At 75.2% G+C, this 115,343-nt stretch carries 41 protein-coding genes and 1 pseudogene (2 of these 42 running past the window's edge); 12 read left to right on the forward strand and 30 right to left on the reverse strand.

The annotated features are described in order from the left end of the window. The 16 genes from ACFYNS_RS09705 to ACFYNS_RS09780 form a co-directional block, all read right to left on the reverse strand. Nucleotides 1-355: the 5' portion of an HAD-IIIC family phosphatase gene (locus ACFYNS_RS09705; RefSeq protein ID WP_388601899.1), read on the reverse strand. The gene continues 746 nt to the left of window position 1, outside the view; 355 of the gene's 1,101 nt are visible here — the first part of the coding sequence; its start codon is at nt 353-355; its stop codon lies beyond the left edge, outside the window. Between the two features lie 40 nt (nt 356-395). Then, on the reverse strand, nt 396-1,571 hold the full coding sequence (locus tag ACFYNS_RS09710; protein ID WP_388601902.1) for an acyl-CoA dehydrogenase family protein: 1,176 nt from the start codon (nt 1,569-1,571) through the stop codon (nt 396-398). Continuing rightward, entirely contained in the window at nt 1,564-1,869 is a 306-nt protein-coding gene (locus ACFYNS_RS09715) for an acyl carrier protein (protein ID WP_360303451.1), read from the reverse strand. Before ACFYNS_RS09715 ends, ACFYNS_RS09710 begins: the two co-directional genes overlap by 8 nt. After that, entirely contained in the window at nt 1,866-2,702 is an 837-nt protein-coding gene (locus ACFYNS_RS09720; protein ID WP_360303455.1) for a 3-hydroxyacyl-CoA dehydrogenase family protein, read from the reverse strand. Before ACFYNS_RS09720 ends, ACFYNS_RS09715 begins: the two co-directional genes overlap by 4 nt. 62 nt (nt 2,703-2,764) lie before the next feature. Then, nucleotides 2,765-4,849: an acyltransferase domain-containing protein gene (locus ACFYNS_RS09725; RefSeq protein ID WP_388601904.1), complete on the reverse strand. Its 2,085-nt coding sequence runs from the start codon at nt 4,847-4,849 to the stop codon at nt 2,765-2,767. 51 nt (nt 4,850-4,900) lie between these two features. After that, nucleotides 4,901-8,590, reverse strand: coding sequence for an ACP S-malonyltransferase (gene fabD, locus ACFYNS_RS09730; RefSeq protein ID WP_388601907.1), 3,690 nt, complete (start codon nt 8,588-8,590; stop codon nt 4,901-4,903). Next, complete coding sequence (locus ACFYNS_RS09735) at nt 8,587-14,601, reverse strand: amino acid adenylation domain-containing protein (protein ID WP_388601910.1); 6,015 nt, start codon at nt 14,599-14,601, stop codon at nt 8,587-8,589. The genes fabD and ACFYNS_RS09735 overlap by 4 nt, the downstream gene beginning before the upstream one ends. Nucleotides 14,602-14,651: 50 nt before the next feature. Then, nucleotides 14,652-18,215, reverse strand: a complete 3,564-nt coding sequence (locus tag ACFYNS_RS09740) for a beta-ketoacyl synthase N-terminal-like domain-containing protein (protein ID WP_360293666.1) — start codon at nt 18,213-18,215, stop codon at nt 14,652-14,654. Between the two features lie 17 nt (nt 18,216-18,232). Continuing rightward, nucleotides 18,233-25,957 (reverse strand): SDR family NAD(P)-dependent oxidoreductase, encoded by a 7,725-nt coding sequence (locus tag ACFYNS_RS09745; RefSeq protein WP_388601911.1) that lies wholly within the window; start codon nt 25,955-25,957, stop codon nt 18,233-18,235. Next, nucleotides 25,957-29,808, reverse strand: a complete 3,852-nt coding sequence (locus ACFYNS_RS09750) for a beta-ketoacyl synthase N-terminal-like domain-containing protein (RefSeq protein ID WP_388601914.1) — start codon at nt 29,806-29,808, stop codon at nt 25,957-25,959. Before ACFYNS_RS09750 ends, ACFYNS_RS09745 begins: the two co-directional genes overlap by 1 nt. Next, entirely contained in the window at nt 29,805-54,956 is a 25,152-nt protein-coding gene (locus ACFYNS_RS09755) for an amino acid adenylation domain-containing protein (RefSeq protein WP_388601916.1), read from the reverse strand. Before ACFYNS_RS09755 ends, ACFYNS_RS09750 begins: the two co-directional genes overlap by 4 nt. Continuing rightward, complete coding sequence (locus ACFYNS_RS09760) at nt 54,953-70,195, reverse strand: SDR family NAD(P)-dependent oxidoreductase (RefSeq protein ID WP_388601918.1); 15,243 nt, start codon at nt 70,193-70,195, stop codon at nt 54,953-54,955. The genes ACFYNS_RS09755 and ACFYNS_RS09760 overlap by 4 nt, the downstream gene beginning before the upstream one ends. Then, complete coding sequence (locus ACFYNS_RS09765) at nt 70,185-77,654, reverse strand: SDR family NAD(P)-dependent oxidoreductase (RefSeq protein ID WP_388601921.1); 7,470 nt, start codon at nt 77,652-77,654, stop codon at nt 70,185-70,187. Before ACFYNS_RS09765 ends, ACFYNS_RS09760 begins: the two co-directional genes overlap by 11 nt. Next, a complete protein-coding gene (locus ACFYNS_RS09770) occupies nt 77,651-78,967 on the reverse strand; it encodes a nitric oxide synthase oxygenase (RefSeq protein WP_360299583.1) in 1,317 nt (438 codons plus the stop codon). Before ACFYNS_RS09770 ends, ACFYNS_RS09765 begins: the two co-directional genes overlap by 4 nt. An 84-nt stretch (nt 78,968-79,051) precedes the next feature. Further along, nucleotides 79,052-80,269 carry a cytochrome P450 gene (locus ACFYNS_RS09775; protein WP_019354693.1) on the reverse strand — a complete coding sequence of 406 codons (1,218 nt, stop codon included), beginning with the start codon at nt 80,267-80,269 and terminating at the stop codon, nt 79,052-79,054. A gap of 75 nt (nt 80,270-80,344) precedes the next feature. After that, nucleotides 80,345-81,919, reverse strand: coding sequence for a LuxR C-terminal-related transcriptional regulator (locus tag ACFYNS_RS09780; protein WP_360299586.1), 1,575 nt, complete (start codon nt 81,917-81,919; stop codon nt 80,345-80,347). A gap of 262 nt (nt 81,920-82,181) precedes the next feature. On the opposite strand from ACFYNS_RS09780, the pseudogene ACFYNS_RS09785 reads away from it, so the two are divergent. After that, a pseudogene (locus tag ACFYNS_RS09785) lies at nt 82,182-83,114 on the forward strand (metallophosphoesterase family protein); the annotation flags it as partial. Between the two features lie 258 nt (nt 83,115-83,372). Then, nucleotides 83,373-84,029 (forward strand): 4'-phosphopantetheinyl transferase superfamily protein, encoded by a 657-nt coding sequence (locus tag ACFYNS_RS09790; protein WP_360299589.1) that lies wholly within the window; start codon nt 83,373-83,375, stop codon nt 84,027-84,029. 25 nt (nt 84,030-84,054) lie between these two features. On the opposite strand, the gene ACFYNS_RS09795 is transcribed toward ACFYNS_RS09790, so the two are convergent. Continuing rightward, a complete protein-coding gene (locus tag ACFYNS_RS09795) occupies nt 84,055-85,710 on the reverse strand; it encodes a glycosyltransferase family 2 protein (protein ID WP_388601924.1) in 1,656 nt (551 codons plus the stop codon). A gap of 188 nt (nt 85,711-85,898) precedes the next feature. Continuing rightward, nucleotides 85,899-86,555 (reverse strand): maleylpyruvate isomerase N-terminal domain-containing protein, encoded by a 657-nt coding sequence (locus ACFYNS_RS09800; protein WP_388601927.1) that lies wholly within the window; start codon nt 86,553-86,555, stop codon nt 85,899-85,901. A 242-nt stretch (nt 86,556-86,797) separates the two neighbouring features. Between ACFYNS_RS09800 and ACFYNS_RS09805 the strand changes: the two genes are divergently transcribed. Further along, nucleotides 86,798-87,385, forward strand: a complete 588-nt coding sequence (locus ACFYNS_RS09805) for a hypothetical protein (protein ID WP_388601929.1) — start codon at nt 86,798-86,800, stop codon at nt 87,383-87,385. A gap of 32 nt (nt 87,386-87,417) precedes the next feature. Here ACFYNS_RS09805 and ACFYNS_RS09810 read toward each other — a convergent pair whose 3' ends face one another. From ACFYNS_RS09810 to ACFYNS_RS09840, 7 genes are all read right to left on the reverse strand, one after another. After that, nucleotides 87,418-89,499, reverse strand: a complete 2,082-nt coding sequence (locus ACFYNS_RS09810) for a SpoIIE family protein phosphatase (protein ID WP_360301407.1) — start codon at nt 89,497-89,499, stop codon at nt 87,418-87,420. Nucleotides 89,500-89,784: 285 nt separating this feature from the next. Next, nucleotides 89,785-90,321, reverse strand: coding sequence for a DNA starvation/stationary phase protection protein (locus tag ACFYNS_RS09815; protein WP_360301422.1), 537 nt, complete (start codon nt 90,319-90,321; stop codon nt 89,785-89,787). A gap of 331 nt (nt 90,322-90,652) precedes the next feature. Then, entirely contained in the window at nt 90,653-90,982 is a 330-nt protein-coding gene (locus ACFYNS_RS09820; protein WP_388601931.1) for a plasmid stabilization protein, read from the reverse strand. 195 nt (nt 90,983-91,177) lie between these two features. Further along, on the reverse strand, nt 91,178-91,669 hold the full coding sequence (locus ACFYNS_RS09825; RefSeq protein ID WP_360301413.1) for an ATP-binding protein: 492 nt from the start codon (nt 91,667-91,669) through the stop codon (nt 91,178-91,180). 431 nt (nt 91,670-92,100) lie between these two features. Then, nucleotides 92,101-92,892, reverse strand: a complete 792-nt coding sequence (locus tag ACFYNS_RS09830; protein WP_360301416.1) for an enoyl-CoA hydratase-related protein — start codon at nt 92,890-92,892, stop codon at nt 92,101-92,103. A gap of 140 nt (nt 92,893-93,032) precedes the next feature. After that, nucleotides 93,033-94,310, reverse strand: a complete 1,278-nt coding sequence (locus tag ACFYNS_RS09835; protein ID WP_360301419.1) for an Ig-like domain-containing protein — start codon at nt 94,308-94,310, stop codon at nt 93,033-93,035. A 567-nt stretch (nt 94,311-94,877) separates the two neighbouring features. Next, nucleotides 94,878-96,164, reverse strand: coding sequence for an Ig-like domain-containing protein (locus tag ACFYNS_RS09840; RefSeq protein ID WP_360303811.1), 1,287 nt, complete (start codon nt 96,162-96,164; stop codon nt 94,878-94,880). 245 nt (nt 96,165-96,409) lie between these two features. On the opposite strand from ACFYNS_RS09840, the gene ACFYNS_RS09845 reads away from it, so the two are divergent. The 3 genes from ACFYNS_RS09845 (at nt 96,410) to treS (ending at nt 100,773) form a co-directional block, all read left to right on the forward strand. Next, complete coding sequence (locus ACFYNS_RS09845; protein ID WP_388601935.1) at nt 96,410-96,844, forward strand: hypothetical protein; 435 nt, start codon at nt 96,410-96,412, stop codon at nt 96,842-96,844. 184 nt (nt 96,845-97,028) lie between these two features. After that, the gene (locus tag ACFYNS_RS09850; RefSeq protein ID WP_360292908.1) at nt 97,029-98,627 is read left to right on the forward strand and encodes a M4 family metallopeptidase; all 1,599 of its coding nucleotides are present in this window, start codon (nt 97,029-97,031) and stop codon (nt 98,625-98,627) included. 436 nt (nt 98,628-99,063) lie between these two features. Further along, complete coding sequence (gene treS, locus ACFYNS_RS09855) at nt 99,064-100,773, forward strand: maltose alpha-D-glucosyltransferase (protein WP_360292905.1); 1,710 nt, start codon at nt 99,064-99,066, stop codon at nt 100,771-100,773. A 206-nt stretch (nt 100,774-100,979) separates the two neighbouring features. Here treS and ACFYNS_RS09860 read toward each other — a convergent pair whose 3' ends face one another. Next, entirely contained in the window at nt 100,980-102,338 is a 1,359-nt protein-coding gene (locus ACFYNS_RS09860; protein WP_388602101.1) for a cation:dicarboxylate symporter family transporter, read from the reverse strand. Between the two features lie 246 nt (nt 102,339-102,584). Between ACFYNS_RS09860 and ACFYNS_RS09865 the strand changes: the two genes are divergently transcribed. Together ACFYNS_RS09865 and ACFYNS_RS09870 are read left to right on the forward strand one after the other, a co-directional pair. Continuing rightward, entirely contained in the window at nt 102,585-104,279 is a 1,695-nt protein-coding gene (locus tag ACFYNS_RS09865) for a sensor histidine kinase (RefSeq protein ID WP_360292902.1), read from the forward strand. Further along, nucleotides 104,276-104,995: a response regulator gene (locus tag ACFYNS_RS09870; RefSeq protein ID WP_360292899.1), complete on the forward strand. Its 720-nt coding sequence runs from the start codon at nt 104,276-104,278 to the stop codon at nt 104,993-104,995. Before ACFYNS_RS09865 ends, ACFYNS_RS09870 begins: the two co-directional genes overlap by 4 nt. A 176-nt stretch (nt 104,996-105,171) precedes the next feature. Here ACFYNS_RS09870 and ACFYNS_RS09875 read toward each other — a convergent pair whose 3' ends face one another. Next, the gene (locus ACFYNS_RS09875; RefSeq protein ID WP_360292896.1) at nt 105,172-105,798 is read right to left on the reverse strand and encodes an LAETG motif-containing sortase-dependent surface protein; all 627 of its coding nucleotides are present in this window, start codon (nt 105,796-105,798) and stop codon (nt 105,172-105,174) included. Nucleotides 105,799-106,085: 287 nt separating this feature from the next. After that, nucleotides 106,086-106,997, reverse strand: coding sequence for a LysR family transcriptional regulator (locus tag ACFYNS_RS09880; RefSeq protein ID WP_388602104.1), 912 nt, complete (start codon nt 106,995-106,997; stop codon nt 106,086-106,088). A gap of 182 nt (nt 106,998-107,179) precedes the next feature. On the opposite strand from ACFYNS_RS09880, the gene ACFYNS_RS09885 reads away from it, so the two are divergent. Then, nucleotides 107,180-108,508: an MFS transporter gene (locus tag ACFYNS_RS09885; protein ID WP_388601940.1), complete on the forward strand. Its 1,329-nt coding sequence runs from the start codon at nt 107,180-107,182 to the stop codon at nt 108,506-108,508. Between the two features lie 292 nt (nt 108,509-108,800). Here ACFYNS_RS09885 and ACFYNS_RS09890 read toward each other — a convergent pair whose 3' ends face one another. Next, a complete protein-coding gene (locus tag ACFYNS_RS09890) occupies nt 108,801-109,826 on the reverse strand; it encodes an ATP-dependent 6-phosphofructokinase (RefSeq protein ID WP_360292887.1) in 1,026 nt (341 codons plus the stop codon). A gap of 327 nt (nt 109,827-110,153) precedes the next feature. On the opposite strand from ACFYNS_RS09890, the gene pta reads away from it, so the two are divergent. From pta to pyk, 3 genes are read left to right on the forward strand one after another with little or no spacing between them, the layout of a single operon-like run. After that, complete coding sequence (gene pta / locus ACFYNS_RS09895; RefSeq protein ID WP_360292884.1) at nt 110,154-112,298, forward strand: phosphate acetyltransferase; 2,145 nt, start codon at nt 110,154-110,156, stop codon at nt 112,296-112,298. 52 nt (nt 112,299-112,350) lie between these two features. After that, nucleotides 112,351-113,607 (forward strand): acetate kinase, encoded by a 1,257-nt coding sequence (locus ACFYNS_RS09900; protein WP_360292881.1) that lies wholly within the window; start codon nt 112,351-112,353, stop codon nt 113,605-113,607. Nucleotides 113,608-113,629: 22 nt separating this feature from the next. Beyond that, nucleotides 113,630-115,051 (forward strand): pyruvate kinase, encoded by a 1,422-nt coding sequence (gene pyk, locus ACFYNS_RS09905; RefSeq protein ID WP_360292879.1) that lies wholly within the window; start codon nt 113,630-113,632, stop codon nt 115,049-115,051. Nucleotides 115,052-115,170: 119 nt separating this feature from the next. Here pyk and ACFYNS_RS09910 read toward each other — a convergent pair whose 3' ends face one another. Further along, nucleotides 115,171-115,343, reverse strand: the 3' portion of a protein-coding gene (locus ACFYNS_RS09910) for a hypothetical protein (protein WP_388601945.1). 1,300 nt of this gene lie beyond the right edge of the window; the window shows 173 of its 1,473 coding nt (coding positions 1,301-1,473); its start codon lies beyond the right edge, outside the window; its stop codon occupies nt 115,171-115,173.

Consider the following 115,343-nt stretch of genomic DNA (forward strand, 5'->3'; position numbering starts at 1 on the left):
GATGGAACTCCACCTCGGCGCGTTCGGCGGGCTGATCGTCGATGAAGGCGAGGGTGCGCGGGGCGAAGTTGAGCCGGTCGGCGATCGAGCGCACCGACTCCGACTTCGGCCCCCAGCCGATGGAGGCGAGCACGAAGTACTCGGCGACCCCCAGTTCCTCCAGCCTGGCCCAGGCGGGTTCGTGATCGTTCTTGCTGGCCACCGCCTGGAGGATGCCGCGCGCGTCGAGTTCGACGACGACCGCGCGGATCTCCTCGGCGAGCCGCACCTCGGCGTCCTCGGACAGGGTGCCCTGCCACAGGGTGTTGTCCAGATCCCAGACCAGGCACTTCACCGTGGTCGTGTGTTCGCTCACCGTCCGGTGTCCTCTCGGGTGGTTGCGGGAGCCGGGCTCCTCAGGTGTAGACGCTCAACGCGTGCTCGGCCAGCAGCAGTTCGCAGATCTCGCTGCTGCCCTCGATGATCTCCATCAGCTTGGCGTCCCGGTAGGCCCGCGCGACCGGATGGCCGTCCCGGGCGCCGGCCGAGGCCAGGACCTGGACGGCGGTGGCGGCCCCTGCCGCCGCCTGCCGGGAACTGACGTACTTCGCGAGCACCGTGGCCGACACCATCTCGGGGGACCGGGTGTCCCAGCAGTGGCTGGCGTGCGCGCACGCCCGGGTCGCCGTCTGCTCGGCGGCCAGCAGTTCGGCCACGTGCCGGGCGACGAGCTGGTGTCCGGCCAGCGGCTTGCCGAACTGGTGCCGGGTGCGGGCGTGCCGGCCGACCGCGGTCAGGCAGCCGCGCAGGATACCGACGCAGCCCCAGGCGACGGACATCCGGCCGTAGGAGAGCGCGGTGCCGACCAGCAGTTCGGTGGACTGCCCGGCACCGCCGAGCACGTCGCCCGCAGGCACCCGCACCCCGTCCAGTCGCAGGTGCGCGTGCCCGGCGGCCCGGCAGCCCATGGGCTCGGGCACCCGTTCCACCGTGACGCCCGGTGCCGTCGCGGGCACCACGACCGCGGCGGCACCGTCGCCGTACCGGCCGAAGACCACGAGCAGGTCGGCGTAGCAGGCAGCGGTGATCCAGACCTTCTCGCCGGTCACCACCACGCTGTCGCCGTCCGGTTCGATGCGGGTGGCCATGGCGGACAGGTCGCTGCCCGCCTCCGGTTCGCTGAAGGCGACGGCGGCCTGCTCGCCGCCCGCCAGCCGGGGCAGCAGCGCGGCGCGCTGCTGCCGTTCGCCGAGCCGCTGGACGGTCCAGGCGGCCATCCCCTGCGAGGTCATCAGACTGCGCAGGGAGCTGCACCGGCTGCCGACGAACGCGGTCAGCTCGCCGTTGTCGGCGCTGCTCAGCCCGGGGCCCCCGTAGCGCCGGGGGATCTGCGCGGCCATCAGCCCCTGCGCACCGGCCGTGCGGACGATCTCCTCGGGGATGCCTCCCGCCCGGTCCCAGGCGTCGGCCGCAGAGTCGTCGACCAGTTCGGCGGCGACGGCCCGGAGCCGGTCGGGTCCGGCGGCCGGGTCGGCCGCCGGGTCGGCCGCCGGGTCGGCCGCCGGGTCGGCCACGGCCGTTCCGTCAGCCACGACCGGCTCCGTCCCCGGCGGACCCGGCCTCGGCGGCGTCCTCGGCGCGCAGCCGCTGGACGAGCGCGGTCATGGCCGTCACCGTGCGCATGTTGTCCAGCCGCAGGTCGCTGCCCGCGATCTCGACGTCGAACGCCTCTTCCAGGAAGACCACGAGCTCCATGGCGAAGAGCGAGTTGACCCCGCCGGAGGCGAACACGTCGGTGTCCACCGCGAAGGAGGTCTTGGTGCGCTCCTCCAGGAACCGGGAGATCCGCTCGGCGATGACGTCGGCGGTCGGCTCGGGCGTGGTGGTCATGACGGGTTCCCTCCGTAGTCGTAGAAGCCGCGGCCGGTCTTCCGGCCGAAGTCGCCTGCCCGGACCTTGTCCAGCAGGAGCTGATCCGGCTCGCAGCCCGGGTCTCCGGTCCTCTCGTGGAGTACCCGCAGCGAGTCGGCGAGATTGTCCAGACCGATCAGGTCGGCGGTGCGCAGCGGCCCGGTGCGGTGGCCGAGGCCGCTCTCGAAGAGCGCGTCCACCGTCTCGGGGGGCGCGGTTCCTTCCCGTACCGTCCGGATCGCGTCGTTGATCATGGGGTGCAGCACCCTGCTGGTCACGAAGCCCGGGTTGTCGGCCACCACCAGCGGGGTGCGGCCCAGCGCGGTCAGCAGCGAGACGAGCGCGGCTTCGGCCGGGTCGCCCGTCCGCCTGCCGCGGATCACCTCGACGGTGGGGATCAGACAGGGCGGGTTCATGAAGTGGGTGCCGAGGAACTCCTGCGGCCGGGCCACGGACGCGGCGAGTTCGTCGATCGGGATGGACGAGGTGTTGGAGACCACCGGGGTCCCGGGGCCGACCAGCGCGGAGACCTCGGCCAGTGCGGCGGCCTTCACCTCGGCCAGTTCGGTGACCGCCTCGATGACGGCGGTGGCCGCCGCGCCGTCCTTCGCCGCGGTGGTGGTGGTCAGCTCTCCGGGTGCGGCGACCTCCGGCAGCGCCCCCATCAGCCGGGCCAGTTTCAGTTCCCGGCGGATCCGCCGCCGCGCCTGTTCGAGCCGGGCCTCGTCGACGTCGACGAGGGTGACCGGCAGCCCGGAGCCGATGCCCAGCGCCGCGATACCGACGCCCATCACCCCGGCTCCCAGGATCATCAGCCTGTGGTTGGTCCGTTCCTCCGACACCACACCTCCATGGAGTGTCACATCCAGTCCGGTCATGAGCCGTCCGTCCAGCTCAGTGCGGGCAGTACGACCCCGAGCGCGCCCGCCAGGTCCCCGCGGTCCACCGCACGCCAGAACCCGTCCCCGGCCGCGCCCGGCGCGGACACGGCGTCCGCTCCGCCCGCCGCGGTCGGGTGCGGGGGCTGCCGCGGCAGCGGCCCGGTGGGCAGTTCGATCCGGCCGCGGGAGGCGCAGGCGCTCCCCCAGTCGACCGGCACCCCGGCCACCTGGGCCTCGGCCAGGGACGTGAGCATGCGCTGCGCTGTGCTCTCCCCCATCCGCAGCGAGCCGACGGCCCGGACCTCGGTCCCGGTGTCCGCGGCGATGTCCGCCACCGGGGCGGTCAGCAGGGGATGCGCGGAGGGTTCGACGAAGGTGCTGAACCCCAGGCTCAGCAGGGTCCGCACCGCGCTGTCGAACTCCACCGTCCGGCGCAGGTTCCGGTACCAGTACTCGGTGTCGAGCGCGGCGGGGTCCAGGACGCGGCCGGTCACCGTCGAGCAGAGCAGGGTGTCGGTCGAGCGGTGGCGAAGGGGCCCCACCTCCTCGAGCAGGGGGCCGTGGATCGCCTCGACCTGCCCCGAGTGGGAGGCGAAGTCCGAGACGATCCGGGCCACCCGGACACCTTCGTCCACGAGTCGCGCGAACAGCTCCTCGATCGCGTCCGGGCTGCCGGCCACGCTGGTGGTGGCCGGTCCGTTGACGGCCGCGACGGCGAGCCCGCCGCCGAGCTCCGCCAGTCGTCCGCGGACCTGCGCGGCGGGCAGCGGCACGGACAGCATGGCGCCCTTGCCCGCCAGCGCCCCGGCGATGAGGCGGCTGCGCGCGGCCACCACGCGGGCGGCGTCCGGCAGCGGGAGCGCGCCCGCGACATGGGCCGCGGCGATCTCGCCCTGGGAGTGGCCCAGCACGGCCGCCGGGACCACCCCGAAGGAGCGCCAGACGGCGGCGAGCGACACGGTGACGGTGAACAGAGCGGGCTGCACCACCTCGACCCGGTTCAGCGAGGCGGCGCCGCGGCGACCGCGCACCACGTCGACCAACGACCAGTCCACGTACGGTGCGAACGCCTCCGCGCAGGCCAGGACGCTCTCCCGGAACGCCGGGGAGCTGTCCCACAGTCCGCCGCCCATGCCGCGCCACTGGCCCCCGGCGCCGGGGAACATCATCACCACGCCGCCGGCCGGCCGCGCGGTGCCGCACACCACGCCCTCGTGGTCGTGCCCGGCGGCCAGCGCGTCGAGTCCGGCCAGCAGCTCCGCGCGGTCCGCGCCCACCGCGACCGCGCGGTGCTCGGCGGCGCCCCGGCCGGTCGCCAGGGCGTGTGCGACGTCGTGGCTGTCCAGTTCGGGGTGCTCGCGCAGATACGCGGCGAGCAGCCGCGCCTCGGTCCGCATTCCGGTCTCCGAGCGGCCGGACACCGGCCAGGGCACCGCGCCGGCCAGTGCGGGCCGGTCCCGGTCGCGGGCGGACCGCTCCTGGTCGGGGGCGGTCCGCTCCGGAGCGGCGGCGGTGGCGAGGGTGGCGGACTGCTCCGAGGCGGCGGTCGGCCGCTCCGGAACCGCAGCCGGGGCGGCACCGGCGGTCGGGACCGAGGGCGGTGCCTGGAACCGCCGGACGGCCGCGAGCAGTTCGGTGACCCCGGTACGGGCGGCGTCGCTGCCGGTGGCGAGTTCGAGCAGGCACAGGCCCCTCTCCCCGGCGGCCCGCGCGTCGGACAGGCGCCTGAGGAGCAGCCAGCCGCCCGGCCGCGCGGCGGTACCGGCCACGGCCGTTCGCGCGGCGCCGCCGCGCAGCCAGGAAAGCGCCGCCGCGACGGCGTTGCACAGCAGCGGATCCCCGGACGGCAGGCGCTCGACCGGCGCGCCCGGCAGCGGGTCCACCTCGGCGCCGCCGTGCGGCCCCTCCAGGAACACCACGGTCGCCCCGGGGTCCGGTCGGCCCGGGACGGGGGCACCCTCGGCTGCGGCGGGGACCGCGCCCCGGAACGCGTCCGGCGCGCCGGACACCCCGAGGACCGCGATCGGGTCACCGCCCGCCGCGGAGCCCTCGGGTACGGGTGACAGCACGAAACTCACTACGGGAAACCTCCGGGAGAACGGAACCGCCGCACCGGGACCGGCGGCCGGTCAGCGGACGGGAACGCACCGTCGCGCGTCGAGCAACTTCGCTGTGCCGCCGAGCAGATGTTCGGTAATCGTATCGATGTTGCGGCGCTGCCAGGGTTCGAGTTCGGTACCCCGCACCCAGTCGTTGAAGGCACCCATCGCGGGGCCGCAGGGGATGTGGTAGTCGACCTTCCGGGTGGCGTCGCCCTGCCGCGCCAGAGCCAGCCCCTGGACCAGGTAGCTCCGGAAGACCGCGGCCATGTCCTGCTTGGGGCTGCCGCCCGGCCCGACCTCGGCGAGCACCTCGGCGAACGGGCGGCGCAGATACCGCCGCTCGATCTCGTCCCGGGTGCCGGAGTCGATGTCCCGCCAGCGGTCGTGGGCACGCCAGAGCTGGTGCAGCTTCGCCGCCTTGGCCGGGTAGAACACCCCTTTGCGGACGACCGTGTTCCGCACGCCCAGCTCGAACATCTCGGGCCAGGGCGCGTCGTCCACGTCGTGCACGGACAGGCTCTGCAGGATGTCCTTGGTGTGCGGGCTGGTCGCGGCCTCGACGGTGCACTGGTTGATCGAGCCCGTCAGCAGGAACTCCGCGCCCATGAACAGCGCGGCGGCGGCCGCCTCGGGCGTACCGATCCCGCCCGCCGCACCCACGTGCACCCGCTGCCGTGCACCGGCGGCCAGCCGGTCGCGCAGCCGCAGGACCGAGGGCAGCACGGTGGCCACGCTCGCCGGGCTGCTCAGCCACCCGGCACCGGCCTCGACCACCAGGTCCGTCGCGACCGGGACCGAGCCCGCACCGGCCGCCTCCTCCTCGGTGAGGTGACCGTGCTCGCGCAGGTGCCGCACCACTTCCGCGGGGGCGGGCGAGAGCAACTGCTCCGCCAGGTCCGTGCGGTTGACCTTCGCCAGCACCGCTCCGCCCTTGAGCCGGAACTTCACCAGCGCGGGGGTGATCTCCAGGTGGCCGGACGCCTCCACCACCCGCACCCCCATGCGCAGATACAGCTCGGCGAGCGCCATCTCCCGCTCGGCGTCGGCCTGCTGGTAGGGCAGCGCCGCGCCATAGGGGTTGTCCCGGCCCAGCCCGGCGACCACCGTGCCGAGCCCGCTCTCCACCTCGGCCGGGGTGAGACCGCCCGCGCCGTAGAAGCCCATGCCGCCCGACTTGGCGAGCCGTGAGAGCAGTTCCGGACCCGAGACCCCGCCGTACATCGAGCCCGCGACGCAGGCGTGCCGCAGTCCGTAGCGCTCCCGGAACGAGGCGGCGCCGAGACCGGTGAACTCCGCGGTCCCGTCCGGGTCCGGCCACCCGGCTGCGTTTGATGGCGCGGCCTGCGCCGGACCCGCCACCGCCGGTCCGGCTCCACTCGACCCGGGGGCCGCACCCGCCGGTTCGGGGGCCCGAGCGCTCGGCCCCGGGGTCGTGGGCAACGGTTCGGGCGTCGGTGCCGCCGGTTCGAAGGCCGGGGCGGTCGGCCCGGAGGCCGCACCCGTCGGTTCGACACTCCGAGTGTCCGGCCCCGGGGCCGGACCCGCCGCCTCGGCGGCCGGATAGGCTCCGGGCCGCCGCGAAGCCGCGGGCCCGGGCACTGCCGTCGGCCGCGGAGAGCCGTCCGCCGGGGATACGGGTGCGGGCTCGTGCGCGGGAACGCTCGCTGGTCCGGCTTCCGCCCGGGACGCCCCGGGTACGGCGGCCGGCCCCGTCGCCGACCCCGCGGACCGCGCCGGACCGGCCGACTCCGCGCCCGCGGACGGACCGGTCGCGGCCGGAGCGGTCGCGGACGGAGCGGTCGCGGACGGACCGGCGACAGGCGAATCCGCCACCGGCGCCTGGGCGGACGCCTGCTTCTCGATCCGGGCCACCAGGTTGCGCAGCACCCGGCCCGGGCCCAGCTCGACGAACTCGAACGGGCCGCGCCGGCGCAGATACCGGACCGAGTCGAGCCAGCGGACGGGGTGGTCCATCTGCCGGGTGAGCCGGTGGACGAGTCCCGCCGCGTCGTGCGGCCGGGCGTCGACGTTGGCGATCACCGGGATCCGCGGTTCCTTCAACGGGAGGCCGGCGAGGAACCGGCCGAACTCCTCGGCGGCTTCGGAGACGAACGGTGAGTGCAGCGCGCCGCCCACCCGCAGCCTGCCGTAGCGGGCCCCGGCCGCCTCGGCCAGCGGCTTGACGGCGTCCAGGCCGCTGTCGGAGCCGGCCAGCACGATCTGGTCGGCGGCGTTGATGTTGGCGATGTGGACGTCGTCGATCCCGGCGATCAGGGACTCGACGGCCGGCAGGTCGCAGCCGACGACGGCGGCCATCGAGCCGGTGGCGACCTGTCCCATCAGCTCCCCGCGGCGGGCGACCATGCGCAGTCCGGTCTCGAAGTCGAAGACTCCGGCGGCGAACAGCGCCGCGTACTCGCCCAGGCTGTGCCCCACCAGGTAGTCCGGCGGGACCGGATCCTCCGCCAGACGTGCCAGATAGGCGAGTGTCGAGACGGTGTAGAGCGCGGGCTGGGTGTACTCGGTCTGCCGGAGCCGCCCTTGCGGGTTGTGCTCGCACAGCTCGCGGACGGAGTAGCCGAGGACGGCGTCGGCGGCGGCGGTCTCGGCGGGGAACCTGTCGAACAGCTCGGCACCCATGCCCTGGGACTGGGAGCCCTGCCCCGGGAACCCGTAGACCTTGGCGACCTGCATCGAAGCTCCTTCCGCCGGAGGCGGGGCGGGCCGGCCGGACGGGGCGGGTGGGACGGCCCGCGGCGCGGCGCCGGGCGCGGGCCGGAAGGTGTCCCGCACCTTGGCGAGTTGCCGGCTGTCGTGGCCGAAGATGCTCAGCAGCGGATACGAGCGCCCCCGCGCGGGACCCAGCAGCGCGGTGGTCAGATTGTGCAGGGTGCTGGAGGGGCCCAGGTCGAGGTAGCGGTGCGGGCCGGTCCGCTCCAGGCCCCGGACGGCGCGTTCGAACTCGATCGGACCGGACACGACCTGCCAGTAGTGCTCGGCCGTCGGGCGTGCCACCGGCTCCCCGGTGGCGCAGGAGACGAGGGGGATGCGCGGCTCGCGCAGCTCCAGGCCCCCCAGCAGCTCCTGGCAGGCGGCCCGGCGGGTGTCCAGCAGCCGCGAGTGGAAAGCGTACTCGACCGGGACACGCTGGCAGGGGACCTCCGCGGCGCGCAGCGCCGCCTCGGCCGCCGCCAGTCCGTCCTCGGCCCCGGAGACCACGAAGTGCTCGGGGCCGTTGCGCGCGGCCAGGTCGGTGTGGTCCCGCAGTTCGGGCATCCGCGCGTGCAGCCCGGGGTCGGCGAGCACGGCGAGCATCCCGCCGGAGGGCAGCCCCTGCAGCGTCCTGGCCTGCTCCACGACGAGCCGCAGGCACTCCGGGACGGTGAGCACGCCGGAGACCGCCGCCGAGGTGAACTCGCCCAGGCTCGACCCGAGGAGCAGATCGGGCACGATGCCGTCCGCGCGCAGCAGTTCGACCGCGGCCAGCTCGATCATCACGATCGCCGGGTGGGTGACCAGGGTGTCGGTGAACGGCTCCCCCACCCGGCCGCCGTGGTAGAGCTGGGCCACCACCGAGCGGCCGAGCAGTTCGGCGACCATGGTGTCGAGCCGGTCCAGTTCGGTGCGGAAGACCGGCTCCTGGTGGTAGAGGCTCTCGCCCATCCCGAAGTGCTGGGAGCCCTGGCCGGAGAACATGAAGACGGTCGGGGTGCTCACTGCCCACCTCCGGCGAGCGCGAGGACGTCCTTGATGACGAAGCGCCCCTCCCGGAAGCCGGACACCGGACCGGCCGGGGCCGTGGCACAGCGTGCCGCGGCCAGCAGCTCGCGCACCGGAGCCTCCCCGGCCTCCAGCAGGGCCCGCATGACCTCCGCGTAGGCGCCCAGGAGGAAGCGGACGGTCTCGTCGGTGAACAGGTCCCGGTAGTAGGACATGTGCAGGGTCATGGTGCTGGTGGGAAAGACGTCGACCCGCAGCGGGAAGCCCATCCGGGTCACGTAGTACCCCGGCGGGAACCGCTCGGAGGTGTCGATCCCGACGTTCTGGAAGACCAGGTAGCTCTCGCAGGGCAGTTGCCCGGGCGGCAGTTCGCCGTGTGCGAGGGCCTCGTCGAGCACGGTGTACTCGTGGGCCGCGACCTGCGCCATGTCGGCCATCACCCGGCGCAGGAGCTCCGGGAGGGGTTCGGCGCCGTCGATCCGGGTGCGCAGCGGCAGGATGTTCAGCGTGGGACCGACCATGGTCTCCAGTCCCTCCAGCGCGGCGGAGCGGCCGTTGAGCAGCATGCCGTGCGCGACGTCGGCCCGGTCGCCGTCCCCGGTGAAGGCTCCGAGGGTGAGGGCCCATCCGGCCTGGAACAGCGTGTTGAGCGTGGTCTTCCGTTCCGGGACCAGTGCGCGCAGTCCGGCGGCCAGGTCGTCGGGCAGGCTGATCCACTGGCGGCCGTAGCCCTCCTCGGCGCCCACCCGGTTGCCGGGGACGCGGGGGGCCAGCGCGACCGGTTCCCGCAGCCCGGCCAGTGCGCGGCGCCAGTGGTCCGCCTCGGCGGCCCGGTCGCGTGCGCGGGTCTCGGCGACGAAGTCGGCGAAGCGCAGGCCGGTCTCGGGTGCCGGGGTCCGCCCGGCCGTCAGATCAGCGATCACCGCGTCGAACTGGCGGGCGATGATGTCGTAGGACCAGCCGTCCAGGCACAGGTAGCTGAGGCTGGTCACCATCAGGCAGTGCTCCTCGTCGAGGTCGGCGACGAAGTAGCGCAGCCCGCCGGGTACCGCGGGGTCGACCCCGCGCTCCCGGTCGGCCGCCAGGTGGCGCTCCAGCTCCGCGTCCTGCTCGGCGGGGGACAGCCCCCGCCAGTCGGCGTACTCGAACTCGACCCGGGGCTCGCGGTGCACGACCTGCATCGGCTCCTCGACGCCCTCCCAGACGAAGGAGGTGCGCAGCGCCTCGTAGGCGCGGGCCAGTTCGGTCGCGGCCGCGCTGAACACCTCCGGGTCCACCATTCCGCGCGGCATGGGGGTGAGCCGGTGCACTTGGAAGGCGCCGGTGGTGGGGTGCGCGAGCAGGGTGCGCAGGGCCCAGGACTGGAACGGCGCCAGCGGCTGGACGGCCTCGACGGCGGGGTCGGCCCGCAGCCGGTCCAGCACGTCGGCGGATGTGACCCCGTCGGCGGACGAGACGTCCGCCGGTCCGGCGGGTTCGGCTCCGTCCGGTTCGGCGGCCGCGGTGACCGCGGCGGCCAGCTCACTGAGGGTGCCGTGCTGGAAGAGCATCTGCGGGGTGAGTTCGATGCCGCGCTTGCGGGCTGCCGTGACGACGCGGATGGTGTGGATCGAGTCGCCGCCCAGCTGGAAGAAGTTGCTGCCGGCGCCGACCCGGCCGGCGCCCAGCACCTCCTGCCAGATCTCGGCGAGGGCGCGTTCGGTCCCGGTGGCCGGTTCGACGGCGTCCTCGGCGTCGTCGGCGAGCTCGGGCAGCGGCTCGGGGAGGGCCGTGCGGTCCAGCTTGCCGTTGGTGTTGATCGGGAAGCGGTTCAGCGGCACGTACGACGAGGGCACCATGTAGTCCGGCAGCCGGTCCTTCAGGTGCGCGCGCAGTTGCGGCAGGAGCGCCGCGGCGGTGTTGGCGAACGCCGGGTCCGTCGAGGTGTCCTCCGCGCGGACGTGCTCGGCGGGCCGGTCGGCGATCCACTGCCGGGCCGTACCGGGAGTGGCGAGCAGCACCGTGTAGCGGCCGTCGGCGGCGCCCGGCGTCCAGCTGAGCCGGGCGGTACGGCCGAGCCGTCCGGCCAGCCGCCACCAGCGCTCCGGGTGCACCGCGCCCCCGTCGGAGGGCCCGGCGCCGTCGGAGGGCAGTGCGGGGGCCGGGTCCTCGGCGCCGGCCCGGTCGAGCGCTGCCCGCGCCGCGACGACGTCGGCCAGCCGCGCGTTGGGCACACCGCGCACCACGACCGCCTCCGGGTCGCGGGTGCGGATCAGTTCCTCGACGGAGGCGAGGGTGGTCCCGTCCGCCGCCCAGTCGAGCACGGTCTCGGGCACCTGCTGGGCCACCGGGGCGCCGGTGTGCAGGACGGCGTCGTAGCGGTAGCGGTTCATCTCGTTGTCCCGCTCGCCGCGCCGCAACTGCGTCTCGACCCGGCTGATCCCGGGATGGTCACGGCGCAGCAGGTCGAAGAAGGCGGGGTCCAGCACGAGTTCGCGGTCCTGCGCGGCGGCGTGCCGGATGCGGGTCCGCGCCTGTGCGGCGCCGGGTGCGGAGTCGGCGCGGCGCAGCTCCACGTCGGCGTGGAAGGTGTCGAACACCTGGAGCGCGCGTACGTCGCCGACGAACACGGTGCCGCCGTCGGCGACGACCCGCAGCGCTCCCGCGATCACCTCGCGCAGATAGGCCGGGTCCGGGAAGTACTGGACCACCGAGTTGATGACGACGGTGTCGAACTGCCCGTCTGCGAACGCGGTCAGGTCGTGGGCGGGCAGCACGTGCAGCTCCACGTCCGCCAGGTCGGGCCGCGGCTCGACCACGGTCTCGCGCAGGTTCCGGACGGCCGTCGCGGACATGTCGGTGCCGTGGTATTCGGTGCAGTGCGGGGCGATCCGGGACAGCAGCAGCCCGGTACCGCAGCCGATCTCCAGCACCCGCTTCGGGCCCAGCTCCAGCACGCGGTCGACCGTGCTGGTCGTCCATTCCCACATGTCCATCGGGGACAGCGGCTCGCCGGTGTAACTGCTGGTCCAGCCGCGGATGTCGAAGCCCGGTTCGACGGCCGGGCCCTCGTCGTAGACCCGGTCGAACACCTCGCGCCACTCCACGCCGCGTTCGCCGTCCCCGGCGGCGTCGGCGGTGGCAGTGCCGGCGTCCGCGTCGGTGCCGGCGTCGGCGTCGGCGTCCCGCTGCGGGATCACATAGGCGACGAGTCGGCTGCCGTCCGCATCGGGCAGTACGACGGCCTCCCGCACCCCGCGGTGTTCGGTGAGCGCCGCGCCGACCTCGCCCAGCTCCACCCGGTGGCCGCGGATCTTGACCTGCTGGTCGGCGCGGCCGATGTACTCCAGTTCGCCACTGGGCAGCCAGCGCACCAGGTCGCCGGAGCGGTACTCGCGTCCGCCCGGGCCCTCGACGAACCGCTCGGCGTTCAGCTCCGGCCGGTCCAGATAGCCCAGGGTCACCCCGTTGCCGCCCACGTACAGCTCGCCGCGCACCCCGATCGGGCTGGGCTCGCCGTAGCCGTCGAGCACTCGCGCCGACAGGTCGGGCATGGGGACGCCGATGGGCGATCCGGACGAGGCCCACTCCAGATCGGCCCGGGTGATCTCGCGGTAGGTGACGTGCACGGTGGTCTCGGTGATGCCGTACATGTTGACCAGCCGGGGCTGCCGGTCGCCGTGCCGGTCGAACCACGAGCGCAGCCCCGGTACATCCAGCGCCTCGCCGCCGAAGGACACCACGCGCAGGGCCAGTTCGCCCGGCGGCGCCGCCTCCTCGGCCGCGGCCAGGTGCCGGAAGGCCAGCGGCGTCTGGTTGAGGACGGTGACCCGCTCCTCGCGCAGCAGCCGGAGGAAGTCCTCCGGCGAGCGGCTGACCGCGTGGGGGACCACGACGAGGGTGCCGCCGTGCGTGAGCGCGCCGAACAGCTCCCACACCGACATGTCGAAGCTCGCGGAGTGGAACAGGGACCAGATGTCCTGCGGACCGAACCCGAACCAGCGGTCGGTCGCCGCGAACAGCCGGGTGATGTTGGCGTGGCTGACCTGCACGCCCTTGGGCCTGCCGGTGGAGCCGGAGGTGTAGATGACGTACGCCGGATCCTGCGGCCCCGCTCCGGGCAGCCGTCCCGGTGCTTCCGCGGGCGGATGGCCCTCGACGGTCACCACCGCGGCGCCGCCGGCCGCGAGGCGGTCGGTCAGATGCCGCTGGGTGACGACGATCTGCGCCTTGCTGTCGTCGAGCAGATACTGGATCCGCTCGGCGGGGTAGGCCGGATCGATCGGAACGTAGGCGCCGCCCGCCTTGAGGATGCCCAGCACGCCCGAGACCAGCTCCGGTGACCGCTCGGTGGCCAGCGCCACCAGCGTGCCGCGCCCCACGCCCCGGTCGCGCAGGACGCGGGCCAGGGCGTCGGACTGCTCGTCGATCTCGCGGTAGGTGAGGCCGCGGCCCTCGTGCCGTACCGCCACCGCCTCGGGTGTGCGGCGTGCGTGCTCGGCGAACAGCTCGTGGGCCAGCTCGGCGGGGACCGGAACGGTCTCGGACTGCGGGCCCCACTCGTCCTCGATCCGTGCCCGCTCCTGGTCGGTCATCACCGGCAGCCGGGCGACGGTGGTACCCGCGTCCCGCCCCACGGCCTCCAGCACGGTGCGGTAGGCGGCCAGCAGCCGGTCGACGGTGTCGTGGTCGAACACCGCGGAGTTGTACTCGACCTCCACCAGCAGGTCGTCGTTCCGGTCGACGATGCTGATCCACAGGTCGAACTTGGAGGTGGCGTTGCGTACGCCGGAGATGCGCTCGACGGTCAGTCCCGCCGGGGAGCGCAGCGGACGGGCGGGCAGGAAGTTGAAGCAGACCTGGAAGAGCGGGTTCTGGCTGAGGTAGCGCTCGGGCCGCAGATCCTCCACGATCGCCTCGAACGGGACCTCCTGGTTGCGCTGCGCACCGGAGGCGCCCTCCTGCACCGCGGACACCAGGTCGGCGAAGGTCTGCTCACCGCTGACCTGGGTGCGGTGCACCAGGGTGTTGACGAAGAACCCGATCAGCGGCTCGACGTCGGTGTGGGTGCGGTTGGTGACCGGCGAGCCCACCGGGATGTCCCGCTGCCCGGTCCAGCGGTGCAGCAGTGCCTGGAGCGCCGCGAGCAGCACCGTGTACAGCCCGACGCCCTGCTCGCGGGCCAGCTCCTGGAGGCCGTCGCGCACCGTGCCGGGGAAGACCAGTTCGGCGTCGCCGCCCTCGAAGTTCTGCACGGCGGGGCGGGGCCGGTCGAAGGGCAGTTCCAGGTGCTCGGTGATGCCGGAGAGCCGCTCGCGCCAGTAGGAGAGCTGGTTCTCCAGCCGTTCGCCGCTCAGGTGCTCCCGCTGCCAGAGCGCGAAGTCGGGGTACTGGATGGGCAGCTCCCGGAACGGCGAGGGCCGGCCCGCGTCGTAGGCGTCGTAGAGGGTCAGCAGCTCCTCCCAGAACAGCCCCAGGGACCATCCGTCGACCACCACGTGGTGCGCGTTGAGGAAGACGACCCAGCGCTCCTCGGCCAACCGGAAGAGCACGACCCGCAGCAGCGGCCCCTCGGCCAGGTCGAACGGCTCCCTGGCGAGTTCGGCGATACGGGCGTCCAGCCGCTCGGGTTCCGCGCGCAGGTCGTGCGTGACGACCGGGAGGGTCAGCTCCTCGGCCACCCGCTGCCACGGCTCGCCGTCCTCGTCCGGCAGCGTGGTGCGCAGCGCCTCGTGCCGGCGCACGATCTCGTCCACCGCGCGGCCGATCAGGTCCGGGCGCAGCGGGCCGCTGATGGCGAAGGTCATCACCACGTTGTAGGCGGGGCTGCCGGGCACCATCTGGTCGAGGAACCACAGCCTGCGCTGTGCGAACGACAGCGGGGGCCGGACCCCCGGATCGCGCCGGGGGATACCGCCGCCCGCTGCGGACCCCGGCTGCCGACGGCCCCCGGCCAGCTTGGCCAGCAGCGCCCGCTTCTGCGGCGACAGCCGATCGCTGCCCGCGCCGGCCTTCTCGTCCAATGACATGGGGAGTGCTCCTTCTGCCGAGTTCGGTGGGGTGGGGGCCGGGGCGCGGGTCAGGCGAGCATGTCGGCGACGACGCTCTCGGGGAGCTCGTCGATCCGCTCGACCAGTTCGGTCTCCACGAGCCCGGCCATCGCGGCGACGGTTCCGGCCTCGAACAGGCCACCGAGGTCGAGTTCGATCGGGAAGTGGTCCCGCAGCCGCGAGATGACCTGGGTGGCGAGGATCGAGTCGCCGCCCAGCTCGTGGAAGTCGTCCGCCGGTGCCACCGAGGCCAGCCCGAGCACCTCCGCGACCGCCTCGGCCACCATGGCCTCCAGCGCGCCGCCCTCGGCGGTGGCCGGCACGGCCCCGCCGCCGGCCACTGCCGGAACCGGCGCGGCACGCCGCTCGGACGCCGCCGCGGCCGTCGCGGCCGCGGCCGGCTCGACCGGTGCGGCGGCGTCGGTGGCACCGGCGTTCTCGGCCAGCAGCACCGACTCCAGCGCCCGGTCCTCGCGGGTGGCCAGCAGCGAGTAGGCCCGCACCGAGCCCAGTCCGGCCCGCTCCAGCGCCTGCCGCCACATGGGGGCGCTGAGCAGCGGCCCGTTCGGCAGCCGGGTGTCCTCGAACGACCACCAGCCCGGCATCAGTCCGAAGGTCAGGGTCGGGAACGGCTGCACCCGGGTGACCTCCAGCAGGATGAGGATGCCGCCGGGCCGCAGCAGGGACCGCGCGTTGGCCAGCGTGCGGTCGATGCGCGCGGTGGCGTGCAGGACGTTGGTGGCCAGCACCACGTCGTACTCGCCCCCGGCGAACCCCTGTGCCGCCGCGGGCCGTTCGATGTCCAGCACGGCGGTGTCCAGGAAGTCGTGCTCGCTGCCGTAGCGGTCGGCCCCGTAGCGGGTGAAGCCGCGGGAGATGTCGGTGTAGGTGTAGCGCACCCGGTCGCTGTAGGGGGACAGCGCGGGCAGCACCGAGGCGGTGGTGCCTCCGGTGCCCGCTCCCACCTCCACGACCGCCACCGGCACCTGAGGGTCGCGCTCCAGCCGGGCTGCCGTGTAGTCCGCGACCAGCCGGGCGACGAGCGCGTTGGCGTCCTGGTCGCTGTGGTAGACGCCCTCGACCGCGGTGAAGGAGCCGTCGGGGAACAGCACCTCGTGTGCCTTGCGCTTGCCGGTGAGCACGTCCGGATAGGCGTCCAGGCAGGTGGTGAGCAGCTTGGCGAAGCCCGCCATCTCCGGCCTGCGCTCCAGCAGCCCGCCGGTGAGGCGGTCCACCTCGGTCTCCTCCCACTGGAGGGTGGCCGCCGCGCACCGCTCGGTGGTGACGAAGCCGTCGCCGTCCTCGGCGAGATGCCCGGCATCGACCAGGATCCGCACCAGCCCGGCGAGTTGCCGGTGGTGCTCGGCCACCACGCCGAGCCGCCCGATCAGTTCCTGGACGGTGTACCGCTCCCCCGCCGCGGCGAAGACGCCCATCCGGCGCAGCGACGCCAGGAGCAGCTGCTCGCACAGCGCGGCCAGCTCGTCCGCCAGCTCCTCGGCCTCCAGCGCGGCCCGCAGACTGGTGCGGTCCGGGTGCTCCGCCAGGTGTGCGGCCGCCGCGGCGTCCAGCTCCGGCAGCACCGACGGCACTCCGGGCGCGGTCTCCTCGACGGGTCCGGCGGGCTGCGCGGACCCCCCGCCACGGGCGCTGTCGGCTGAGGCGGCCGGGGACATCGGTGCCGAGCCGTCGGTGGGGCGTTCGATGGGCGTGCCGTCGGCCCACACGTGCGGGTAGCGGTGCCGCTCGAACGGGTAGCCCGGCAGCCCGATCCGGCGCGGCGCCGCACCCAGGTGCAGCCGTGCCCAGGACACCGGCTCCCCGGCCGCCCACTGCCTGGCTGCCTCGGCCAGCGGCGGGGCCAGGTCCTGCGGTTCGCTGCTCTCCCCCGCCGCGATCCCCTCCAGCCGGTCGGCCAGCTCGGCGGTGGAGTCCGCGGCCACGGCCGCGCGCTGCGCCATCGCCTCCCGCCCGACCTGCAGGGTGTAGGCCACATCGGCCAGGTCGGAACCGGCCAGCGGGCCGCGCAGCGCGGTGGCCAGCTCGGCGGCCTTGGCCCGCAGCCGCTCCTCGCTCCGCGCCGAGAGCGGCACCAGGTGCCGCCCGGGGCGGGCGGCCCGCGGCCGCGCGGGGGCCGGGAGGTCGGAGAGGACCAGGTGCGCGTTGGTGCCGCTGTAGCCGAAGGAGCTGACCGCGGCGTGCCGGCGGCCGTCCGGTCCCGGCGCCCACCCGGACTCCTCGGTGGCCACCCGGACCGGCGCCGCGGAGAAGTCGATGTGCGGGCTGGGCGTGCTGAAGTTCGCCGCGGGCGGCACCACTCCGGCCCGCATGCTCAGCAGCACCTTGATGACGCCGAGCACTCCGGCGGCGCCCATGGTGTGGCCGATGTTGGCCTTCACCGAGCCGATCGGGCAGTACCCGGTGCGGTCGGTGAGCCCGTCGAAGGCGGAGGTGATGCCCGCGATCTCGATGGGGTCGCCCAGCGTGGTGCCGGTGCCGTGCGCCTCGAAGTAGCCCAGGTCCTCCGCCGCGACGCCGCTGCGGTTCAGCACGCCGCGCAGCAGCCCGGCCTGTGCCTGGGTGCTCGGGGCCGTGATGCCGGAGGTGCGGCCGTCCTGGTTGGTGCCGCTCGCCCGGATCACCCCGTGCACCCGGTCGTTGTCCCGCAGCGCGTCGGACAGCCGCTTGAGGACGAGCATGCCCACGCCCTCCCCGACCAGCATGCCGTCGGCGGCCGCGTCGAAGGGGCGGCACCTGCGGGTGCCCGAGACAGTGCCCAGGCTCTGCATGGTGAGGAACACACCCGGGTGGTTGGCCGTGTACACGCCGCCCGCGAGTACCAGGTCGGCCTCGTCGGACAGCAGCAGCCGGGCGGCCAGGTCCAGGGCCACCAGCGACGAGGAGCAGGCGGTGTCCATCGCCAGGGCCGGACCGGCCAGGTCGAGGTGGTAGGCCAGCCGGGAGACCATCACGCTGGTGTCGGAGCCGAGCAGCGAGTGCGCGTTGTACTCGGCCTGGGGCGCCAGCCCGGTGGTGCCCACGACGGTGCCGACCCGCTGCCCGCGCAGGGTGGCGGCGTCGATGGCGGCGTCCTCCAGCGCGTGGTAGCTGGACTCCAGCAGCACCCGCTGGGCCGCGTCCATGGCCGCGGCCTCGGTGGGCGCGATCCGGAAGAACCCCGGGTCGAACGCGTCGGTGTCCGGCATCGCTCCGTAGCGGGGCAGCGCCGCGCCGGGGAACGCTTCCTGGAACATCCGGACCGCGACCGGGTCGTCGATCTCCCGGGTGACGTCGCGGCCCTCCCGCACCAGGTCCCAGAACTCCTCCGGGCCGGCGGCGCCGCCGGTCCGGCAGTGCAGCCCGACGATCGCCACCTCCTCCTGGGGGCCCTGCGCGGCCAGCACCGACTCCACGTGTGCGGCGAGCCGGCCGATGTCGGGGTGGTCGGCGACCACCCCGCTGGAGAGGTTCGTCCCCAGCTCCGTGTTGATCGCCTCGACCAGCGAAACCGACCTGGCCAGGTCCAGTCCCGCAACGGTGGTCAGATTCAGTTTGGCCGCGGCCTCCTCGACCACGCGCACAACCTCGGACATGTCTCTCCCTCCCGGTTTCAGGCGCCTGCCCACTCGGTCAGTGCGCGGTGGTTGGCCCGGTCCCTGTCCTCCGCGGCCGTCGCTGCCGCCTTGCGCAGCCGCAGCAGCACCGGGCGGGTCCACCCGCGGCGGGACGGCTCGGCGAGCCCGTCCTGCTCCAGCAGCGGGTCGAGCACGGTCGGCGGCGCGGTGACCCGCTCGACGACCAGACGGGCCGAGCCCAGCAGCGACACCCACGAGTCGACGCCGGGCACCAGCACCCCGGCGGCCCGGTCGTCGAGGTCGCCGCGCAGGGTGCCGACATGGTCGGCGAGCAGCATCCGGCCGCCGTCGATCAGTGCGGCGTCGATCCGGGCGAGCAGTTCCCGCTTGCGGCGTACGGTCACCAGCCGGCCCAGGGCGACCACCAGGTCGTAGGTGCCGGGCAGGGCCTCGTCGGGGCTCGCGGGTACGGAGTGGAGCACCGCCGTGCCCTGCTGCGCTGCGAGCGTGGCGAGTTGTTCGCCTCCGCCGCCGCCCACGTCGGCGATCGCGCCCACCGCGGCGAGGTTCTCCGGGGCCAGCAGCGCGGCCCAGGAGTCCCCGCCCGCCTCGGCTCCGCCCGGGGCGGAGTGCGGGGCGGCAGCGGTGGCGGGTATCCGGTCGGCCAGCAGTCCCAGCAGATGGCCCGCCAGGGCGCCCGCCGTCGCCTGGTCGAAGACCAGGGTCACCGGCAGTCGCAGGCCCGTCGCCTGGTCGAGCCGGTTGCGCAGCTCCACCGCGGTCAGCGAGTCGAATCCGAGCTCGGCGAATCCGCTGTCCGTCTCGATGTGTTCGGGCTCGAAGCCGGGCAGGACCGCCGCGACCTCCTGGGCGACCAGCGCCAGCAGCAGGGCCCGGCGCCGGTCCGGCGCGGCACCGGCGAGCTGCTCCAGCAGCGGTTCGGGGGCGCCGGGAGCACGGGCGTCGGCCGCAGCGGCTGAGGCGTCGGCCGCCGCCGCGGGGGCGCCGGTGTCCACCGCGTCGGTGCCGGACGCCAGGCCATCGACGCTCGGCGGCGGTGCCGTGCCCGAAGCCCCGGCGGCCCCGGGTGTTGCCGTACCGGCGGCGGGGGGTGCCTCGGGTCCGGCGGCCGGGACCGCGGTGTCCTGGCGGACCAGGCTGCGCAGCACCGGGTGCACGGGGGCGGCCCGCAGCGCGGCGAGGTCCAGCCGCATCGGCACGGCAAGCTCCGCCGGTCCGGCCACGGCCGCGTCGAACAGCGCCGCGCCCTCCTGGTCGGACAGCATCCGGAAGCCGCTGCGGACCATCATGGCGGTGGCCCGCTCGTCCTCCAGCAGGTCCCGGGTGAGGTCGCTGACGCTGGCCCACAGGCCGAACGCGACGGACAGCCCCGGCAGTCCGTCGGTGCGGCGGCGCCGGGCCAGCGCGTCCAGGAACGCGTTGGCGGCCGCGTAGGTGGACTGCCCCGGGTTGCCGAGCACCCCGGCGGCTCCGGAGAAGGTCACGAAGACGTCCGGGTCGGCCGCGCGGGTCAGCTCGTCCAGGACGACGGCCGCGTCCAGCTTGGCCCGCAGCACCGGCGCGAGCCGGGCGCGGGTCTGGCCGGCGAGCATGCCGTCGTCCAGCGCCCCGACCACCTGCACCACACCGGTGAGCGGGTGGTCGGCGGGAATCCCGGCCAGCACCCCGGCCACCTGGTCCCGGTCGGTCGCATCGCAGCGCGCCAGCCGGACCTCGGCCCCCAGCGCGGTGAGTTCGGCGGCCAGTTCGCGGGCGCCGGGCGCGGCGTCGCCGCGCCGGGAGGCGAGCACCAGGTGCCGCACGCCGTGCGCGGTGACCAGGTTCCGCGCGATCACCGAGCCCAGCGTGCCGGTGCCGCCCGCGACGAGCACGGTGCCGCCGGGCGCGAAGGTACGGGGGATGGTGAGCACGATCCGGCCGATGTGCCTGCCCCGGCTCATGGTGCGCATCGCGTCCCGGGCGCGGCGGACGTCGAGCACGGTGCGGGTCGGCGGCGGCAGCACGCCGCGCTCGAACAGCGGCAGCAGCGCGTCGAACATGGCGCCGATCCGCTCCGGTCCCGCCTCGACGAGGTCGAACGCCTGGTAGCGGACGCCCGGGTGGCTCGCCTCGACGTCCTCGGCGGGCCGGATGTCGGTCTTCCCCATCTCGACGAACCGCCCGCCGCGGGGCAGCAGTCGCAGCGAGGCGTCGATGTGCTCGCCGGTCAGCGAGTTGAGGACGACGTCCACGCCGCGGTTGCTGCTCTCGGCCGCGAACGCGGCGGCGTAGCCGGTGTCGCGCGAGGAGCGGATCAGCGAGGCGGGCACGCCCATGGCCCGCACCTCGGCGTGCTTGGCCGGCGCCGCCGTGGCGAACACGTCGGCGCCCAGATGGTCGGCGAGCCGCACCGCGGCGCTGCCCACCCCGCCCGCGGCGGCGTGCACCAGCACCGACTCGCCGGCCCGCAGTCCGGCCAGCTCGACCAGTCCGTAGTAGGCGGTCAGGTACGCCACGGGTGCGGAGGCGGCCTCCGCCCAGGTCCAGCCGGCCGGGATGTGCCGCACGGTCCGCGCGTCGGTCACGCAGACCGGTCCGATGCCGCCCGGCAGCAGGCCGAACACCCGGTCGCCGACGGCCAGTCCGGTGACGCCGGGGCCGACCTCGGTGACCACGCCGGCGCCCTCGGCGCCGAGCACCAGGTCGCCTGGGTACATGCCGAGCGCCCCCAGCACGTCGCGGAAGTTGAGCGCGGCGGCGCGGACGGCGACCCGTACCTGTCCGGCGGCGAGCGGACGGGCGGCGTCCGGCGCGTGGACCAGCGCCAGGTTCTCCAGGGTGCCGGGTGCCGTGGAATCCAGCCGCCAGGTCGGGGTGCGGGGCACGTCCAGGCCCGGGTCGTCGGCGGCCCGCACCAGCCGCGGCACCAGCACCCGGCCGCCGCGCAGCGCGAGGTGGAACTCGTCGGCGGCCAGCGCCGTCTCGATCGCCGCGGGAACGTCGGCGACCGGCGCGTGCCGGTCCAGCTCGACCAGCACGAGCCGGCGCTGGAACTCCGACTGCGCCGCCCGCAGCAGGCCCCAGGCGGGCGCGTTCGCCAGGTCGGGAACCGGCTCCCCCGGCTCGACGGCGATGGCGCCCCTGGTCAGCACGACCAGCCGGCGGCCGCGGTTGGCCGGGTCGGTCAGCCAGTCCCGGACGGTGTCCAGCAGCGCGCCGGTGGCCTCGTGCGCGGCGGGCACGAGCGCCTCGCCGGTCACCGGGAGGTCGCCGGGGCCCTGCAGCGACAGGACGGCGAATTCGCCACGTTCGGCGGTCCGGACCACCTGGCCGATGCCGTAGGGGTCGGGGCCGAGCAGCGACCAGGTGGCGGCGGACGGGCCGCCGCCCGCGGCCGGGGCCGCCGCCTGCGGCAGCGGTTCCCATTCGAGGGTGAGCAGCGCGTCCCGCGCCGGGTCGGGGCGCTCGCCGGTGGCCGAGCGCAGTACGAGGCAGTCGAGTTGTGCGACGGGCTTCCCGTCGCCGTCGGCGAGCTGCAGCGCGACACCGGAGCCGTCGACTCCGGTCAGCCGTGCGCGGGCCCGGCCTCCGGCCCCGGGGCTGTGGACCGACATCCCCGTCCAGGCGAACGGCAGCAGTCCGCCTCCGCCCTCCATCCAGGTGCCGAAGCCCATCGCGTGCAGCGCCGAGTCCAGGAGCGCCGGGTGTACGCCGTAGCGGCCCGCTTCGGCGGCTTCCGCGGGGGGCAGTTCGACCTCGGCGAACACCTCGGTACCGCGCGCCCACACCGCGCGCAGGCTCTGGAACGCCGGGCCGTAGGTGTACCCGGCGGCGTCCATGGCGGCGTAGTAGTCCGCGACGGGAAGCGGCTCGGCTCCCGGCGGCGGCCACTGGACCAGGTCGAAGTCCGGTGTGCCGCGCAGCGGGGCCAGCGTGCCGGTGGCGTGCCGGGACCACGGCCGGTTCGCGGCGGCGCCGGCGGGCCGCGAGGTCACCTCGACGGTGCGCGTGCCGTCCGCCGCCGGGGGCGCGAGCTCGAGCCGTACGGCGCTCTCCTGCCCACCCGTCAGGTCGAGCGGCGCGTGCAGGGTCAGCTCCGTGATCCGGGCGGTGTCCACGGTCTCGCCCGCGCGTCCGACCATGTCCACCAGGGCGGTGCCGGCCAGCAGCACCCGGCCGTTGACGAGATGGTCGCCGAGCCATGGCTGGGCCGCCTGGGAGACGCTGCCGGTGACGGTCAGCGTGCCGTCCGCGCCGGTGACCGCTGCGGCGAGATCGAGCAGCGGATGCCGGGAGGCGTCCCCCTGCGCGGCGACCGGTGCGGCAGCGGGGGCCGACGCGCCGGCCGGTGCGGGGGTTGACGCGCCGGCCGGTGCCGGGGACGGGGGCCGGGCGGCTGTCGTCCCGGCTCCGACCGGGACCGGGGGCGGGGACGGCGCCGGGGGCGGTACGGGTGCCGGAGCCGAGGGCGCGGGGCGTGCCGGAGCCGGGGCGGCGGCCGGCACTGCGGACGCGGCAGGCGCGGCCGGTGCGGCTGGAGCGGCGGCCGGGGGGTCGGTCCAGTAGCCGGTGGTGGCGAAGGGGTAGGTGGGCAGCCCGCCCAGCCGCAGCGGCGTGCCCTGCGGATACAGCGAACTCCAGGCGAGCATGCCGCCTTCGGCCCACACCCGGGCCAGCTCCGGCAGCGGCCTGCCCTTGGCGCGCTCGGCGCGGACGGCGGAGGCGGGGCGCTTGGCCTCTCCGGTCAGCACGGCGGCGGGGTCGCCCGCGCGCCACCGGTCCAGGGCGGCACAGATCTCCGCCACGTCCTCGGCCACCACGGCCAGCCGGAACCGCATCGGCTCCCGGCCGACCTGGCTGGTCCAGGCGACCCGCGCCAGGTCCAGGTCCGGGTTGCCGCGCAGGAAGCCGATCCAGTTCCCGACCGAGTCGGCGAGCTGCTGCGGGGTGCGGGCCGAGAGCACGAACAGGGCCGGCCCCGTGCTCCGCCGGACCTCGGTCTCGGGGGCCTCCTCGACGACGACGTGCGCGTTGGCACCGCCCGCACCGATCCCGGTGATCCCGGCCCGCCGCACCTGGGCCTGCCCGTGCACCTGCGGCGGGTGCCAGGGCACCGGCTGGTCCGACAGTTCGAAGGGCAGTTTGTCGCGGTCGATGGCGGGGTTGATCTCCTGGGGCAGCCGGGTGGGGGGCAGGGTGCGCTCGGTGAGCGCCAGCACCACCTTGGAGAGCTGCGCCATACCGGAGGACGCCTCGCCGTGGCCGATGTTGGGCTTGACCGAGCCGAGCCGGAAGCGGCCCGAGGCCCCCTCCCGGCCGCCGAACGCCTGGGTGACCGCGGTCATCTCGACCGCGTCGCCGATCTCGGTGCCGTTGACGGTGGTCTCCAGGTAGCTCACCGTGCCGCCGTCGACGCCCGCCCGCCGCAGCGCGGCGGTGATGACGTCGGCCTGCCGCTTGGGGCTGGGGCTGGTGAAGCCGACGGTGCGCCCGTTGTGGTTGACCGCGCTGCCGCGGACGACCGCGCGCACGTGGTCGTTGTCGCGCCGTGCGTCGGCCAACCGCTTGAGCACCACGACACCGACGCCTTCGCCGGGCACGATGCCGTTGCCGCCGATCCCGAAGGCCGGGCACTCCGGCCGGTTCGAGAGCATCTTCACGGCGCCCAACTCGGCGTAGGTGGAAGGGTGCAGATACAGGTTCACCCCGCCGACCAGGGCCATCGCGCACTCGCCGGAACGCAGGCTCTGCACGGCCTCGTGCAGCGCGACAAGCGCCGAGGAGCACGCGGTGTCCACCGGCTTGCTCGGTCCGCCGAGGTCGAGCTGGTAGGAGACGCGGTTGACCATGTCGCCGAACGAGGTGCGCGGCAGGTCGACGCCGCGGTCCGCGCCGAGCCGGTCGAAGCCCAGCTTGGAGGCGCCGGCGAACACCCCGGTAGCCCTGCGGACCTTGGCGTCGAGGGCATGCGGGCAGTACCCGGCGTCCTCCATCGCCTTCCAGCACTCCTGGAGGAAGATCCGCTGCTGGGGGTCGGTGTTCCGGGCCTCCTGCTCGGACATCCCGAAGAACTCGGCGTCGAACTGGTCGAAGTCCTCCAGGAACCCGCCCCACCTGGAGTGGCTCTTGCTGATGACCTCCATGCCCTGCGGGTCGGGGGTGTAGTACTGCCGCCAGTCCCAGCGCCGGGCCGGGATCTCGCCGATGGCGCTGCGGTTGGCGGTGACCAGGTCCCAGTAGCTGCGCAGGTCCGGCGCCCCGGGGAAGCGCACGCTCAGACCGACGATCGCGACGGGTTCCGCGGTGTCCGGTTCGGCCGGCCCGGCGTCCGCGGCGGGACGCGGCGCGGGGGCGGGACGCGGCGCGGGGGCGGGTCGCGCCTCCGCGGCCGGGGGTGCCGCGGCCGGGGGCGCGGCGGCCGGCGCGGCGGCGGGCGCGGCGGCGGCCGAGGCGGGAGCCGCCGCAGCCGGTGCGGGAGCCGCGGAAGCCGCCGGAGGCGCGGACGGAGGCACGTTGCTCGCGGCGGGCGCACCCCGCAGGGCGACCAGGACCGCCTCCGGCGCGTCGTCCTCGTCCACCCCGGGGGGCAGCGGATGGACACGGATCTCCTCGAACCCGGCCGCGGCCAGCGCGGCCCGCCAGGCGTCGGCCGAGAGCAGCGGCGCATGGGGCAACCGGGCCCGTGCCGCATCCGGCCGAGGCCACCAATCGGCGGTCAGCCCGAAGAGCATGATCGAGGGTTCGGGCGCCGAGACGGCCTCGGTCAGCACCAGCGCGCCCCCGGGACGGAGCAGCGCCGCGGCGTTGGCCAGGGCCGCGTCCGGGTCGGCGGCGGCGTGCAGCACGTTCGCGGCGAGCAGCACATCGGCGCCCCCGGCGGGCAGTTCCGGGGTCGCGGCGGCGACGGCGATGTCGTGGACGGTGAAGTCGGTGAAACCGTACGCGGAGCCGAAGCGCTGCCTGCCGTGCTCGACGAACCGGGTGGAGGGGTCGGTGTACGCGTAGCGCAGCCGGTCGCCGAAGGGCGCCAGCGCGGGCAGCGTCCGGGCGGCCGCCGCACCGCTGCCGGAGCCCAGTTCGACGACCGAGACGGCGCTCGCCGTCTCCAGCCGGGCGCGGGCCGCCTCGGCGGCCACGGCGGCGACGACCTCGCCGCTGTCCGGGGCGCCGCCCGGAGCGGCGCCGGACGGCTCGGCACCGGACGGCTCGGCACCGGCGCCGTCGGCGAAGAGCACCTCGCCGACGGGACGGCGCCCGGTCAGCACCTCCGGGTAGGCGTCCAGGCAGCGGCGCAGCAGCCGGACGGTCGGCTCCGCGGTGGGGAACTCGGCCACCAGCCCGGCGACCATGGCGTCCGACTCGGCGCGGGAGAGCTCGCGCAGCGGATAGGCGGCGACCAGCCGCTCGCCCTCCCGGCGCAGCGTGCCCGCCGTGACGAGGATGTCCAGCAGCGCCTCGAACAGCCGCCGGTGCTGGTCGACCACCCCGAGGGTCGCGGTCAGTTCGTCCGGCGTGCCCCCGTCGCCCGGCGCGGTGAAGGCGCCCATCCGCCGGAGGGCCCCGGCCAGCATCCGCCGGGCCAGCAGGGTCAGCGCGTCGGTGCCGCGCTGCACCGCGAGCCCGGCGCCGGGGTCGGCCCCGGCGAGCACGTTCCGGGCGGCGGTGTGCAGCCGCTGCGCGTGCTCGGCCGGACGCCGTCCCTGCTCAGTCGCCGCCGCAGTCGGGGGCGTTGCCGTCGTTTCCGTCGTCGGCTTACTCATCAACGGGTCACCGCCTCGGCGTAGGGGGTGGCCGCGGCGATCCGGGCGCGGTTGGCCGCGCGCCCGGCCGCCGGTCCGGCCGTGCTGTCCTTGCGCAGCCGCAGCAGCAGATACGCCGCCGTACCGCGCTCCAGCGGCACGGCCAGGTCGGTGTGGAACCGCCACCGGTCCTTGGCCCGGGGGTCGAGGCCGGCGGTGTGCTGGTCGACGTCGAAGTCGGCGAGGAAGTGCCCGACGCGGGCGCTCGCGTCGACCGCGTCGTCGAGCACGAACCCGGCGTCGGCGAGGTGGTCGGCCCACTGCTCCGGGGTCGGGAGCCGGATGCCCAGCCCCGGGTCGGTCCGCTCGCTGCCGACGGCCAGGAAGTCGGCCAGGAGCAGCCTGCCGCCTTCCGGCAGCACGGCGGCGATCCCGGCCAGGTACCCGGCCTTGTCGGCGGCCAGGTGGCTGCCCTCGAGACCCAGCGCCACCTCGTGCACGGTCGCGGGGTCGGTGTGCGCGACGGTGACCCTCGTGTCGAGGCCGTGCTCCTTGGCCGCCCGGGCCGCGGCCTCGGCCTGCGCCGGGTCGGCGGTGCGGATGTGCACCCGCAAGGCGCGGTGGCGGGCCGCGAGGCGCAGTCCGGCGGCGCCCTGTGCGCCCTCCAGGTCGAACAGGCCGCCGACCCGGTCGAGGTCTTCACCGCGGAGCAGTACGTCGAGCAGCTCGGCTTGGTGCTCGCGCACCAGTTGGGTGTCGTCGGGGTCGGCCTCCGGGTGGAGCAGCACCCGGCTGGCGGAGAACCCGATCTCGCGTGCCGGGAACGGCGCGGCCCAGGTCGGTTCGGCGGGCCACTCGGGTATCGGCTCGGCGGGCGGTGCCGGGGTGCCGGTCGCGGCCGGGGCGACGCCGGCCGGGGCGCCCGGAAGCGCGCTGCTGTCGGCCGGGAAGTCCGCCGCCAGGCTCTCGGCCACCTCGGCCACACAGCCGAACTCGAACAGCAACGTCCGCGACGCATCCGGAAACACCTCGGCGATCCGGTGATTCACCCGCGTACGCACCACCGAATCAATCCCGAACGCATCCCACGACCGCCACGGATCCACCTCCCCCACAGCAACCCCCGCCTCTTCCCCCACCACACCCGACAACCAACCCACCACATCGCCCCCACCAGAGGCCGCAACACCGACCGCAGCCCCCGACGGCACCACAGTCGATCCCACAGCCGGCTCCACACCGACCGCCCCGCCACCACCGGGAAGCTGCACTCCGGGAACCGGCTCCGCGCCCTGCAGGGCGGTCCGGCAGTCGGCGGGGAAGTCCGTGGTCAGGAGGTCGGCGACCTCGTCGATGGTGGGGAACTCGAACAGCAGGGTCCGGGACGCGGCCGGGAACCGCTGGGCGAGGTACTGGTTCACCCGGGTCCGGACCACCGAGTCCACGCCGAACGCGTCGAACCGCTCCCAGCGGTCGACGGCCGCCGGGTCGACGCCCACCTCGTCGGCGATCACCCGGGTCAGCCACAGTGCGACATCCTCACGCAGCCCACCGGGCCCGGCAGCGGCCTGCGGCCCGGTGTCCGCCGGCGCATTCGCCTCCACCGCGGGAGCGGCCGGAGCGGCGGGTCGGGCAGGCGCGGCGGGAACCGTCGCAGGTGCCGGGGCCGTCGGGGCCGACGGCTCGGCGGGAGCCACCGGAGCGGCAGCGGGAGCTGCCGTCGCGGCAGGTGCCGGGGCCGCGGGTGCTGCCGGGGCGGTCCGGGGCTCGGCGGTCGTCCGCGGGGCGGAGCCCGGCTGCCCGGCGGGCTGCGGGCGGGCGGCCGGGGCGGCGGCTCCGGCAGCCGGGCGGGGGGCCAGCCGGTCCCGGCCGTGGCGGTTGCGCGCGAACGGATACCCGGGAAGCGAGATGCGCCGCCCGTCGAGGGCGGGCCAGGAGACCTCCGCGCCCCGGCACCAGGCCGCGGCCAGCTCCGCCGGAGTGTCGTCGGCCGCACGGGGCGCCCCGGTGCGGGCCCGGCCCACGGCCGTGTCCGCGGTGGGGCGGCCCGCGGCGAGCGCCCGGAGCGCCGCCACCAGTTCGGGCACCGAACCGGCCACCACGACGGCCCGCTCGTCCAGCGCCGCGCGCCCCTGCTGGAGGGTCACCGCCACGTCGGCGAGCGTCGGCGGTGCCCACACCGGCTGCCGCTCGTCCGGCCGGGCGGCCGGGGCCAGCGAGGCGACCAGGCTGTCCACGGACGGCGACTCGTAGAGCGTGTCGACCGTGACCTGCCGGCCGGTCTGCCGGGTCAGCAGGTTGGCCAGTTGGGCGAGCTGGTGGGGCTCGGCGCCGTGGCTCTCCAGGTTCCGGTCGCCGCGCAGTCCGCCGGGGTCGATTCCCAGCAGGTCGGCGATGAGCCGGCGGAGGGTGTCCTGGCCGCTCTCCGCGCCTGTCGTGCAGACCTGTTCGAGATGGTCGGCCAGTTCCCCGGCCAGTGTGCCGAGCCGCTCGGCGTCGCGGGCCGAGAGCGGCACCGCCACCGGGCCCGGGGCGCGGTCCCCGGCCGCCGGACGCGGCGCGGGCTGGTACTCCTCCACCACCAGGTGCGCGTTGGTGCCGCTGTGGCCCATGGAGTTGACCGCCGCGAGCCGCGGTGCGCCCGGGGTCGCGGGCCACGGCCTGCCGACGGCGTCGATGGTGATGCCCGAACCGTCCAGCTTGATCATCGGGTTCAGGGTGCGGAAGGTGGGCATACCGGGGAAGCGCTCGTTGCGCATGCTCAGCAGCACCTTCACCAGGCCGATCGCGCCCGCGGCCGCGCCGGTGTGGCCGACGTTCGCCTTGGCGCTGCCGAGCACGCACCCGTCCGGGTTCGGCTGCTGCCTGCTGAACGCGCGGGCCAGCGCTCCGGCCTCGACCGGGTCGCCGAGCACGGTGCCGGTGCCGTGCGCCTCGACGTAGCCGACCCGGGAGGTGTCGATGCCGTGCCGCCGGTACACCGTCTCGACCAGCTTCTCCTGGGCCGGTCCGTTCGGCGCGGTGAGGCCGTTGCTGGCGCCGTCGTGGTTGACGCCGGTGGCCCGGATGACGCCGCGGATGTCGTCGCCGGCCGCCTCGGCGTCGGCGAGCCGCTTGAGCACCAGCACCGCCACCCCCTCGGCGAACACGGTGCCGTTGGCGGAGTTGTCGAAGGTGCGGCACTCCCCGGACGGCGAGAGCACCCCCATGTCCGCGAGCAGGTTCAGCGAACTCTGGTCCAGGCCCACGTTCGCGCCGGCAGCCAGCGCGATCCCGCAGTCGCCGGCCAGCAGGCTGCGGCAGGCCATGTGGATGGCGACGACGGACGAGGAGCAGGCGGTGTTGACGACCAGCGCCGGGCCGTGCCAGTCGAGGAAGTAGGACAGCCGGGCCGCGACCAGCGCGTCGGAGGCGCCGGTGAACGACTCGTGCAGATAGCCGGCGGGCTCGGCGCCCACGAACATCCCGGTGTCGGAGCCGTACAGCGAGAACGGGTCGATGCCCGCGTCCTCGACGGCGTGCCACGCCTCCTGCAGCAGCAGCCGCTGGTGCAGGTTCATGGAGTCGGCCTCGCGCGGGTCGATCCCGAAGAACTCCGGGTCGAAGCAGTCCCGGTCGGCGATCACACCGCCCCAGCGGTAGCCCCGGGCGCCCTCGCCGAGGATCTCGGTGGGCAGTTCGCCGACGCTCTTGCGCCCCGCGGCCAGGTTCTCCCAGAACGTGCGGACGTCGTCGGCCCCGGGGAACCGGCCCGCCATCCCGACCACCGCGATGTCCAGTGCGGAGGTCGGGGCGGGCGGCGGCTCCGCTGCGGCGGCCTGGCCGGCGGTGAGGTAGCGATCCACGACGGATCGGAACTCGGTACTCGTCATCGCTGCCCTCCGGAGGCGTTGTCGACAAGATCGGTGAGATGGTCGGTCAACCGGTCGATGGTGGTGTGGTCGTAGAGGAGTGCCGCGTCCAGTTCGAGGCCCAGCTCCTCGCCGAGCTCGGAGACGAAGGACATCCCGGTGATCGAGTCGACGCCGAGTTCCGCGAACGCGCGGCGGGACGACAGCTCTTCGGGCGGCACGCGCAGTGCCCGGGCGAGCCGCTGAGTGGTCAGCGACCTGATCCGGTCCCGGTCGGCCCCTTGCGCGGGCGGCTCCTGCTCCCGGCCCTGCCCCTCGCCTGCGGCCGTCGGCCCCGGCTCGGCGGACTCCGGCGGCGTCCGCGGAGGCAGGGGCTCGGGAGCGGGTCCGGGCTCGGGCACGGGTGCGGGTGCAGGCTCCGGCACGGGTGCGGCTGCGGTTGCAGGCTCCGGCACGGGCTCGGTTGCGGGTTCCGCGGATCGCGCGGACTCCGCGGGCCCGGTCTCCGCAGGCCGGGGCGCCCCGGCCTGCGCGGATCCCGGTCCGCGCGCCGGTGCTGCGCCGCCGGGGCGCAGGCCGACGGTCTGGGTGGCGCCGCCCGAGGTCAGCAGCCGCACTGCCGCGTCGAAGCAGGCCGCGCCCTCCTCGTCGCTGAGGAAGCCGACCCCGGGGTGCTCGGCGGCCGCCTCGCCGAACGAGGAGGCCCAGGCGCCCCAGTTGAGCACCCCGACCGGGAACGGCGCGGCCACGGCGATGGCCCGCGCGAACGCGTCCGCGAACGTGATGCCCGCCGCGTACGCCGGGTGCGTTCCGGCGCCGCCGAACGCGAACGCCTGCGCCGAGGAGAAGAAGCACAGGAAGTCCAGCGGCTCGTCCACCAGCGCGCCCGCCACATGCACGGCGCCCCGGGCCTTCACCTCGTAGTGGTGGCGGAACTCGGCGTCGTCGAGCGCGGTCACCTCCCGGGCCTGCTCGGTGATGGTCGAAGCGCCCGCGAACACGACGCCGTGCAGGGCGCCCAGTGTCTCCTTGGCCTCGGCGACCGCGGCCCGCACCTGCTCGGGGTCCGTCACGTCGGCGCGCAGGTACGCGGGGGCGCGGTCCCCGGCGGTCGCGGCGTCGAGCGCCGCGCGGACCCCCGCGTCGTCCCCTTGCCTGCGGCCCACCCAGGCGACCCGGGCTCCGTAGTGCTCGTGCAGGTGCCGGGTGACGGCCTGGCCGACCACCCCCGCACCGCCGATCACCAGGTACGCACCGCCCGTCCGCAGCCCCGGCTCGCCACCGGGCGGCTCGACCTCGTCGAACCGCTGCCGGTAGCGCCTGCCCTCGCGCAGCAGCGTCAGTTCGCCCGCCGGGCTGGCCGGTTCGGCGATCAGCGCAGCGGCCAGCCCGGGCAGATCGGTCTCCTGCGCGGAGACGTCGACGTTGCGCACCGCGTAGCGGCGGCGCTGCTGGGCCAGGAAGTAGGCGAGCCCGGTCAGCCCGGCGCCGGTGGCGTTGGCCGCGCGGCCGTCCGTGCCGTGGGTGTCGTGGGTGGTCAGATGGCAGTCGATCCGCTCGCCGCCGTTCTGCTCGGACAGGGCCCGCAGCAGCCGCAGGGCGAGCAGTTGGACGTCCGCGTCGACCCGGGCGTGCGGGTCCTCGGCGCCGACGACGAAATGCACCCGGTCCACCGGGCCGACGTCGGCGAGGACTGTGCGGAAGGCGGCGGGGTCGCCGGGCGAAACCGTGCGCAGCGAACCCGTGCCGACCGTGCTCGCACCCGTCGTCACCGGCACCACGGTGGCCCCGGAGGCGCGGTGGTGGGCGCCGATGGCCTCGGCCAGGGCGCCGGCCCCGGACTCGACGACCAGTACCCGGCCCCCGACGGCGGCCGGTTCGGGTGCCGGTGAGCGGACTGCCCAGCTCGGCACCCGCAGCATCCCCCGGGACGGCGCGGTGAGCGCGGCACCCGCGCCGTCCGCTGCCCGCCCCTGCCCCTGCCCCTGCCCACGTCCACGTCCACGGCCCCGTTCCGTCTCCTGCGGCTGCCCGGCGAAGCCGGGTACGGCCTCCTCCGGGGAACCCGCGTCCGCGGCGGGCCGGTCGGCGCCGGGGACCGGCACACTGCGGCCGTCGGCGCCGTGCCCACCGTTGCCGTGCCCACCGTCGCGGCCGTCGGTCCCCGGACCTCCGGGGCGGTCCGGTGCGGGCGCGGCGGAGTGGTCGGTGAACCAGTAGCGGTCCTGCGCGAAGGGGTAGCCGGGCAGGCTGACCCGGCGGCCGCGGGCGGCTCCCGGCCGGTCCGTCCAGTCGACGGCGGCGCCCTCCACCCATCGTTCGGCGAGCGGGCGCAGCGCCGCCTCCGTGCCGTGCACCCGCACCGCGTCGTCGGCGAGGAAGTCGCCGAGGGCCCGGACGAGTCCGGCCAGGTCGGGCACGGCGAACGCGGCCCGCTCGGCCAGCTCCACCCGGCCGTGCTGCAGGGTGTGGGCCACATCGGCGAGCGCGAGGTCCCCGGCGCCCGCCGGCACCAGGGCGGCGGCCTCGGCGACGGTGTGCCCGGCGGTGAGCCGGGGCGGCCGGCCCGAGGGCAGCAGCTCGGCCAGCGACCGGGCGACCTGGGTGACCTCGGCGGCCGTGATGCCGTACTCGTGCCACGGCTGCCGGGGGTCGAGGTCGGCCGGGTCGGTGCCCAGCACCCGGGCGAGCCGGGCGGTGACCTCGCGGGCCGCGTCGGCGGCGCCGCCGCGCAGCCGGTCCAGCAGCCGCGCGGCGACCGCCCGCAGCGCCGGCACCGTGCGGGCCGACAGCGGCACCACCACGGGCCCCGGGGCCGCGGTGGCCGCCGCGGCCTCCGGCGGGCCGGTGTACTCCTCCAGCACCACGTGCGCGTTGGCGCCGGTCGCGCCGAACGAGCTGACCCCGGCGCGGCGCGGCCCGCCGTCGGGCACCGTCCACTCCTCGGCGGCGTACTGGATGCGGAACGGGGAACTGTCCAGCTCCAGCAGCGGATTGGCCGGGTCGGCGTGCAGTGTCGGTGCCAGCGTGCGGTGGTGGAGCTGCAGCACCGCCTTGGTGAGCCCGGAGATGCCCGCGGCGCCCTCCGCGTGGCCGATGTTGGACTTCACCGAACCCAGCGCGCACGACTCGGGCTTCGCCGCGTCCCCGAAGGCGGTCGCCAGGGCGCGCAGTTCGATCGGGTCGCCGAGTGAGGTGCCGGTGCCGTGGGCCTCCAGCACCCCGATGGTGGCCGGGTCGGTGTCCGCGTCCGCCAGGGCCTCGGTGAGCACCGCGGCCTGCGCGGGCGGGCTGGGCACACTGAACCCGCCTGCGGCGCCGCCGTGGTTGACGGCGCTGCCGCGGACGACCGCGTAGATGTGGTCGCCGTCGCGTTCGGCCGCCGAGAGCGGTTTGAGGACGACGGCGCCCACTCCCTCGGCGGAGACGTAGCCGTCGCCCCCCTCGCCGAAGGAGCGGCAGCGGCCGTCGGTGGAGTGCATGTTGACCAGCCCGTAGCCGACGTACTTGGCCGGGTGCAGGGACAGGTTCACGCCGCCGGCCACCGCCACCGCGCACTCGCCGTCCCGCAGACTGCGCACGGCCATGTGCACGGCGGTCAGCGAGGAGGAGCAGAGGGTGTCCACGGCGACGCTGGGACCGTGGAAGTCGCAGAAGAACGACACCCGGTTGGCGATCTGGCCCTGGCTCAGCCCCAGCGGCACCGGATCGCCGCCGCGTGCGGCGTGCTCGACGCCCAGCAGCGGATAGTCCTTGTGCATCACCCCGGCGAACACTCCGCCGCGGCGGCGGCCGCCGGGACCGGTCGGCGGGCACAGCGACTGCGGGGTGTGCCCGGCGTCCTCGATCGCCGCCCAGCAGGTCTGCAGGAACAGCCGCTCCTGCGGGTCCAGCACGGCGGCCTCGGCCGCGGAGATGCGGAACAGCGCCGCGTCGAAGGCGTCCACGTCCTCCAGGAAGCCGCCCCAGGAGGAGAGCGGACGGCCGGAGGCGCTGCGCAGGTGGGCGAACTCGCGGTGGTCCCAGCGGTCGCCCGGCACCTCGACGACGCTGTCCACACCGCCGAGCAGGTTGGTCCAGAACCCGTCGAGGTCGGCCGCGCCCGGGTAGCGCCCCGCCATGCCGATCACGGCCACCGGCTCGGCCCGGTGCGGCGCGGCGGTGGATCCGGCGGGGGGTACGGCAGCCCGCCGCGGGGCGGCAGCCGCCGGCTCCGGTGCCGGGCCCACCGGCGTCCCGGTCGACTCCACACGGCGCCGGTCCAGGGCGGGCCGGGGCAGCGGGGTGCGGCTGCCGCGGTCCCCCCTCCAGGCGGCCATGACCACGTGCGCGTTGGTGCCGCCGTCGCCGAAGCTGTTGAGCGCGGCGACCCGCGGCCCCGGCCACGGCGCCTGTTCGCGGTCGAAGCGGAACGGCGAGGCGGCGAGATCGAAGTGCTCGGGCGGCTGCTGTCCGCTCAGGTACGGCACCCGCCGCCCGCGCTCCAGCATCAGCGCGACCTTGATGAATCCGGCGATGCCCTCGGCGCACTGGGGGTGGCCGATGTTGGGCTTGACCGAGCCCAGCGCGCACTCGGCCGCGGATCCGGAGCGGTACACCTCCCGGACGGCCTTGAGCTCGATCAGGTCGGTCACCGGCGAGCCCGAGGCGTTGGCCTCCAGATAGCCGATCTCCTCGGGGCGGTGGCCGCTGGCGGCCAGGGCGCGGGAGAGGACCTGCTGCTGGGTCGCCAGGTTCGGGGTGGCCGGACCGGCGGTGCGACCGTCGTTGTTGACGGCGATCCCCTTGACGACGGCCATGATCCGGTCGCCGTCCGCGCGGGCCGCGGCCAGGGGCTTCACCACCACGACGCCCGCGCCCTCGGCGGGTACGAACCCTCCGGCGCGCCGGTCGAAGGCGTGGAACTCCGGTTCGGCGGTGAGCAGCCCGCGCTGCTCGAACACCTGGTGTGCGGCGGCCCCTTCGATGAGGGTGACGCCGCCGACCACCGCCGCCTCGGCCTCCCCGGCGCGCAGCGCCTGCGCGGCCAGGTTCAGCGCCACCAGCGCCGACGAGCACGCGGTGTCCACCACCACGCTGGGTCCGCGCAGGTCGAAGTGGCGGGAGATGTTGGCCGCCAGGTAGTTCTGCCCCAGCACCACCGGGTTCCGGCTGGCCAGCACCGTCTCTCGGGCGGGCAGCCGCGCGGTGCGGCCGCCGATGTAGACGCCGATCTCCCGGCCCCTGAGCTCCTCGGCGCGGTATCCGGCCGCGCACCAGGCGAACAGCGTCTCCTCCAGGAGCAGCAGGGACTGCGGATCCATGGCCGCCGCGTCCGCGTCGCCGATCCGGAAGTAGCCGGGGTCCAGTTCGCGGTCGGCGTCGGCCAGCAGTCCCGCGTGGAAGCCGCCGCCCTCGCCGGGCCAGCGGTCCTCGGGCACCCGGGCGATGGCCGACCGGCCCTCGGCCAGCAGCCGCCAGTACGCCTCGGGGTCGGACGCGCCGGGGAACCGGCAGGACAGCCCGATCACCGCCAGGTCGCCGTCCCGTGTCCCGTCCTCCGCGGCCGGGCCGCCGGGGGTGTCCGAGCGCTCGGCGGCCACCGGGGTTCCGCTCCCCGGCACGACGGGCTGCTGCTCGCCGTCCCGGACGGGGTCCGGGGCCCCGCCCCCAGGCCCGGAGACGGGTGCCGGAGCGGGCGCGGCGGTCGCCTCCGACGCGACGGTCGCCCCGGACGCGGCCGGGCCGAACGCGGTGCGTGCGGTCTCCGGGTGGTGCTCCGTCAGCCAGGTGGCGAACTCGCTCGCGGTCGGGTGCTCGATCAGCACGGAGGGGTCCAGTTCGACGCCGAGCCGCGTGGAGGCGGTGCGGGTGAGCTCGACCAGCGTGATCGAGTCCGTGCCGTAGTCGTGGACCGGTGTGTCGGGGTCGAGCCGGTCGCGGTCGAACTCCAGCTGCTCGGCGATCAGATCGAGCAGCCATCCGGCGGCGGCGGACCGGTCGGGTCCGCCCGGCTGCCCGGCCTCGGCGGTGCGGGCGGTCGCGGACGCCGGGTGCGGTGCGGCCGCGGCCGGCACCGCGGACTGCGCCTGCGCCCCGGCGGCCCCGGTGGACCCGGCGGTGCCGGGCTCCTTTCCGGGCACCGTGCCCAGGTGGTCGAGCGGACGGTCGTCGGCCGGGACCACGGGCAGTACCACCGGTCCCGTACCGCCGGAGACCACCAGGTCGAGCACCCGCAGACCGTCCTGCGCGGGCAGCGGTGCCAGTCCGGCGGCCCGGTAGGCGGGCCCGGTGCCCGCCGCGCCCATGCCGACCCCGTCCCAGCTGGGCCACTGCACGCTGACCACCGGCACCGCCGCGCCCCTCCGGGCGAGGTCGTCGAGGTGGGTGTTGGCCATGGCGTAGTCGCTCTGGCCCACGGCCAGCGCGGGCAGCGCGGAGGCCACCGAGGAGAACAGCACGACGAACCGGACCGGCTGCCCGGCGACCGCGTCCAGCACCGCCTCGGCGCCCTCGGCCTTGGGCGCCAGCACCCGGCGCGCGCTCTCCGGGGTCTTGCGGGCGAAGGAGAGGGTGTCCTCGTCCACCGTGCCGGCGGCGTGCAGCACACCGCCGACCGGGCCGCTCTCGCGCAGCAGCGCGGCCAGCGCCGCCTCGGCGCCCGGTTCGCCCAGCGCCACGGCGGCGGTCCGGATCCGGGCACCGGTCGCGGCGAGGTCGAGCAGCCCGCGCAGTTTGCGGCCGAGCGCGTCGTCCTGCCGGGCCCGCTCGGCCCACCGGGCCCGGTCCGGGAGTTCCTCGCGGCCGACCAGCAGCAGGTCGCGCACGCCCCAGGCGGTCACCGCGTGCCGGGCGGCGGCCAGGCCCACGCCCCGGGTGCCGCCGGTCACCAGCAGCACCTCGTCCCGGCCGAAGACCGGTGTCGCCGGGGTACCGGGCGCAGTGTGCTCGCGCAGCACCGGGGACTGCCGGTCGCCGCCGCGGTACCGCACCCGGCCCGGCCCCTCGGCGGCCGTCAGTTCGGCCGACACGCGGGCGGCTGCTGCCGCTTCCGGTTCGGCCGGGTCGAGGTCGAGGTGGGTGGCGCGCAGCCGGCGCAGCTCGTGCCCGAGCATGCTGTACAGCCCAGCCACCCGGGAGGTGTGCGGGCCGGACCTGCCGGGGCCGCGGGTGACGCCGAGCACGCGGCGCGCACCGGCGCAGGCGCGCTGCAGCCACGGCAGCCAGGTCTCCAGGTGGTCGCCCTCCGGGGCGCAGCCGGTCAGGTCGACGACGGTGTCCGCAGCGGGCTCGGCGCCGGCGAGCCCGGCCACGTCCAGCGCGGTCACGTCCAGCGCGGTGGCGCCGGGCAGTTCCCGCAGCAGGTGGTCGGCCAGCCCCGCGGTGCCGGGAGCGGTCAGTACGACGGTCCGGCCCGCATCGGCGGCGGCCGGGCCGGGCGCCGGTACGGGTGCGGGCTGCCAGTCCTCGGTCAGCAGCCGCACCGGGGAGTCCTCGGCCGCCCCCGCCCTCGCCACGACGACCTCGGCGAACGCCTCGTCGCGCGCCGTGGGCCGGGCGATGCCGCCGAACCCGTGCTCGTGCAGCAGCCGCTGCCAGCCGTCCGCGGTCAGCAGCGGCGCGCCCGGGATGCGCAGCTCCTCGTCGTGGTAGAGCCACCATCCGTCGAGGAGTCCGAAGGTCAGGGTGAGCAGCGCGGACTTGCGGGTCACCTCGTTGATCACCAGCAGTCCGCCGGGCCGCAGCGCCCCGGCCAGATTGGCGGCGACGGTGCGCAGGTCGCCCGTGGCGTGCAGCACGTTCGAGGCGACGACGACGTCGAACCGGCCGCCCGCCAGCTTCTCCCCCGCGCCCGGCTCCGCCACGTTCCAGCGGCCGTAGCGCAGATAGTCGCGGCCGGGGCCGAACCGGTCCTCGGCCTTGCTCAGGAACGCCGGGGACAGGTCGGTGAACCAGTACTCGGCCGGTCCGCCGACGGCGTCCAGTTCGGGCAGCACGACCGCGGTGGTCCCGCCCGTCCCGGCGCCGATCTCGGCGATCCGCACCGGGTCCGCGCTGTCCCGGACGAACGCGGCGACGGTCTCGGCGACGGTCCGGTTCAGTCCGTCGGCGATGGCGTTGCCCTGGTAGGCGGCCGTCATCCGGTCCAGCGAACCGCCGGGGAAGAGGATCTCGGTGACCGGCCGGGCCCCGGTGAGGACGGCGGGCAGTTCGGCGACGCAGTCCTCGACGAGCGCGAGCTGCGCCTGCCAGTACGGGTCGGCTGCCAGCCGGGATCGCAGGTGGGCCCACTCCGGGTCGGCCGCCGGCTCGGCGGCGCGGCGGCCGGCGTCCCGCAGGGCGACCGGGTCGGCGTCGTCGGTGAATCCGGCGGCCGCCAGCAGCCGCAGCGCCTCCTCCAGCCACCGGTGGTACTTCTCGACCACCGCGTACCGGGCGGCCAGCCCGGCCCTGGGCTCGGGCCCGTCCGCGAACAGGCCGAGTTCCCGCAGCTTCACCAGTACTTCGCGGGCCACCCACCGGTCGGCGTCGTCGGGCGTCAGCCCGTCCGCCCAGTCCGGGGCCGCGGAGCCGGACGCCGTCGGTGCGCCGGTGCCGGACGCCGTCGGTGCGCCGGTGCCGGACGCCGTCGGTGCGCCGGCGGCGTCCGCCACCGGTGCGTCGGCCGCTTCCGCGGCGGGTGTGCGGGATGCTGCCCCGTCGAACACATGCGGGTAGCGGGGCGCGAGGTGTGCCGCGAGGGCGCGGACGGTCGTGTACTCGAACAGCAGGGTCGGCGACTGGCTCTCACCGACGAGTTCCCCGACAGCGGCGACGAGTTCGAGGACCTGCGCCGACTCGATGCCGAGATCGAAGTATCCGGACCGGACATCGAGGGACTCGGGCTCGCGGCCCAGCCGGGCCGCGAACACCCCGCGCAGCAGCGCCTCGTCGGCGCTCGCGGACGCGGGCGCGTCCGGCGCCGCGCCGGACGCGGGGCGCCGGTCCGCACGGTCGACCAGCTTGCTGGACAGCCCGCTGATCTCGGCGACCTGGCGGCCGAGCGTGTCGAAGAGCTGCACGTCGAGGGTGACCAGCTCCGGACCGCGGCGCACGGCGGCGGTGTCGATCCGGGCGAAGCAGCGCGCGGGCAGCGGTCCGGCGGCGCGGAACGCGGCCACGTGCACCGGCAGATAGGGTCCGGGCCCGTCGGTCATCAGCAGGCCCGGTGCCACGGCGCTCGCCAGCAGCAGCGCCGGGTCGAAGTCGGGAACCCGGTCCCGCCCCGCCACGCGGGGCGCGACGAGCTCGGCGACCAGCGCACCCGGGCACTCCCAGACCTCGCCCTCGGCCCGCGCGGCACCGGTGTAGACCTGGCCCGCTCCCTCGTCGGCGGCATAGACCTCGGCCAGCGGCAGCCGCCGGGTCGCCGCCGCCCGCGCCGCCGGCACGTCGAGCGTCCCGGCGAGGGCCGCCGTCTCCGCGGCCAGTTCGGCCGTGGCGTAGCCGCCGGTCCCGTCGGCGACGGTGACGCTCCAGCTGCGGCCGTCCCCTCCGGGGACGCCCTCGACGGTCAGCCGCACCGGGCGCGCGTCGGTGACCTCCAGCGGGCGCAGCGCCGTCAGGTCGGACATCCGCAGCGTGCCCGCGGGGTAGCCGTGCGCGGCGAACACCTCGTGGATGAGGTCCACGTATCCGAGCGCGGGCATCAGCGCCCGGCCGTCGACGCGGTGCCCGGCGATGCAGGGCGTGTCCATGGACAGCACGGTCTCGCCGCGCAGCACCCCGCCGGTCCGGCCGTCCTCCGCGGCGGGGGCCCCTGCGGCCCCGCCGGAGACGGACCCGTCCGCGGGCGGCGCGAAGTCCGTCGGCACGACCGGGGCCGGTCCGGCCGACGGACTGACGGACGTCGTCGGACCGGACACGATCCGCGCGGATACCGCGGAGCGGGGCTGCGCGGCCGCGGTGTCCGTCGTCCCGGGCTCAGCGGACGCGGCGTCCGCGGGTCCAGCGGTGTGCCGCGGGCCCGCCAGGTCCTCGGCGGCCTCCGGCAGCCAGCAGCGGTCCCGCTCGAAGGGATAGCCCGGCAGCGGGACCGGTGCGGGCGGACTGGCGCCCCAGGTGGCCCGCCAGTCCACCGCGGCGCCGAGCACCCAGGCGGCGGGGTCGGTCTCGGCCGCGCGCTTGCGGTCCGCGACGCCCGCGGACAGCGGGTGCGAGCCGTCGAGGTGGCCGCGCAGGGCTCGCACCAGCGCGGCGGTGTCGGTGAACTCGGCGGTCAGCCGGTGCGGCAGGTGCTCCCGGCCGACCTGCAGCGTGTACGCCAGCGCCGCCGGGTCGGTCCCGCGGCCGGTCCCGTCCAGGAAGTCGGCCAGCCTGCGCGCGGACTCGGTGAGCCGCTCCGCGCTCCGGGCCGAGAGCACCGCCCGGTACGGCGGGCGCTGCACGGGTGCGGGGCGCTCGGCCGGCACGTACTCCTGGAGGACGAGGTGGGCGTTGCTGCCGCCCGCGCCGAACGCGCTGACACCGGCGAGCCGGGGCAGGTCCCGGCCGTCCGGGCCGGTGCGCGCCGGCCAGGCTGCCGGCTCGCGCTGCACCCGGAACGGGGTGCCGGCGAAGTCGATGTCGGGGTTCGGCGGGTCGGAGTGCAGCGAGGGCACCAGGGTGCGGTGCCGGAGCTGGAGCAGCACCTTGGTCACGGCGGCGATACCGGCGGCCGACTCGGCGTGCCCGATGTTGGATTTGACCGAGCCGATCGGGACGGTACGCGCCGCTGCCGCGGCGTCGTCGGCGAAGGCCCGGGACAGCCCGTTGATCTCGATCGGGTCGCCGAGCGAGGTACCGGTGCCGTGCGCCTCCAGGTAGTCGAGTTCGGAGGGCCGTATCCCGGCCCTGGCCAGCGCTTCGGAGACGAGCGTGCCCTGCGCCCGCGGGTTGGGCACGCTGTAGCCCTTGCTCGCACCGCCGTGGTTGACCGCCGAGCCGCGGACGACGGCCAGGATCCGGTCCCCGTCGGCCTCCGCCGCGGACAGCCGCTTGAGCAGCACGGCACCGGCCCCGTCGGCCGGGACGAAGCCGTCGCCGCCGTCGCCGAAGCTGCGGCAGGCGCCGGAGGGTGCCAGGAAGCCGCTGCGGGACAGCTGGAGGTACTTCACCGGGTGGCTGGTGATGTTGACCCCGCCCGCGATGGCGACGTCGCAGTCCCCGGTGCGGATGGCCTGGCAGCCGAGGTGGATGGAGGCGAGCGACGACGAGCACATGGTGTCCACGGCGATGCTCGGCCCGTCGAATCCGTAGAAGTAGGAGACCCGGTTGGCCACCGCGGCGTACGAGGAGGAGGTGGCTGCTCCCCCGCGGTGCAGCGCCGCGTCCACGCCGTAGAGCTGGTAGTGGCCGTACATCATGCCGACGAACACGCCCGTGCGGACGGCCGCCAGGTCGGCCCGGGTGCGGCCGGCGTCCTCCAGCAGGTGCCAGACGGTCTCCAGGAAGATCCGCTCCTGCGGGTCGAGATGCCGGGCCTCGACCGGGGACATCCGGAAGAACATCGGGTCGAACTTGTCGATGTCGCGCAGGAATCCGCCGGTGCGGGTCGCGGTGCGGCCCGGCGTACCGGGCTCGGGGTCGTACCAGCGGTCGTGGTCCCAGCGGTCGGCGGGCACGTCCTCGACGCAGTCGCGGCCCGCGCGCAGGTTCTCCCAGAACTCCCACAGGTCCTCGGCCTGGGGATAGCGCCCGGCGACCCCGATGATCGCGATGTCCTCGTCCGCGCGCGCCTCGGTTTCGGCGGCGGCTGCGGGCGCGGTGGAATCCGCCGTGACGATGGGCGCGTTCGGAACCTCCGCGGCAGCCGGGGCCCCGGGGGGTGCCGTGACCGCGGGGGATGCCGTGGCCGCGGGGGGCTCGGACGTTGCGGGGATCGCGGGGGCCTGTGCCATCCGGTCGTCGCCGAGGGCTGCGGCCAGCGCGCCGGTGTGCTCCGCGGCGAAGTGGTCGGCCAGTTCGCCCAGGGTGACGTACTCGAAGAACAGCGTCTTGGACAGCGGCCCGAAGTGTTTCTCCAGGGCGGTGGTGGCGCTCATCACGATCAGCGAGTCGACCCCGTAGCTGTCGAAGTCCTCCTCCGGATCGATGTCGTCCGCGGGCATCCGGAGCTGCTCGGCCAGCAGACCGGCGAGGAACGCGCGGGCCCGCGCCCGCAGGTCCTCGGACCCGGCCGCGGACTGCGCCGCCCCGGCGGTCCCTGTCTCCGCGGAGACGGCACGACTCGCGGAGGCGGCCGTGTCCGCCGGGGCCGCCGCGTGCGCGGTCGCCCCCGCGCTCGCGCCGCCGCTCCCGGCCGCCTGAGCCGGGTGTTCCGTCCCGGGGCGGGGCGCCGCGGTGCCGCCGAGGGCGGTGGCGATCCGGTCGGCGTCGCCGGGGGCCAGCAGGACCGCGGGCCCCGCTCCGGCCAGGGCCCGCTCCAGGGCCGCCATCGCGGGCCCCGTGCGGACCGGGCGCATGCCGAACCGGTCGGCCATGGCGCTGACCACTGCGGGCTCGGCCGTCACTCCACCGTCGGTCCACAGCGGCCACTGCACCGACAGGCTCGTTCCGGACCGCTCACCGGCCGCGGCACGTGCGGCGCGGCGGGCCGCGAGCCGGTCCAGGTAGCCGCTGGCGGTGGCGTGGTCGGCCTGGCCGACGTTGCCGAACGCGGCGGCGGTCGAGGAGTAGGCCAGGAAGTAGCGCAGCGGGTCGTGCCGGGTGGCCTGGTCCAGCCAGGCGGCGCCCAGCACCTTGGGCCGCAGCACGGCGTCGGACTCCTCGCGGCTCTTCCGCAGCAGGAAGGAGTCGTGCAGGGTGCCGGCCAGATGGGCGACGCCCACCAGCTCGCCCGCCTCGCGGGCCTGCTCGACCGCGCTGCGGACACCGTCGCGGGTGGCGAGATCGGCGCGGACGAACCGGATGTCGGCGCCGGTGCCGCGCAGCCCTTCGAGTACGGCGGGCTCGGGTGCGGTCCGGCCGGCCAGCAGCACGGTGGCCGCCGGATCCCGTTCGGCCAGCCGGGCGGCGAAGGCCAGCCCGAGAGCGCCGGTACCGCCGGTGACCAGGTGCACGCCCGGCCCGCCGGTGAGCGCCCCGGGGCCCTCCGGGAGTTCGGTGCGCTCCCAGCCGCTGACCAGCCGCGCCCCGGGCTCCACCAGGACCTCGACGGGCCCGGCCTGGGTCAGCTCGGCGCTCAGCACGGCCGCGGGGTCCAGACCCGCGTGGCCGATGACGCGCATCGCCAGGTCCGGATGCTCCCAGCCCAGCGAGCGGGCGAAGCCGGCCATGGCGCCGTGGAGTTCGGGGTGGTCGGCGGTGCTGTCGTACAGGTACAGCCAGCGGGCGCTGCCGCGGCGCGCGGCGACCCAGGCGGCGGCCGTCTCCCGGGCCAGGTGGAAGCCGTCGTCCAGCGCGTCCTCCAGGTCGGCGCGGCCGGGCGGGGTCTGCACCAGGGTGAGCGGCGCGGGTGCGTCGGCCAGCCGCGCCACCAGTGCGGCGACGGGTTCGCCCGGGCGGCGGGTGACCACCTCGGCCGGGGCCGCGGCGGCGGCGAGCCCGGCGGGGGCCTCGCCGAGGAAGACCACGGTGCCCGGGGCCGGCGCGGGTTCCTCGGCGGCGGGCTTCCAGACGGGGACGAACGCGTGCGGCGCCTCGGCAGCGCCGTCGGAGGTCCGGCCACCGCCGGAGGCACGGTCGGCACCGGAGACACGGCCACCGCCGGAGGTGCGGGCGCGCAGCGCGAAGCCGTCGACCCGGCACACCACCCGGCCGTCCTCGTCGGTCAGCGTCAGGTCGAACACCTGCACTCCGGCGGCCGAGCGCACCCGGACGGCGTGCACCAGGCAGCGGTCGGGCAGCGCGTCCAGCAGCCGTATCTCCTCCACGGAGAAGGGCAGATAGGGCACCGGGCGCCCGTCCTCGGCGCGAGCCGCCGCGGTGTCCACGATCCAGCCGACGACCTGGAGCGCGCCGTCCAGGAGCGCGGGCTCGAAGCGGTAGGCGGCGGTGTCGGTACGGCGGGGCGCGGGCAGCTCCAGCGTGGCCAGCGCCTCGTCGGCGGAGTGCCGCACCTCCTGGACCGCGCGCAGGCTCGGCCCGTAGTCGAACCCGAGCGTCCCGACCCGGTCGTAGCACTCCTGGCGGGTGCGCACGGTGTTGCAGCGGGCCCGCACGGCGGCCACGTCCAACCCGGTCCGCGGCGCTGCCCGGTCGCCGAAGCGCAGCACACCGCCGGCGTGCCGCACCGTGCCGCCGTCCGACGCGTCCCCGTCGCCGTTTCCGTCGCCGGTGGAGACGACCTCGAACGGGACGCCCCCTTCGTGCGCCGTGCGCGCGTCCAGCCGGACCCGCAGCCGCAGTCCGTCCGGCCCCGGGCTCACGGGGCTGCCCCACACCAGGCCGCCGATGGTGCGCACCGGTCCGCGGCCGGAGAGTTCGCCCGCCAGCCGGGCCAGCTCCAGGTGGACGACGCCCGGCAGTACTGGCTCTCCCCCGACCTGGTGGTCGGCGAGGTAGAAGGCGTCCGGCAGCAGGTGTTTCTCGTAGGCCGGGCCGTCCGCGGTGGAGACCTCCGTGTCCAGCAGGGTCGGGTGCAGCGGCGCGGGGCGCGGCGCCGCCGGACGCGGCGTTCCCGGCGCGGGTGCCGCGGCGCCCGCCCAGTGCCGGACGCGCTCGAACGGATATGTGGGCAGCGGCACGCGCTGTCCCCCTTCCGCACAGGTCAGATCGGCCGGTCCGGCTTCGACCCAGCGGCGGGCGCGGTCGAGCAGGGTGCCGGCAGCGGGGTCCGAGGGTGCGGCCGGGGCGGCTGCAGCCGCCCGCCTGCCGCGCTTGCGGGCGCGGCCCCGTACCAGGCCCGCGCGCTCCTCACCGTCGGCGAGGGCGCGCAGCGCCCCGATCAGCTCCGCGCGGTCCCCGGCCACGGCGACGGCACGCTCGGCCATCTCCTCGCGTCCGGTCAGCAGGGTGTGCGCGACGTCGAGGAGCCGCACGTCCGCGGCGTCCGGGCGCTCCAGGTACGCGGCGAGCGCGCGGGCCCGGCCGGCGAGCGCGCCCGCGGTGCGCGCCGACAGCGGGAACGCCAGCGGTCCGGCGGGGTCGGGTGCCGGTGCCCGGCGCCCGGCCGGTTCCCGGAGGACGGCCGGTTCCTGGAGGACGAGGTGCGCGTTGGCACCGCCCACGCCGAACGAGCTGAGCCCGGCGATCCGCGGCCGCCCGGCCCGCCGCGGCCACGGCGTCGGTGCGTCGAGCACCCGGAACGGGCCGCCGTCCAGCTCCAGATACGGGTTGCGCTCCGTGTAGTGCAGGTTGCCGGGGAGCAGTTCGTGCCGCATGGCCAGGACGACCTTGAACAGCCCGGCCATGCCCGCCGCGGTCTCCAGGTGGCCGATGTTCGACTTGACGGAGCCGATGCCGCAGTACGGCTCAGCGGGCAGCGGTGCGCCGCGCCGCCGGGCGAGCTCCGCGAACGCCGCGCGCATGCCCGACACCTCGACGGGGTCGCCCAGTTCGGTGCCCGTGCCGTGCGCCTCCAGGTAGTCCACGTCGGCGGGGTCGACACCGGCGGCGGTGTAGGCGTCCACCAACAAGGCGCTCTGCGCCTCGGTGTTGGGCGCGGTCAGCGAGGAGCTGAGCCCGCCGTGGTTGGTCGCGATCCCCTTGAGCACGGCGTGCACGATGTCTCCGCGGCGCTCGGCCTCGGCGCGGTCGCGCAGCACGACCACGCCGACGCCCTCGCCGCGCACATAGCCGTCGGCGCCGCTGTCGAAGGTCTTGCAGCGGCCGTCCTCGCTGAGCATCCGGCCGTCGGCCATCGCGGGGTAGACCTCGGGGGACAGCAGCAGGTTCACCCCGCCGGCGACGGCCAGGTCGCAGGCGCCGGTCCGCAGCGCGGCGGCCGCCTGCGCGACCGCGGTCAGCGACGAGGAGCATGCCGTGTCGACCGCCACGCTGGGGCCGCGGAAGTCGAAGAAGTAGGAGACACGGTTGGGCACCAGCGACTGGGCCACTCCGGTTCCCGCGTGGCCTTCGAGGTGCCGTCCACCGTCCCGCTGGAGTTGCGCGTACTCCACGCCGGAGACGCCGATGAACACGCCGACCCGGGTGCCCGCGAGCGCGGAGGGCCGCAGCCCGGCGTCCTCCAGCGCGGTCCACACCGCCTCCAGCACCAGCCGCTGCTGCGGGTCCATCAGTTCGGCCTCGCGCGGTGAGATCCCGAAGAACGCCGCGTCGAACCGGTCGACCTCGTCGAGGTAGCCGCCCCAGCGGGCGGCCCGGCCGGTCCGTTCGCCGTGTGCGCGGCCCAGTGCGCGCCAGTCCCACCGCTCGGCGGGGGTCTCGCTGATCAGGTCGTCCCCGGCGGCCAGGTGCCGCCAGAACGCGTCCAGGTCGGGCGAGCCGGGCAACCGCCCGGCCATGCCGATCACCGCGGTCTCCGCCGCCGGGGGCACGTCCGGTACGGCGGCCCCGGAGGGCTCCGCCGGGTGCCGCGCGGGCTGTTCGGGTACGGCCGCGGCGAAGACGTCGGGGTAGGTCTCCAGCAGGTGCGCGGCGGCGGCCCGCGGGGTGGGATGCGTGAAGAACGCGGGCGGCGCCAGCTCCACCCCCCAGGTGCGCCGGATGCGGACGCTCAGCTCGGTCAGCCGCACCGAGTCCACACCGAGGGCGCCGAACCGGTCGGTGGCCTCGACCTCGTCGGCGGGGACGCCGAGCAGCTCGGCGACGAGGTCAGCGAGCTGCCCGGCGAGGGCCTCGACGGCTGCGGCCGGGGCGCCGTCGTCCGCCGTGGCGGAGGACGCCGTGGCGGACGGTGCCGGGGCGGACGGTGCCACGGGGTCCCGCCGCGCCCTGGACGGCCGGGGCAGCGCGGCCAGTCGGCCGCGGTCGAGCTTGTCGTTGGCGGTTCTGGGCAGTTCGGCCAGCTCGATCAGCTCGTCGGGAACCATGTAGTCCGGCAACCGGACTGCCAGGTCGGCGCGTTCGGGGCGGGGTCCGTCGGTCACCGGGGTGTAGAAGCAGCGCAGTACCGCGGCCCCCGCACCGGTCCGGGCCAGGACGACGGCCGCGTCGGCCACCCCCGGCAGCTCCCGCGCCGCCTGCTCGATCTCGCCGGGCTCGACGCGGTGACCGCGGATCTTGAGCTGGGCGTCGATCCGGCCGAGGTACTCCAGCGTCCCGTCGGCGGTGCGCCGCACCAGGTCGCCGGTGCGGTAGAGCAGCGGCGCGGTCTCCGGGTCGACCGGGTTGGCCACGAACCGCTCGGCGGTCAGCTCCGGACGGCCCAGATAGCCGGCTGCCAGACCGTCGCCGCCGATGTGCAGTTCGGCGGGGACTCCGGCGGGCACCGCACGCCCCGCGCCGTCCAGCAGATGGAGGACCGTGTTGGCGACGGGACGGCCCAGGGTGATCGGTTCGCCGTCCCGCACCCGGGCCACCGAGGACCAGATGGTGGTCTCGGTGGGGCCGTAGAGGTTCCACACCTCGGCGGTACGGGCCAGCAGTGTCCGGGCCGTCTCCCGGTCCAGCGCCTCGCCGCCGCAGAACGCGCGCAGTCCGGGGTCGCCGTTCCACCCCGCGGCCACCAGCATCCGCCAGGTCGCCGGGGTCGCCTGCATGACCGTCGCGCTGCCGGCCTCCAGCGTCCGCCGCAGGGCGAGGCCGTCCCGGGTGACGGCCGCCGGCGCGATCTCCACGCTGCCGCCGGTGACCAGCGGCAGGAAGAGTTCCAGTGCCGCGATGTCGAACGAGACGGTGGTGACGGCCAGGATCCGGTCGCGGTCGGTGAAGCCGGGCTCGTGCCGCATCGACCACAGCAGGTTGACCAGCGCCCGGTGCCCGACCCGCACCCCCTTGGGGCGCCCGGTGGAGCCGGAGGTGTAGAGGACGTACGCGTCGTCGTCGGGGCCGGGGCCCGCGGCCGCTGCGGACAGTTCGGACAGGTCGTCGTGCGGATCGGAGTCGAGCCGCAGCACGGGCGCGTCGATGCCGCCGGCCGCCTCGCTCGTCCCCCGCTGGGCGACGACCAGCCGGACGGCCGCGTCGTCGGTCATGTGCCGCAGCCGCTCGGCCGGGTAGCCGGGGTCCAGCGGGACGTAGGCGGCGCCGGAGGCCAGCACTCCGAGCAGCGCGACCACCAGGTCGGGGCCCCGGTCCAGGAGGACGGCGACGGTGTCGCCGCGTCGCACCCCGCGGGCGCGCAGCCGGGCCGCCAGCGCCGTCGCCCGGGTGTGCAGTTCGCGGTAGCCGACCTCTTCTCCCCGGCAGACCACGGCGGTCCGGTCGGGGTGCAGTGCGGCCTGTTCGGCGACCAGGTCGACCACCGTGCGCCCGCGCGGGTAGTCGCGGCGCGCCGTCCGCTGCTCGGCGGCGGCCAGCTCACGTTCGGCTGCGGTGCGCGGGTCCAGGTCCGCGAGCCGTCGGCCGGGATCGGCCAGGCACCCGGCGAGCAGGGTGCGGAACCGCTCGGCGAAGCCGTCCACCGTGGCCCGGTCGAAGAGCTGCGGGTCGTACTTGAGCGTCAGTTTGCAGCCGTCGGCCGACTGCACCACGTCCGCGGTCAATTCGAACTCGCCCTCCTGATGGACGCCGTCCACCAGCCCGCGCACCAGGGCGGGTCCGGAGCGCTCCGCGAACCAGTTCTGGAAGTAGAACGCGGTGCTGACCAGCGGCCCACCGTGGTCCTCGGCGATGCGGAGAAACGGGTGGTCGCCGTGCTCGACCGCGTCCAGCGCCTCGGCCCGCACCTGGCGCAGCAGGGTGCCGAAGGTGTCCCGGGGACCGGGCTCCACGGTGACCGGGACGAGGTTCACGAAGTAGCCGACGGTGCCCGCGAACCGTCCCTCGGGGCGCCCGGCGACCGGGGTGCCGACGGTGATCCGGCGCTGTTCGACGTGCCGGTCGAGCATGGCGATCCAGGCGGTGAACAGCACCGCGAACAGCGACACTCCCGCCTCGGCCGAGTACCGCTCGGCCGCCGCGATCAGCTCCGCGTCCAGGTGGTGCTCGGTGCTGGCCCCGTCCAGGGAAGGGGCCTCGGTACGCGGCCGGTCGGTCGGCAGCCGGAGCAGTTCGGCTCCCGCCGTCCGCTCGCGCCAGAACTCCCGCAGCCGGGCACCGCGCGGCCCGGCCAGCATGGCGCGCTGCCAGTCCGCGAAGTCGGCGTAGTCGGCCGCGGGGTGCGGCTGCGGCACGGGGCGGCCGTCGCGCACGGCCAGGTAGGCGTCGGTGAGCTCGTCGAGGAGGACGGCTATGGAGGTTCCGTCGAACACCGCGTGGTGCAGCGTGAGCAGCAGCGCGTGCCGCCCATCGGGGACGGTGTGCACCTCGGCCCGCAGCAGCGGTCCCTCGGCCAGGTCGAACGGCTCGCGCACCCGGGCACGCAGCCGTCGGGCCAGCGCGTCCGCCTCGGCTACGGGTACCCGCTCGTGGCTGAAGGCGAACTCCGGCTCCGGGCGGACGACCTGCACCGGGGTGCCGTCCTCGGCCGCGAGGACCGTGCGCAGCGCGGGGTGCCGCGCCACCAGGATCTCCAGCGCCTCGCGCAGTGCCGCGAGGTCGGTGTCCGCGCCCAGCCACACCGCCACGGGCAGGTTGTAGGCCGCGTTGCCGGGCGCGGTCTGCTCGATCACCCACAGCGCCCGCTGCCCCTCGGACACGGCGCGCCGCTCCTCGCCGCCACGGGGGGCGGCTGCGGGAGCCGGTGCGGGCAGCGGTGCTGGGGCCGGGGCGGATACTGCGAACGAGGCCGGCGCGGGGGCCGGTTCGGGAGTCGGCGCCGGTTCCGGGGCCGTCGCCTGCTGCGCGGCCGCCGGTTCCGGGGCCGTCGCCGGTTGCCCGGTGCGGGGCCCGTCGGTCGGGTGCGGACCGGGTGTTCCGTGCGTTCCGGACGCGGCGGCCGGGGGCTCGGCCCCGGACGATGCGTCGCCCGGGGCGCCGGAGGGAAGGACGCCCGCCTCGGACAGGTGGGCCGCCAGGCGGCGCAGGGTGGTGTGCTCCAGGATGTCGACCAGCCGCACCTCGGCGCCGTAGGTCTCGGCGATCCCGGTGACGACCTGCATCCCGGTGAGGGAGTCGAAGCCGTACTCGGCGAGCGGGCGGTCCGGGTCGATGTGCTCGTCCAGCTTGAGCCGGCCCTCCACCAGTGCCCGCAGACCGGCGGGCACCTCGTCGGTGCGGGCGGCCGCGGGGTTCCTCCTGGGCCGGGCCGGTGCCGACAGGGCGACCTGGCCGGTGCTCGCCTCGGCGACCAGTACGGTCTGCCCGAGGTCCGGGCCGCCGGAGGCGGCGGCCACCTCGGCGAAGCCGGCCTCGCGCAGCAGTCGGGTCCAGGTCGCGGGCTCGGCCAGCGGCGAGTCGGGGATCCGCACCCCGCTGTCGCGGAACGACCACCAGCCGTCCAGCACACCGCCCGCGACGGTCACCGAGCCGCGGGGCTCGGTGAGTTCGTTGAGCACGAGCCACCCGCCGGGACGCAGCAGCGAGCGCACCGAGCGGAGCGTCTGGGCCAGGTCGGGCGTGGCGTGCACGACGTTGGTCGCCACGACCACGTCGTGGCCGCCGGGGGTGAAGCCCTGCTGTGCGACGTCGGCGCGCAGATCCAGCAGGCGGAAGCCCAGGTGCGGGCGGTGCGCGCCGAACCGGGTGCGGCCGTGCTCCAGGAACCGCGGCGAGACGTCGGTGTAGACGTACTCGACCCGGGCGGCCTCGGCGTCCAGCGCGGGCAGCACCCGCTCGGTGGTCGCGCCGGTCCCGGCGCCCAGTTCGACGACGGACACCTTCTCGCCCGGCGCCAGGTGCGGCACCCGGGCGCGCAGCCGCTCGGCGACCGCGTCCCGCACCAGGTCGTTGTAGTGGTCGGTGAGCGGGTTGCCCTGGTAGAAGCCGACGGCCAGGTCGAGCGAGGCGTCGGGGAAGAGGATCTCGGTCGCGTTGGCCCGGCCGCGCAGCACCTCGGGGTAGGCGGCGAGGAACCGCTGGACCGGCAGGATCGTGGAGGCGACCTCGGGGTACTCGGCGCGCAGCCGGTCGAGCGCGGCGTCGATCCCGGCGCTGTCCCAGGCGTCCGCCGTGGCACCGAAGGCGGGCAGCGCCCGCGCCGAGGAGCCCTCCTCGGCCAGATAACCGGCCCGCACCAGCAGGGTGAGCAGCGCGTCGGTCTGCCGGGCGTGCGCGGGCACGATGCCGAGCCGCTCCGCCAGCTCGGGGCGGTCGACCGGCTCGTCGGTGTCGAACGCGCCCATCCGGCGCAGCGCGACGACCAGACCGCGGGCGACGAGGGGCTCCAGCGCAGCGTAGGCGGCGCGCACCCGGTCGACACCGGCGCGGTTCCGCGGTGCGGCGTCGAGCAGTCCGCGGACGGCCGCGAGCCCGCCGCCCCCGGTCGCCGGAGCGCCCGGGATGCCGGTGGCGGACGATGAGTCGGCGTCGGAGGTGCCGGACGGGCGCGGGATGCCGGCCGGCGCATCCGTACGGTCCGCCGGGCCGGCGCTGCCCGCGGCGTACCCGCTGCCCGCCGGGCTTTCCGTCCCCGCGGAGTGCGCCGGGTCGGCGGCCTCCGCGGTGTCCGCCAGTGCGGCCAGCGCCGTCGGTTCCGCGCGGATCACCATGACCTGCGGCTCGGATCCGGCCAGTACGCCGGCGAGTTCCGCGAGGCCCTCTTCCGGAGCGAGTTCGCCGATGCCCAGCGCGCGGAAGATCGCGGGCAGTCCGGCCCGGGCTCCGGAGCCGATCGCGCCCCAGTAGCCCCAGTTGACGACCCGCACCGGGTAGCCGCGGGTGGCGTCCAGGTACCGGCCCAGCGCGTCCTGGCAGGCCGAGGCGGCGGTGTAGCCGCTGTTGCCGGAGCTGGAGCCGAACGACCCGGTGGAGGAGAACAGCACGAGGAAGTCCGGGTCCGCGGCGGCAGCCGCAGCGTCGAGGGCGAGGGTGCCCTCGACCTTGGCGGCGAGCGCGGAACGGAACTCCGCGCGGGTGAGCTCGGCCATCGGCCGGTCGTCGAAGGTCATCGCGAGGTGGAACACCCCGTGCACGGCGCCGAACCGGTCCCTGACCCGGTCGAACGCGGCGGCCACCGCCGCGGGGTCGGAGACGTCGGCGCGCAACTGCACCAGCTCGCCACCGTGCTGCCGGGCCCGCTCCCGCTCCGCGTGGTGCGCGGGGCCGGGTTCACTGCGGCTGAGCACGACGACGGTGGCCCGGAACCGCTCGGTGAGGTGCCGGGTGAGCAGGGTGCCGATGCCGCCGGTCCCCCCGGCGAGCACATACACCCCGCCCTCCCGGTAGGGCGGCGCGGCGGTGCCGGAGGCCGGGACCAGGGTGCGCGTGTACCGGTGCCCGGCGCGTACCGCGACGGCCCGGCCCTTGGGGTGCGGGCGCTCCGCGAGGACCGCGGCGGCCCGGTCGGCGACCGGATCGAGGCGGCCGACGTCCACGCACACCACCCGGGTGTCCGGGAACTCGGCGGAGGCGACCTGCGCCAGCCCGTGCAGCGCCGCCCCCATCGGGTTGTCGCCGGGGCCGCCGTCGACGGGGTGCACGTCCGAGGTGACCACCCGCAGCTCGCGCGCCCGCACCCGGATCAGTACGTCGAACAGCGAGGCCGCGCCCCGCTCCAGGTCGGCAGCGCCGGGGGGCTCCGTGCCGCCGCGCACCCCGCCGAGATGGATCACGGTCCCGGCCCGGTCCGGCAGCCGGGCGGCCACCGGGCCGGCCGGGTCCGGCTGGTCCAGCCACACGAGCCGGACGTCCCCGGCGGTCATCGCGAGGGCGGCGGCGAGGTCCCGCGCCGCTTCGGTGGCCAGCACAAGGACGGGCCCCTCGGGCCCCTCGGGCGGCGCGGCGGCGGGCAGCGGGCCCGCGGGCTGCCAGCGCGGTACGAACCGGCCGAGCCGGTCGCGCTGTTCCGCGGCGGGCCTGTCGGCAACGGACGGCTCAGCTGCGGCCGCCGGGCCGGTTCCGGGACGCGCCGGCGCCGGGGGAAGGGCGGGTATCCAGCAGCGCTTGCGGGCGAACGGGTAGGTCGGCAGCGCGATCCGACGGGGTGCCCGGCATCCGGCGGCGGGACCGGGCAGCCGCCTCCAGTCCACGGTCGCGCCGCGGGCCCACAGCGAGCCCAGTGCGGACAGGTCGGCGTCCCGCAGCGCCCGTTCCACCTCGGCGTCGTCCCCGGCGCCCGGTGCGGCACCGTCCCCGGTCTCCGGCCCGGTGCCTGCACCCTCCGGACCGCGCGGGGCCGCGGCGCGGTCACCGGACCAGTGCGGGCAGGCGGGTTCCCGGCCCTCGGCGGCGGCGCGCAGCGCCCGGTACAGCGCTCCGGTGTCGGCGACCAGGAGGGCCAGCCTGACATCCATCGGGGCGCGGCCGACCCGCAGGGTGTGGGCGACGTCGGCGAGTTCGGCACCGGTGCGCGGCAGCTCGCCCGCCTGCCGCGCGGCCTGCGCGGCCAGCGCGGCGACGGTGCCGTCCGCGGGTGGCGCGGCGGGCAGCGGCAGCCGGTCGGCCAGCAGGCGGCGCAGCCGCGGCCATTCGGCCGCGGTCAGCCCCAGGTCGCGCAGTTCGGCGCCGGGGTCGATGTCCTCGCAGGCGACGCCGAGCACCTCGGCCACCGCCACCGCGCAGGTGCGTTCGGCCGCGCCGTTGACGGGGTGCGGCTCGCCGTCGTCGAGGAAGTCGGCGAGCCGGCCGGCGGACTGCCGGAGCTGCTCGCCGGTACGCGCGGAGACCACCACGAGCTGCGGGGCACGGTCCGGGCGTTCGGCGGCCGGCGCCCCGGCCGCGGTGGCCGGCTCCGGCACGTACTCGGCCACGACGAGGTGCGCGTTGGCGCCGCCTCCGCCGAAGGAGCTGATCCCGGCCACCCGGGGCCGGGTGACGCCGCCGACGACCGGGGACGGCCACGGCTGCGCCTCGCGGGGGATGTGGAAGGGGGTGTCCCGCAGGTCGATCTCCGGGTTGAGCGGTTCGGCGTGCGGCGACGGCGCCAGGGTGCGGTGCCGGAACTGGAGCAGCACCTTGGTGAGCGCGGCGATGCCCGCGGCCGACTCCAGGTGGCCGATGGTGGACTTGACCGAGCCGAGCGCGCAGCTTCCCGCGGGCAGCCCGCCGAAGACCTCGCGCAGTCCGGCGACCTCCAGCGGGTCGCCGAGCGGGGTGCCGGTGCCGTGCGCCTCCAGGCAGCCGACCTCGACCGGGTCCACCCCGGCGCGGCGCAGCGCCTCGGCGATCACCGCGGCCTGGCTGCCGGGGTCGGGGACGGTGTAACCGCTGGTGCGGCCCCCGGCGTTGAGGGCGCTGCCGCGGATCACGCCGAGCACCCGGTCGCCGTCGGCGACCGCGGCGGCCAGCGGTTTGAGCAGGACGGCGCCGACGCCCTCCCCGTCGACGAAGCCGTCGGCACCGGCCCCGAAGGCGCGGTTGTGCCGCCCGGGGGAGATCATCCGCCGGTCGGAGAGGTGCCACAGGTGGGAGGGGTGCAGGATCAGATTGACGCCGCCCGCGAGGGCCAGCGCCGACTCGCCGCTGCGCAGGCTCTGCACGGCGAGGTGGAGGGCGGTGAGCGACGAGGAGCAGGCGGTGTCCACGGTCAGGCTGGGGCCGTGCAGGTCGAGCGTGTAGGACACCCGGTTGGCCACCGACCAGTGGTTGGAGCGCGCGTGGGTGAACACGCCCCGGGCCTCCGCCTCGCCCCCGATCCACTCGTAGTCGTTGTTCATGACCCCGGCGAACACGCCGACCGGGCCGCCGTCCCCCAGGGACCGCGGCGGGTATCCGGCGTCCTCGGCGGCGGCCCAGGCGGTCTCCAGGAACAGCCGCTCCTGGGGGTCCATGTCCTCCGCGTCGCTGGGCGAGATCTGGAACAGCAGCGGGTCGAAGGCGTCGACGTCGTCGAGGAATCCGGCCCACTTGCTGTAGCTGCGGCCGGGCCCGCCCGCCGGGTCGTAGTGGTCGGCCGCTGACCACCGGTCGGCGGGGACCTCCCGTATGCAGTCGCGTCCGGCGCGCAGGTTGCGCCAGAACTGGCCCGGGTCGTCGGCCAGCGGGTAGCGGCCCGCGACGCCGATGATCGCGACCTCGGTCGCGGGCGCGGCGGCGAGGCCGAGGTCGGCGAGGATCCGCGCGAGCAGTTCGCGGCGGTCGGCCGGGGCCTGTCCGGTGACGGGGCGGCCGGGCTCGGACTGCGCTGTCATGCGGTATCGCCCTTCTCGTCGGTCGTGGTGGCGAGAGCGCCCAGGAGCGTGAGCATCCGGTCGACCTCGGCGTCGGACAGCCGGTCCACGGCGGCCCGCAACGGGCCCTCCACCGGCGCGGGGGCCGCTGCCGGCGCGGGGGCCGCTGCCGGCGCGGCGGGCCGCGGGTCCGGCCGCTGTGCGGGCGGCGGGCCCGTTCGCGGTCCGGGCGGCGTCGGCCGCGGTGCGGGCGGGGGCGCGGTGGCCGGTGCGGGAGCGGCGGTGTGCGCGGCCCGGGACGGTACGGCGGCGGCTTCGCCCGGTGCGGGCCGTGCGGGCGCCGACGCGGCCGGCGCCGGGGCCGCGACCGCCGGGCCGCCCGCGCGGGAGTGCAGATGGTCCGCGAGCCGCCGGATCGTCGTCCGCTCGAACAGCAGCGTCGCGGGCAGCGAACCGTGGTCGGCTTCCAGCGCCTTGGTGAGCTCCAGGGCCACCAGGGAGTCGACCCCCAGGTCGGCGAAGGCCGCGTCCGGTGCGAGCCGGTCGGGCGGCAGTTCCAGCACCCGGGCGAAGACCTCGGTCACCTGCCGCTCGGTCGCCTCCCGTGAGGTGCCGGCCGGTACGGCGGACGTCTCGGCACGGCGCGGTCCGGTGTGTTCCGCCGCTCCGGCCTGCTGCCGCGGCCCGGCCTGCTCCGGTGCTCCGGTGTGTCCCGGTGCTCCGGTGTGCTGCGCGGATCCGGCCGGCGGGGCCGGGCGCGTCCGCAGCCCGTCGGCGCGGCCGACGAGCAGGCGCTGGTCGGCGGGTTCGTCGGGCAGGGCCAGTTCGGCGGCGGGCGCGAACCCGGCCGCGCCCAGCGCGTCCAGCCAGCGGGACGCGCTGAGCACGGGCGCGGCCGGCAGCCGCAGCGCGGTGTCCTCGGGCAGCCACCAGCCGCTGGTCAGACCGAAGACGAGGGTCAGATAGGCGGCGGGCCGGACACCCTCGTCGACCACGACCAGACCACCGGGCACCAGCAGGTCCTTGACGTGGTCGAGGGTCGTCCCGATCCGCCGCGTCGCGTGCAGCACGTTGGCGGCCAGCACGATGTCGTAGCCCGCCTCGTCGCCGAACCCCTGCTCGGCGGGCGGGCGTTCGATGTCGAGGACGCGGAACGCGGTGCCCTCGTGGTCGCCGAACGCGCGACGGCCGTGCCGGACGAAGGCGGACGACAGGTCGGTGAAGGTGTAGTGCACCCGGTCGCCGAACGGTGCCAGCGCGGCCAGTGCGGCCCGCGTGGTGGCGCCGGTGCCCGCGCCGACCTCCAGGACGCGGACCGGACCTGCCGCCCGGTCCCGGGGCGCGGTGCGGACCGCTTCGGCCAGCAGCAGGCCCAGCAGCTCGTTGTACTGCTCCATGACGGGATCCGCCTGGTAGAAGCGGGAGACCAGGTCGGAGGACCCGTCGGGGAAGAGCACGTCGACCCCGTCGCGGCGGCCGGTGAGCACGTCGGGCAGCGCCCGCAGGCAGCGCACCAGCAGTTCGGCGGCGGGCCGCGCGCCAGGATGGCCGGCCACCAGCGCCGCGGCGGCCCGGTCGGGGTCGGCGCAGGCCGCGGCGACATCCTCGGTCTGCGCCTGCGCGGTGCCCTCGAACAGGCCGCCGGTCAGCCGGGCGAGGCCCGCCGCGGTCAGCATCTCCAACGCTGCGTCGAACAGCGCGCGGTGCTCGGGCACCACGCCGAGCCGGCCGGCGAGCACGTGCCGGTCCTCCGGGTGCCCGGGGTCGAGGCGGGCGCCGAGGTCGCGCAGCGCCCCGATCAGCAGGCGGGCCGCCAGTGTGTCGAGCGCCCGGTCGGCGCGCAGATGCGCCGCGGCCCGCCCGGCCCGGACCGGGTCGGAGGCCACCGGGGGCACGGGCAGCGGGGCCGCCTCGGCGTGCCCGATCTGCTCCACACCCGGGCCGGGTTCGACCCCGATCCCCGCCAGCACCCGCTGCTCGGCCTTGCTTGCCACCACCTGCGGCAGCGATCCGCCCGCGACCAGCTCCAGCGCCCGCATGCCCTCCGCGGCGCCGATCGGGGTGACGCCGGAGGCCGACAGCCGCTCCAGGGCGCGCTGCCGGTCGCGGTCGCCGCCGTCGTGCCAGAAGCCCCAGTTGACCACCCGCACCGGGAAGCGCGCGGTGCGGCCGAAGGCCAGCGCGTACGCGTCCTGGTAGCCGCTGCCGGCCGCGTAGCCGGCCTGGCCCTGGTTCCCGCCGAAGGAGATGCCCGAGGAGTGGAAGAGCGCCAGGTCCAGCGGCTCGTCGGCGATCGCGTCGCACAGCACCCGGGTGCCCTCGGTCTTGACGCGCAGCGCGGCGCCGAAGCGCTCCGCGTCCAGCTCCCCGAAGGGGGTGGTGACCAGCACCATGGCCGCGTCGAGCACTCCGTGCAGGGTGCCGAACCGGCGCTTGGCCTCGGCCACGGCGGCGGCCGTCTGCGCGGGGTCGGTGATGTCGGCGGTCAGGTACACCGCTTCGCCGCCCGCCTGCGCGATCCGTTCCACCTGCGCCCGCCTGCGGTCGTCGAGCGGACCCCGGCCGACCAGCACGAGGCGGGCCGCGTAGCGGCCGGCCAGGTGCAGGGCCGTGTCGAAGCCGACGGTGCCCAGCCCGCCCACCAGCAGATACACCCCGCCCTCGCGGAACACGGGCCGCTCGGGTGCGGTCAGCCGGGCCCTGCGCAGCCTGCGGGTCCAGCGGACCCCGTCCCGCAGCAGCACCTGGCGCACCCGCGGCGCGCACGGTTCGGCGACGATCGACGCCGCCACCCGGTCCGGTGCGGCCACCGCCTCCGCACCCCGCACGTCCAGCAGCGCGGTCCCTAGCTCGCCGAACTCGCTGTCCACCGTCATCGCCAGCCCGGCCAGGCCCGCGGCACCGGGCCGGGCCGCGTCCCGCTCGCCCAGCGGGCAGGCGTCCCCGGTGATCACCTTCAGCCGCAGCGGCCCCGGCAGCAGGCCGCGGCCGTGCAGGTGGGCGAGCAGCCCGTAGAGCGCCAGCACCGACTCGTCCCGCCGGTCGTCGGGGCCGGTCACCGAACCGAGGAAGTAGACCAGGCCCCGGTGTGCGCCCGGCAGTTCGCAGAAGTCCGCGGCCGACTCGCCCGGTGCGCGGCGCAGCACCTCGGCGCCCGGGTGCGCGGCGGCGATCCGGTCGGCGAGCGCGGTGTCGGCCGCCCCGGCGACGATCAGCACCGGCTCGTCCGCCGGGTCCCCGTCCGCCGGTTGCTGCGCCGCCGGGTCCTGGGGCACCGGAGGTGCCACCGTCCAGGACGGCACGTGCAGGAAGTCGGGTTCGGCCGCGGCGCGGGTACGCAGCACCAGCCCGGTGACGGTCAGGCAGACGGTGCCCTCGTCGTCGAACACGGTGACGTCGCACCTCCCGTCGCGTACGGCTCCGTGCACGTGGCAGGAGTGCGGCAGCGGCCGGTGGACGGTCACCCGGTCGGCGGCGAACGGCATCGGCGGCGCGTCCTCGGAGGCCACCACCGCGGCCAGTACGTGCAGCGCCGCGTCCAGGAGCCCGGGGTGCACGGCGTACCCGGGCGGGGTCGGCGCCTCGGCGCGCAGGTGGGCCAGCACTTCGCCGTCGCCGGTGCGCACGGACGCGGCGAGCTGGAAGAACGGCCCGTAGCGCAGCCCGTCCCGGCGCAGCCGCGCGTACATCTCCGCCGGGTCCACCTCGGTGGCGCATCGGGCGACGAGCGCCGCGCGGTCGACCCGGGCCGGCTCGGGGGACGGCTCGGGGTGCAGCACACCGCGGGAGCGGACGCCGTCCGCCTCGCGCAGTTCGTAGGCGATCCCGTCGTCCGCGGGCGCGGTCGCCAGCTCCAGCCGCGCGGCCCGGTCGCCGACCACCACGGGCGCCTGCCAGCGCACCGCGCTCACCGCGAACGCGGTGCGGCCCGGCGCGAGAGCCTGTGCGGCCAGGGCGAGATGCGCGGCGCCGGGCAGCACCCGCTCCCCCGCCACCTCGTGCTCGGCGACGACCGGTTCGGTGGGCGGTACCACCAGCGGCGGCACCTCGGCGGCGGCGCCGGACGCGATGGCACTGGGCGCGGCGGCGCCGGACGCGGTGGTGGTCAGCCAGTGGCGCTCGGGCTCGAAGGGGTAGGTCGGCAGCGACACGATGCGCGGCGGCACCGGACCGGTGGGCAGCGCCGACCAGTCCAGGTCGGCGCCGGAGGCCCACAGCCGCGCCAGCCGCTCGGTGTGCCCCTCGCGCAGCAGCCCCCGGACGAACTCCGCTCCGGCCTCGGTACCGGCCAGCACGTCCCCGAGCGCGTGCGGCGCGTCCGCGTCGCCGGTGAAGACGCCCTCGGGCCGCTCCCCCGCGGCGAAGGCGCGCAGCAGCGCCGCGGCCCGCGCGGCGTCCCGGGCGGTCAGCGCCAGCCGGTGGCGCATCGCCGTCCGGCCGGCGGTCAGGGTGTGGGCCACGTCCGCGAGCGGGGGCGGGTTCTCGGCGGACAGCGCGGCTGCCAGCCGCCCGGCGTACACCCGCAGCCGGTCCTCGGTGAGCGCGGAGAGCACCAGCACCTCGGGGTGGTCGCGGGGCGCGGGCGGCACCCGGTCGTCGTAGTACTCCTCGACGACCAGGTGTGCGTTGGTGCCGCCCGCGCCGAAGGAGCTGATCCCCGCGCGCCGCGGCCGGCCCGGCGCGGTCCGGGGCCAGGCCGCCGGCTCCTGCTGCACGGCGAACACCGACCGGGTGAAGTCGATGTTCGGGTTGGTGGCGGCCGAGTGCAGCGAGGGCGCCAGGGTCCGGTGCCGCAGTTGCAGCACCACCTTGGTGAGCGCCGCGATACCCGCCGCGCCCTCCAGGTGGCCGACGTTGGACTTGACCGAGCCCAGCGCACGGCTCCCGGGAGCCAGGCCGCGCCCGGCGACGGCGCGCTCCAGCGCCGCGTGCTCGATCGGGTCGCCGAGCGCGGTGCCGGTGCCGTGCGCCTCGACGTAGCCGACGTCGGCCGGGTCGAGTCCCGCCGCGTGCCAGGCCCGCTCGATCAGCGCCTGCTGGGCGGCCGGGTTGGGCACGGTGTAGCCGTTGGTGCGGCCGCCGTGGTTGACCGCGTCGCCCCGGATGACCGCGTGGATGCGGTCGCCGTCGGCGCGCGCCGCCGCGAGCGGCTTGAGGAGCACGGCGCCCACGCCCTCGCCGGGCACGTATCCGGTACCGCCCGCGCCGAAGGAGCGGCAGCGTCCGTCGGCGGCGAGCATGTTCATCCGGCTGAGGTTCACGTACTTCAGCGGGTGTGCCAGGACGTTGACCCCGCCCGCCAGCGCGTAGGCGCACTCACCGCGGCGCAGGCTCTCCGCCGCCAGATGGACGGCGACCAGCGAGGAGGAGCAGGCCGTGTCGACGGTGAGGCTGGGGCCGCGGAAGTCGCCGAAGTAGGAGACCTGGTTGGCGACGGAGGCGCGGTTGGCGGGCACGGAGACGGGGTTGCCGCGGAAGGACTCCTCGGCGGCGAGGGTGGCGTAGTCGCCCCACATCACCCCGGCGAACACGCCGACGTCCAGACCGGAGTCGGCGTGGTGGGCCGCGGGCAGCCGGCTCGGCGGGTATCCGGCGTCCTCCAGCGTCGCCCAGGCGGTCTCCAGGAACAGCCGCTCCTGGGGGTCCATCGCGCGGGCCTGCGGCGGGGACATCCGGAAGAACCGCGAGTCGAAGGTGTCGACGGCGGACAGGAAGCCGCCCCAGCGGCCGGTGACCGAGTCCGGCGCGCGGCCTTCGGGGTCGTGGTGGGCCCAGGCGTCCCAGCGGTCCCCGGGGATCTCGGTGATCTCGTCGGTGCCCGCCCGTAGCCGGGTCCAGAACGCGTCGAGGTCGTCGGCCCCGGGGTAGCGCCCGCTGATGCCGATGATCGCGATGTCGTCCGCTTCGGCGGTACGCGCGGGCGGGCGCGGCGGCGCGGACGCTGCGGCTGCCGCCGGGGCCGGGTCACCGGGTGCCGCCGGGGCCGGCGACACCGGATCGGCCACCGGGGCCGACGCCGGGCCCGGTTCTGCTGCCGGTGCCGCGCTCGGCGCCGGCAGCAGCCGCCGCAGCTCCTCGGAGTGGTGTGCGGTGAGGTGGTCGGCGAGTGCGCCGAGGGTGCGGTGCTCGAAGAACAGCGTCTGCGGAAGGTCCGGCAGCGAGTCGGCCAGGGCCGCGTTCAGCTCCATGATCATCACGGAGTCGATGCCGAACCGGTCCAGGGTCTCGGTCTCGGTGATCCGCGCCGCCGGTACCTTCAGGACGGCCGCCAGCCGGGTGCGCAGCATCCCGACCGCGACGGCGCGCAGTTCGCCGGGGGCTGGGGCGCGCCTGGGGTCCCGCGCGACCCCGGCGCCCGCGGGCGCGTCGGGCGGCGGAGCGGCGGTGCCGGGGGCGCTCAGGGTGCGGGCGATCCGGTCCTGGTCGCCCACGGCGGGTATCAGCCACGGCTCGTCGGCGGCCAGCGCCTGCTCCAGCGCCGCCCAGCCGGTGTCCGGCGCGAACGGGGCGAAGCCCAGCGCCCGGTAGGCCGCCCACTGCGCCTCGTCCAGCCGCTCGTCGAGCCCGCCGACCATCCACAGCGGCCAGGCCAGCGTGAGCGCTCCGGCCCGGCGCAGGGCGCAGGCGTCGGCGAACCGGTTGGCGGTGCCGTATCCGGCGCCGCCGAAGTCGCCCAGCAGCGAGGCCAGCGAGGAGAAGACGACGAACAGCGCGGACGGCCGGTCCGCGATCGCGGCGGCGAGGTGCGCGGTCCCCTCGGCCTTGGCCGCCATCCCGGCGGCGAAGCGGCCCGGGTCCACCTCGGTGGGCGGTGTGTCGTCGGAGACCCCGGCGAGGTGGAAGATCCCGTCCGGCGGGCCGAACCGCGCCGCGGCCTCGGCCACCGCGCGCCGTGCTCCCGCCGGATCGCCCACGTCGGCGGAGACCAGCGCCGCCGCACCGCCCAGCTCGGCCACCCGGCGGGCCAGTTCGGGGTGCCGTTCGGCACCGCGCGAGACCAGCACCAGCCGGGCGGCGTACCGCCGGGCGAGTTCACCGGCCAGCCAGCGGCCGAGCGCCCCGGTGGCACCGGTGATCAGGTAGGTGCCGCCGGGCCGCAGCGGTGCGGGCCGGACTGCGGGCAGCCCGGCCAACCGCTCGACGGACCGCACGAACCGGCCGTCCGTGCGGCGGAGCAGCTCGGCGCCGTGCGGAGCGCCGAACTCCTCGGCGGCCGCCCGAACGGTGTCGACTCCCGGGCCGACCCGCAGGGTGGCCAGTCGGAAGGTGGGGAAGTGCCGGCCGCTGGACCGGGCGAACCCGGCGACGGCCTCCTGCTCGGGCCGGCCGTCCTCCGGCGCCACGGCCAGGCAGCGCACCTGCCGGCCGGTACCGGCCCGGGCCAGTCCGAGCGCGGCGAGCGCCCCGTGCTCGGGGCCGGAGCCGTCCTCCAGCCCCCAGGCCAGCAGCACGTCCAGCGCGCCCTCGGTGCGGTGCACGGCCGCCGCCAGGTCCGCGGGCTCGGCGACCCGCACCACCCGCGGCCACGGCCCGTCGACGGTGCGGTCGGAGTCGGCGGAGCACAGCAGCAGGGTCGGTGCGGGATCCACGGGCGCCGCCGGGTCGGCGGGCCGCCACACGGGCCGGTACCAGGCGGTCTCCGGCCGCGGACCGTCGGCGGGCTCCGGCGGGCCGCTCACCGCAGGAGCCGGTTCCGTCCGGTCGGGCTCCTGGAGGGCGCGTTCCCGGACGGCGGGCTCTCGGACGGCGGGCTGCTTCGGGTCCGGCCCGGTGCGGTCCGGCCCTGTCACCGGCACCGGCAGCGCGACTGGCCGGTTCAGCGTGCGCAGGGCGAAGTCCGCCACGTGCAGCACCTCGTGGCCGTCAGCGTCGGTGACCGTCACGTCGTAGCGCAACCGCGCCGGATCCGTACCCGGCCGCACGACCGCGTGCGCCCAGCAGACCTCCGGCAGCGGGCCGCGGAAGCGCACGGCGCCCGTGCTGAACGGGACGGCGGGCTCGCCCTCGGGCGGACCACCGACCCAGTGGCACACCCGCAGCGCACCGTCGAGCCTGGCCGGGTCCAGCAGCCCCGCACCGCCGGGCGCGCCGCCCGCCGGTGCCACGAGCCGCAGCAGTGCCTCGTGCGGCCCGCTGCGCACCTCCTCGACCACGTCGAACGCGGGCCCGTAGCCGAATCCGGCGGCCCGGTACCAGGCGTGCACCTCGGCGCCGGTACGGCGCTCGGCGCAGCGGCTGCGGACCGCCGCGAGGTCGAGCGGCGCGGGGGCGGGCTCGGGCGGGCCGAAGTCGACGGTGCCGCGTACGTGCACGCCGCCGTCCTCGCCGACGACTTCGAAAGCCGTCCGCACCTCGGCTCCGGACCCGGCGGCGGACCCGGCCACGGATCCGGCTCCGGCTCCGAGGACCACCCGGATCCGGTGCTCGCCGTCCTCCGCGGTGATCGGGCTGCCCCAGGTGATCGAGGACAACCCGCGTACCGGTCCGCGGCGTTGCGCCTCGGCTGCGGCGCGCACCAGTTCCAGGCAGGCGCTGCCGGGCAGCAGCCGTACACCGCGGATGAGGTGGTCGCGCAGCAGCGGGTCGTCGGCACGCACGACGTGCTCGGTGCCGCGCGCCGCGGCCGGCGCGTCGGCGTGCTGCGGCAGGTCGACCCAGTAGCGCTCCTCGGCGAACGGGTACAGCGGCAGCGACACCCGGCGTCCGCCGGGGTGCGGTACGGGAAGTTGGGCGCCGCCGACCCATGCGCGGGCCTGCGCGGACAGCTCGGAGCCGGAGCCGGTTCCCGGGTCCTGTCCCGGTGCCGCGGCCGGGGCGGCCCCGGTGCGCGGGGTCCCGGTGCGCGGGGCGCGGCCGGTCAGCACTCCGTCCGCACCGTCGCGGCCCGCGGCGAACGCCTCCAGCGCGCACACCAGTTCGGCGCCGCTGCCGGTCACGACGGCGAGCCGGTGCTCCATCGGCTCCCGGCCGACCCGCAGGGTGTGCGCGACGTCCGCCAGTTCGGTGCGGGCGGTGCGCAGGAACGCGGCCAGCCGGGCGGCGTAGGCGCGCAGCCGGTCCTCCTCGCGGGCCGAGAGCACGAACAGCAGGGGCTCCCGGTGCTGCCGCTCGGCCGGCTCCGCGGCTGCGGGTGCCGGGTCCGCTTCCTCGACCACGACATGGCAGTTGACGCCGCCCGCGCCGAAGCTGCTGAGCCCGGCCCGGCGCGGCCCGTCCTGCGCCGCGGGCCACTCGGCTGCCGCGCGCTGCACCGCGAACGGGGTGCGCGAGAGGTCGATGTCCGGGTTGGGGGGATCGGCGTGCAGCGAGGGCACCAGCCTGCGGTGCCGCATCTGGAGCAGCACCTTGGTCAGGCCCGCGATCCCGGCGGCGGACTCCAGGTGCCCGATACCCGACTTGACCGACCCGACGGCGATGCTCTCCGCGCCCGCGTACCCGTTGGCCAGGCCGGAGATCTCGATCGGGTCGCCGAGCCCGGTACCGGTGCCGTGGGCCTCCACGTAGGAGACGGCGGCGGGGTCGACACCCGCGGACTCCAGCGCCGCGGCCACGACCCGGTGCTGGGCCTCCGGGCTGGGCACGGTGTAGCCGTTGGTGCGGCCGCCGTGCGCCGCGGCGTGCCCGGTGATCACCCCGTGCACGTGGTCCCCGTCGGCGAGAGCCCGGTCCAGTGGCTTGAGCAGGACGGCTCCGACCCCCTCGCCGGGCACGTAGCCGTCGCCGCCCGCCCCGAAGGCGCGGCATCTGCCGTCGGTGGACAGGAACCTGCCCTGGCTGAGGAAGACGTACTTGTACGGGTGCGGCGAGAGGTTGACCCCGCCGGCCAGGGCGAGCTCCGACTCCCCGGAGCGCAGCGACGCGCAGGCGAGGTGGAGCGCGGTCAGCGACGAGGAGCACATCGTGTCGACCCCGACGCTGGGGCCGCGCAGATCGAGCGTGTACGACACCCGGTTGGCGACGCTCGCGTGCGAGGAGCCCGGTACGGGTTTGCCCGCGCGCATCGCGTCGACGCCGTAGAGCTGGTAGTGGCTGTGCATCACTCCGGCGAAGACCCCGACCGGGCGGCGGGCCAGGTCGGCCGCCCGGTACCCGGCCTCCTCCACTGTGTGCCAGGCGGTCTGCAGGAACAGCCGCTCCTGCGGGTCCATCAGCGCGGCCTCGCGCGGGGAGATGTCGAAGAACAGCGGGTCGAACAGGTCGGCACCGTCGAGGAAGGCGCCCCAGCGCGAGTAGCTGGCCCCTGGGGTGCCCCGTTCGGGGTGGAAGTCGCGGTCCGGGTCCCAGCGCCGGGCGGGGATCTCGGTGACGGCGTCGCGGCCCGCCACCAGGTTGTCCCAGAAGGCGTCCAGGTCCTCGGCGCCCGGATAGCGTCCGCTGAGCCCGATGACCGCGACGGGGAAGGCCCCGGCCTGCGCGGGGCGCGGTGCGGTCGTCGCCGGGGACCGGTGCCCCCCGCCCGGCGCGGACGGCACGGAGGGTGCGAGCGGTTCCATCGGCTCGGCCGCGGCGGGCGGTTCGGGGACGGTGGCGGACGGCTCGGGCGGCTCCGGCCGGAGGCGGGTGAGCGCGTCCGGGTACGCGACGGCCAGGTGGTCGGCGAGTTCGGCGAGGGTGGGGTGCGCGTAGAAGAGGGTCTTGTCGAACCCGGTGGCCAGCCTGATCTCCAGTTCGGCGGAGAGCTGAGTGACCATCAGCGAGTCCAGCCCGTAGCGTTCGAGCGGCACGGTGTCCTCGACCTGATCGGGCGCCAGCCTGGTCTGCTCGGCGACCAGGGCGCGCAGCAGCAGCCGGGCCGACTCCGCCGGGTCCCGGTCCGCTTCGTGCCGCTCGGCGTCGCCGCCCGCCCCGGCGGACGTGCCGGCCGAGTCCGCGGAGTGTCCGAGCCCCGCGGGGCCGCCGCCCGGCTCGTGCTGCCCGGTCGCGGACGACGGCTCGACCCGTACGGTGTCGAGCGCGGTGAGGGTGGCCGTCGGGTCGCCCGGTACGACCAGCAGCGCGCCCGGAGCGCCGTCGAGCGCGGCGGCGAACGCCGCAGCCGCCTCCCGGCCGGACAGGTCGCCGAGGCCGTAGCGCGCCCGCAGTTGCGCGGCGGGCCGCTCCCCCTGCCGCATCCCGGCGTCCCGCCAGCGCGGCCAGGCCAGCGCCACGGTGCGGCCGGGTGCACCGGTCGCGGCACGCTGTTCGGCCAGCGCGTCCAGCACCGCGTTGGCGTAGGCGTAGCCGACCTGGCCGGGGTTGCCGACGACCCCGGCGACCGAGGTGAACAGCGCGAAGAACTCCAGCGGTTCGTCCAGCGTCGCCGCGTGCAGAGCCTCGGCCCCGCGCAGCTTGGGGGCCAGCACGGCATCGAGGTGCGCGTCGGTGGTGTCGGCCAGCAGCGCGTCGCGCAGCACCCCGGCGGCGTGCACCACTCCGGTGATCCCGCCGTGCTCCGCCCGCACCTGCGCGACCAGGTCCGCCATCCGGGCCCGGTCGGTGACGTCGGCGGCCCGGTAGGTCACCGACAGGGCGGTGTCGCCCAGCGTGTCGAGCGCCGCGCGGGCCTCCGGCCGGGGTTCGGACGAGCGGCCCGTCAGCACCAGGTGGACGCGGGCCCGTTCGGCGAGGCTCGCGGCGATGCGCAGTCCGACGCCGCCCGCGCCGCCGGTGATCAGATACACCCCGCCGTCCCGCGGCGCCCACGGGGTGCCGTCCGCCGCGGCCCGCCGGTGGCGGCGCACCTGCCGCACCCCCGCACGATGGCGCACCACCGGGTCGCTCGCGGCGAACTCCGCTGGCAGCACCGCGTCCGGCCCCTCGACCAGGCTGATCCGCAGCCGAGGGTCCTCGGCGGCCGCGGTGCGGGCGAGTCCGTCGAGGCCGAGCGCGGACGGGGCGCCGTCGTGCGCCACCACGATCCGGATCGGGCCGGCGGGCGCGGTGGCGAGCAGGGCGCGGCACAGGTGCAGCAGTGAGCGGACACTGCGGTCCAGGTCGCCGTCCCGGACGGTGTCCGGGTCCGCGCCCCGCGCCCAGGTGTGCAGGATCCGGTCGGGGGTGAGGCCGTCCTCGGCGAGGGCGGCCAGCAGCCGGGTGCAGTGCTCCGCGCGGCCGGGTGCGATCTCGTAGCGCAGCCGGTCCACCCGCCGGAAGGCGGTGCCTTCGGTGACCGTGACCACCTGGGTGCCCAGCGTCCGCAGGGCCGCGGTGTCCCCGGCGTCCGGCGTGCCGACGTCGGATGTGCCGAAGAGCAGGCAGGTGCCGCTCAGTTGTCCGGGCTGCGGCACCTCCGGGCCGGTCTCCCAGTGTCGGGCGACCAGGGCGGCGCCGCGGCTCGCAGCGGTCCGGAGCGCGACGCCGCCCAGCCGGGCCACGGCCGACCCGTGCCGGTCGAGCACCTGGATGTCGGCCCGGACCAGTCCCTCGTCCTCCGTGGTGCGCAGGGCCACGGTGCGGGCGCCGATGAGGGGGGCCTCGAGCACGAGGGAGTCCACGGCGACGGGCAGCAGCAGGGTGCCCGGCTCGGCGGTGTGCAGGACGGAGACGGCCGCGGCCTGGATCGCCAGGTCCAGCACGGCCGCCTCGCGGTCGAACCGGGAGGCACCCGCCGCGGGCGTGAGGTCGGCGACCGCGGTTCCGTCCCCGACGGTGACCGTGCGCAGGCCGCGGAGTCCGGGGCCGTACTCCAGCCCGCCCGCGCCCAGCAGCGCGTAGCAGCGGTCGTGGTCGAGGGCGGTCCCGCCGTCGGCGCGTGCGGGTTCCGCGGGTGCGGGGGCGGGTCCGGTGAGGGCGCTGCCCACGCTGCAGGTGACGCCGTCCGCGCCGAGCGTGAACCGGCCGCCGTCGGCCGCCCGCGCGCTCACCGTCAGCGTCCGCGGCCCCGGCACCTCGCACGGGTGGTCGAACCTGACCCGGCGCAGTCCGGTGACGTCGGGGTCGAGCGCGCGGAGAGCGGCGAGGCCCAGCAGGCTGCCCGCGGCGGCCGAGAGGGTCGGCACGCCCCGGACGACGTGGTCGGCGAGGAACGGCTCGGTACCGGTGACGACGATCTCGCGGGTCTGCGCGGCGACCGTGCCCGGCTCCGCGGCGTCCCCGCGCCGTGCGGGTCCGGCGGGGCCGTCGGCGTCGAGCCGGTAGGGCGCGGTCTCGAACGGGTACGTGGGCAGGACGACCCCGCGGCCCGGCCGGTGGGCGAAGACGGCCGTCCAGTCCGGGGCGGCTCCGGCCTCCCAGGCGCGGCAGAGCGATTCGAGCGGCGGCTCACCGGCCAGCGCGACCGCGTCCGGCGGCAGTTCGGCCAGCGGACGGACGGGGAACGTGGCACCGATGAGCCCGTCGGCGGCGGCGGGCTCGTCCCACACCCGGCGTGCCGTCTCCAGGTCGCACCCTCCGGCGGCGGCGTGGGCGAGGCCGGCCGAGGCGGGGCACGCGTACCCGGCCTCGGGCAGCAGGCCCCAGCTCAGCCGCAGCCGGGCCAGGGTGTGCAGCAGCGTGAAGGCGGCGGGCGCGTCGGCGCCGCACTCGGCGGCGAACGCCTCGGCGGCGGGCTCGGACGCCAGCAGCGCGGCCAGCCGCGCCTCGGGGTCGGGCACGCGCGCGTCGAAGGCGAACACCACCGGTGCCGCGGTACCCGGTTCCTGCGGTGCGGACAGCTGCCGCAGCAGGTCGTCGCGGTCCGCGGCCAGGACGGCACGCCGGTAGCGGTGCGCGGCCCGGCCGCAGGCCAGGGTGCGGGCCGTGTCGGCCAGGCCGGTCTCCGGGTGGCTGCGCAGGTGCGCGGCGAGGTCCGCGGTCGCACGCCGCAACGCGGAGGGGGTCGCGGCGGACAGCACGACGGGCGCAGGCCCGGCCGCCCGCGCCGGCGCGTCGGGGTGCCGGTCGTCGTACCCGTCCTGCTGCTCGTCGGCCTGCTCCAGGATCAGATGGGCGTTGGTGCCGCTGATGCCGAAGGCCGAGACCGCGGCCCGGCGGGGTCCGCCGGTCTCCGGCCACGGCTGCGCCTCGGTCAGCAGCCGCACCGGGCCGTCCGCCCACTCCACCTCCGGCGTGGGCCGGTCGACGTGCAGGGTGCGCGGCAGCACTCCGTGCCGCAGCGCCATCACCGTCTTGATGACGCCGCCGACGCCCGCCGCCGCCTGGGCGTGGCCGATGTTGGACTTCAGGGAGCCCAGCCACAGCGGCCGGTCGGCGGGGCGGTCCGCGTATCCGGCGCGCAGCGCCTCCACTTCGATCGGATCGCCGAGGGTGGTGCCGGTGCCGTGCCCTTCGACCAGTTCGACGTCGCCGGGGCCCAGTCGCGCGTCGGCGAGCGCGTCGGCGATCAGGCGCTGCTGCGCTGGTCCGCTCGGTGCGGTGAGCCCGTTGCTGGCACCGTCGGAGTTGACGGCGCCGCCGCGCACCACGGCCAGCACCGGATGGCCGTGCCGCCGGGCGTCGGAGAGCCGCTCCAGCAGCAGCAGACCGGCACCCTCGGCCCAGCCGGTGCCGTCGGCCGCCGCCGCGTAGGACTTGCACCGCCCGTCCCGGGACAGGCCGCGCTGCTGGGCGAACTCGACGAACACGCCCGGCGAGGTCAGCACCGTGGCGCCACCGGCCAGGGCCAGGTCGCACTCGCCCAGCCGCAGCGCGCGCACCGCCTGGTGCACCGCGACCAGCGACGAGGAGCAGGCCGTGTCCACGGTGACGGCCTGGCCGTGCAGCCCGTACCGGAACGCCAGCCGTCCGGAGGCGATGCTGAGCGAGGTGCCGGTGAGCAGGTACCCGGCGGCGTCGCCGTCCGCGTCGCTCAGCCGCGGCCCGTACTCGCCGCCCATGGCACCGACGAAGACGGCCGTGGCGCTGGAGCGCAGCGAGTCCGGGTCGATCGCCGCGCGTTCCAGGACTTCCCAGGAGACTTCCAGCAGCAGCCGCTGCTGCGGGTCCATGGCCGCGGCCTCGCGGGGGCTGATGCCGAAGAACACCGGGTCGAACCGGTAGGGGTCGTCGAGGAAGCCGCCCGCCGACGCGTAGGTCCGGCCCGGTACTCCGGGCTCCGGGTCGACCAGCGCGTCCAGGTCCCACCCCCGGTCGCCGGGCAGCGGGCCGACGGCGTCGCTCTCCTCGGCCACCAGCCGCCACAGGTCCTCCGGTCCGCGCACCCCGCCGGGGTAGCGACAGCCCATGGAGACGATCGCGACGGGCTCGTGGGCAGCCTCGGTGACCGCGTGCAGCCGCTGCCTGGTCTGCTGGAGCTTGGCCGTCGCCCGGCGCAGGTAGGCGACGAGTTCCTGCTCATCGGCCATCGGGGCTCCTTCCGGGGGAGACCGCGCCGTCGAGGGCGCCGGAGTCGTCGAGAGCAGCAGGGTCGCCGACTTCGGAGTCGGCGTCGATCAGTGCGAAGAGTTCGCCGACGTCGGCGTCGGTCAGGATGTGCGCGATCTCCTCGGCATCGGTGCGCGGCGGCTCGTCCGCGGCGGCGGACGCGAGGCCGGGCGCGGGGCCGGACGCGGACGCCGGGCCGGACGCGGCGGTGCCGTCCGGTGCGGTGGCCGGTGCGTCCGGGGCGCGCTGTACGTCCTCCGCGGGACGTGCGGGCTGTGCGTCGTCCGCGGGGGGCGCCAACTGGTCGAGCAGCCATACGGCGAGCTGCGCGGGGGTGGGGTGGCTGAAGACGACGGTGGCGGGCAGCCGCAGCCCGGTCGCCGCGGAGAGCCGGTTGCGTACCTCGACGGCGATCAGCGAGTCGCAGCCGAGCGCCTTGAACGAGGTGTCTGCGTCGACGCTGTGCGAGGCGCTGTACCCGAGCGCCGCCGCGGTGTGCGCGCCGACGAGCGCCACCATCCGGGAGCGCCGCTGCGCCGCGGGCAGTCCGGCCAACTCCTCGGTGACCGAGCGGACCGGTTCCTGGCGCGTGGCCCGGCGGGGCCGCGCGGGCGCGATGCCGCGCAGCATGCCGGAGGTGCCCGAGCCGTGCAGCCGGGCGGCCACCACCAGCGGCGCGGCCCCCCGCAGCGCGGCGCCGAACAGCCGCAGGCCGGCGTCGGTCTCCAGCTCCCCGATGCCCGCGGCCGCCAGCCGCCGCACGGCGGTGTCGTCCAACTGGCCGGTCATGCCGCTGCGCCGGGACCACAGTCCCCAGGCGATCGATGTCGCGGGCAGCCCGGCGGCGTGCCGGGTCCTGGCCAGCGCGTCGAGTGCGCCGTTGGCCGCCGCGTAGTTGGCCTGCCCGGCGGTGCCCAGCAGACCGGCGACCGAGGAGAACAGGACGAACGCGGCGACCGAGGGGAGTTGCGCCGTCAGCTCGTGCAGGGCCTGCGCTGCCGCCGCCTTGGGCCGCATGACGCGGTGGAGGGTGTCGGTGTCCATGGCGGACACCGGACGGTCCTCCAGTACGCCCGCGGCGTGCACCACCGTGGTGAGCGGGTACTCCTGCGGGACGGTCTCCAGGACCCGGGCCAGTGCCGCGCGGTCCGCGGCGTCGCAGGCGACCGCCTCGGCGTCGGCACCCAGCGCGGCCAGTTCGGCGACGAGTCCGGTCGCGCCGGGTGCGTCCGGGCCGCGCCTGCTGAGCAGCAGAAGTCGGCGCACACCGTGCGCGGTGACCAGTTCGCGGGCGACGAGCGCGCCGAGCCCGCCGGTCCCGCCGGTGATCAGCGCGGTGCCGCCGAGTATCGGGGCCGGGGCCGGCTGCTGCGACGCTGCGCTGCGGCGCAGCACCGGGGTCTCGAACCGGCCCTCGTGGTCGCGCAGTTGCGCCTCACCGGTGGCCAGCGCGGCCGCGACCCGTGCCGGGTCGGGGGCTGCTTCTGGGGTGTCCAGCAGCAGGAAGCGGTCCGGGTGTTCCGTCTGCGCCGACCGCATCAGTCCCCACACGGCGGCGTGGCCGGGGTCGGACAGCTCGCCGTCGCCGCCGGTGGTCACCACGGCGAGCCGGGACGCCGCGAACCGTTCGTCGCCCGTCCAGGCGCGCACCCGCTCCAGCACGCGGGCGGCCGCGGCCGCGGCGTCCTCCCCGGCCGGGCAGGACAGGACGGCGACGGCGGGCGCCTCGGCGGGCAGTTCGGCTCCCAGGACGACAGGGGCCTCCTCCCTCGCGCCGGTTGCGGGGGAGGTGTCCGGCTCCGCGGCCCGCATCCAGTCCGGGGCGTACAGTCCGGCGTCCGCGGTGAGCAGTTCCGGGGAGACCGGGCGCAGTGCGAGGGCCTCGACGGTGAGCACCGGGGCCCCGTCCTCGTCCCAGGCGGTCAGCGCCACCGCGCCGTCCTCGTCCGCGGCTGCGAGCCGTACCCGCAGGGTGGTCGCGGCGGTCGTGGACAGCCGCACCCCGCTCCAGGAGAAGGGCAGCCGGCAGGTTCCCTCGTCGCCGTCGCGCAGCCAGATCCCGTGCAGCGCCGCGTCCAGCAGCGCCGGGTGCACCGCGAAGCCGCGCGGTGCGCCCTGCGGGCTCTCCGGCAGGGCGACCTCGAGCCACAGGTCCCCGCCTCGGGACCAGGCCGAGCGCAGGCCGCGGAAGACCGGTCCGTAGTCCAGACCGAGGGACCGGAGCCGCGGGTAGTGCCCGGCCACCGGCACCGGGGTCGCCTCCGGTGGCGGCCACACGGCGAGCGGGGCCGCCGCGTCCGGGGGGTCCGCGGTGTCCGGTCCGGCGACCGCGGTGGCGTGCCGGATCCATTGCGCGCCCTCGGAGTCGGCGCGGGTGTGCACGGTGACCGCGCGGCGGCCCTCCGCGTCGGGCTCCGCCACCACGAGCTGGGTGGTCAGCGCACTCTCGGCGGGCAGCACGACCGGTTGGTCCAGGACCAGTTCGGTGACCGTGGGGCAGCCGGCCCGGCGGGCTGCGCACAGCACCAGTTCCAGACAGGCCGTACCGGGCAGCACCACGGTGTCGAGCACCGCGTGGTCGGCCAGCCAGGGCGCCTCCTCGACCGAGAGGGTCCCGGTCAGCACGAGGGTGCCGCTGTCCGCGAGTTCGACGGCGGCCCCCAGCAGGGGGTGCGCCACGGAGTCCAGTCCGGCCGCCGACAGGTCGCCGGCGCCCGCCGGGACGGGGAGCCAGTGCGACTCCCGCTGGAAGGGGTAGGTCGGCAGCGGGACCACGGCGCCCCGCACGGTCTGGGACCAGTCCACCGGCAGTCCGTGCGCGTCCGCCTTGGCCAGTGACCGCAAGAACCGCTCCGGCCCGCCCTCGTCGCGGGTCAGCGTCTCCACGAGGGCGACGTCCGCGGCTGCTTCGTCGGCGCACTCGGCGACTCCGGAGAGCGCCACCGGGTGCGGGCTGACCTCGACGAAGGCGCGGTGCCCGGCATCGAGGAGGGCGCCGACTGCCTCGTCGAAGCGGACCGTCTCGCGCAGGTTGCGGTACCAGTAGCCGGAGTCGAGTGCGGCGTCCCGCACGAAGGCGGCGTCCACGGTGGACATCAGCGGAATGCGGGGTGCGGCCGGGCGGACACCGGCCAGGTCGGTACGCAGCCGCTCCTCCAACTCGGCCACCTGCGCGGAGTGCGAGGCGTAGTCGACCGCGACGAGCTTGGCGCGGACGCCGTCGGCGACGCAACGTTCCACGACCTCGGCGACCGCTTCGGGCTCCCCGGAAACGGTCGTGGCGCCGGGGCCGTTGCGCACGGCGACCGACACCCGCTCCCCCCAGGGCGACAGCAGCGCGCGCACCTCGTCGGTCGGCAGCGCGACGGAGGCCATGGCGCCCCGCCCGGCCAGTGCCACCAGCGCCTGCGAGCGGCGGGCGACGATCAGCGCGGCGTCGTCCAGGCTCAGCGCCCCGGCGGTGCACGCGGCGGCGATCTCGCCCTGGCTGTTGCCGACCACGGCGGCCGGTTCCACTCCGTGCGCGCGCCACAGTTCGGCGAGCGCCACCATCGTGGCGAACAGCACGGGCTGCACCACGTCGACCCGGTCCAGTCCGGGCTGCCCGGGGTCGCCGCGCAGCACTCCGGTCGGGCTCCAGTCCACATGGGGAGCCAGGGCCTGCTCGCAGCGGGCGATCGAGGCGGCGAAGGGCGGTGCCGTGTCGAGCAGTTCGCGGCCCATGCCGGCCCACTGCGCGCCCTGGCCGCCGAAGACGAGGACGGGACGGCGGTCCTCGGCTGCGCTGCCCAGCACGACGGAGGGGTCGGCGGTGCCCTCGGCGACAGCGGTCAGACCGCGCAGCAGCGCCTCCCGGCCGGTGCCGGTGACCGCGGCGCGCTGCCGGAAGCGGGTGCGGGTGGTCAGCAGCGAGTGGGCGACATCGGCCGGCCGCCAGTCGGCGCGGGCGGCCAGCTCGGTGTGCAGCCGGGCGGCCTGGTCGCGCAGCGCCTGCTCGGTGCGGGCGGAGAGCGCGAGCGCCACCGGATGGCCGACGCCCGGCTGCGGCGGGTCGGCCGGGGACGGCTCGGCGCGGGGCGGCTGCTCCAGGACGATGTGCGCGTTGGTGCCGCTGATGCCGAAGGACGAGATCCCGGCCCGCCGGGGCCGGTCGGCCGACGGCCAGGGCACGGCCCGGGTGAGCAGTTCCAGGCCGCCGGACGCCCAGTCGATGTGCGGCGAGGGCTCCTCGGCGTGCAGGGTGGCGGGGAGTTCGCCGTGCCGGAGCGCCAGCACCATCTTGATCAGCCCGGCCAGTCCGGCGGCGGCCTGGGTGTGCCCGATGTTGGACTTGACCGAGCCGAGCAGCAGCGGCCGGCCGGCGGGCCGGCCGGTCCCGTAGGCGGCCAGCAGCGCGGTCGCCTCGACGGGGTCGCCGAGCGCGGTACCGGTGCCGTGCGCCTCGACCGCGTCCACCTCGTGCGGGAGTACTCCCGCGTCGGCGAGCGCCTCGGCGATCACCTGCCGCTGGGCCAGTCCGCTGGGGGCGGTGAGCCCGTTGCTGGCGCCGTCGGAGTTCAGCGCCGTACCGCGCACCACCGCCAGCACCGGGTGACCGTTGCGGCGCGCGTCGGAGAGCCGCTCCAGCACCACGGCTCCCGCGCCCTCGGCCCAGCCGGTGCCGTCCGCCGCGGCGCCGAACGCCCGGCAGCGGCCGTCTGCCGACAGCCCGCCCTGCCGGGCGAACTCGGTGAACATTCCCGGCAGCGGCATCACGGTGACCCCGCCCGCGAGGGCGAGGCTGGACTCCCCGGTGCGCAGCGACCGGCAGGCCAGGTGCACCGCGGCCAGCGACGAGGAGCAGGCGGTGTCGACGGTGAGCGCGGGGCCCGAGAGGCCGAGCACGTAGGCGAGCCGTCCGGACAGCACGCTAGGGGTGCCGCCGGTGAGCAGGAAGCCGCCCGCCGCGTCGGCCTGTTCGTGCAGCCGGGCGCCGTAGTCCTGCGCCGTGGCGCCCGCGAAGACCGCGGTGCGGGTGGCGCGCAGCGTCCCGGGGACGATGCCCGCGCGTTCGACGGCCTCCCAGGCCACTTCGAGGAACAGCCGCTGCTGCGGGTCCATCGCGGCCGCCTCCCGGGGGGAGATGCCGAAGAACTCCGCGTCGAAGCGGTCGATGCCGGTGAGGAATCCGCCGGGGCGCAGGCCGCTGACGTCCATCCGCTGCCAGCCGCGCTCGGCGGGCGGCGGAGAGATCGCGTCGACGCGGTCGGCCAGCAGCCGCCACAGGTCCTCGGGGTTCTCCACTCCGCCGGGGAACCGGCAGCCCATGCCGACGACCACCACCGGGTCGGCCGCCTCCTCGGCCGGGACCGGTCCGGCCGCCGCGGTCGGTCCCGGCGCCGCCGAGAGTGCCGGCTCCCGGCCCGGCGTGCTCGCCAGGTACTCCGCCAGCGCGGCGGGGGTGGGGTGGTCGTAGAGGAGGGCGACCGACAGATCGGCGCCGGTCCGCTCCTCGACGAGGTCGCGCAGCTCCAGGCCCATCATCGAGTCGAAGCCCTGGTCCCGGAAGGGGATGTCGGGCGTGACCGCCGCGCCCAGCACTCCGGCGGCCAGCTCCAGCACCGCGGCCAGCGGCGGCTCCTGGGCGCCGGACGCGGCTCCGGCGGCCGGCGTCGGCACGGGCCGCGCCGCCGGGGCGTCCTCGGCTTCGGGCACCGGGGCGCCCAGGCCGGCGGGCCAGTGGCGGCGGCGCTGGAACGGATAGCCCGGCAGCGGCACCCGGACCGGTGCGTACTGCTCGAACACTGCATGCCAGTCGGCCGCTTCACCGACCAGGAAACGGTCGGCGCACTCCTGGACGGGCGAGGCGGCGGCCGGGGCGCCACCGCCGACGGCGGCGCCGGCCGGGTCGGCGGCACCGGCCAGTTCGTCCAGCCCGGCCAGCAGGGTCGCCCGGTCGTGGGCGAGGACGACCGCGCGGCAGGGGTGCGCGGTGCGGGCTGTGGCGAGCGTGCAGGCCACGTCCACCCGGCGCAGCCCGGGGCGGGCGGTCAGGTGGGCGCGCAGTGCGCGGGCCGCGGCGGCAAGGGCCGCGGGCGTCCGCGCGGACAGCGGGAAGGGCAGCGGCTCCGCCGCCTCACCGGCGTCCTCGCCGGGCCCGGGTACGGCGTCCCCGTCGTCCCCGTCGTGCGCGGCGAGGACGACATGGCAGTTGGTGCCGCCCATGCCGAACGCGCTGACGCCCGCCACCAGCGGCGCGTGGGGACGGGGCCACTGAGAGGTCGCGGTCTGCACCCGCAGGCCGTGCGCGTCCAGCGGGAGCCGGTCGGCGGGCGCGGTGAAGTGCAGGCTGGCGGGCAGTTCGCGGTGGTGGAGCGCCAGGGCCGTCTTGACAAGTCCCGCGATCCCGGCGGCGCCCTCCAGGTGGCCGATGTTCGTCTTCACCGAGCCCACGGCCAGGGGACCGCAGGGGCGGTCGGCGAAGACCTCGCCGAGCGCGTCCGCCTCGGCCGCGTCGCCGGCCGGTGTCCCGGTGCCGTGCAGTTCCACGTACTGCACGTCCGCGGGGTCCGTCCCGGCGGCCCGGTGCGCGGCCCTGATGAGTTCTCCCTGGGCCCGCGGGTCGGGTGCGGCCATCTCCTCGCCCGCGCCGTCGTGGTTGACCGCGGCGGCGCGGATCACGCAGTACACCCGGTCGCCGTCGGCGACCGCGGCGGCGAGCGGCTTGAGCACGACCAGTGCTCCGCCCTCGCCGCGGACGAACCCGTCGGCGTCCCGGTCGAAGACCCGGCAGCGGCCGCGCGGGGAGAGCACTCCCATGCGGGCGGCCGCCAGTTGGGGGTCCGGCGCCAGGGCCAGGTTCACCCCGCCGGCCAGTGCCAGTTCGCACTCCCCGGCGCGCAGGCTCGCGCACGCCAGCTGGACCGAGACCAGCGAGGAGGACTGCCCGGTGTCCACGAGCAGGCTGGGGCCGCGCACCCCCAGGTGGTGCGAGATCCGGTTGGCGATCACGCTGCGCTGCAGCCCGGTCATGGCATGGTGGGACAGCCCCGCCGAGCCGTGCCGGGAGGCCAGCAGCGCGTAGTCGTCGGACAGCGAGCCGACGAACACGCCGACCGGCCGGTGGCGCAGTGCGCCGGGTACGACACCGGCGTCCTCCATCGCCTCCCAGGCCAGCTCCAGCGCCAGGCGCTGCTGCGGGTCCATGGCCGCCGCCTCGCGGTCGGGGATCCCGAAGAAGTCCGCGTCGAACTCGTCGACGGAGTCCAGGAAGCCGCCCTCGTCCGGCAGTCCGGGCCCGGCCGGGACCGGCGCGGTGCGGCGGCGCGCCGACGGGCGGGCCACGCTGTCGGTTCCGGCCGCCAGGTTGTCCCAGAACTGCGCCGGGCCGGTGGCTCCGGGCACACGGCACCCCATCCCGACGACCGCGATCCGGTCGACGGGTGCGTTCTCCCGCGTCATCCGGTGATCCCTCCTGGGTGCGGCGGACCGTCCGCCGCCTGCCGGTCCGCGCCGGGGGGCGGCCCCGGGTGCGGGCCGGGGGTCCGCTGCGGGCCCGCTGCGCGGTTGCCGGGGGCCGGGGCCTGCTCCTGGGTGACGGGGCAGGTCCGGTGCAGGTAGTTGGGGCGCAGATCGCCCTCGTCGTAGTAGCGGTGGAAGACGAGGGTGGCCGAGCCGGAGAGCGGCGGCACGATCCACGACCAGTCCGCCGGGCAGCTGCGGCCCGCCTCCTCCTCGCGCTCGACGTGGGTGAGGAAGCGTTTGGCCTCGGTGTGGTGGTCGGTGATCTTGACGTCGGCCCGGGCGAAGGAGTGCAGGACGGCGACGTTCAGCTCGACCATCGCCCGGTCCCGCCACAGCGAGGTGTCGGAGCTGGTGTCCAGCGCCATCTTCGCCGCGACGACGGGCAGCATGTCGTAGCGGTCGGTGTCCCCGAAGTTGCGGGCGCCGATCTCGGTGCCCATGTACCAGCCGTTGAACGGCGCGGCCGGGTAGCGGATGCCGCCGATCTCCAGGTCCATGGCGGAGATCACCGGCACCGCGTGCCAGCGCAGTCCCAGTCCGGCGAACCAGGGGTACCGCGGGTGGGACAGCTCGACCTCCAGCACGGCCTCCGGGGGGAGTTCGAACACCTCGATCCCGTCCCGCGGGGTCTCGATGACCAGCGGCAGCACGTCGAACCGGGTGCCGGGGCCGCCGGGCCAGCCGTGCCGCAGCGCCAGTTCCGTCAGGCCGGTGTTCATCGGGTCCCCGAGGACCGTGCCGTCCGGCTGCCGGTATCCGGCGTACCGGATGAGCTGCTCGTTGTGGAAGCGCGGTCCGGGCGCTTCGGGCCCGTCCGGGGCGAACACGGTGATGGTGGGCCGGATCCGGCCGCCGCCGCCCGCCTCCGTCAGATGCTTGACCGACTCGGCCGCGATGTCCGCCGCGTCCCGGGTGGCGCGCCGGTCGCGCACCCGCAGACTGCGCCAGTAGAGCCTGCCGATGCACCGGTTGCTGTTGCGCCAGGCCACCCGCGCCCCGAAGGCGAGTTCCGCCTGGGTGTGGGTGTAGGTGCCGGTGGCGTCCACCTCGGCGCGGATGTCGGCCATCCGCCGGGCGGCCGAACCGCCCTGCCCCTCGCCCTCGCTGTGGAAGAGGCCGACGAACCGCTCCGCTTCGTCCAGCAGCCGGGCCGTGTCCCGGCCGGGCGGATCGGCCGGCGCCTCCGCCGCGGGCGGAGCGGCACCGGTGGAGCGTTCGACGGCACGCCGAAAGAGACTTTCACTGAGCAAGGCTTCCCCGTTCCCATGCCCCCGCTGTTCCCCGTCAGTGCGCCGCTCCCCGGGCCCTCGCTCGCGGCCGGCGGAGCGGCTCGCTCAGTGCAGCCGGATCGGCAGTGTGCTCAGACCGCGGACCAGCAGGCTGTTGCGCCACTGGAGGGTCTCCGGCTCCCGGGCCAGGCTCAGGTCCGGGAAGCGGGCCAGCAGCCTGCTCAGCGCCACCTCGATCTCCACCCGGGAGAGCGGCGCGCCGAGGCAGTAGTGGATGCCGTGGCCGAAGGCGAGGCTGCCGCCCAGCGGCCGGGTGAAGTCCAGTCGGGCCGGCTCGGGGAACTTCTCGCCGTCGCGGTTGGCGGCGATCAGCGAGACCAGGACGAACTGGCCCTTGGGGATGGTGGTACCGGCGACGGTCACGTCGGTGGCGGTGGAGCGCAGGGTGGCCACGTTGACCGGGCCGTCGAACCGCAGCAGTTCGTCCACCGCGTTGGGCATCAGCGACGGGTCCGCCTTGAGTTCGGCCAGCTTGTCCGGGTTCTTCAGCAGCGCGAGCACGGCGTTGCCGACCATGCTGGCGGTGGTCTCGTAGCCGGCGACGAACATCAGCGCGCAGGTCGAGACCAGTTCGCGGTCGCTGAGCCGGTCGCCGTCCTCGCGTGCGTTGATCAGCGCGGTGATCAGGTCGTCGGCCGGGTCGGCCCGCTTGGCCTCGATGACGTCGACCAGATACTGGTCGACCCCGCGCACCGCCTCGTTCATCCGAGCCGGGTCGTTGGTGGTGAAGATCGTCTCGGTCCAGGTGCGGAAGGCGTCCTCGTCGGCCGGCGGGATCCCCAGCAGCCGGCAGGTCACGGCCATCGACATCGGGAACGAGAGGGAGCGCAGCAGGTCGACCTCGCCCGCGGCGGAGATCGTGTCCAGCAGGCCGTCGACGATCTGCTGGATCTCGGGGCGCAGCGCCTCGACCCGTCGGCGGGTGAAGGCCTTGGCGGCCAGTTCGCGCAGCCGCGTGTGGTCCGGCGGATCGGCGAAGAGCATGTGCTTGGTGAGGATGTCGGTGTATCCCTCGTGCGCCGACACACCGGTGCTCTGCTGCGCGAAGATGTCCGGGACACCGGAGAAGTCCTTGGTGAACCGGGCGTCGGAGAGGGCCTCCTTGGCCTCCTCGTAGCGGGTGATCACCCAGACGTCGATACCGTCGGGCGTCCGCATCGCGTGGACGGGTCCTTCCACCCGGAGGCGGTCGTAGACCGCGTACGGATCCTGGAAGAACGACATGTCGAGGACTTCGCGGCCGGGCCCGGTCAAGGTCGTCATACGCTTCCACCTCTCCTGTCCCTCAAGGGCGTCTCGAACCTATGGGCCGGTACGGGAACCTGCCAATAACGAGAATCAGTTACCCCCGCCCGCGGGTACGGCCGCTCCCGACTCCGCGAGCATGACCACCCGGGCGACCGCCACCCGCGATCCCACCCGCAGCTTGCGCAGGATCCGGCCGACGTGGACCTGGACGGTGTTCAGCTTGATGTCGAGCGCGCTGGCGATCTGCTGGTTCGAGCTGCCGCGCGCGATCAGCCGGGCCACCTGCAGCTCCCGCGGGGACAGGCACTCGATCGGCTCGGGTCCCCGGCCCGCGTCCCCCACCGGGGCCGACCGTCCGGCCGCCCGCAGCAGCCGGACGTTGTCCGCCGCGACCGGGGCGGCGGAGGCCCGGTAGAGCTCCTCCGACCGGGCCAGCGCCGACTGGGAAGCGCGGCGGCGGCCCTTCCGGCCGTGCGCCGCCCCGGCCATCAGATACGCGGCGGCCAGCCCCAGCCGGGCCCGGTCGCGTTCGAACGCCACGCATGCGGCGTCGGCCGCCCGCTGCGCCTCGTCCGGGTCGGAGCCGAGCACCGCTTCGGCGTGGGCGAGTTGGGCGTAGCCGTGGGCGCGGTTCATGCCGCAGGCCAGCGCGCTGCTCATGGCCAGCCGGCTCCACTCGCGGGCCTCGCCGTGCTGGTCGAGCGAGGAGTCCGCCGAGGCCAGCACCGCGTAGATCCGGGCCCGGCCGACGACGGGGACCAGCGGCAGCCGCTTGCCGCCCACCGCTTCGAGCACCGTGTCCCGGCCGTCCCGCAGCGATCCGGTGCGCAGCATCGTCATCCCGATCAGCGCCAGCGCCGCGTTCTCGAACGGGCCGCGGAACGGGGTGACGGTCCGCGCCTGTTCGGCCAGCTCCCGGGCGCGCTCGTTGTCGCCCGCCTCCAGCGCGATCTCGCTGAGCGCGATCAGCGCCGTCTCGACCAGGTCCGGGTGGCCGCGGGTCTCCGCGGTCCGCAGGGCGTGCAGGGTGTGCTGCTCGGCCTCGCCGAGCCTGCCGAGTTCGCGCAGTGTGGCGCCGTGCAGGACGCGGAGCAGGAGCGCGTGCCGCCACTCCTCCAGCGCCTCGGCCACCCGCATGCCGCGGCGCTGGTGCGCCTCGGCCTCGGGGAGCCGCTGGAGCTGACTCTCGACCCAGGACAGGTCGGCGAGTAACGGCAGCAGCCGGCCGACGGCGGCGTCGTCGGCACGGTCCAGGTGGGCCGCCACCCGGTCGGCGTGCACCCGGGCCGTGTACAGCCCGCCGGTCCAGCAGCCGGCCAGCGCCAGCGACATGCCCGCCTCGGCGACGGCTCCGCGGTCACCGAAGGCGACCGCGCGCTCGAATGCCTGTGCGGCGTAGTACTCCTGCCGCAGATGGTCGTTCTTCTGCAGATAGCACCTGCTCGCCTCCAACAGGAGTGTCAGTGCGCCCGGATCGCAGGTACCGATTCTGGCCAGCTCCCCGTTGATCCCGGCGAGCCGGTGGTCCGGGCCGGCGAGCTGCTCGTGCAGCACCGCGTCGAAGTCGGGAACGCCGTGGTCGGGGGCGCCGTGGTCGGGAACGCTGTGGTCGGGGACGTCGTGGTCGGGGACAGGGACATCTTCCCGGCGGAAGGATCGCGCCATGGAGAAGGGTGTGTACGCCTCCATAAGGGCATCTTCGACCAGCTTCCCGATGCCCATGCACCGGCGGGCCGGGAGTGTATCCCTGATCACATACCACCCGGTACGGGAACTTGAACTCCTGTATAGACCAAGCAAGTTGCTCGCATGCTCCCCCGAGGTGGCGGCTCCCGGGCAGCGCACCGGCTCCGGCCCGCAGCTCCCCGGCACCGGCGCCCGGGCCACTCACGGGAGCCGTTGACACGCCGGGTGGGTGCTTGTTTCCATGCGGCAGCGAGCACCGCCCGCCGGTCGCCGACCGGTGCAGGCATCCGGGCGCACGTCGCCCCTCGCGGACGGGGGTGAACACATGGCCGGAGGGCTGCTGGCGGTCAGCGACCTGCACGTCGCCTTCCGCGAGAACCGCACCCTGCTGGAGTCTCTCCGCCCCGGGAGCGACGACGACTGGCTGATCGTCGCCGGGGACGTCGCGGAGCGGTTCGCCGATGTCGAACGGGCCCTGCGGCTGCTGAGCGCACGGTTCGCCAAAGTGCTCTGGGCCCCGGGCAACCACGAGTTGTGGACCCATCCCGCCGATCCGGTGACCCTGCGCGGCGACCGCCGCTACCGGCGGCTGGTGGAGATGTGCCGCGGCCTCGGCGTGACCACACCCGAGGACCCCTACCCGGTGTGGCACGGCGCGGGCGGACCGGTCACCGTGGCCCCGCTGTTCGTCCTCTACGACTACTCCTTCCGCGCCCCGGGAACGGCCACCAAGGAGGAGTCGCTGCGCCGCGCGCACGAGGCCGGCGTGGTCTGCACGGACGAGTACCTGCTGCACCCCGATCCCTATCCGACCCCGGACGCCTGGTGCCGGGCCCGCGCGGAATGGACCCGGCGCCGACTCGAAGCACTCCCACCCGGGCAGCGGACGGTACTGGTCAACCACTGGCCGCTGGTCCGGGAACCCACCAGGATCCTGCGCCACCCGGAGTTCGCCCAGTGGTGCGGCACCGAACTGACCGCCGACTGGCACCGCCGCTTCCGGGCGGCGGCCGTCGTCTACGGCCACCTGCACATCCCCCGCGTCACCTGGCACGACGGAGTCAGGTTCGAGGAAGTCTCGGTGGGCTACCCGCGCGAATGGCAGCCCCGTGATCCGCGGGAGCCGCTGCGCCCGGTGCTGCCCGCCGCCGGCCCGACGCCCCCGTCGCCCGCCGCCGGCCCGGCAACGGCTCCGGCAGGGACGGCTCCCACGACGAGAGCTCCGGCGGCGAGGGCTCCTGTCGAGGCGGCTCCGGAGACGGCGGCTCCGGAGACGGCGGCTCCGGAGGCGGAGGCTCCCCTCCCGGCTGCGGCTGCGGGCGGGGAGAGCACCTTGCTGCGCGCGCTGCTGCCCGCCTCGGTGGCCACCGCCGAGGCGTTCGCCGACCTGCCCGGAGCACCCGCCGACCATCTGCACCCGCAGGAGGCGCAGGTGGTCGACCACGCGGTACCGCGCAGGCAGCGCGAGTTCGCCACCGTGCGGCAGTGCGCCCGGCGGGCCGCGGGCAGCCTCGGCGTACGGCCCGTCCCCCTGCTGCCCGATCGGCGCGGCGCCCCGCAGTGGCCGGAGGGGGTGGTGGGCGCCATGACCCACTGCGAGGGCTACCGAGCCGCCGCAGTGGCCCGCAGCCGGGAGGTCGTCGGCGTCGGGATCGACGCCGAACCCAACGAGCCCTGCCCGGCCGGGGTCCTGGACCTCATCTCGCTGGAGCGCGAACGGGAGTGGGTGGCCGCGCACGCGCGCGCCGCGCCCGGAGTCCGCTGGGACCGGCTGCTGTTCAGCGCCAAGGAGTCGGTTTTCAAGGTGTGGTATCCGCTCACCCGCCGCGAACTGGACTTCGAGGAGGCGCACATCGAGGTCGACCGCGACGACGGGACCTTCACGGCCCGGCTCCTGGTCCCGGGCCCGCCGGTCGGCGGCAGGCGCCTGGACGGGTTCACCGGCCGCTGGCTGTGCCGCGACAACCTGCTGATCACCGCCATCGCCTTGCCTGCCGTCGCGCCCGGGCACGGCCTGCAGGCCCCGGTACCTGCCGCGGCCGACCGCGGCCGGGACACGGGCGGCGTGCTCCCGCTCACCGTCCCCTGACGACCCGCCCGTGGGCGGCCGGCGGTCAGCGCGCCGCCGCGCCGCGGACGGACCGGTCCGGTTCCCCGGGAACCGCCGTTCCCCCGTCCGGGGCGGCGGCCTCCGGCACCTCGATCGCGTACCCGCGCAGCGGCTGGGAGCTGCGCCAGCCGCCGCAGCCCAGTTGGAAGCGCAGCTCCCAGGTGCCCGGGGCCAGCGCCCGGCCGTGGTCGGCCGTGGCCGGATCGACGGTGAACTCCGACTCCCACCGCAGGGTGCGCAGCTCCTGCCGGTCGCGCCCCGCGCCGCGCAGCCGGGCAGCAGCCCGCAGCAGCCGGGCGGCCCATCCGGTCGGCAGCCCCCGGCGGTGGGGCTCCTCCACGACGTGCCGGCTGGCCGGCAGGTTCAACACCGTTCCGCCCTCCCGGTGACGCAGTTGGCCGCGCACATTGCTGCGGCGCACGGCCCTGGCGAAGTCGGCACGTTCGGCAGCAGCGGGCAGCGCCGCCACCCGCTCCGGAAGCCGCAGCAGCCGCCCCTCGCCCTCCCGGGTGGGGGTGAAGGCGAGCGGCGTCGTGCCCCGGGCCCGGCCGCGGCGCCGTACCAGACCGGTCGAGCAGCGGACGGTGAGCTGCCCGTCCCGCCACCGGGCGGAGGTCACCCGCGGCCGGTGCACGACACCGGCCTCGAACGCCGCCTGCTCCTCCAGCAGCGCGCGGTCCCCGTGCCGGGCGAGGGCGGCGACGATCCGCAGCCGGGTGGGCAGGGCCGCGTCCGTCTCCGGGGGCAGTTCGGCGGCCAGCGCGCCGACGGCCTCGCACCACGCGGCCCTGCGGTCCTCCGGCTGGTCCAGCAGACGCTTGCCCGCTGTCCGGTCGAGTGCCTTCTTCCCGTACCACCTGGCCACCAGCCGGTTCCGCAGCGGTCCCGGCGGCACCCGGGTGTCGGAGGCGTCCAGGACGGCCAGCACCCGCCGGACGCTGTCGATGTAGGAGTACGGCTCGATCCGCGCGTAGCTGACGTTCTGCTTCCCGTCGGCATGGCGCACCCAGTGGTAGCAGGTGTAGTCGTGCACGGTGGCCACCCGGCCGGTGAGGAGATACGCGCGCAGGGTGAACAGGTGATCCTCCAACCGCACCCTGCCCTCCGCGAACCGCAGTCCGTGCTCCTGGAGGAAGGCCCGGCGGAAGAGCTTGTGCACCGTCATCGAGCCCAGCAGCGCGGGGTCGCTCCGCAGGTCGGCGGCGGCCCGCGGCTGTTCGAACAGGGCGCGCGGCGCGGGACGGCCGTGTCCGGCCATCCGCCCCACGACGATGTCGGCGCCGGTCTCCCGGGCCCGCGCGTACAGCCGCTCCAGCGCCTCCGGCGCGAGCCGGTCGTCGTCGTCCACGTAGTGCACGAACTCGCCGCGGGCCAGGTCCGTGCCGATGTTGCGGGGGCGCCCGGGCCAGCCGGAGTGCGCGGCACGCACCACGCGGACGGTCGCCTCGGCGCCCCGCGCCGCCGTCTCCTCCTCCAGCAGCGCCACCGTGTCGTCGTCGGACGCGTCGTCCACGTAGATGACCTCGAACTCGGCGCGGGGCATGGTCTGCTCCAGGAGCGAGCGCAGCCCGGTCAGTACCGCGTCACCCGTGTTGTACGTGGGGACGACGACACTGACCTTGAGGGGCTGTGCGGGGGCATGGGATATCGCGGTGTCCAACTGCGGCCTTCCGTCCGGTCCTGGCCGCCCGTGCTCGTCGGGGCGGTGGGCCGGGCCCGGGTGCCCGCGGGCCGCTTGGCCATGCGTCCCGCAGCACCGGGGCGGATGCCGGTCGGCCCGCGCTCCCGCCCCGCCGCCGGACGGAGCCGGCGGGCACGCTCTCGTCCCCGGACCGGCCGGGGAAGGGATCACCCCAGGTAGAGCGGCACGCGTACGGCCCCGGCGCCGAGTTCGGCACGCTCCGCCGCGGTCGGGGCCCGGCGGCCGGTGCCGATCAGGAGCGCGTCCCGGTCACCGAGCGAGGCCGGGAACGCGGCACCGGCGATCTCCTCCAGCGCGGCGCGGGAGCGGGCCAGGCTCTCGGCGGGCGGCCCCGCGATGTGCGGCAGATGCGCGACCAGGTCGAGATGGTGCAGCGTCCACTCCAGGACGTAGGCCGCGAGATAGTCGCCCGCGGTGAGGACCTGGCCGCGGGTGCGCACCCGCTGATGCGGGTCGGCGAGTGCGGCGGCGCGGCCGGCGGCGGAGCCGACGTCGTCGAGGTGGAAGGTGAGCAGGTGCGGCTCCCGGTACGCCGCGGCCAGCCGGACGATGAGCGCGTCCAGCGGGTCCTCGCCGGTCGGCGGCCGGTCGGCGACCTCCCAGTAGGTCGCCGCGTCGGCGGTCGGCTCGCTCCCGGTCGGGGTGGCGAGGGTGATCAGTACGTCCTGCGCGTCGATGACCAGATGGCACACCAGGTCCCGCACGAGCCACCCGGCGCACCCGGAGGGCTTCTCGAAGTCGGCGTCCGGGAGCGCGGCGACCGCCGTCCGCAGCGCCGTCCACGAGCAGGCGAAGAAGTCCACGTCGGCACGCTAGTGCGGCACGCACCCGGCGGACAACCGGATCCGGGGCGCCGCCCAGGGCTGTGACCGCGAACGTGCACCGGGTTGGGGCGATGTCCTCGATCGCCGGGCGAGGGGAAATTCCGGCGTGTCCGGCGATTTGAGTAACCCTCAGGTCTTCCCTCGGCGGGTGCGCCCTCATCCGCAGGGCGGAGACGGTCCGCCGTAGCGGGCGAAGCGCGGCCGACGAGTCCAGGGCCAGCATGTACATCATGACGACAGCGACCGTTCCACTCCCCGGCTCCGCATCTGCGCCTGCCTGGGCTCGCCGCGCCGCCCACGCCATCGCTCTGTGTGCGGTCCCGTCCGGTCTGTGGCGCCTCGCCATGGCATCCGGTGTCTATGTGGGCTACAGCGATCAGGTGCTGCGCGATGTCTTCGACATCCCAGGCTGGGGCATCGCATACGTCGTCGGTCTCTCCGTCCTTGCCGAGCTGGCCGCTCTGTTTCCGCTGCTGCTCGTCAGCAACCGGCGGCGGCCGCTGCACCCCAGGATCCTCGCCCCGCTGGCCTGGACAGCCTCGGGCATCCTGGTCCTGGTGGCACTGTGGCAACTCGTGGTCGCTTTCACCGTCGAGAGCCGGACGTACATGTCGAGTGGTACAGCACAGACCGTCTGGGGCTTCGCTTTCGCCCCGCTGTTCGTCATCCCGGCCCTGATGACTGCGGTGACTTGGTCGTACGCGAGACGGCACCGGGCACTTGGGACAGGCAACGCGCCTGCCACGACCTTGACATCGGCTACTCCTGTCCCACCGCTTCCCGGCCCCGCGAGCGGGGCCGCCGGCTGAGCTGCCCAGTGATCGTTTCCGATCGCAGCACGCTAGTGCGCGCTCAGCGGGATCTCGCACCAGACGCGCTTGCCGTTGCCGCGCGGTTCGACGCCCCAGTCGGTGGCCAGCTCCTCGATGAGCATCAGGCCGCGCCCCGAGGTGGACTGCTCGGTGGCGGCCCGGCGGTAGGGGTTGTCCGGCGAGGTGTCGGTGACCGCGATGCGCAGGGCGCGGCTGCCGTTGCGCACCGGGCGGGCCGTGAGGGTGGCGTCGCCTTCGGTGTGCAGCAGCGCGTTGGTGGCCATCTCGCTGGCCAGCAGCTCGGCGGTGTCGGCGAGGGAGTCCAGGGACCAGCGGTGCAGGGCGGTGCGCAGCGCCTGCCGGGCCGCGTGCAGGGACTGCGGGTCGCTGGAGGAGATGGTGACGGCCATCTGCGGTGCGGCCGGACGCCGGCCGGAGGCACGGCGCAGCAGCAGCAGCGCGACGTCGTCCTCTTCGCCGGTGAAGTCGCCCATGGTGCGCAGCAGGTGGTCGGCGAGGTCGTCGGGGCGCACGGGGCCGTGCCGCACCGCCTCCAGGAGCCTCGCGCGGCCCTCGTCGAGGTCCTGGGTGCGGGACTCGATGAGGCCGTCGGTGCACATCACCAGCGAGGAGCCGGGCTCCACCAGCGTCTCCGAGAGCGCGTAGGGGGGCTGGGCCGAGGGCGCGGTCAGCCCGAGCGGCAGACCGACGGGGGTGTCCACCCATACGCAGCTCCCGTCGGGGCGGCGCAGGATCGGTTCCGGGTGACCGGCCCGGACGGTGACGGCGACGCCCGTGCGGGGGTCGAACAGCACCAGGAGGCAGGTGGCGAACCGGTCGGTGTCCAGTTCGGCGAGGAAGGCCGAGGCGCGGGCCATGACGGTCAGCGGCGGGTGCCCCTCGGCTGCGTAGGCGCGCAGGGCGATCCGCAGCTGCCCCATGACGGCGGCGGCGGTCACGTCGTGCCCCTGGACGTCGCCCACGACGGCGGCGATCCGGCCGTCCGGCAGCGTGACGGCGTCGTACCAGTCGCCCCCGATTCCGCCGCGGGCCCGCGCCGGACGGTAGCGGGTCGCGATGGCCAGGCCGGGGACGTGCGGGATGTGCCCGGGCAGCATCGCCGTCTGGAGTCCGGCGGCGAGCTCGTGCTCCTGGTCGAAGAGCAGGGCCCGTTGGAGGGACTGGGCGATGGTGTTGCTGAGCGCCGTCAGCACCGTGCGCTCGTCGTGGGTGAAGCGGTCCTTGCCCTCGTAGGTGAGGCCCACGGCGCCGATGGGGGTGTCGTGCGCGATCAGCGGAAAGTAGACCGCCGCGGTGGCGCGGGGCACCAGGCCCAGGTACTGGCCCAGTCCGGGGTAGCGCCTGGCGAACTCCGCGCGGCTGGTGACGAAGACCGGCTCCCGGGTGCGGACCGCCTCGGTGAGCGGCAGCGGGGCGCCGATCCGGGCCAGATGGAAATCCCGGATGATCTCGTCCGGCACTCCGTTGGAGCCCACCAGCCCCATTCTCCCGCCGTCCACCAGACCGAGCGTGATGCTTGCCGCTCCCAGCCGCTGCACCAGCCGGGTGGTGGTGAGGGCCTCGGCGACGTCCTCGACGGTGACGGTGGGGGCGAGGGCGTCGTTGACGTGGCCCACCAGGTCGGCCTGCCGCCGCCGCTCGCTCTTGGCCTGCCGCAGTTCCCTCGTCTGGTCGACCGCCTGGAGTTCCTGGCTGGCGTCCCGGATGATCCCCACGACCCGCACCGGGGTTCCGGCGTCGTCGCACACCACGGTGGCCTGGGAGTGCGTCCAGCGCAGCGAGCCGTCGGGGCGGCGTACCCGGAAGTAGATGCTGTAGCCCGTCCGCGCCTTCAGCGCACGGCCGACCTGCGCCTGGACCCCGGGCAGTTCCTGGGGCACCATCCGGTCCGCGATGGTGGCCGGGCGGCCGTCGTACTCCCCCGGCTCGAACCCCAGCACGGCGAGTCCCGCGTCGTCGTACTTCATCTCGCCCGACTGCAGGTCCCAGCAGAAGCTGCCCATGCCGTTGACGGCCAGCGCGACATGGGCGGCGACCGGCGGGTCGCCGTCACCGGCGGGCCCCGTGTTCGGTTCGCGGAAGCGGTGCATCGCTGTCTCCCGATCGCGTGGCCCCAGTGCCTGCGCCCCCGCTCAGCGACAGCCGCGGCAGCGCCTGGCGAGGCCACCTCCCCATCATGCGGGGAGCCGACCGGTACCGCGCGTCGAGGGGCGCGGCGCTGGCCCGGACGCGTGAGGGCGGCCGGCTGAGGGCGGCCGGGCGGTCAGGGGAGGTACGGGGAAGCCGGTCGGGCGGTCCGGGGACGGCGGGAGTGCCCAGGACCCCGGCGCCGGAGCGCCGGGGTCCTGGCGAGGACGCGGGTGCCGGGCCCGCGGTCAGGGCTTTCCGCGGGCCTGGCCGGCGGCCTTCTCGGCGGCGGCCGACTCGGAGTCGTGCGGGCCCGTCGCGAGCTTGCCGCCGGAGCTCTCGATGTGGGCGCGGACGAACCACTGGAACAGCTCCAGCTTGCGCAGATGCTCGATGAGCAGATCCTGGGTGACCAGGTCGGAGCTGTCGGTCGCCTGGACGGCCTTGCGGTGGTCCTCGATCACGCCGGTGTAGACGACGTCGAGGGCGCCGAGGTGTTCGATGGCCTCGGCGCGTCCGAGCGTGTAGTCGTGCCAGGTCCGCTCGGCGACCAGCACGCCCGGGGTGCCCCACGGGGAACCGCCCAGGGTGGAGATGCGCTCGGCCGTGTTGTCGATCATCTCGCGGACGGCGTCGACCTGCGGGTCGAGCATCTCGTGGACGGCGATGAAATGCGGTCCGATCACGTTCCAGTGCACGTGCTTGAGCGTCAGCGCCAGGTCGTTGAGCGCGTGCAGCCGCATGCGCAGCAGTTGGATGACGCTGCCGCCCTCTGCCGTGGACATGCCGGGAACGGTGTAGGACGGGGTCGAGCCCTCGTTGGACGCGTGAGCTGCCACGGTGCGCTCCAATCCTCGGATGTGGTCGGGAGGGGCGGGGCCGGCGAGATCGGCCGTCGCCTTCCCAGCGGGTACGGCTCCACGGAGTGGGCGTACGTGAGCTGTTCCCGTCCCGGGGTTTCCGCCGAGGACAAGGCCAAACCTTGCCGAACCTTCGTTCGAACACCTGGCCGGCCGGTCCGCACCGCGGGGCGCGGGGCCCGAAGCAGGGGGCTCCCGTATCCGCCCGGTGAGCGGACGTGCCGGGCTCCGGGCGCGGGTCTCCGTGGAGTGGCGCTCAGCGGCCGAGGGCGCGCTGGAGCTGGGCCTTGGTCATCTGCGAACGGCCCCGGACACCGCGCTGCCTGGCCTCGTTGTAGAGCTGCTCACGGGTGGGGCCGCCAGGACCCATGCGGTTGCCGGAGCGCCGACCACCGCGCCGGGAGGGGGCGGTGTCGCGTACCGAGGTGCGGCTGGCGCTCTTGGCCTCACCGTGCTGGGCGCGCTCCTTGTTCACCGTGCGGGCCGCGATCTCCTTGGCCCGTGCGGGTGAGGCACCCTGCCGCCGGGCCCCTTCCTTGATGTGCTCGTACTGGCGTTCGCGCTTGCGGTCGGACTTTGCAGGCATGGTTCCTCCGTACGTCGACCGAACCCCGACGAAGGCGTGCACCGACCCCGGGCGCGCCTGCGCGGCGGTTTCGCGCCGGGTTCCCCACGCACGGGGGCGCCACACCTCGGCGAACGTCGCTCCCGGGGAGGCGGAAGGACCGCCGGAGACCCCGCACCCCGGTCCGGCCCGCAGGACGGCGGGGCTGCGCGTAGGTCAGTTCGCGGCCCGCATCTCGAACCACGTCGTCTTGCCCCGCGGCAGCAGATCCACACCCCAGCGCTCGGCCAGCGTGTCCACGAGGAAGAGCCCCCGGCCGCTGGTGTCCAGCTCGCCGACCGGCAGCAGGCACGGCAACCCCCGGGAGGGGTCCCGCACCTCGACGCGGATCCACCCCGAGCGCCGCAGCATCCGGATACCGATGGTGTGCGCACCGGTGTGCCGCACGGCGTTGCCGACCAGTTCGGAGACGAGCAGCACGGTGTACTCCGTGCGCTCCGCCGGGAGGGCCCAGCGCTCCTGCAGCACGGCCTGGGTGAGGCGGCGGGCCAGCCGAGCGGATTCCGGAAGATTGGGGAGCGGCACCTCCCGTACGGTCGGATCGCCCGCCCGTTCGAGAACGGTGCGCACCGGCTCGGCGTCCCACTTCCCCGCTGGGTCTTCCGGAACCCGTTCGGTCACGCTCGCCACATCTCCCTGACCCGCCATGCCTCCATCATGGCGGCAGGGGGACGCCGCTGGGGGCGGTTCGCGGGGATCCGCCGAGGCGGAACGACCGCCTCCCGCGCGCCGCGACCACCGCCACCCGGCACCCCGGAACCCGGCGGATACGCACTGACCTGGGACGACCCAGGATGACAAGCCGTGCGCAGATGATCACAATGCGCCATGACCCACCCACGAACGGGGGAGGACCGGGCGCGACGGATTCCCCCACACGGTGGGGTGTTCGGCCTGTGCGACGCTTTACGCCACCCCCAACCACCCCACCCTGTCGCCCTCTTGCCACGTGCCGGAGCGGCTCGGGCACGGGAGCAGCCGAGCGCCGGAGCGGCCGGGCGGACGGGCGGCCGCTCCGCCGTCTCGGGGGCAACGGCGGCCGGTCCCCCGTGCCGCACCCGGCCCGACCACGGGTCCTCTCAGCGGAACCGGGCCTTGCCGGGACCGTCCTCCACGAAACTGCGCATGCCGATCTGTCGGTCCTCGGTCGCGAACAGCCCGGCGAACCAATTCCGTTCGAGTGCCAGGCCGGTCTCGATGTCCGCCTCCAGACCGAAATCGACCGACTCCTTCGCCGCGCGCAGCGCGAGCGCCGGACCCCGCGCCAGCCGCGCCGCCCAGGCGTGCGCCTGCTCGTACACCTCGGCGTCCGGCACCACATGGTCGACCAGGCCGATCCGGGCGGCCTCGGCAGCCGCCACCGTCCGTCCGGTGAAGATCAGGTCCTTGGCCTTGGCCGGACCGACCAGCCGGGACAGCCGCTGGGTACCGCCGGCGCCGGGGATCAGCCCCAGCAGGATCTCCGGCTGCCCCAACCTGGCTCCTTCGCCCGCGAACCGGACGTCCGCGCACAGCGCCAGTTCGCAGCCGCCGCCGAGCGCGTAGCCGGTGACGGCCGCCGCGACCGGCTTGGGGATGCGGGCCACCGCCGTGAACGCCTCCTGGAGACCGCGGGAGCGCAGGACCATCGCGGAGTGGTCCATCTCGCGCATCTCCTTGATGTCCGCGCCGGCCGCGAACACCTTCTCGCCCCCGTAGAGCACCACGGCGCGCACGTCCTCGCGGCGGGCGGCCTCCTCGGCGAGTTCGCGCAGCAGGTCCTGGGTGGCGATGTCGAGGGCGTTCATCTTCGGCCGGTCGAGCCGGATGGTGCCGACGCCGTCGGCGACCTCGAGGCGCGCGGTGGCGCCGCTGGATTCGTCAGTCGTCATGCCGGGAAGGTTAACGGCCGTTCCGCGCCGCGGAGCCGGTGCCGTTCCTCACAGCACCGGCCCGGTCCCCCGCCGTCCCGGAGCGCCCGGCCGCTGCAGCCCCCGGCACTCCGCGCGGCCGGCAGCGGGGCGACGGCCCGCTACTGCTTCGCCGTCCACTTCTCCCAGGACATGTTCCAGCCGTTGAGGCCGTTGTCCGGCTTGATGGTCTCGTCCTGCGAGTTCTCGACCTCGACCACGTCGCCGACCATGGAGTGGCTGAAGAACCAGGCGCCCGGCGTCCCGTTGGCGCCGCCGCCGCGCATGTCGAACAGGCCCACACAGCCGTGGCTGCCGTTGACCTTGCCGAACTGGTACTCGGCCATCCAGTAGTTGCCGTGGATGAAGGTGCCCGAGGTGCTCAGCCGCATCGCGTGCGGGACGTCCTTGATGTCGTACTCGCCGCCGAACCCCACGGTGTCCCCGTTCATCCGGGTGACCTCGTGCTTCTCGCTGATGACCATCACACCGTTGTAGGTGGGGTTGGCCGGGCGCCCGGAGGTGATGGGGAAGGTCTTGATCTTCTCGCCGTCGCGGGTCACGGTCATCGTCTTCTTCTTCGCGTCCACCACGCTGACCTGCTGCCTGCCGACGGTGAACCGCACGGTCTTGCGCTGCGTCCCGTAGACGCCCTCGGCGCCCTCGACGCCGCTGAGGTTGAGGTCGACGGCGACCTTCGTCCCGGCCTTCCAGTACTTCTGGGGCCGGAAGTCGAGGCGCTGGTCGCCGAACCAGTGGCCCGCCACCTCGACCTCCGGGTCCGCGGAGACGGATATCGCCTTCTCCACGGCTTCCCGGTGGGCGACCGGACGGTTGAAGTTGATCGAGAACGGCATCCCGGCGCCGACCTTGTCGCCGTTCTCCGGCGTGAAGTAGCCCACGAAGGTGTTCTGCGGCACGAACGTGGTGAACGCGGCGTGCTTGGCAGCGGCCCGCCCCTCGGAGTCCTCGGCCACGGCGTCCACCGTGTACTTGGTGCCCGCTGCCAGGTGGGTGGCGGGGCGCCACACCGTGCCGCCGTCGGCGAGCTTCCCCTCGATCTTCGCGCCCTTGGCGTCCTGGACGGTCACCTTCGTCAGCTTGCCCTTGGCCGCCTGGACCCGAAGGACGCCCGAGGTCTTCACGTCGTCGGCGCCGTCCTTCGGCGCGACGGTCAGCACGGCCTCGGAGGGCCCCTTGGCGGGCTTGTCCTGGTCGTCGTCCCCGCTGTTCGCGCGGGCGCCGGTGCCGCCACCGCCGCCGCAGGTGGTCAACGTGAGCAGCAGCACCACCAGCAGCACCACGAAGCCGACGGCTGAGCCTCCGATGATCCGGGCGCGGCTGTCCCCCCGGATCGCCTTCCAGGTGAGCTTGTCCCCGGCCACGGTCTTCAGATCCAAGACGGCCCCATCCCTTGTCCTCACACGGCTTCGCGCACCCGTGTGCGCCCCCGAAAACACGACATCGCGCCGCCCGGCCGTGAACGGCACATGAACGGCGGCGCGCATCCGCATTGTTAGATAACCACACCGCAATGACGGCGAACCGCACTCCGGGGTCACCATTCGGTCGCGTTTTTGGGGAGGCCGGAAGGAGGGGAGCGCCCGGTTCGCCGACGCCAGGGGCGCCGCGGCCGGGTCGCCGCGCCCGTGTTCGGGGCCGGACAGGGGCGCGCGGCGGGCGGCTCTCTCCCGGAGGAGGACAGCCCCGGCCCCGCCGAGCGGATGGCCCGCTGTCCCCGTGCGAGGCCGGGCACGTGAAAGGGCGGAGCGGCCCACCACCGGGATCGCCCGCAGCCCCCAGCCCGTGGCCCCGCGGGGCCACGGGGCCGCGGGGCCACGGGCTGCACGGGCCCGATACGGCCGCGAGGCGGGGGACACGCACGGACGGGAATCCCCGGTCGGGCTCGGACACCGCGGACGGGACGAAGCGGACGACAGGGAGGCGGGGCGCCTGCCCGGCCGCGGTCAGTTCAGGGCCGAACCCCCGACCCAGGTCTCCCACGGCATGTTCCAGCCGCCCAGCCCGTTGTCCGCCGCCACGGTCCGGTCGTGCGAACCGCGCACGGTGACCAGGTCGCCGATCAGCGAGCGGTGGAAGAACCGCCCGGCGGGCGACTTGTCGTCCCCACCGCGCTCGTCCTCCAGACCGACGCAGCCGTGACTGGTGTTCTTCTTCCCGAACGTGCGCTCGGAGGCCCAGTAGTTGCCGTGCAGGAAGGTGCCGCTGCGGGTGAGGCGCATCGCGTGCGGGACGTCCTTGATGTCGTACTCGCCGCCGAAGCCCACGGTGTCCCCGTTCATCCGGGTCTCCTGGAACTTCTCGCTGATGACCATGCGGCCGTTGTAGGTCGGGTTCTTCTTCGTGCCCGCCGTGATGTCCAACCGGTCGACCGTGCGGCCGCCCTGCCGCACGGTCAGTTGTCCACGGCCCACGTCCACGACGCTGCGCTGGTCGCGGCCGATGGTGAACGTCACCTGCTTGTGCTGCGTCCCGTAGACGCCGGGCGCTCCGCGGACATCGCGCAGCCTCAGGTCGAGGGTCACCTCGGTGCCGGACTGCCAGTAGGTGCGGGGCCGGAAGTCGAGCCGGTTGCGGCCGAACCAGTGGGGTGCGACCTCCACGCGGGGAGTGGCGGTGACGTCGATGGCGCGCTCGACCGCCGCCCGGTCGGCGATGGGCCGGCTGAACTCCAGCGAGACGATCATCGCGGTGCCGACGGTCTGGCCGTCCTCCGGGCGGAAGTAGCCCACGAAGCGGTGCGGCGGCACCCGGGTGGAGAAGGTGGCGTGCCGGATCACCCGGTCGCCCTCGCCGTCGACGGCCACCACGTCCACCTCGTAGGTGCCGGACAACTCCAGCACCGTGCCCTTGCCGTGCCCGGCTCCGCGCCCGGAGGCGTTCTCCTCGGAGGCGGGCAGCGGGCGCCAGCTCCGCCGGTCGGCGGAGAACCGGCCCGCGATGGCACGCCCGGCGTCCTTGCCCTTGTGCTGCATCCGGACGCTGCGCAGCTTCCCTTCCGCGACCGAGACCTCCACCCGGGCGTCGGTGGGCACGTCGCGGGCACCGTCCTCGGGTGTCACCCGGATGGCGCCCCCCGGCGGCTTGGAGTCGTCCACGACGGCGCATCCGGCAGGCGCGGTGCACAGCAGCGCGAGCGCCACAGCGGCCGACACGGCGCGCACCGCCCGTCGTACGCGCCTCGCGTGGTACAGCAGTACCGCGACTCGCCGTGCCGTCGTGCCCCGTCCCATGCCGTCCCCGCTCCTGTGCGTCGCCTGCTGTCGAGGGCCTTCTGCCGCCCGCTCTCACCCGGACGAACGGACCAACGAAGCGCATGCGGGAGGGACACCGGGCTCACACGAGTGAACGGCGAATCCCCCGCGGCGGCCGGGCCGCCCGGGAGCGCGACACGGTCGCGGGTGCCGCGCGAAATCCGTTCGCTCCGGAACGCGCCCAGGTACCCGGGCAGATCCTCAACCGCATCCACGCCCACGGGGTGGCCGGCTCACTCGCCATGATGCCCGCCGGCCAGGCGCTGGCCGGCCCGGCGGCACAGCTGCTCGGGGCCCGGACGGTGCTGCTCGCGGGCGGCGTGATCATGATCGGGATCAGTGCGGCACTGCTGTCGGTCCCGGCCGTCCGCACGCTGCGAGCGGTGCCCCGCCGGGCTCCGGCCCGCGGGGAGCCGTCCCCGGGGCGCGGCGCGGCGACCCGCGACGTCAACGCCTGCGCCCGCTCCCGCGCGGAGCACCGGCGGCGCCGGGTCCGTGCCGGTGACGGCCGGGCTCCGGGGCGGCGGCGCGGTGCCGTGGGGCGGTGCGGCACGGGAGCGGGCAGCTCGCGGGTGCTGGACAGCGGAAGCGCTTCTGTCAGTTGTCCGCTATGCGGGCACGGGTTTCGTATCAACGAACAGAATCTGGCCAACCTCTGATCAGAGACCGATGCGCCGGTGACATGCCCATGCTCAAAGTGGCAGGCTCACGAGCACGTCACACGGGATGCGTACAGCAGCACGATCCCCGTCCGTACTTTCGCGTGGCGCACCGCAGTTCAGTTCTGCCCGGGCGGTTGATCAGTCATGCCGCCCGGCCCCCACGGCAGAAGGAGTCACTGACGTGAGATTCACCTCCAAGCAGCGGATATCCGCCCTCGCCGCCACGGCGGCCCTGGTCGCGGCAGGCGTCACCGCGGGAACCGCCGGCGCGGCCCCGGCCGGCGAGACCACCGCGAAGGGCGCGCTGCCCGCACAGCTGACCGCGAGCCAGCACACCGAGCTGGTCAAGACGGCGAACACCGAGGCGGCGAAGTCCGCCGACGCCCGCGCCCTGGGCCTCGGCGCCAAGGAGAAGCTCCACGTCAAGGATGTCGTCAAGAACAAGGACGGCTCCACACACGTGCGTTACGAGCGCACCTACGACGGGCTGCCCGTCCTCGGCGGCGACCTCGTGGTGCACAAGTCCGCCTCCGGCAAGCGCACCGGAGCCTCCAAGGCCACCCGCGCGAAGATCGCGGTGAAGACGTCGGCCCCGGCCGCGCACAAGCCCGTCACGGCCGAGGCCAAGGGCAGCAAGGCGCCCCGGAAGATCGTCTGGGCGGGCGAGGGCAAGCCCGTGCTCGCCTGGGAGACCGTCGTCGGCGGCGTGCAGAAGTCCGGCGCGCCCAATCAGCTCCACGTGATCACGGACGCGAAGACCGGCAAGAAGCTCTTCGAGTTCCAGGGCATCAAGGAGGGCACCGGCAACAGCCAGTACAGCGGCAAGGTCGAGATCGGCACCTCGGGCTCGTCCGGCTCGTTCACGATGAAGGACGACGCGCGCGGCGGCAACCGCACCTCCGACCTCAACGGCGGCCAGAGCGGCGAGGGCACGGTCTTCACCGACGACGACGACGTCTGGGGCGACGGGACCACCGGCGACCGGGCCACCGCGGGCGTGGACGCGCACTACGGCGCCGGCCAGACGTGGGACTACTACAAGCAGGTGCACGGCCGCGAGGGCATCGCGGGCGACGGCAAGGGCGCCCTCAGCCGGGTCCACTACGGCGACAACTACGTCAACGCCTTCTGGGACGACTCCTGCTTCTGCATGACCTACGGTGACGGCCAGGGCAACAAGAACCCGCTCACCTCGCTGGACGTCGCGGCGCACGAGATGTCGCACGGGGTCACCTCGACCACGGCCAACCTGGAATACGCGGGCGAGTCGGGCGGCCTGAACGAGGCCACCTCCGACATCTTCGCCGCCGCGGTCGAGTTCCACGCCGACAGCCCGGACGACGTGCCGGACTACCTCGTCGGCGAGAAGATCGACATCAACGGTGACGGCACCCCGCTGCGCTACATGGACGAGCCCAGCAAGGACGGCAGCTCGCTGGACTACTGGAGCCCCGAGGCCGGGGACGTGGACGTCCACTACTCCTCCGGCATCGCCAACCACTTCTTCTTCCTGCTGTCCGTGGGCAGCGGGGAGCGCGAGGTGAACGGCGTGAAGTACAACTCGCCCACCAAGAACGGCGAGAAGCTGGACGGAATCGGCATCGAGAAGGCCGAGCAGATCTGGTTCAAGGCGCTGACCGAGCAGATGACGTCGACGACGGACTACGCGGACGCGCGCAAGGCGACCGTCCAGTCCGCCACCGACCTCTACGGCGCGGACAGCGCCGAGGTCAAGGCGGTCAAGGCCGCCTGGACCGGGGTAAACGTGACCGGTAGCTGAACTGCGGCGCCGCCCGCGGGGCTTCGGCCCGTCCCCCACCGGGGGTGCAGCGGACCGGTGCACGCCCTGGCATGACAGCGGCTCCCAGGACCTGGACAGGTCCTGGGAGCCGCTGCCGTTCCTGCGGGCGCGCGGGGGCGGGTCCGCACCGGCACACCGCTTCGGCCCGCCGTGGCTGCCGGGAGAGTCCGGGTCGCGACGGCGGCCGCCGCGCACCACACCCACGCGGCGACGGAGTCGTTGAACAGCTCGCGCTTCGCATCCGGACCGTGTGCCGCTCAGTTGAGCGGCTCCGGATCCTGCCGGTACGCGCCGAGTGCGCCGAAGAGCCCGATCACTGGGGCAGGGAGGGCGCGGCTCCTGCGGGGGTGGGTCCTCCGCCCGGCCCGCGCCCGCACCCTGCGACCGTCCTCACCGACCGGAGGGTCACCCACGCATGAGCGTCAACGAGCCCGTCCCCGACACCTTCGAGGACACCCCCGCCCGGGACCGCGATCCCGACTGGTTCAAGCGCGCCGTCTTCTACGAAGTACTCGTCCGCTCCTTCCAGGACAGCGACGGCGACGGCATCGGAGATCTGAGAGGGCTCACCGCAAAGCTGGACTACCTCCAGTGGCTCGGCGTGGACTGCCTGTGGCTGCCGCCGTTCTTCGAGTCCCCGCTCAAGGACGGCGGATACGACGTCTCCGACTACACCTCCGTGCTCCCCGAGTTCGGCGACCTCGCGGACTTCGTGGAGTTCGTGGACGCCGCACACCAGCGCGGCATGCGCGTGATCATCGACTTCGTCATGAACCACACCAGCGACCAGCATCCGTGGTTCCAGGAGTCCCGGCGCGATCCGGAAGGGCCGTGGGGCGACTACTACCTCTGGGCCGACGACGACAAACAGTTCCAGGACGCACGCGTCATCTTCGTCGACACCGAGGTGTCCAACTGGACCTTCGACCCGGTGCGCAAGCAGTACTTCTGGCACCGCTTCTTCTCCCACCAGCCCGACCTCAACTATGACAACCCGCTGGTCCAGGACGAGATGATCTCCGCTCTGCGGTTCTGGCTGGATCTGGGCATCGACGGCTTCCGGCTGGACGCGGTCCCCTACCTGTACGCCGAGGAGGGCACCACCTGCGAGAACCTTCCGCAGTCGCACGCCTTCCTCAAACGGGTGCGCCGGATGGTCGACGCCCACTACCCCGACACCGTTCTGCTGGCCGAGGCCAACCAGTGGCCGGAGGACGTCGTCGACTATTTCGGCGACTACGCGACGGGGGGCGACGAGTGCCACATGGCCTTCCACTTCCCCGTCATGCCGCGCATCTTCATGGCCGTGCGCCGTGAGTCGCGCTACCCCGTGTCCGAGATCCTCGCCAAGACGCCCGCGATCCCCTCCCGCTGCCAGTGGGGCGTCTTCCTGCGCAACCATGACGAGCTGACCCTGGAGATGGTCACCGACGAGGAACGCGACTACATGTACGCGGAGTACGCCAAGGACCCGCGGATGCGGGCCAACATCGGCATCCGCCGTCGGCTGGCACCGCTGCTGGACAACGACCGCAAGCAGATCGAGCTGTTCACCGCGCTGCTGCTGTCGCTGCCCGGCTCGCCCATTCTCTACTACGGCGACGAGATCGGCATGGGCGACAACATCTGGCTCGGCGACCGGGATGCCGTGCGCACTCCCATGCAGTGGACGCCCGACCGCAACGCCGGGTTCTCCTCCTGCGATCCGGGGCGGCTGTTCCTGCCGACCGTCATGGACCCGGTGCACGGCTACCAGGCCACCAACGTCGAGGCCGCGATGAGCTCGCCGAGTTCGCTGCTGCACTGGACCCGGCGGGTGATCGAGGTGCGCAAGCAGAACCCCGCCTTCGGGCTGGGTTCCTACGAGGAGCTCTCCTCCTCCAACCCGTGCGTCCTGGCCTTCCTGCGGGAGCTCGGGCTCCCCGGCGGCGGTGACGACCTGGTGATGTGCGTGCACAACTTCTCGCGGTTCCCGCAGCCGACCGAGCTGGATCTGCGGGAGTGGAAGGGGCGGGTTCCCGTGGAACTGATCGGCGGCGTCCGCTTCCCCGCCATCGGCGACCTGCCCTATCTGCTGACGCTCGCGGGGCACGGCTTCTACTGGTTCCGGCTGCGCAGGACCTGACCTGACCTCGTACCCGGGCCGCGCCGCCCGCCGCCGCCCGCGCCTTCCGCACGCGCCCGCCGGGGCCGGAGCCCGGCAGACCGCCACCGGGACCGCCCCCGCTCCGGCGGATGCGGGGCGGGGGCGGAGACGAGGGCGGTGCGGTGCGGTGCGGCTCCGGGTGGCCGGGCGGCCGGTTGGCCGGCCGGACCGGGGCGGCGTCCGGATCAGCCCTTGGTGGCCGCGGCGGCGCGCTCCTGCGGCGGGACCTGCTCGGCCGCGGTCTCCTCGGACGGGTCCCGGGCGGGCTCGTGGGCGGCCTCCAGGGTCCGTTCGTCGAAGGGCAGCGCACCCCGCAGCACCTCGCCGACGCGCTCCCGGTCGATCTCCTTGGTCCAGGTACCGACCAGCACGGTGGCCACGGCGTTCCCGGCGAAGTTGGTCAGCGCGCGGGCCTCGCTCATGAACCGGTCGATGCCGACGATCAGCCCCACGCCGTCCACCAGCTCGGGACGGTGCGACTGGAGGCCGCCGGCCAGGGTGGCCAGCCCGGCGCCGGTGACCCCGGCCGCGCCCTTGGACGCGACGAACATGAAGATCAGCAGCGAGATCTGCTCGCCGATGCCGAGCGGGTTGCCCATGGCCTCGGCGACGAAGATCGAGGCCATGGTCAGGTAGATCATGGTGCCGTCGAGGTTGAAGGAGTAGCCGGTGGGCACGGTGATGCCCACGACGGGCCGGCTGACGCCCAGGTGCTCCATCTTCGCGATCAGCCGGGGCAGCGCCGACTCGGACGAGGAGGTGGACAGGATCAGCAGGAACTCCCGTCCCAGGTACTTCAGCAGCTTGAAGATGTTCACGCCGGTGAAGACCCGCAGGATCGTCCCGAGCACGGCGAAGACGAACACGAAGCAGGTCAGATAGAAGCCGATCATGATGACGGCGAGGGACTTCAGCGCGTCCACACCCGTCTCGCCGACCACCGCCGCCATCGCGCCGAAGGCGCCGACCGGGGCCACCCACATGATCATCGCCAGCACCCGGAAGACGACCTTCTGCAGGTGCCCGATGCCGCGCAGCACCGGCTCCCCCGCCGAGCCCATGGCCTGCAGTGCGAAGCCGACCAGCAGCGCGATGAGCAGCGTCTGCAGGACCTCGCCCCCGGTGAAGGCGGAGACCATGGTGGTGGGGACCATGCCGAGCAGGAAGTCGGTCAGACCCTCACCGCCCTCGGCCTGCGAGGCGCCCGCGTCCCGCGCCGCGTCGGTCAGCTGCAGCCCGTGGCCCGGCTCCAGGACGTTTCCGACGACCAGCCCGATCGCCAGCGCGACGAGCGACATCACCAGGAAGTAGCCGAGCGCCAGACCGCCGACCGCGCCGACCTTGGCCGCCTTGCGGACCGAGCCGATGCCCAGCACGATCGTGCAGAAAATGATCGGGGAGATCATCATCTTGATGAGATTGACGAACCCCGTGCCGAGCGGTTTCAGCTCGGTGGCCACACCCGGTGCCGTCAGTCCCAGCACCACACCCAGCACCACGGCAGCGATCACCGCGATGTAGAGGTAATGGGTGCGGTCCCGCATGGGCCCCGGCTGCTGCGGGATGTCCGGCGCAGCAGCACCCGCTGCGGCCTGCTGCGGTGTCTTCTTCGACACGTCGGCGGCTCCTCGTCCATGGGTCACGTCACGATGTCTCCGCCGGAACGCCCTGGTGGACGCTCAATTGCGAATTCCGATCGTGTTGAGTCCCGGCGACTATGCAACACGGTGCGATGTGCGTCACCCTTACGTGCATTACGTGCACGAAACAAGCCACGGCAGACTGAGACGATGCGCGTCCCCCGACCCCGCTTCCCCCTGCGGTCCCGCCCGCGCAGCCTGGCAGGACAGCTCTTCGCCATGCAGGTGGTGCTGGTCGCCGTGGTGGTCGCCGGATGCGCGGTGTTCGCGTACGTTTCCGGAAAGTCACAGGCCAGGGAAGCGGCGACGCACCGCGCCCGGGCCACGACGCAGGCCGTGGCCGATTCCCCCTCCGTACGGGCGGCCATCGGCTCCGCCGATCCCAGCGCGCGTCTGCAGCCCTACGCGGAGCAGGTGCGCCGGGACACCGGCGTCAGCTTTGTCACGATCATGGATCCGCGCGGCAAGCGGTGGACGCACCCCGACCCCGACCGGATCGGCGAGCAGTTCGTGGGCCACATCGGGCCCGCGCTGCAGGGCCACACCTTCGACGAGACCTACACCGGCACGCTGGGCCCGTCGGTGCGCGTGGTGACGCCCGTCCGGGAAGCCGGGCACGGCGGGCGGGAGGGCCGGATCATCGGCCTGGTCAGCGCCGGGATCACCATCGACACCATCAGCAGGCAGGTCGGCGAGCAGCTCACCGCGGTGCTCGCGGTGGCCGGCGGGGCCCTGGCGCTGGGCGCCGTCGGTACCTATCTGACCAACGCCCGGCTGCGCCGCCACACCCACGGGATGAACGCGGTCGAGCTGAGTCGGCTGCACGACTACCACCAGGCGACACTGCACGCGGTGCGCGAGGGACTGCTGCTGCTCGACGGGGAGGGGCGGGTCGCGCTCGTCAACGACGGCGCCCGGCTGCTGCTGGGCCGGGACGGACCGCGGGACCTGGTGGGCCGGGCCGTCGCCGATCTCGGGCTGCCCTCCGAGCTGACCGAGGCGCTGCTGGCCGGGGAGCCGCGCCGGGACGAGGTCCATCTGACCGGCGAGCGGGTCGTGGTCGTCAACACCGCGCCGGTGGACGGCGGGGAGCGCCGGGGCACGGTGGTGACCCTGCGCGACCACACCGAACTGCGGGCGCTGGCCGGTGAGCTGGACTCGGTGCGCGGCTTCGCCGAGGCGCTGCGCTCGCAGGCCCACGAGGCCGCGAACCGGCTGCACACCGTCGTCTCCCTGATCGAACTGGGCCGGGTGGCGGAGGCCGTGCGCTTCGCGACCGAGGAACTGGAGCTGGCGCAGGCGCTGACCGACCGGGTGGTGAGCGCGGTGCGGGAGCCGGTGCTGGCCGCGCTGCTGCTGGGCAAGGCCGCGCAGGCCAAGGAGCGCGGCGTCGAGCTGGCCCTCGCGCCGGACTCCGGCGTGGAGGACGTGCCCGGGATCCCGGGCCGGGACCTGGTGACGGTGCTGGGCAACCTGATCGACAACGCGGTGGAGGCCGTCACGGCCCCGCCCGCCGGCCGGCTGCCGGCCCCGCCCGGCGACGAGCCCGCAGCCGGCAGCCCCCGGGTGACGGTGACAGTCCGGTGCACCCGCTCCGGCGACCTGCTGCTGCGGGTGGCCGACACCGGTCCCGGCCTGCCGCCCGGGGCCGGGGACCGGCTCTTCGAGCGGAACTGGTCCACCAAACCCGGCCGGGGCGGCGGCATCGGTCTGGCCCTGGTGCGGCAGACGGCACACCGGCACGGGGGCGAGGTACACGCCCGCGATCTCCCCGGTGCGGGCGCCGAGTTCGAGGTGCGGCTGCCGCTGCCGCGGGAGGCAGGGGCCCAGGAGGTACTGCGATGACACTCCGTGTCCTGGTCGTCGAGGACGACCCCGTGGCGGCCGATGCGCACGCCCTGTATGTCAGCCGGGTGCCGGGCTTCGAGGTGGCCGGGAAGGCGCACTCCCGGGCCGAGGCGCTCCGCGCCCTGGAGGACGCCGCGGGTCGGGGCGGCGGCGTCGATCTGATCCTGCTCGATCTGTACCTGCCCGACGGCAGCGGGCTGGACCTGCTGCGTGCCCTGCGTGCGGCGGGCCACTCGGAGGACGTGTTCGCGGTGACGTCGGCCCGCGATCTGACGATGATCCGCGAGGGGGTCGCGCTCGGGGTCGTCCAGCATGTGCTGAAGCCGTTCACGTTCCGCACGCTCAGCGACCGGCTGCTGCGCTACGCGGACTTCCGCGCCACGGCCGAGGCCGGGGGCGAGGCGGTCAGTCAGGACGAGGTGGACCGGACGCTGTCGGTGCTGCGGGCCGCTCCCACTGCCTCGGCGCTGCCGAAGGGGCTGAGCTCCCCGACGCTGGCGAGGGTGACGGACCGGCTGCGGGAGGCGGCGCGGGAGGGGCTGACGGCGAGCGAGGCGGCGGCGGCCCTCGGCGTGAACCGGATCACGGCACGCCGCTATCTCGAACACCTCGTCACCACCGGGGCTGCGGAGCGGCGGCAGCGCTATGGGCAGGTGGGGCGCCCCGAGCACCACTATCTGTGGCGTGGGGGCCCGGCGTCCGGCAAGTCGTAGGGCCCCGTCCGACGTCGAGGTCCCGTCGACGGAGCGGCCGCTCTGCCGGACGGGAGGGCCGAGGGCCCGTGCCGCCCGGCGGCCGGCCGAGGCGGGCCGCCGGGCGGTGCTGCGGGCTGTCCGTCAACCGTCCGAACGAACGGTCCGGGGCTGCACGGGGGACAGCCCCGGGTGGATCAGCTCTGCGTGGAGCGGCGCTTGCGCGCGAAGGCGACGAGGCCTCCGCCTGCGACGACCACGGCGGCCGCGATACCGGCGATCATCGGGGTGTTGCTGGAGGAACCCGTCTCGGCCAGGTCGTCACCGCCGCCCTGCGGCTTCTCCGCCGGGGCGCTGGAGCTGGACTCGGGCGCGCTCGGCTCCGGCTTCTCGCTGGGGCTCTGCGAGGGGCTGGGCGAGGAGGGCGGGGTGGACTCCGACTCGCTGGGCGTCGGGCTCGGCGCCGGCGTCTCGCAGACCGGGGACGTCTTGGTCTCCGGGCCCCACGAGTACTTGTCGCCGTCCGAGGCCACGACCTGGGCGGTGACCTTCAGCGGCTCGCCGTGCTCGGGCAGGTCGACCTTCTTGTGGAAGCTACGGCCGAAGGTCTCGCTGACCAGCGTCTCGTCACCGGCCTTGACGGTGACCTTGTTGTCCTTCGGCGCGTACATCTTCAGGTCGATCGAGACCGAGTCACAGGTCACCGACCATGAAGGGGTGTGTGCCTGGGCGGGGGCGGCCGCTATCGCGGTACCGACGAACGCCGCGGCACCGGTCGCCGCGATGGCGACCGACCGCTGCCATCTGAGGCGCAGTGCTGTCATCGTTTTCCTTCCGGTAGGACCGTCACACGAGATGCACGCACGACGGGTGACAGCACGGTACTCGCATCCTCAACCCGGAGCACACGCGCCCCGGAATATCCAAGTGTTCCCGTCCGTCGCCCAGTTCGCCGGACCGCGGCTCCGAAGGCAAGACCGCAGGTCGCAACGGGGATGGCGGGGCGCTGCGGGAAGAAGGTTGCGATTGGGTGAAGTTGGACATCCGCTTCCGGGTGCGCCGCCGGCCAGGCCCGGCGCCGCGCCTCGCCGGCAACGGCATGCCACGGTCCTCAGCAGGGTCCCGGCACGGCCGGAGCCGGAGGGCCCGTACCGGCGGAGTCGGCCGCGGCCCGCACGAACGCCCGCTGCAACGCGCTGCCGTGGCCGCCTCCCGTCACCACGGCCAGCTGGGACAGCGGCAGTCCGTCGACCGGCACGAAGGCGATGTCCGCACGGGCGTGCGCCTCGGCCGTGGGGCGGCACAGCAGCATGCCCCCGCGCCCCGCGGCGGCATTGGCCAACCCTTCCTGGAGGGTGGTCACCACCGGACCCCGGGCGATGGTGCGGCCGCCCGGCGTGCGCGGCGGGGCCTGGTGATCGCGCCAGTAGCCGGGGGCGGGCGGCGCGGCGGCGATGAGCCGGCAGTCGGCGAGATCCTCGGCGCTCAGTGCGGACCGGGCGGCGAGCGGGTGGCCGGAGGAGACGGCCAGGGTCCACGGCTGTTCCGCGAAACCCGGCCCCACCAGCAGATCGGGCTCCGCGACCGGCAGCACCAGCACGGCGGCGTCCACCTCGCCGCGCCGCAGCGGTCCGAACGGGTCCGCCATGGTGATCTCCACGATGACGGTCTCCACCTGGGGATGACGGGCGTGGAAGAGGCCGAGGGCCGCCGTCGTCCGCCGGTCGGCGCTGCCCAGGAACCCCAGCCGCAGCCGCCCGGTCACGCTCCGGGCCGCGGCGCGCGCCTCGTCCACGGCGTCCCCCAGCAAGCCGTAGGCGGGCCGGAGCTGTTCGAGGAACCGGGCGCCGAGCGCCGTCAGCGCCACCCGGCGGCTGGTGCGCTCCACCAGCCGCGCCCCGATCCGGTTCTCCAGCGAGCGCAGCAGTTGGCTGACCCTGCTCTGCGACACGTACAGCCGCTCTCCGGCGCGACCGAAGTGCAGTTCCTCGGCGAGGACGAGAAAGCACTCCAGTTCCCTCATCTCCAGCGACCGGATCCGCGTACCGCCACCGCTGTCCGACTCCGCCTCCTGCACTCCGGCCTGCCCTCCCCCGCCGTGTCGACGGACCGCGGCTTCGCTCACGGAAGACCGATGAGCCCTGCTCATGGAAGGATGAGAAGTCCGCCGTTGTTCCCGGACGGCCGGGCGCGAAGTCTTGAACCATGACTGAGAACCCCACCTGCGCGGATCCCCCAGGACACGACCCCGGCGGAAGGGAGCGCACGCCGCTGCGCGCGTGGCTCGGCGTCGCCTCGCTCACCTCCGCCACGTTCGCCGTCACCGCGGCCGAGATGCTGCCCGTCGGGCTGCTCACCCCGGTCGGCGGGAGCCTGGCTGTCTCGGAGGGCTCGGCGGGGCTGACCGTCTCCCTCACCGGCATCGTCGCCGCCCTCGCCGCGCCCCTCGTGCCACCCGCCGCGGGCAGGCTCGACCGCCGCACCGTACTGGCGGCGCTGGCGCTGCTGCTGGCCGCGGCCAACACCCTCTCGGCGGTGGCGCCCTCCCTCACCGTGCTGCTGATGGCCCGCGTCCTGGTGGGTGTCGCACTGGGCGGCGTATGGGCGCTGGCGGCCACCCTGCCGGTCCGGCTGGTGCCGCAGCGCTCGCTGAGCACCGCGCTGGCGGCCGTCTTCGGCGGCATCGGGCTGGCCAGCGTGCTGGCGGTACCCGCGGGCACCATGCTGGGCGAAGCGTTCGGCTGGCGGGCCGCGTTCGGCGCCGCGGCAGGGCTGTCGGCCGCCGTGGCGCTGGCCCTCGTGCTGTTGCTGCCCGCGCTGCCCGCCGACCGCCCGGCGCGCCCCGGCACGCTGCCGCGACTGCTGCGGAACCCGCGGCTGCGCACCGGATTCGTCTTCCTCGCGCTGCTGGTGACCGGCCACTTCGCCGCCTACACCTATGTCCGGCCGGTACTGGAGCAGCTCTCCGGCGTCGCGCCCGCGCTGGTCGGGGTGCTGCTGCTGGCCTACGGCGCGGCGGGCGTCGCGGGGAACTTCGCGGCGGGCGCCCGCGCGGCCCGCCGGCCCAGGAGCACGCTGCTGACGCTGGCGGGGGGCATCGCGGTGACGACCCTGCTGCTGGCGGCGGCCGGCCCGGCCACCGGAGCGGCCGTCGCGGCGCTGCTGCTGTGGGGGCTGGCCTACGGCGGGGTCTCGGTGAGCAGCCAGAGCTGGGTGCTGGCCGCGGCGCCGCTCGAACGCGAGGCGGCGGGTGCCCTGTTCGCCTCCGTCTTCAACGCCGCCATCGCACTGGGTGCCTTCGTCGGCGGCCGGGTGGTGGACGCCGCGCCGCTGAGCTGGGTGCTGCTGGTGGGCGCCGCGCTGGCCGGCTGCGCATCGGCGGTGCTCGCCTTCGTCGGGGCCCCGGCCGGCCGGGACCCGGTGGCGGTCGGTCCGCGGCCGGAGGCCGCCGGGAGCCGAGCGGCGGCGCGGACCGCGCCCGGCGCGGCGCGCACCGGTGCCGCGGAGCCGCCCGGGGAGCCGCGCGGCCGGTGACCGTGTGCGAGCACCGGCCGTGCGAGGGCGTCCGGGGACCGAGCGGCACGGCCCGATCGAGCCGCCCGGCTCCGGTGGCGGGCGACCGTCACGGGCCGGCCGCCGCCGGCCGTCGGGCCGGGCGCCCCGGTGGCACCGTCGTCCGGACGGTCGGACCGGCGTGCGGGAGCACTCGGCGGCGCGTCGGGTCCCTCACCCGCCCCTGCCCGTTCGGTGGCTCGGCGGCCGGACTCGGAGCAGCTCCGCGGCGGCCCGGCACCCGCGCCGCGCGGGGCCGCGGCAGGGCGGTGGCTCAGAAGACCGCTTCGGTCTCGTCCATGCGGTCCTGCGGGACCCGCTTGAGCTCGGAGACCGCGTCGGCGAGCGGGGCCATCACGATCGAGGTGCCGCGCAGGGCTGTCATCCGGCCGAACTCCCCGCGGTGCGCGGCCTCGACGGCGTGCCAGCCGAAGCGGGTGGCGAGCACCCGGTCGTAGGCCGTGGGGGTGCCGCCACGCTGGATGTGGCCGAGGATGACGGGCCGCGCCTCCTTGCCGAGCCGGTGCTCCAGCTCGACCGCGAGCCGGTTGCCGATGCCGGTGAAGCGCTCGTGACCGTACTGGTCGATCACGCCCTTCTCGTACGGCATGGAGCCCTCGGCCGGGTGCGCGCCCTCGGCGACGCAGACGATGGCGAACTTCTTGTCCCGCGCGAACCGCTCCTCGACCATCTTGGCCAGGTCGTCGACCTCGAAGTTGCGCTCGGGGATGCAGATGGCGTGCGCGCCCGCCGCCATGCCCGCCTCCAGCGCGATCCAGCCCGCGTGCCGGCCCATGACCTCCACGACCATGACCCGCTGGTGGGACTCGGCGGTGGTCTTGAGGCGGTCCATGGCCTCGGTGGCGACACCGACGGCGGTGTCGAAGCCGAAGGTGCGGTCGGTGGCGGAGATGTCGTTGTCGATGGTCTTGGGGACGCCGACGACCGGCAGCCCGATCTCGGCGAGCATCCGCGCGGCGGTCAGGGTGCCCTCGCCGCCGATCGGGATCAGCGCGTCCAGGCCGAGGCGGTCGATCAGCTCCTCGGAGTTGTTGCACGCCTCCCGCAGCCGGTCCCGCTCCAGCCGGGCCGAGCCGAGGATGGTGCCGCCGCGGGCGAGGATGCCGCTGACGGAGTTTATGTCCAGGGGCCGGTGGCGGCCCTCCAGCAGGCCCTTGAATCCGTCTTCGAATCCGATGACCTCGTCGCCGCGGTCGTGTACGGCACGGTGCACGACGGATCGGATCACGGCGTTGAGACCGGGGCAGTCTCCGCCCGCGGTGAGCACTCCGATACGCATGGGGTTCGCTTCTCCTGCTCCGTAGATGCCCGCCCGGGAGGCGGGCCGCTTGGGGCACGGTCGGACCTCACTGTCCGGGGGTGCCGCTGGTCCCTGAGCCGGTGCGATTGTTTCACGTCTTGAAGGCGAGGGAAGGGGCCCCGCTCAGCATCCGGACCGCTGCGGGCGCCCTCCGGCGGAGGCGTACAAGCCACCCGCCTGGCGCGCGTGCCAGCCAGAGGCGCAGGTAATGTCAAGGGTATAGCCCTACCCTTACGGGTGCTTTCCAGGCGGAACTGCTCAAGAGATCCCCGAGGCGCTCCCGACCGCGACCGGAGGAGACAGCGCGTGACGCGCAGCGTGTACGTGACCGGCATCGGCCGCAGCGACGGCCGCCAGGTGGTCGAGCTGGGAGTCATGGAGCTCCTGACCCGCCAGGTGGACCGCGTCGGGGTGTTCCGGCCCCTGGTGCACGACGAGCCCGACGAGCTCTACGACCTGCTGCGCAGCCGCTACCGGCTCACCCAGCCCGCCTCCTCGGTCTTCGGCATGCGGTACGAGGAGGCGGCGGCGCTCCAGGCCGAGCAGGGCACGGACGAGCTGATCTCCCGCCTGGTGGACCGCTACCACCAGGTCTCCGACGCCTACGAGGCCGTCCTCGTGCTCGGCACCGACTTCGCCGACACCGGGCTGCCCGCCGAGCTCGCGCTCAACGCGCGGCTCGCGATCGAGTTCGGGGCCGCCGTGCTGCCGGTCGTCGCCGCCCGCGACCAGTCCCCCGAGGCGGTGGTCGCCGAGGTGCGCAACGCGCACGACGCCTACGCCTCGCTGGGCGCCGACCTGATCGCCATGGTCGCCAACCGGGTGGCCGACCCCGAGGGCGCGGCAGCCGTGCGCGGACTGGCCGAGCGGCTGCCCGAGCCGGTGTTCGTGCTGCCGGAGGAACCCGCGCTGGCCGCGCCCACGGTGACCCAGGTCAAAGAGGCGACGGCGGCGAAGGTACTGCTCGGCGACCACGCCGGGCTCTCCCGCGACGTCCGCAACCTCGTCTTCGGCGGCGCCCACCTGCCCGTCTTCCTGCCCGCACTCACCGAAGGCTGCCTGGTGGTCACGCCCGGCGACCGCTCGGACCTGCTCATCGGGGCGCTGGCCGCGCACTCCGCCGGCTCCCCCGCCATCGCCGGTGTCCTGCTCACCCTGGACGAGCGCCCCGACGACCAGACGCTGGCGCTGGCCGCGCGGCTGGCGCCCGGCACGCCGGTGCTGGTGGTCCCTGAGGGGTCGATGCCGACCGCCGACGCGCTGCTGTCCCTGGAGGGCAAGCTGACCGCCGCCACCCCGCGGAAGGCCGAGATCGCACTGGGGCTGTTCGAGACCCACGTGGACGCCGCCCAGCTCTCGGCGCAGCTCTCGGTGGAGCGCAGCGAGCGGGTCACGCCGATGATGTTCGAGCACGAGCTGGTGGAGCGCTCCCGCGCGGCACGGCGGCACATCGTGCTGCCGGAGGGCACCGAGGAGCGGGTGCTGCGCGCGGCCGAGGTGCTGCTGCGGCGCAACATCTGCGATCTGACGCTGCTGGGCGACCCGGCGGTGATCCGCAAGCGCGCCGCCGAGCTGAGCATCGGCCTCGACCTGCCGGCCGGCGACGAGACCCCCGCCGACCCCCTCTCCGGCCCGGGCGGCGCCACCGCGCGCATCGTCGATCCGCAGACCTCTCCGCTGCGCGAGCGCTTCGCCGAGGTGTACGCGGCTCTCCGCACCCACAAGGGCGTCACCTACGAGCTGGCCCACGACGTGGTCTCCGACGTGTCCTACTTCGGCACGCTCATGGTCAACGAGGGGCTGGCCGACGGCATGGTCTCCGGTGCCGTGCACTCGACGGCGGCGACGGTCCGCCCGGCCTTCGAGATCATCCGCACCCGGCCGGACGCCTCGATCGTCTCCTCGGTGTTCTTCATGTGCCTGGCCGACCGGGTGCTGGTCTACGGGGACTGCGCCGTGGTGCCGGACCCGGGCGCCGAGCAGCTCGCCGACATCGCGATCCAGTCGGCGACCACCGCCGCCCGGTTCGGGGTGGAGCCGCGGATCGCGATGCTCTCGTACTCGACGGGCACCTCGGGCTCGGGTGCCGACGTGGACAAGGTGCGGCGGGCCACCGAGCTGGTCCGCGAGCGCCGCCCGGACCTCCTCACGGAGGGACCGATCCAGTACGACGCGGCCGTGGAGCCCTCGGTCGCCGCCACCAAGCTGCCCGGCTCCGCGGTGGCGGGGCAGGCGACCGTGCTGGTCTTCCCCGATCTGAACACCGGCAACAACACCTACAAGGCCGTGCAGCGCTCGGCCGGGGCCATCGCCGTGGGTCCCGTGCTCCAGGGGCTGCGCAAGCCGGTCAACGACCTGAGCCGCGGCGCGCTGGTGCAGGACATCGTCAACACGGTCGCGATCACCGCGGTCCAGGCGCAGGACGCGTTCCCGCACGGCTCCGGCGGCTGAGCGCCGCCCCCGTCACCCCGTCCCTCCGTACCCGCACAGAGAGCACCCTGCCGTGAGCCCCACCCGGATCCTCGTCCTCAACTCCGGCTCGTCGTCCGTGAAGTACCAGCTGATCGACATGGCGGACCGCAGCCGGCTGGCCGCGGGCCTCGCCGAGCGGATCGGCGAGGAGACCTCGGCCGTCACCCACCAGCCGCTCGCCACCGGAGGCGAGCGGCGCACCCGCACGGGCAGGCTGGCCGACCACGGCGCGGCGCTGGGAGCCGTCGCCGAGGAACTGGCCGCCGACGGGCTCGGCCTGGACTCGCCCGAGCTGGCCGCGATCGGCCACCGGGTGGTGCACGGCGGGCTGCGGCTGACCGAGCCGACGGTGGTGGACGACGCCGTGCTCAAGGAGATCGAGCGGCTGGTCCCGGTGGCGCCGCTGCACAATCCGGCGAACCTCACCGGCATCCGCACGGCGCAGCGGCTGCGCCCCGATCTGCCGCAGGTAGCCGTCTTCGACACCGCGTTCCACTCCACGATGCCGGAGCACGCGGCCCGCTACGCCATCGACACGGAGACCGCCGACGCGCACCGGGTGCGCCGCTACGGCTTCCACGGCACCTCGCACGCCTATGTGTCGCGCAAGGCCGCCGCGCTGCTGGGCAAGGATCCCGGCGAGGTGAACCTGATCGTGCTGCACCTGGGCAACGGCGCGTCGGCCTCCGCCGTGCGCGGCGGGCGGTGCGAGGACACCTCCATGGGACTGACCCCCTTGGAGGGGCTGGTGATGGGAACACGGTCGGGGGACATCGACCCGGCGGTGGTCTTCCACCTCAAGCGGGTGGCCGGAATGGACGCGGACGCGGTGGACGAGCTGCTGAACAAGCGCAGCGGGCTGCTGGGGCTGTGCGGCGACAACGACATGCGCGAGATCCGCCGCCGGATCGAGGCGGGTGACCGGGCCGCGGCGCTGGCCTTCGACATCTACGTCCACCGGCTGAAGAAGTACATCGGCGCCTACTACGCCGTACTGGGCAGGGTCGACGCCGTGGTCTTCACCGCGGGCGTCGGCGAGAACGCCGCACCGGTGCGCGAGGCCGCCGTGGCGGGCCTGGCGGAGCTGGGGCTGGCTGTGGACGGCGAGCTGAACGCGGCGGAGGAGAAGGAGGCGCGGCTGATCTCGCCCGCGTACGCGAGAGTGGCCGTGGCCGTGGTACCGACCGACGAGGAACTGGAGATCGCAGAGCAGACCTACGCGCTGGTCGCCCCGAGCCGGACGGCCCCCACGTCCGGGGGTGCCGCCCCCGAATCGTTCAGTACCTAAACAAAACGATAGGATCGCCACCATGCGCCGTTCCAAAATCGTCTGCACCCTGGGCCCCGCCGTCGACTCCTACGAACAGCTGAAGACGCTGATCGAGGCGGGTATGAACGTGGCCCGGTTCAACATGAGCCACGGCTCCCACGCCGAGCACGAGGAGCGGTACCACCGCACCCGCAAGGCCGCCGTGGAGACGGGCCGCGCCGTGGGGGTCCTCGCCGACCTGCAGGGCCCCAAGATCCGGCTGGAGACCTTCGCCGAGGGCCCCGTCGAGCTGGTCCGCGGCGAGGAGTTCACCATCACGACCGAGGACGTGGCGGGCGACAAGAGCATCTGCGGCACCACCTACAAGGGGCTGCCCGGTGACGTCTCCAAGGGCGACCCGGTGCTGATCAACGACGGGAACGTCGCGCTGCAGGTCGTCGAGGTCGAGGGCCCCCGGGTCCGCACGATCGTCATCGAGGGCGGTGTCATCTCCGACCACAAGGGGATCAACCTGCCCGGCGCCGCGGTGAACGTGCCCGCGCTCAGCGAGAAGGACATCGAGGACCTGAAGTTCGCGCTCCGGATGGGCGCCGACATGATCGCCCTCTCGTTCGTGCGCAACGCCTCCGACGTGCGCGACGTGCACCGCGTGATGGACGAGGTCGGACGCCGGGTCCCGGTGATCGCCAAGGTCGAGAAGCCGCAGGCGGTCGCCAACATGGAGGAGGTCGTGCTGGCCTTCGACGGCGTGATGGTGGCGCGCGGCGACCTGGCGGTGGAGTACCCGCTGGAGCAGGTCCCGATGGTGCAGAAGCGGCTGGTGGAGCTGTGCCGCCGCAACGCCAAGCCGGTGATCGTGGCGACCCAGATGATGGAGTCCATGATCACCAACTCCCGGCCCACCCGCGCGGAGGCCAGCGACGTCGCCAACGCGGTGCTGGACGGTGCCGACGCGGTGATGCTCTCCGCCGAGTCCTCGGTGGGCCAGTACCCGGTCGAGACCGTCAAGACGATGTCGAAGATCGTGCAGGCCGCCGAGGAGGAGCTGCTCGGCCGCGGCCTGCAGCCGCTGGTGCCCGGCAAGAAGCCGCGCACCCAGGGCGGTTCGGTCGCCCGCGCGGCATGCGAGATGGCCGACTTCCTGGACGGCAAGGCCCTGGTGGCCTTCACCAAGTCCGGGGACACGGCCCGGCGGCTGTCCCGCTACCGGGTCGGCCAGCCCATCCTCGCCTTCACCACGGAGGCGGCCACCGCCAACCAGCTGACGCTGAGCTGGGGCGTGGAGACGTTCGTGGTCAAGCACGTCGACCACACCGACGAGATGGTCGAGCTCGTCGACGCCGAACTGCTGCGGCTGCAGCGGTTCGAGACCGGCGACACGATGCTGATCACCGCGGGCTCCCCGCCCGGCGTCCCCGGCACCACCAACATGGTCCGCGTCCACCACCTGGGCGCCGCCTGATCCGCTGACGCCCGCATCCGGCGCCCCCGTGCGCCGGGTGCGGGCACCCGACCGGACCGACGAAAAGTCCCGCACCCTGCCAGGGGTGCGGGACTTTTCGTGAGGGGGTTGCCTGCGGCCTACTGGCGGACGTACTGGTGCAGCCCGGGAATCGTCAGGGTGCCGCCGAACTGGCCCGCCTGCCGCACCGACACGTCGGTGAAGTAGGCGAAGGGCACATTGATCGGCGGAGGCGTCTCGGGAGTGAAGGTGATCGGGATCAGCCCGAACAGGTTGCCCTTCAGCTCCTCGG

It is taken from the genome of Streptomyces sp. NPDC006925 (genome assembly GCF_042869575.1).
Lineage (GTDB): Bacteria > Actinomycetota > Actinomycetes > Streptomycetales > Streptomycetaceae > Streptomyces.

Coding starts and splice junctions, on each gene's coding strand:
- ACFYNS_RS09715 (WP_360303451.1), bottom strand. CDS start 1,869: ATGACCACCACGCCCGAGCCGACCGCCGACGTCATCGCCGAGCGGATC.
- ACFYNS_RS09720 (WP_360303455.1), bottom strand. CDS start 2,702: ATGATCCTGGGAGCCGGGGTGATGGGCGTCGGTATCGCGGCGCTGGGC.
- ACFYNS_RS09735 (WP_388601910.1), bottom strand. CDS start 14,601: ATGTCATTGGACGAGAAGGCCGGCGCGGGCAGCGATCGGCTGTCGCCG.
- ACFYNS_RS09740 (WP_360293666.1), bottom strand. CDS start 18,215: ATGTCCGAGGTTGTGCGCGTGGTCGAGGAGGCCGCGGCCAAACTGAAT.
- ACFYNS_RS09745 (WP_388601911.1), bottom strand. CDS start 25,957: ATGAGTAAGCCGACGACGGAAACGACGGCAACGCCCCCGACTGCGGCG.
- ACFYNS_RS09750 (WP_388601914.1), bottom strand. CDS start 29,808: ATGACGAGTACCGAGTTCCGATCCGTCGTGGATCGCTACCTCACCGCC.
- ACFYNS_RS09755 (WP_388601916.1), bottom strand. CDS start 54,956: ATGACAGCGCAGTCCGAGCCCGGCCGCCCCGTCACCGGACAGGCCCCG.
- ACFYNS_RS09760 (WP_388601918.1), bottom strand. CDS start 70,195: ATGGCCGATGAGCAGGAACTCGTCGCCTACCTGCGCCGGGCGACGGCC.
- ACFYNS_RS09765 (WP_388601921.1), bottom strand. CDS start 77,654: ATGACGCGGGAGAACGCACCCGTCGACCGGATCGCGGTCGTCGGGATG.
- ACFYNS_RS09775 (WP_019354693.1), bottom strand. CDS start 80,269: ATGACGACCTTGACCGGGCCCGGCCGCGAAGTCCTCGACATGTCGTTC.
- ACFYNS_RS09780 (WP_360299586.1), bottom strand. CDS start 81,919: ATGGCGCGATCCTTCCGCCGGGAAGATGTCCCTGTCCCCGACCACGAC.
- ACFYNS_RS09805 (WP_388601929.1), top strand. CDS start 86,798: ATGTACATCATGACGACAGCGACCGTTCCACTCCCCGGCTCCGCATCT.
- ACFYNS_RS09810 (WP_360301407.1), bottom strand. CDS start 89,499: ATGCACCGCTTCCGCGAACCGAACACGGGGCCCGCCGGTGACGGCGAC.
- ACFYNS_RS09815 (WP_360301422.1), bottom strand. CDS start 90,321: ATGTCCACGGCAGAGGGCGGCAGCGTCATCCAACTGCTGCGCATGCGG.
- ACFYNS_RS09820 (WP_388601931.1), bottom strand. CDS start 90,982: ATGCCTGCAAAGTCCGACCGCAAGCGCGAACGCCAGTACGAGCACATC.
- ACFYNS_RS09825 (WP_360301413.1), bottom strand. CDS start 91,669: ATGGCGGGTCAGGGAGATGTGGCGAGCGTGACCGAACGGGTTCCGGAA.
- ACFYNS_RS09830 (WP_360301416.1), bottom strand. CDS start 92,892: ATGACGACTGACGAATCCAGCGGCGCCACCGCGCGCCTCGAGGTCGCC.
- ACFYNS_RS09840 (WP_360303811.1), bottom strand. CDS start 96,164: ATGGGACGGGGCACGACGGCACGGCGAGTCGCGGTACTGCTGTACCAC.
- treS (WP_360292905.1), top strand. CDS start 99,064: ATGAGCGTCAACGAGCCCGTCCCCGACACCTTCGAGGACACCCCCGCC.
- ACFYNS_RS09860 (WP_388602101.1), bottom strand. CDS start 102,338: ATGCGGGACCGCACCCATTACCTCTACATCGCGGTGATCGCTGCCGTG.
- ACFYNS_RS09865 (WP_360292902.1), top strand. CDS start 102,585: ATGCGCGTCCCCCGACCCCGCTTCCCCCTGCGGTCCCGCCCGCGCAGC.
- ACFYNS_RS09870 (WP_360292899.1), top strand. CDS start 104,276: ATGACACTCCGTGTCCTGGTCGTCGAGGACGACCCCGTGGCGGCCGAT.
- ACFYNS_RS09875 (WP_360292896.1), bottom strand. CDS start 105,798: ATGACAGCACTGCGCCTCAGATGGCAGCGGTCGGTCGCCATCGCGGCG.
- ACFYNS_RS09880 (WP_388602104.1), bottom strand. CDS start 106,997: ATGAGGGAACTGGAGTGCTTTCTCGTCCTCGCCGAGGAACTGCACTTC.
- ACFYNS_RS09885 (WP_388601940.1), top strand. CDS start 107,180: ATGACTGAGAACCCCACCTGCGCGGATCCCCCAGGACACGACCCCGGC.
- ACFYNS_RS09890 (WP_360292887.1), bottom strand. CDS start 109,826: ATGCGTATCGGAGTGCTCACCGCGGGCGGAGACTGCCCCGGTCTCAAC.
- pyk (WP_360292879.1), top strand. CDS start 113,630: ATGCGCCGTTCCAAAATCGTCTGCACCCTGGGCCCCGCCGTCGACTCC.